Annotated in this window: 130 protein-coding genes, 2 tRNA genes and 2 pseudogenes (1 of these 134 running past the window's edge); 86 read left to right on the plus strand and 48 right to left on the minus strand. The window is 60.2% G+C overall.

The genetic code is table 11. The annotated features are described in order from the left end of the window. From V5F23_RS09290 to V5F23_RS09310, 5 genes are all read left to right on the plus strand, one after another. On the plus strand, positions 1 to 338 hold the 3' portion of the coding sequence (locus tag V5F23_RS09290) for an ABC transporter ATP-binding protein (protein WP_047737297.1). 331 nt of this gene lie to the left of the window's left edge; 338 of the gene's 669 nt are visible here — the last part of the coding sequence; its start codon lies off the left edge, out of view; it ends in the stop codon at positions 336 to 338. After that, positions 335 to 2809 (plus strand): FtsX-like permease family protein, encoded by a 2475-nt coding sequence (locus tag V5F23_RS09295; protein WP_338498135.1) that lies wholly within the window; start codon positions 335 to 337, stop codon positions 2807 to 2809. The genes V5F23_RS09290 and V5F23_RS09295 overlap by 4 nt, the downstream gene beginning before the upstream one ends. Next, a complete protein-coding gene (locus V5F23_RS09300; protein WP_338498138.1) occupies positions 2806 to 3879 on the plus strand; it encodes a lipocalin-like domain-containing protein in 1074 nt (357 codons plus the stop codon). Before V5F23_RS09295 ends, V5F23_RS09300 begins: the two co-directional genes overlap by 4 nt. Before the next feature lie 65 nt (positions 3880 to 3944). Continuing rightward, entirely contained in the window at positions 3945 to 4187 is a 243-nt protein-coding gene (locus V5F23_RS09305) for a hypothetical protein (RefSeq protein ID WP_042729737.1), read from the plus strand. A gap of 33 nt (positions 4188 to 4220) precedes the next feature. After that, positions 4221 to 4394 (plus strand): hypothetical protein, encoded by a 174-nt coding sequence (locus V5F23_RS09310; RefSeq protein ID WP_202595571.1) that lies wholly within the window; start codon positions 4221 to 4223, stop codon positions 4392 to 4394. 437 nt (positions 4395 to 4831) lie between these two features. Here the strand turns inward: V5F23_RS09310 and V5F23_RS09315 are convergent, their stop codons facing one another. From V5F23_RS09315 to V5F23_RS09330, 4 genes are all read right to left on the minus strand, one after another. Continuing rightward, positions 4832 to 5350: an Hcp family type VI secretion system effector gene (locus tag V5F23_RS09315; RefSeq protein ID WP_042729738.1), complete on the minus strand. Its 519-nt coding sequence runs from the start codon at positions 5348 to 5350 to the stop codon at positions 4832 to 4834. 209 nt (positions 5351 to 5559) lie between these two features. Continuing rightward, a complete protein-coding gene (locus V5F23_RS09320; RefSeq protein WP_042729739.1) occupies positions 5560 to 6936 on the minus strand; it encodes a VOC family protein in 1377 nt (458 codons plus the stop codon). Positions 6937 to 7066: 130 nt separating this feature from the next. Further along, positions 7067 to 7996, minus strand: coding sequence for an alpha/beta fold hydrolase (locus V5F23_RS09325; RefSeq protein ID WP_042729740.1), 930 nt, complete (start codon positions 7994 to 7996; stop codon positions 7067 to 7069). A 17-nt stretch (positions 7997 to 8013) separates the two neighbouring features. Next, entirely contained in the window at positions 8014 to 9465 is a 1452-nt protein-coding gene (locus tag V5F23_RS09330; RefSeq protein WP_338498144.1) for an NAD(P)/FAD-dependent oxidoreductase, read from the minus strand. Positions 9466 to 9649: 184 nt separating this feature from the next. On the opposite strand from V5F23_RS09330, the gene V5F23_RS09335 reads away from it, so the two are divergent. Beyond that, positions 9650 to 10888: a M20/M25/M40 family metallo-hydrolase gene (locus V5F23_RS09335; RefSeq protein WP_212803600.1), complete on the plus strand. Its 1239-nt coding sequence runs from the start codon at positions 9650 to 9652 to the stop codon at positions 10886 to 10888. 138 nt (positions 10889 to 11026) lie between these two features. On the opposite strand, the gene V5F23_RS09340 is transcribed toward V5F23_RS09335, so the two are convergent. Together V5F23_RS09340 and V5F23_RS09345 are read right to left on the minus strand one after the other, a co-directional pair. Beyond that, complete coding sequence (locus V5F23_RS09340) at positions 11027 to 11359, minus strand: DUF6124 family protein (protein WP_053150907.1); 333 nt, start codon at positions 11357 to 11359, stop codon at positions 11027 to 11029. A gap of 532 nt (positions 11360 to 11891) precedes the next feature. After that, the gene (locus V5F23_RS09345; RefSeq protein ID WP_338498149.1) at positions 11892 to 13226 is read right to left on the minus strand and encodes a phosphate ABC transporter substrate-binding/OmpA family protein; all 1335 of its coding nucleotides are present in this window, start codon (positions 13224 to 13226) and stop codon (positions 11892 to 11894) included. A gap of 414 nt (positions 13227 to 13640) precedes the next feature. Between V5F23_RS09345 and V5F23_RS09350 the strand changes: the two genes are divergently transcribed. Beyond that, the gene (locus V5F23_RS09350; RefSeq protein ID WP_212803602.1) at positions 13641 to 14558 is read left to right on the plus strand and encodes a transposase; all 918 of its coding nucleotides are present in this window, start codon (positions 13641 to 13643) and stop codon (positions 14556 to 14558) included. Positions 14559 to 14932: 374 nt separating this feature from the next. Here V5F23_RS09350 and xthA read toward each other — a convergent pair whose 3' ends face one another. Then, complete coding sequence (gene xthA, locus V5F23_RS09355) at positions 14933 to 15745, minus strand: exodeoxyribonuclease III (protein ID WP_338498152.1); 813 nt, start codon at positions 15743 to 15745, stop codon at positions 14933 to 14935. Between the two features lie 175 nt (positions 15746 to 15920). Between xthA and V5F23_RS09360 the strand changes: the two genes are divergently transcribed. The 7 genes from V5F23_RS09360 (at position 15921) to V5F23_RS09390 (ending at position 27171) form a co-directional block, all read left to right on the plus strand. After that, positions 15921 to 16571, plus strand: coding sequence for a GNAT family N-acetyltransferase (locus V5F23_RS09360; protein WP_042732807.1), 651 nt, complete (start codon positions 15921 to 15923; stop codon positions 16569 to 16571). A gap of 65 nt (positions 16572 to 16636) precedes the next feature. Beyond that, positions 16637 to 18364, plus strand: coding sequence for an autotransporter assembly complex family protein (locus tag V5F23_RS09365; protein ID WP_047737277.1), 1728 nt, complete (start codon positions 16637 to 16639; stop codon positions 18362 to 18364). Beyond that, on the plus strand, positions 18361 to 22047 hold the full coding sequence (locus tag V5F23_RS09370; RefSeq protein WP_042731777.1) for a translocation/assembly module TamB domain-containing protein: 3687 nt from the start codon (positions 18361 to 18363) through the stop codon (positions 22045 to 22047). The genes V5F23_RS09365 and V5F23_RS09370 overlap by 4 nt, the downstream gene beginning before the upstream one ends. A gap of 225 nt (positions 22048 to 22272) precedes the next feature. Then, positions 22273 to 22746 (plus strand): MarR family transcriptional regulator, encoded by a 474-nt coding sequence (locus tag V5F23_RS09375; RefSeq protein WP_042731776.1) that lies wholly within the window; start codon positions 22273 to 22275, stop codon positions 22744 to 22746. Next, complete coding sequence (locus tag V5F23_RS09380) at positions 22743 to 24209, plus strand: efflux transporter outer membrane subunit (RefSeq protein WP_042731775.1); 1467 nt, start codon at positions 22743 to 22745, stop codon at positions 24207 to 24209. Before V5F23_RS09375 ends, V5F23_RS09380 begins: the two co-directional genes overlap by 4 nt. A 15-nt stretch (positions 24210 to 24224) precedes the next feature. After that, a complete protein-coding gene (locus V5F23_RS09385) occupies positions 24225 to 25427 on the plus strand; it encodes an HlyD family efflux transporter periplasmic adaptor subunit (protein WP_042731774.1) in 1203 nt (400 codons plus the stop codon). Between the two features lie 214 nt (positions 25428 to 25641). Beyond that, positions 25642 to 27171: a DHA2 family efflux MFS transporter permease subunit gene (locus V5F23_RS09390; RefSeq protein ID WP_042731773.1), complete on the plus strand. Its 1530-nt coding sequence runs from the start codon at positions 25642 to 25644 to the stop codon at positions 27169 to 27171. A gap of 183 nt (positions 27172 to 27354) precedes the next feature. On the opposite strand, the gene lpxH is transcribed toward V5F23_RS09390, so the two are convergent. Both lpxH and V5F23_RS09400 read right to left on the minus strand, forming a co-directional pair. After that, positions 27355 to 28107, minus strand: a complete 753-nt coding sequence (lpxH, locus tag V5F23_RS09395) for a UDP-2,3-diacylglucosamine diphosphatase (RefSeq protein ID WP_123578673.1) — start codon at positions 28105 to 28107, stop codon at positions 27355 to 27357. After that, a complete protein-coding gene (locus V5F23_RS09400; RefSeq protein ID WP_042732373.1) occupies positions 28104 to 28607 on the minus strand; it encodes a peptidylprolyl isomerase in 504 nt (167 codons plus the stop codon). Before V5F23_RS09400 ends, lpxH begins: the two co-directional genes overlap by 4 nt. Positions 28608 to 28856: 249 nt before the next feature. Between V5F23_RS09400 and V5F23_RS09405 the strand changes: the two genes are divergently transcribed. The 3 genes from V5F23_RS09405 (at position 28857) to V5F23_RS09415 (ending at position 32616) form a co-directional block, all read left to right on the plus strand. Further along, positions 28857 to 30554 (plus strand): glutamine--tRNA ligase/YqeY domain fusion protein, encoded by a 1698-nt coding sequence (locus V5F23_RS09405; protein WP_042732374.1) that lies wholly within the window; start codon positions 28857 to 28859, stop codon positions 30552 to 30554. A gap of 21 nt (positions 30555 to 30575) precedes the next feature. Then, a complete protein-coding gene (cysS, locus tag V5F23_RS09410; RefSeq protein ID WP_042732375.1) occupies positions 30576 to 31958 on the plus strand; it encodes a cysteine--tRNA ligase in 1383 nt (460 codons plus the stop codon). A gap of 202 nt (positions 31959 to 32160) precedes the next feature. Continuing rightward, the gene (locus tag V5F23_RS09415; protein WP_042732376.1) at positions 32161 to 32616 is read left to right on the plus strand and encodes a DUF2214 family protein; all 456 of its coding nucleotides are present in this window, start codon (positions 32161 to 32163) and stop codon (positions 32614 to 32616) included. Positions 32617 to 32813: 197 nt separating this feature from the next. On the opposite strand, the gene csrA is transcribed toward V5F23_RS09415, so the two are convergent. Continuing rightward, positions 32814 to 33008, minus strand: coding sequence for a carbon storage regulator CsrA (gene csrA / locus V5F23_RS09420; protein ID WP_003179932.1), 195 nt, complete (start codon positions 33006 to 33008; stop codon positions 32814 to 32816). 260 nt (positions 33009 to 33268) lie between these two features. Between csrA and V5F23_RS09425 the strand changes: the two genes are divergently transcribed. Next, positions 33269 to 33634 (plus strand): hypothetical protein, encoded by a 366-nt coding sequence (locus V5F23_RS09425; RefSeq protein WP_047737264.1) that lies wholly within the window; start codon positions 33269 to 33271, stop codon positions 33632 to 33634. 136 nt (positions 33635 to 33770) lie between these two features. Here the strand turns inward: V5F23_RS09425 and V5F23_RS09430 are convergent, their stop codons facing one another. Then, complete coding sequence (locus tag V5F23_RS09430) at positions 33771 to 34460, minus strand: endonuclease I family protein (protein ID WP_042730059.1); 690 nt, start codon at positions 34458 to 34460, stop codon at positions 33771 to 33773. 5 nt (positions 34461 to 34465) lie between these two features. Then, positions 34466 to 34744, minus strand: a complete 279-nt coding sequence (locus V5F23_RS09435) for a DUF1654 domain-containing protein (RefSeq protein ID WP_042730074.1) — start codon at positions 34742 to 34744, stop codon at positions 34466 to 34468. A gap of 283 nt (positions 34745 to 35027) precedes the next feature. Here V5F23_RS09435 and V5F23_RS09440 point away from each other — a divergent pair, with 283 nt between their 5' ends. The 7 genes from V5F23_RS09440 to V5F23_RS09470 are packed head-to-tail and all read left to right on the plus strand — an operon-like array spanning position 35028 to position 42003. Then, positions 35028 to 35984 (plus strand): sugar ABC transporter substrate-binding protein, encoded by a 957-nt coding sequence (locus V5F23_RS09440; protein ID WP_042730060.1) that lies wholly within the window; start codon positions 35028 to 35030, stop codon positions 35982 to 35984. Positions 35985 to 36040: 56 nt separating this feature from the next. Further along, complete coding sequence (locus V5F23_RS09445) at positions 36041 to 37594, plus strand: sugar ABC transporter ATP-binding protein (protein WP_338498158.1); 1554 nt, start codon at positions 36041 to 36043, stop codon at positions 37592 to 37594. Then, positions 37591 to 38568 (plus strand): ABC transporter permease, encoded by a 978-nt coding sequence (locus V5F23_RS09450; protein ID WP_042730062.1) that lies wholly within the window; start codon positions 37591 to 37593, stop codon positions 38566 to 38568. The genes V5F23_RS09445 and V5F23_RS09450 overlap by 4 nt, the downstream gene beginning before the upstream one ends. Positions 38569 to 38571: 3 nt before the next feature. After that, positions 38572 to 39591: a LacI family DNA-binding transcriptional regulator gene (locus V5F23_RS09455; RefSeq protein WP_042730063.1), complete on the plus strand. Its 1020-nt coding sequence runs from the start codon at positions 38572 to 38574 to the stop codon at positions 39589 to 39591. A 23-nt stretch (positions 39592 to 39614) separates the two neighbouring features. Then, positions 39615 to 40529 carry a ribokinase gene (rbsK, locus tag V5F23_RS09460; RefSeq protein ID WP_338498161.1) on the plus strand — a complete coding sequence of 305 codons (915 nt, stop codon included), beginning with the start codon at positions 39615 to 39617 and terminating at the stop codon, positions 40527 to 40529. Further along, on the plus strand, positions 40526 to 40930 hold the full coding sequence (rbsD, locus tag V5F23_RS09465) for a D-ribose pyranase (RefSeq protein ID WP_042730065.1): 405 nt from the start codon (positions 40526 to 40528) through the stop codon (positions 40928 to 40930). The genes rbsK and rbsD overlap by 4 nt, the downstream gene beginning before the upstream one ends. Positions 40931 to 40974: 44 nt before the next feature. Then, entirely contained in the window at positions 40975 to 42003 is a 1029-nt protein-coding gene (locus V5F23_RS09470) for a nucleoside hydrolase (protein WP_047737254.1), read from the plus strand. A gap of 60 nt (positions 42004 to 42063) precedes the next feature. Here V5F23_RS09470 and V5F23_RS09475 read toward each other — a convergent pair whose 3' ends face one another. Next, a complete protein-coding gene (locus V5F23_RS09475; protein WP_042730067.1) occupies positions 42064 to 42261 on the minus strand; it encodes a hypothetical protein in 198 nt (65 codons plus the stop codon). Positions 42262 to 42390: 129 nt separating this feature from the next. Here V5F23_RS09475 and V5F23_RS09480 point away from each other — a divergent pair, with 129 nt between their 5' ends. Both V5F23_RS09480 and V5F23_RS09485 read left to right on the plus strand, forming a co-directional pair. Then, a complete protein-coding gene (locus V5F23_RS09480) occupies positions 42391 to 42696 on the plus strand; it encodes a hypothetical protein (protein ID WP_042730068.1) in 306 nt (101 codons plus the stop codon). Between the two features lie 161 nt (positions 42697 to 42857). Next, positions 42858 to 43172, plus strand: a complete 315-nt coding sequence (locus tag V5F23_RS09485) for an I78 family peptidase inhibitor (RefSeq protein ID WP_042730069.1) — start codon at positions 42858 to 42860, stop codon at positions 43170 to 43172. Positions 43173 to 43240: 68 nt separating this feature from the next. Here V5F23_RS09485 and V5F23_RS09490 read toward each other — a convergent pair whose 3' ends face one another. Continuing rightward, on the minus strand, positions 43241 to 43453 hold the full coding sequence (locus V5F23_RS09490) for a cold-shock protein (protein ID WP_003192493.1): 213 nt from the start codon (positions 43451 to 43453) through the stop codon (positions 43241 to 43243). Between the two features lie 289 nt (positions 43454 to 43742). After that, positions 43743 to 44045 (minus strand): hypothetical protein, encoded by a 303-nt coding sequence (locus V5F23_RS09495; protein WP_042730070.1) that lies wholly within the window; start codon positions 44043 to 44045, stop codon positions 43743 to 43745. A 375-nt stretch (positions 44046 to 44420) separates the two neighbouring features. On the opposite strand from V5F23_RS09495, the gene thrS reads away from it, so the two are divergent. From thrS to V5F23_RS09540, 9 genes are all read left to right on the plus strand, one after another. Further along, positions 44421 to 46343 carry a threonine--tRNA ligase gene (gene thrS, locus V5F23_RS09500; RefSeq protein ID WP_042730071.1) on the plus strand — a complete coding sequence of 641 codons (1923 nt, stop codon included), beginning with the start codon at positions 44421 to 44423 and terminating at the stop codon, positions 46341 to 46343. Next, the gene (gene infC / locus V5F23_RS09505; RefSeq protein ID WP_172679675.1) at positions 46343 to 46894 is read left to right on the plus strand and encodes a translation initiation factor IF-3; all 552 of its coding nucleotides are present in this window, start codon (positions 46343 to 46345) and stop codon (positions 46892 to 46894) included. The genes thrS and infC overlap by 1 nt, the downstream gene beginning before the upstream one ends. A 60-nt stretch (positions 46895 to 46954) precedes the next feature. Beyond that, complete coding sequence (gene rpmI / locus V5F23_RS09510) at positions 46955 to 47149, plus strand: 50S ribosomal protein L35 (RefSeq protein WP_002553160.1); 195 nt, start codon at positions 46955 to 46957, stop codon at positions 47147 to 47149. Positions 47150 to 47179: 30 nt separating this feature from the next. Further along, complete coding sequence (rplT, locus tag V5F23_RS09515; RefSeq protein WP_024779372.1) at positions 47180 to 47536, plus strand: 50S ribosomal protein L20; 357 nt, start codon at positions 47180 to 47182, stop codon at positions 47534 to 47536. A 109-nt stretch (positions 47537 to 47645) separates the two neighbouring features. Further along, positions 47646 to 48662: a phenylalanine--tRNA ligase subunit alpha gene (gene pheS / locus V5F23_RS09520; protein ID WP_042730072.1), complete on the plus strand. Its 1017-nt coding sequence runs from the start codon at positions 47646 to 47648 to the stop codon at positions 48660 to 48662. Positions 48663 to 48698: 36 nt separating this feature from the next. Then, entirely contained in the window at positions 48699 to 51077 is a 2379-nt protein-coding gene (pheT, locus tag V5F23_RS09525) for a phenylalanine--tRNA ligase subunit beta (protein WP_042730073.1), read from the plus strand. Positions 51078 to 51080: 3 nt separating this feature from the next. Continuing rightward, complete coding sequence (gene ihfA, locus V5F23_RS09530) at positions 51081 to 51383, plus strand: integration host factor subunit alpha (RefSeq protein ID WP_002553164.1); 303 nt, start codon at positions 51081 to 51083, stop codon at positions 51381 to 51383. Further along, entirely contained in the window at positions 51364 to 51720 is a 357-nt protein-coding gene (locus V5F23_RS09535; protein ID WP_003179985.1) for a MerR family transcriptional regulator, read from the plus strand. The genes ihfA and V5F23_RS09535 overlap by 20 nt, the downstream gene beginning before the upstream one ends. A 91-nt stretch (positions 51721 to 51811) precedes the next feature. Then, positions 51812 to 51888: transfer RNA gene (locus tag V5F23_RS09540), tRNA-Pro, on the plus strand. An 89-nt stretch (positions 51889 to 51977) separates the two neighbouring features. Here V5F23_RS09540 and V5F23_RS09545 read toward each other — a convergent pair. From V5F23_RS09545 to V5F23_RS09565, 5 genes are all read right to left on the minus strand, one after another. Next, positions 51978 to 53090 carry a phage integrase Arm DNA-binding domain-containing protein gene (locus tag V5F23_RS09545; protein ID WP_123578678.1) on the minus strand — a complete coding sequence of 371 codons (1113 nt, stop codon included), beginning with the start codon at positions 53088 to 53090 and terminating at the stop codon, positions 51978 to 51980. Beyond that, entirely contained in the window at positions 53090 to 53302 is a 213-nt protein-coding gene (locus V5F23_RS09550; protein WP_053151185.1) for a hypothetical protein, read from the minus strand. The genes V5F23_RS09545 and V5F23_RS09550 overlap by 1 nt, the downstream gene beginning before the upstream one ends. 45 nt (positions 53303 to 53347) lie before the next feature. Next, a complete protein-coding gene (locus V5F23_RS09555) occupies positions 53348 to 53551 on the minus strand; it encodes a hypothetical protein (RefSeq protein ID WP_338498165.1) in 204 nt (67 codons plus the stop codon). 68 nt (positions 53552 to 53619) lie between these two features. Further along, positions 53620 to 53955, minus strand: coding sequence for a hypothetical protein (locus V5F23_RS09560; RefSeq protein ID WP_338498168.1), 336 nt, complete (start codon positions 53953 to 53955; stop codon positions 53620 to 53622). Positions 53956 to 54454: 499 nt separating this feature from the next. After that, the gene (locus V5F23_RS09565) at positions 54455 to 54778 is read right to left on the minus strand and encodes a hypothetical protein (protein WP_338498171.1); all 324 of its coding nucleotides are present in this window, start codon (positions 54776 to 54778) and stop codon (positions 54455 to 54457) included. A 204-nt stretch (positions 54779 to 54982) separates the two neighbouring features. On the opposite strand from V5F23_RS09565, the gene V5F23_RS09570 reads away from it, so the two are divergent. Beyond that, positions 54983 to 55708 carry a hypothetical protein gene (locus V5F23_RS09570; RefSeq protein WP_338498173.1) on the plus strand — a complete coding sequence of 242 codons (726 nt, stop codon included), beginning with the start codon at positions 54983 to 54985 and terminating at the stop codon, positions 55706 to 55708. On the opposite strand, the gene V5F23_RS09575 is transcribed toward V5F23_RS09570, so the two are convergent. The 3 genes and pseudogenes from V5F23_RS09575 to V5F23_RS09585 form a co-directional block, all read right to left on the minus strand. Then, a complete protein-coding gene (locus V5F23_RS09575; protein WP_338498176.1) occupies positions 55700 to 56206 on the minus strand; it encodes a DUF4406 domain-containing protein in 507 nt (168 codons plus the stop codon). The genes V5F23_RS09570 and V5F23_RS09575 overlap by 9 nt on opposite strands. A 204-nt stretch (positions 56207 to 56410) precedes the next feature. Further along, positions 56411 to 57802, minus strand: a pseudogene (locus V5F23_RS09580) (DNA cytosine methyltransferase). Positions 57803 to 58193: 391 nt separating this feature from the next. Next, positions 58194 to 59519, minus strand: a complete 1326-nt coding sequence (locus V5F23_RS09585) for a DNA methyltransferase (RefSeq protein ID WP_338498178.1) — start codon at positions 59517 to 59519, stop codon at positions 58194 to 58196. Between the two features lie 92 nt (positions 59520 to 59611). Here V5F23_RS09585 and V5F23_RS09590 point away from each other — a divergent pair, with 92 nt between their 5' ends. Then, on the plus strand, positions 59612 to 60259 hold the full coding sequence (locus V5F23_RS09590) for a hypothetical protein (RefSeq protein ID WP_338498180.1): 648 nt from the start codon (positions 59612 to 59614) through the stop codon (positions 60257 to 60259). A 105-nt stretch (positions 60260 to 60364) separates the two neighbouring features. Continuing rightward, positions 60365 to 60634, plus strand: coding sequence for a hypothetical protein (locus V5F23_RS09595; protein WP_338498182.1), 270 nt, complete (start codon positions 60365 to 60367; stop codon positions 60632 to 60634). Positions 60635 to 60677: 43 nt separating this feature from the next. Here V5F23_RS09595 and V5F23_RS09600 read toward each other — a convergent pair whose 3' ends face one another. The 12 genes from V5F23_RS09600 to V5F23_RS09655 all read right to left on the minus strand — a co-directional run bounded on the left by V5F23_RS09600 (position 60678) and on the right by V5F23_RS09655 (position 66776). Further along, on the minus strand, positions 60678 to 60875 hold the full coding sequence (locus V5F23_RS09600) for a hypothetical protein (protein WP_338498183.1): 198 nt from the start codon (positions 60873 to 60875) through the stop codon (positions 60678 to 60680). Continuing rightward, positions 60872 to 61243 (minus strand): hypothetical protein, encoded by a 372-nt coding sequence (locus V5F23_RS09605; protein ID WP_338498185.1) that lies wholly within the window; start codon positions 61241 to 61243, stop codon positions 60872 to 60874. The genes V5F23_RS09600 and V5F23_RS09605 overlap by 4 nt, the downstream gene beginning before the upstream one ends. 75 nt (positions 61244 to 61318) lie before the next feature. Further along, entirely contained in the window at positions 61319 to 61732 is a 414-nt protein-coding gene (locus tag V5F23_RS09610) for a hypothetical protein (protein WP_338498186.1), read from the minus strand. 44 nt (positions 61733 to 61776) lie between these two features. After that, positions 61777 to 62019 carry a hypothetical protein gene (locus V5F23_RS09615; RefSeq protein WP_338498188.1) on the minus strand — a complete coding sequence of 81 codons (243 nt, stop codon included), beginning with the start codon at positions 62017 to 62019 and terminating at the stop codon, positions 61777 to 61779. Further along, positions 62016 to 62633: a lambda exonuclease family protein gene (locus tag V5F23_RS09620; RefSeq protein ID WP_338498189.1), complete on the minus strand. Its 618-nt coding sequence runs from the start codon at positions 62631 to 62633 to the stop codon at positions 62016 to 62018. Before V5F23_RS09620 ends, V5F23_RS09615 begins: the two co-directional genes overlap by 4 nt. Beyond that, complete coding sequence (locus V5F23_RS09625; protein ID WP_338498191.1) at positions 62617 to 63378, minus strand: ERF family protein; 762 nt, start codon at positions 63376 to 63378, stop codon at positions 62617 to 62619. The genes V5F23_RS09620 and V5F23_RS09625 overlap by 17 nt, the downstream gene beginning before the upstream one ends. A 10-nt stretch (positions 63379 to 63388) precedes the next feature. Beyond that, positions 63389 to 64489, minus strand: a complete 1101-nt coding sequence (locus V5F23_RS09630) for a hypothetical protein (protein ID WP_338498193.1) — start codon at positions 64487 to 64489, stop codon at positions 63389 to 63391. A 446-nt stretch (positions 64490 to 64935) separates the two neighbouring features. Then, positions 64936 to 65106 (minus strand): hypothetical protein, encoded by a 171-nt coding sequence (locus V5F23_RS09635; RefSeq protein WP_172679768.1) that lies wholly within the window; start codon positions 65104 to 65106, stop codon positions 64936 to 64938. Further along, on the minus strand, positions 65103 to 65294 hold the full coding sequence (locus tag V5F23_RS09640) for a hypothetical protein (protein ID WP_123578696.1): 192 nt from the start codon (positions 65292 to 65294) through the stop codon (positions 65103 to 65105). The genes V5F23_RS09635 and V5F23_RS09640 overlap by 4 nt, the downstream gene beginning before the upstream one ends. Continuing rightward, the gene (locus V5F23_RS09645) at positions 65291 to 65710 is read right to left on the minus strand and encodes a hypothetical protein (RefSeq protein WP_338498198.1); all 420 of its coding nucleotides are present in this window, start codon (positions 65708 to 65710) and stop codon (positions 65291 to 65293) included. The genes V5F23_RS09640 and V5F23_RS09645 overlap by 4 nt, the downstream gene beginning before the upstream one ends. A gap of 581 nt (positions 65711 to 66291) precedes the next feature. Beyond that, positions 66292 to 66489 (minus strand): hypothetical protein, encoded by a 198-nt coding sequence (locus V5F23_RS09650; RefSeq protein ID WP_338498200.1) that lies wholly within the window; start codon positions 66487 to 66489, stop codon positions 66292 to 66294. A 65-nt stretch (positions 66490 to 66554) separates the two neighbouring features. Continuing rightward, complete coding sequence (locus tag V5F23_RS09655; protein WP_338498202.1) at positions 66555 to 66776, minus strand: hypothetical protein; 222 nt, start codon at positions 66774 to 66776, stop codon at positions 66555 to 66557. 479 nt (positions 66777 to 67255) lie between these two features. Between V5F23_RS09655 and V5F23_RS09660 the strand changes: the two genes are divergently transcribed. Beyond that, complete coding sequence (locus V5F23_RS09660; protein WP_338498203.1) at positions 67256 to 67561, plus strand: DUF1654 domain-containing protein; 306 nt, start codon at positions 67256 to 67258, stop codon at positions 67559 to 67561. Between the two features lie 45 nt (positions 67562 to 67606). Here V5F23_RS09660 and V5F23_RS09665 read toward each other — a convergent pair whose 3' ends face one another. The 3 genes from V5F23_RS09665 to V5F23_RS09675 all read right to left on the minus strand — a co-directional run bounded on the left by V5F23_RS09665 (position 67607) and on the right by V5F23_RS09675 (position 69833). Continuing rightward, complete coding sequence (locus tag V5F23_RS09665) at positions 67607 to 68368, minus strand: DUF1828 domain-containing protein (RefSeq protein WP_338498205.1); 762 nt, start codon at positions 68366 to 68368, stop codon at positions 67607 to 67609. Further along, on the minus strand, positions 68365 to 68853 hold the full coding sequence (locus V5F23_RS09670) for a hypothetical protein (RefSeq protein ID WP_338498207.1): 489 nt from the start codon (positions 68851 to 68853) through the stop codon (positions 68365 to 68367). Before V5F23_RS09670 ends, V5F23_RS09665 begins: the two co-directional genes overlap by 4 nt. 116 nt (positions 68854 to 68969) lie before the next feature. Then, positions 68970 to 69833 (minus strand): LexA family transcriptional regulator, encoded by an 864-nt coding sequence (locus V5F23_RS09675; RefSeq protein WP_338498886.1) that lies wholly within the window; start codon positions 69831 to 69833, stop codon positions 68970 to 68972. 83 nt (positions 69834 to 69916) lie between these two features. Here V5F23_RS09675 and V5F23_RS09680 point away from each other — a divergent pair, with 83 nt between their 5' ends. From V5F23_RS09680 to V5F23_RS09740, 13 genes and pseudogenes are all read left to right on the plus strand, one after another. After that, a complete protein-coding gene (locus V5F23_RS09680; RefSeq protein WP_338498210.1) occupies positions 69917 to 70156 on the plus strand; it encodes a hypothetical protein in 240 nt (79 codons plus the stop codon). Positions 70157 to 70441: 285 nt separating this feature from the next. Continuing rightward, the gene (locus V5F23_RS09685) at positions 70442 to 70873 is read left to right on the plus strand and encodes a phage regulatory CII family protein (protein WP_123578705.1); all 432 of its coding nucleotides are present in this window, start codon (positions 70442 to 70444) and stop codon (positions 70871 to 70873) included. A 70-nt stretch (positions 70874 to 70943) separates the two neighbouring features. Continuing rightward, positions 70944 to 71795 carry a BRO family protein gene (locus V5F23_RS09690; RefSeq protein WP_338498213.1) on the plus strand — a complete coding sequence of 284 codons (852 nt, stop codon included), beginning with the start codon at positions 70944 to 70946 and terminating at the stop codon, positions 71793 to 71795. Position 71796: 1 nt separating this feature from the next. After that, positions 71797 to 72087: pseudogene (locus V5F23_RS09695) on the plus strand (phage replication protein); the annotation flags it as partial. A gap of 150 nt (positions 72088 to 72237) precedes the next feature. Then, positions 72238 to 72384 (plus strand): HNH endonuclease signature motif containing protein, encoded by a 147-nt coding sequence (locus V5F23_RS09700; protein ID WP_338498889.1) that lies wholly within the window; start codon positions 72238 to 72240, stop codon positions 72382 to 72384. Continuing rightward, positions 72381 to 73307, plus strand: a complete 927-nt coding sequence (locus tag V5F23_RS09705; protein ID WP_338498214.1) for a helix-turn-helix domain-containing protein — start codon at positions 72381 to 72383, stop codon at positions 73305 to 73307. The genes V5F23_RS09700 and V5F23_RS09705 overlap by 4 nt, the downstream gene beginning before the upstream one ends. Beyond that, the gene (locus tag V5F23_RS09710) at positions 73294 to 74091 is read left to right on the plus strand and encodes a hypothetical protein (protein WP_338498216.1); all 798 of its coding nucleotides are present in this window, start codon (positions 73294 to 73296) and stop codon (positions 74089 to 74091) included. Before V5F23_RS09705 ends, V5F23_RS09710 begins: the two co-directional genes overlap by 14 nt. Continuing rightward, positions 74088 to 74414 carry a hypothetical protein gene (locus tag V5F23_RS09715; RefSeq protein WP_338498219.1) on the plus strand — a complete coding sequence of 109 codons (327 nt, stop codon included), beginning with the start codon at positions 74088 to 74090 and terminating at the stop codon, positions 74412 to 74414. Before V5F23_RS09710 ends, V5F23_RS09715 begins: the two co-directional genes overlap by 4 nt. A 64-nt stretch (positions 74415 to 74478) precedes the next feature. Beyond that, the gene (locus V5F23_RS09720) at positions 74479 to 74949 is read left to right on the plus strand and encodes a hypothetical protein (protein ID WP_338498221.1); all 471 of its coding nucleotides are present in this window, start codon (positions 74479 to 74481) and stop codon (positions 74947 to 74949) included. Next, positions 74946 to 75545: a recombination protein NinG gene (locus tag V5F23_RS09725; protein WP_338498223.1), complete on the plus strand. Its 600-nt coding sequence runs from the start codon at positions 74946 to 74948 to the stop codon at positions 75543 to 75545. Before V5F23_RS09720 ends, V5F23_RS09725 begins: the two co-directional genes overlap by 4 nt. Next, positions 75542 to 76087, plus strand: a complete 546-nt coding sequence (locus V5F23_RS09730) for a hypothetical protein (protein ID WP_338498225.1) — start codon at positions 75542 to 75544, stop codon at positions 76085 to 76087. Before V5F23_RS09725 ends, V5F23_RS09730 begins: the two co-directional genes overlap by 4 nt. A gap of 98 nt (positions 76088 to 76185) precedes the next feature. Next, positions 76186 to 76608, plus strand: a complete 423-nt coding sequence (locus V5F23_RS09735; RefSeq protein WP_338498227.1) for a hypothetical protein — start codon at positions 76186 to 76188, stop codon at positions 76606 to 76608. A gap of 260 nt (positions 76609 to 76868) precedes the next feature. Further along, positions 76869 to 76994: transfer RNA gene (locus V5F23_RS09740), tRNA-Ser, on the plus strand. Between the two features lie 5 nt (positions 76995 to 76999). Here V5F23_RS09740 and V5F23_RS09745 read toward each other — a convergent pair. Together V5F23_RS09745 and V5F23_RS09750 are read right to left on the minus strand one after the other, a co-directional pair. Beyond that, positions 77000 to 77422, minus strand: coding sequence for a type II toxin-antitoxin system HicB family antitoxin (locus V5F23_RS09745; protein ID WP_338498229.1), 423 nt, complete (start codon positions 77420 to 77422; stop codon positions 77000 to 77002). A gap of 52 nt (positions 77423 to 77474) precedes the next feature. Then, positions 77475 to 77654: a type II toxin-antitoxin system HicA family toxin gene (locus V5F23_RS09750; protein WP_072458260.1), complete on the minus strand. Its 180-nt coding sequence runs from the start codon at positions 77652 to 77654 to the stop codon at positions 77475 to 77477. A gap of 200 nt (positions 77655 to 77854) precedes the next feature. Between V5F23_RS09750 and V5F23_RS09755 the strand changes: the two genes are divergently transcribed. Both V5F23_RS09755 and V5F23_RS09760 read left to right on the plus strand, forming a co-directional pair. After that, positions 77855 to 78193: a hypothetical protein gene (locus V5F23_RS09755; protein ID WP_053151073.1), complete on the plus strand. Its 339-nt coding sequence runs from the start codon at positions 77855 to 77857 to the stop codon at positions 78191 to 78193. Continuing rightward, positions 78190 to 78534, plus strand: a complete 345-nt coding sequence (locus V5F23_RS09760) for a hypothetical protein (RefSeq protein ID WP_338498235.1) — start codon at positions 78190 to 78192, stop codon at positions 78532 to 78534. The genes V5F23_RS09755 and V5F23_RS09760 overlap by 4 nt, the downstream gene beginning before the upstream one ends. A gap of 51 nt (positions 78535 to 78585) precedes the next feature. Here V5F23_RS09760 and V5F23_RS09765 read toward each other — a convergent pair whose 3' ends face one another. Together V5F23_RS09765 and V5F23_RS09770 are read right to left on the minus strand one after the other, a co-directional pair. Continuing rightward, complete coding sequence (locus tag V5F23_RS09765; protein WP_338498237.1) at positions 78586 to 79044, minus strand: hypothetical protein; 459 nt, start codon at positions 79042 to 79044, stop codon at positions 78586 to 78588. Positions 79045 to 79144: 100 nt separating this feature from the next. Next, positions 79145 to 79348, minus strand: a complete 204-nt coding sequence (locus V5F23_RS09770; RefSeq protein WP_338498239.1) for a hypothetical protein — start codon at positions 79346 to 79348, stop codon at positions 79145 to 79147. A 71-nt stretch (positions 79349 to 79419) separates the two neighbouring features. Between V5F23_RS09770 and V5F23_RS09775 the strand changes: the two genes are divergently transcribed. The 21 genes from V5F23_RS09775 (at position 79420) to V5F23_RS09875 (ending at position 96013) form a co-directional block, all read left to right on the plus strand. Further along, entirely contained in the window at positions 79420 to 80034 is a 615-nt protein-coding gene (locus V5F23_RS09775) for a putative metallopeptidase (protein WP_338498241.1), read from the plus strand. 31 nt (positions 80035 to 80065) lie between these two features. Further along, a complete protein-coding gene (locus V5F23_RS09780; protein WP_338498243.1) occupies positions 80066 to 80542 on the plus strand; it encodes a DUF2280 domain-containing protein in 477 nt (158 codons plus the stop codon). Beyond that, entirely contained in the window at positions 80517 to 81842 is a 1326-nt protein-coding gene (locus tag V5F23_RS09785) for a terminase family protein (protein WP_338498244.1), read from the plus strand. Before V5F23_RS09780 ends, V5F23_RS09785 begins: the two co-directional genes overlap by 26 nt. Continuing rightward, positions 81842 to 83293: a DUF4055 domain-containing protein gene (locus V5F23_RS09790; RefSeq protein ID WP_338498247.1), complete on the plus strand. Its 1452-nt coding sequence runs from the start codon at positions 81842 to 81844 to the stop codon at positions 83291 to 83293. The genes V5F23_RS09785 and V5F23_RS09790 overlap by 1 nt, the downstream gene beginning before the upstream one ends. Next, the gene (locus V5F23_RS09795; protein ID WP_338498250.1) at positions 83220 to 84332 is read left to right on the plus strand and encodes a minor capsid protein; all 1113 of its coding nucleotides are present in this window, start codon (positions 83220 to 83222) and stop codon (positions 84330 to 84332) included. The genes V5F23_RS09790 and V5F23_RS09795 overlap by 74 nt, the downstream gene beginning before the upstream one ends. A 7-nt stretch (positions 84333 to 84339) precedes the next feature. After that, positions 84340 to 84825 (plus strand): DnaT-like ssDNA-binding protein, encoded by a 486-nt coding sequence (locus V5F23_RS09800; protein ID WP_338498253.1) that lies wholly within the window; start codon positions 84340 to 84342, stop codon positions 84823 to 84825. Between the two features lie 84 nt (positions 84826 to 84909). Next, a complete protein-coding gene (locus V5F23_RS09805; protein ID WP_338498255.1) occupies positions 84910 to 85647 on the plus strand; it encodes a hypothetical protein in 738 nt (245 codons plus the stop codon). Positions 85648 to 85650: 3 nt separating this feature from the next. Beyond that, on the plus strand, positions 85651 to 86628 hold the full coding sequence (locus V5F23_RS09810) for a major capsid protein (RefSeq protein ID WP_053151051.1): 978 nt from the start codon (positions 85651 to 85653) through the stop codon (positions 86626 to 86628). A gap of 55 nt (positions 86629 to 86683) precedes the next feature. Further along, a complete protein-coding gene (locus tag V5F23_RS09815; RefSeq protein ID WP_053151048.1) occupies positions 86684 to 86989 on the plus strand; it encodes a HeH/LEM domain-containing protein in 306 nt (101 codons plus the stop codon). Positions 86990 to 86999: 10 nt separating this feature from the next. After that, positions 87000 to 87377, plus strand: coding sequence for a hypothetical protein (locus V5F23_RS09820; RefSeq protein ID WP_123578723.1), 378 nt, complete (start codon positions 87000 to 87002; stop codon positions 87375 to 87377). Positions 87378 to 87379: 2 nt separating this feature from the next. Then, positions 87380 to 87772: a hypothetical protein gene (locus tag V5F23_RS09825; RefSeq protein WP_123578724.1), complete on the plus strand. Its 393-nt coding sequence runs from the start codon at positions 87380 to 87382 to the stop codon at positions 87770 to 87772. A 1-nt stretch (position 87773) separates the two neighbouring features. Next, a complete protein-coding gene (locus V5F23_RS09830; RefSeq protein WP_338498260.1) occupies positions 87774 to 88430 on the plus strand; it encodes a hypothetical protein in 657 nt (218 codons plus the stop codon). Further along, the gene (locus tag V5F23_RS09835; protein WP_123578726.1) at positions 88427 to 88843 is read left to right on the plus strand and encodes a phage tail terminator-like protein; all 417 of its coding nucleotides are present in this window, start codon (positions 88427 to 88429) and stop codon (positions 88841 to 88843) included. Before V5F23_RS09830 ends, V5F23_RS09835 begins: the two co-directional genes overlap by 4 nt. 396 nt (positions 88844 to 89239) lie before the next feature. Further along, complete coding sequence (locus V5F23_RS09840) at positions 89240 to 89887, plus strand: phage tail protein (RefSeq protein WP_123578728.1); 648 nt, start codon at positions 89240 to 89242, stop codon at positions 89885 to 89887. Between the two features lie 10 nt (positions 89888 to 89897). Continuing rightward, positions 89898 to 90275 carry a phage tail assembly chaperone gene (locus V5F23_RS09845; RefSeq protein ID WP_123578729.1) on the plus strand — a complete coding sequence of 126 codons (378 nt, stop codon included), beginning with the start codon at positions 89898 to 89900 and terminating at the stop codon, positions 90273 to 90275. A 29-nt stretch (positions 90276 to 90304) separates the two neighbouring features. Then, positions 90305 to 90586, plus strand: a complete 282-nt coding sequence (locus V5F23_RS09850; protein WP_123578730.1) for a DUF1799 domain-containing protein — start codon at positions 90305 to 90307, stop codon at positions 90584 to 90586. Continuing rightward, a complete protein-coding gene (locus V5F23_RS09855; RefSeq protein ID WP_338498265.1) occupies positions 90583 to 93894 on the plus strand; it encodes a phage tail tape measure protein in 3312 nt (1103 codons plus the stop codon). The genes V5F23_RS09850 and V5F23_RS09855 overlap by 4 nt, the downstream gene beginning before the upstream one ends. Continuing rightward, complete coding sequence (locus tag V5F23_RS09860; RefSeq protein ID WP_123578870.1) at positions 93894 to 94232, plus strand: phage tail protein; 339 nt, start codon at positions 93894 to 93896, stop codon at positions 94230 to 94232. Before V5F23_RS09855 ends, V5F23_RS09860 begins: the two co-directional genes overlap by 1 nt. An 11-nt stretch (positions 94233 to 94243) precedes the next feature. Beyond that, the gene (locus tag V5F23_RS09865) at positions 94244 to 94996 is read left to right on the plus strand and encodes a phage minor tail protein L (protein ID WP_123578732.1); all 753 of its coding nucleotides are present in this window, start codon (positions 94244 to 94246) and stop codon (positions 94994 to 94996) included. Between the two features lie 2 nt (positions 94997 to 94998). Then, positions 94999 to 95763, plus strand: a complete 765-nt coding sequence (locus V5F23_RS09870; RefSeq protein ID WP_123578733.1) for a C40 family peptidase — start codon at positions 94999 to 95001, stop codon at positions 95761 to 95763. Between the two features lie 25 nt (positions 95764 to 95788). Continuing rightward, positions 95789 to 96013 (plus strand): hypothetical protein, encoded by a 225-nt coding sequence (locus tag V5F23_RS09875; protein ID WP_123578734.1) that lies wholly within the window; start codon positions 95789 to 95791, stop codon positions 96011 to 96013. On the opposite strand, the gene V5F23_RS09880 is transcribed toward V5F23_RS09875, so the two are convergent. Then, positions 96004 to 96279 (minus strand): hypothetical protein, encoded by a 276-nt coding sequence (locus V5F23_RS09880; protein WP_123578735.1) that lies wholly within the window; start codon positions 96277 to 96279, stop codon positions 96004 to 96006. The genes V5F23_RS09875 and V5F23_RS09880 overlap by 10 nt on opposite strands. 84 nt (positions 96280 to 96363) lie before the next feature. Beyond that, positions 96364 to 96621 (minus strand): hypothetical protein, encoded by a 258-nt coding sequence (locus V5F23_RS09885; protein WP_123578736.1) that lies wholly within the window; start codon positions 96619 to 96621, stop codon positions 96364 to 96366. A gap of 199 nt (positions 96622 to 96820) precedes the next feature. On the opposite strand from V5F23_RS09885, the gene bamE reads away from it, so the two are divergent. The 10 genes from bamE (at position 96821) to V5F23_RS09935 (ending at position 106485) form a co-directional block, all read left to right on the plus strand. Continuing rightward, complete coding sequence (gene bamE / locus V5F23_RS09890) at positions 96821 to 97093, plus strand: outer membrane protein assembly factor BamE (RefSeq protein ID WP_259697631.1); 273 nt, start codon at positions 96821 to 96823, stop codon at positions 97091 to 97093. A 560-nt stretch (positions 97094 to 97653) separates the two neighbouring features. Further along, a complete protein-coding gene (locus V5F23_RS09895) occupies positions 97654 to 98082 on the plus strand; it encodes a hypothetical protein (protein WP_123578739.1) in 429 nt (142 codons plus the stop codon). Positions 98083 to 98136: 54 nt separating this feature from the next. Then, positions 98137 to 98748 (plus strand): tail assembly protein, encoded by a 612-nt coding sequence (locus tag V5F23_RS09900; protein ID WP_123578740.1) that lies wholly within the window; start codon positions 98137 to 98139, stop codon positions 98746 to 98748. Positions 98749 to 98806: 58 nt separating this feature from the next. Next, positions 98807 to 102364: a phage tail protein gene (locus V5F23_RS09905; RefSeq protein ID WP_338498271.1), complete on the plus strand. Its 3558-nt coding sequence runs from the start codon at positions 98807 to 98809 to the stop codon at positions 102362 to 102364. Positions 102365 to 102746: 382 nt separating this feature from the next. Next, on the plus strand, positions 102747 to 103472 hold the full coding sequence (locus V5F23_RS09910) for a hypothetical protein (RefSeq protein WP_338498274.1): 726 nt from the start codon (positions 102747 to 102749) through the stop codon (positions 103470 to 103472). Positions 103473 to 103489: 17 nt separating this feature from the next. Beyond that, a complete protein-coding gene (locus tag V5F23_RS09915; protein ID WP_338498277.1) occupies positions 103490 to 104677 on the plus strand; it encodes a hypothetical protein in 1188 nt (395 codons plus the stop codon). 2 nt (positions 104678 to 104679) lie between these two features. Next, complete coding sequence (locus V5F23_RS09920; protein WP_338498280.1) at positions 104680 to 105057, plus strand: phage tail protein; 378 nt, start codon at positions 104680 to 104682, stop codon at positions 105055 to 105057. A gap of 57 nt (positions 105058 to 105114) precedes the next feature. Then, entirely contained in the window at positions 105115 to 105540 is a 426-nt protein-coding gene (locus V5F23_RS09925) for a structural protein (protein ID WP_338498282.1), read from the plus strand. Continuing rightward, positions 105537 to 106061 (plus strand): lysis system i-spanin subunit Rz, encoded by a 525-nt coding sequence (locus tag V5F23_RS09930; RefSeq protein ID WP_338498285.1) that lies wholly within the window; start codon positions 105537 to 105539, stop codon positions 106059 to 106061. Before V5F23_RS09925 ends, V5F23_RS09930 begins: the two co-directional genes overlap by 4 nt. A 118-nt stretch (positions 106062 to 106179) precedes the next feature. Continuing rightward, entirely contained in the window at positions 106180 to 106485 is a 306-nt protein-coding gene (locus V5F23_RS09935; protein WP_148049549.1) for a hypothetical protein, read from the plus strand. Positions 106486 to 106500: 15 nt separating this feature from the next. Here the strand turns inward: V5F23_RS09935 and V5F23_RS09940 are convergent, their stop codons facing one another. The 4 genes from V5F23_RS09940 to V5F23_RS09955 all read right to left on the minus strand — a co-directional run bounded on the left by V5F23_RS09940 (position 106501) and on the right by V5F23_RS09955 (position 108703). Further along, positions 106501 to 106722, minus strand: coding sequence for a hypothetical protein (locus tag V5F23_RS09940; protein WP_123578871.1), 222 nt, complete (start codon positions 106720 to 106722; stop codon positions 106501 to 106503). A 261-nt stretch (positions 106723 to 106983) separates the two neighbouring features. Then, positions 106984 to 107751 (minus strand): hypothetical protein, encoded by a 768-nt coding sequence (locus V5F23_RS09945; RefSeq protein WP_338498287.1) that lies wholly within the window; start codon positions 107749 to 107751, stop codon positions 106984 to 106986. A gap of 407 nt (positions 107752 to 108158) precedes the next feature. Further along, positions 108159 to 108368 carry a hypothetical protein gene (locus tag V5F23_RS09950; protein ID WP_338498289.1) on the minus strand — a complete coding sequence of 70 codons (210 nt, stop codon included), beginning with the start codon at positions 108366 to 108368 and terminating at the stop codon, positions 108159 to 108161. Between the two features lie 158 nt (positions 108369 to 108526). Next, positions 108527 to 108703 (minus strand): DUF3606 domain-containing protein, encoded by a 177-nt coding sequence (locus V5F23_RS09955; RefSeq protein WP_338498290.1) that lies wholly within the window; start codon positions 108701 to 108703, stop codon positions 108527 to 108529. Positions 108704 to 108976: the final 273 nt, after the last annotated feature.

Here is a 108976-nt window from a genome sequence, read left to right on the forward strand (position 1 = left end):
GTGGTCGGCACGACCCGGCCTGGCAGGCGCACCTGGTGCGGCGGCTTGGCCTCGCAGATCTGCTGCGGCGTTATCCCGAGCAGTTGTCCGGCGGCCAGCAGCAACGGGTGGCGCTGGGTCGGGCGCTGGCATCGCGCCCGCCACTGTTGTTGGCCGATGAACCTACCGGCAGTCTTGACGAGGCCACCAGTGACGAAGTGCTGCAATTGTTGTTGGAATTGCTGGCCGACAGTCCCACCAGCCTGCTGATGGTGACCCACAGCCCTCGGGTGGCCGCCCGCCTGGCGCAGCGTGTGGTGTTGCAGGGGGGGCGGCTCGCGCAGGTGGCCCAGGGGTGATGATTTTTCTTCAGACCCTCAAGGCGCTGCTCAGCCATTGGCGCCGGCATCCGGTGCAATTTTTCAGCGTGCTCACCGGGCTGTGGCTCGCCACCAGCCTGTTGACCGGCGTGCTGGCACTCAACAGTCAGGCCCGGGACAGTTACGCCCAGGCCAGCCAGCTCATCGGCGGCGAGCCGCAGGCCAGCCTCAGCGCTCCCGGCGGCGGGCCGTTTCCCCAGCAGTGGTTTGTCGATCTGCGCCGCCAGGGCTGGCCGGTGTCGCCGGTGGTGCAGGCCCGGGTGAACCTTGAAGGGCACGATGACCTGCGCCTGCAACTGATGGGCATCGACCCGGTGTCGCTGCCGCCCGGTGCGGCACTGGCAGGGCAGGCGCGGGACATGAGCGAGGTGGTGGCGTTTTTCAGCGATCCGGGGCGCACCTGGATCGCCCCGCAGACCCTGCAAGCGCTGGGGATGGGCGAGGGCGATCGGCCTCGGACCGTCGATGGACGATCCTTGCCACCCTTGCACGTCCAGCCGGACATGGCCCCAGGCATGCTGTTGATGGACATCGGCTTTGCCCAGCAAGCCCTCGGGCTGCCGGACCAGGTGTCGCGCTTGCTGCTGCCCGCCACCTTCAACGCAGCCTTGCCGGAGGCGTTCAATGGCCGGTTGCAGTTCAAGCGCGCCGATGAAGAAAACAACCTGTCGCGCCTGACCGAAAGCTTCCACCTGAACCTCGATGCCCTGGGGTTTCTGTCGTTCGTGGTGGGGCTGTTCATTGCTCACGCGGCGATCGGCCTGGCGCTGGAGCAACGCCGCAGCCTGCTGCGAACCTTGCGGGCCTGCGGGGTCAGTGCGCGGCGACTGGTCACCAGCCTGGCCCTTGAACTGGGAGTGCTGGCGTTGCTCGGCGGCGTGGCCGGGGTGCTCAGCGGGTACTGGCTGGCGAGCCTGTTATTGCCGGATGTCGCTGCGAGTTTGCGCGGGTTGTACGGCGCCGAAGTGGCCGGGCACTTGAACCTCAGCCCGTGGTGGTGGCTCAGCGGAATCGGCCTGAGCCTGCTGGGTGCGCTGCTGGCCGGGGCCGACAGCCTGCTGCGGGCGGCGCGCCTGCCCTTGCTGGCGTTGGCCAACCCCCAGGCCTGGCACCAGGCCCATGCACGCCGGTTGCGCCGCCAGGGTTGGATAGCGGCGTTGGCCGCATCGATCGGCGCGTCGGCGTTGATCTGGGGCGACAGTCTGGCCAGCGGTTTTGTCTTGATGACGGCGCTGTTGCTGGGCGCCGCCCTGGCCTTGCCCGTGCTGCTCAACGGCGTCTTGGATGGGTTGTTGCGTCGTAGCCGCTCGGTGCTGGGGCAGTGGTTTCTCGCCGATTGTCGCCAGCAACTGCCGACGCTGAGCCTGGCGCTGATGGCCTTGTTGCTGGCGTTGGCGGCGAACATTGGCGCCGGCAGCATGACCTCGGGTTTCCGCCAGACCTTCAACCATTGGCTTGAACAACGGCTGACCTCGGAGTTGTATGTCAGCCCGCAAACCCCGCTCCAGGCCGCAGCGCTGCACGCCTGGCTCAAGCAGCAACCGGCCGTCACCGCGGTGCTGCCCAACTGGCAAGTCTCGGTGCCCCTGCGCGGGTGGCCGACAGACCTCTTCGGCATCATCGATCACCCTGCGTATCGCCAGCACTGGCCACTGCTGGAGGCGTCCGACGGCGACCCGTGGGCGCAACTGGCCGATGCCGACACGCTGATGCTCAGTGAGCAACTGGCGCGGCGTCTCAAGGTGACGATCGGTGAGCGCTTGACCCTGCCGACCCCGCAGGGGCCATGGACGCCACGGATCGTCGGGATCTACGCCGACTACGGCAACCCCAAGGGCCACGTGCTGATCAACGCCGACCACCTGCTGGCGCACTGGCCGCACTTGACGCCGTATCGCTTCAATCTGCGGATCGAGCCGTCCGCGATCCCGGCGTTGGTGAACGCGTTGCAAAGTCGCTTCCACCTGGATGACAGCCGTATCGTCGATCAGGCCCGGCTCAAAGGCTGGTCGACCCAGGTGTTCGAGCGCACCTTTGCCGCCACCGCCGCCCTCAACAGCCTGACCCTGGCGGTCGCCGGCGTCGCGTTGTTCATCAGCCTGCTGACCCAGAGCCAGAGTCGTCTCGGCCAGTTGGCTCCGTTGTGGGCATTGGGGGTGACCCGCCGCCAGTTGATGCTGCTCAACCTCGGCCAGACCTGGCTGCTGGCGTTGCTGACCCTGGTGCTCGCTTTGCCGCTGGGCATCGCCCTGGCCTGGTGCCTGGACACGGTGATCAACGTGCAAGCCTTTGGTTGGAGGCTGCCGTTGCAGGTCTTCCCATTGCAACTGGCCCATTTGCTGGCCCTGGCGATGTTCGCCACGCTGCTGGCATCGGCCTGGCCGCTGTACGCGTTGTACCGTACGCAACCTGCGGATTTGCTCAGGCATTCTTCCGAGGAGGGCCCATGAAGCTCAGCGTTGGCCTGATGCTGCTGGCGTCGTTGCTCGGCGGCTGCGACAACCCGCCGGCGCCGGAGAAGGGCTTTGCCGGCCTCGGCGACCAGGCCGTCGCCTTCACCCCGGTGGTGTCGGGGCGCACGTTCAGTTTCCCGGCCGATCATGGCGCCCACGAAGGCTTTCGTATCGAGTGGTGGTACGTCACCGCCAATCTCAAGGACGCTCAGGGCCGTGACTTCGGCGTGCAGTGGACCCTGTTTCGCAGCGCCTTGGACGCCGCGCCCCAGGCCGACGGCTGGCGCAACCAGACGATCTGGCTCGGTCACGCGGCGGTCACGTCCGCCACCGTGCACCATGCCGCCGAGCGTTATGCCCGTGGTGGCGTAGGGCAGGCCGGGGTGCAGGCGGTGCCTTTCAATGCCTGGATCGATGACTGGCAGTTCGGCACCCAGGCGTCGAGTGCCGATCCGTTGGCGGATATGCAGTTGAAGGCCCACGACTCGCGGTTCAGCTACGCACTGCGGCTTACTTCGACCCGACCGTTGGTGCTGCAAGGGGACAACGGTTTCAGCCAGAAGTCCGAGCAGGGCCAGGCTTCGTATTACTACAGCCAGCCTTTTTTCCAGGCCAGCGGCCAGTTGGAAATCGACGGCCAGCGCTACACGGTCAGTGGCCCGGCCTGGCTGGATCGGGAGTGGAGCAGCCAACCGCTGACGGCCAACCAGACTGGCTGGGACTGGTTCTCCTTGCACCTGGACAGCGGCGAACACCTGATGCTCTACCGCATGCGCCACAAGGACGGCGCGCCCTACCTCACCGGCACCTGGATCGATGCCCAGGGCCATTCGCAAGCGTTGCAGGCCGGTGACATCGAGCTGGCGCCGCTGGGCACGGCCAAGGTCGCCGGCCGTGCAATGCCGGTGCGCTGGTCGATCAAGGTGCCCGGCAAGCATCTGGACGTGACCACCGAAGCCTTGAACCCTGCCGCCTGGATGGACCTGCGCATTCCCTATTGGGAAGGGCCGGTGCGGCTGGAGGGCAGCCACGGCGGCAACGGCTATCTGGAAATGACCGGCTATTGATAATCGCCGGAACTCCCCGCGAACCTCGGCCCTCATAGCTTATGAACGTCTCGCAGGAGCCCGCTATGAGCGATGACCTCACACCTGGGTCGCTGGCCGATTGGCAGCGGCTGTTCGATGACCAGACCTATTGGCAGCAATCGCCCGATGCTCATTTCACCGCGCTGATGCAGGTGGCCAACGACCTGTTCGGCCAGGGTGCCATCGATCTGGAGCAGTGGCAGGCGTTGAAGGCCAAGGCCGAGCAACTGCACCAACGCTCCCCGCAGGCCAACGTCGCGCAAGAAGTCGACGACCCCGATGCCTGATTGCACGCTTGAAAAAGACTCAAGGAGTCCGCCATGAAACACCGCACCGAATCCACCCAGCGCAACCCTGACGAACCGGCGATGCCCGGTGAGGTGGAGCGCGACAACGACGCGCTGCGCCCTAATGATCCTGCCAAGCGCAAGCATGAGGGCGGCGATGAACAGGCGGGGGATACCGACGCGCAGAAAACTGCACGGCGTGGTTGATGCGTTGTATGCCCGTTCACTCGGTTGCGGGGCGCTTAAGTGCTCGGCGTTGCCGATTTTAGAAGAGACGGGTCAATGGCTGTTTAACTTACCGAGTCCCGTTGCAGGACTCGGCATGAAGTTTTTTTGTACTGCTTGATTGTTTTTGTAGACGTGTCTGTATAAGTGTTACCGACACGGTGGTTGCACTCGGCACTGTAATAAAACCCTGAGTTTTAAACAGTGCGCCATACATAAACAATTATTTAAACGTGGTCGGCGGACATACTCTGCAGCTTCCACTATGATTGTGTCCGTTCGCCCAGTGTCAGGCTCTTTACCAGTGCATGGAATGCCGAGGCCATTGCACTGGGCGAACACCCTTGGCGTTAATGTTCTCCTCTTCCCGTGCACACCGCCAAACCAGCCCGGCGGGTGCATCGAGCATCTGGCTGGACCTAGCCTGCGGCAGGTGCGCGCCAGTCATCGCTGCCCATCGTGCCGCATACCTCGTGGTTCCAGGTGATCTTGCGATACGAGAAATGCACGTCTTCCAGATGGGTGAAGTGCGCGTTCGCCGGATCCTGGCAGTTGAACATGTAGTCTTTGATCTCGACGATGACCGCGTCAAGCATCGTGGTGGTGAAGTAGTGTTCCTGGGTGCCCTCAGCCGAAGTCCGCATCCACTGGATCTCGACTTTTTCCAAGGTTTCACCACTTGTGAGCGCTTGCTGTAGCAGAGGCGTGGCCTTGTCGAACACTTTTGTGATGATCAGAGGATGATGCACGCGCTGGCTGGTCGTTTGACCGGATTGGGAGTCTCGCGGGCGGGTAATGTGGTGTTGGAAACCTTGCACCATGATCTGGTCTTCACGACCCTCCTGGTAGATGTTGCCAACCGATTCGGCCGAAAAGGCACCGGCTGTGATCAGGCCTTGCTTACGACCTTTGATAACCATGTACGCGGGGGTAGCCAATGGATGCTCTCCTTCCTGGATAGCCTGGGACGGAAGTCGTGCCAGGGGACCCGACGGTTATCAAGAGCTATGCCATTTCTTAAAAGATCATATAAATCAATCTATTGAGTGAGTTGTCTGCCTATGGCTATCGCATCTGGGCAGGAAAAGCGCCTCAAGGCTTGCGCGGATCAACGCAGTTTCCTGCCGACGTACCCTACAGTCCGTTCCTACACGCCCAGCGCGGCCATGCATTCATCGATCGAGCGCTGCTGCGTCTGCGCATACAGCCCCAGTTCATCAATGGTCGAGCGTCCCAGGGCTTCTTCAAAGGCCTGGCGGTTGGATTGCCCGGCGTAGTGGCTCTGGGCGGCGTCGCCAAGGTTCGACTGGAAGATGCCAGCGGCACTGACGGGCAGGAAGTCTTCGTACACGAGGGGTTCGGCGCGCAGGTAGCGCAGTTCCAACAAGCGTTCCAGAGGGGCCTGCGGTTCGAGGGTGCCCTTGGCGGCGAGGCCTTCTGGCGTCACGAAATAGCGGAAGTAGGCCAGTGCCTGGTGACGCAGCGCTTCGTGGTCGTCCGGGAAGGCCGCGAAGTGCTCGCTCATCAATGCGTCGTAGCGTAGAGCATTGGCCTCGTTGGGGAACTCGCCCAGCGCATCGCGGGCCGCGTTCAGCAGTTGGTCGTAGAGTGCTCGGCCCTTGGGCGTGAGGGCGGCGCCGCGTTGTTCGATTTCGCCGAAACGGGCGCTGTGACTGCCCTGGCCGTCGGGCTGATCGGTGAAAGCGACGGGTTCATCGAGGGCCTTGAAGCTGGTCTGGCGCAGCAGGATAGGGCATTGGCGACGGGGCGGGCCTTCGATCACCGCCTTGGGCGTGATGCCCTGCACGGGCATCTGGGCCTGGACGATGTCGATGTCCAGGGTCCGCGGCGTCAGGTGGTTGATGTGCGGGCCCTTGAAGGCCACCACGTCGGCGATCAGCCGATGTTGCGCGCTCAGTTGTCGGTATTGGTCCGCCGTGACAGTGGCGCTGTGGTGCCAACGGAAGGTTTCCAGGGCCTGGCGGACAAAGTCGTCCGCCTGGGGCTCGGTCAGGCCTCCCTCACGTTCGGCGAGGGCAATGAGTTCCAGCGCGCCAGGGGTGAAGATCTGCCGCCTGGCCAGCACGGATTCGGCAAACGCTCGCAGTTCGGTGTTCTCGATCAACTCCAGGCGCAGCAGGGAGGTAAACACCCGGAACGGGCTGACTTGCAACGCGCTTTCATGCACGGCGCGGAACGCGGTGGAATGCACCGGCACCCCGGCCGGCGTGAGGTCGTAGTAGCCCACCGGCTGCATGCCCATGACCGCGAACAGTCGCCCCAGGGTGTTGAGCTCTGCCGCGGTGCCGACGCGTATCGCACCGTGGCGTTCCAGGTCCAGGCGTTGCAGTTCGCCGGTGCTGCGCAGGTGCGCGGCCAGCGACGGGTCTTCGGCCAGCACCTGGGCGTTGGTGTGCTCCACCAGCTTCATCAACGCGCCATACAACGGCACCTCGTCGCGGTACATGTCGGACATCGCTCGGGAGAAGCGTTGACGGATCAGGTCGGGGCTGACGAAGCTCATGGTGGGCGTTCCTGGCTATGGCTATCGGGAGGAAGAAGTTGCACGAAAGATCGCAGCCTTCGCCGGTGCCGACAAACGAAGAATCTTCAGGACTTCATTCTGCCAGGGACTGACCCGTGCCAGGGGGCGGCTACTGCCCCAGACCCTTGAGAAACTCCCGGTACAACGCCGCGGTTTTCCTTGGTTTCTCGACCATGGGCATGTGGCCGACCCCGTCCCAGATTTCCACCCGCAGGTCCGCGATACCCTTGCTCCACACCGGCACGCTGCTGACGTCGATCAGCCGGTCCTTGCGGCCCCAGAGCAACAGCGACGGCGCGCGGATCTGGGACAGGCGCGGTTCCATCGGCGGGCTGGCGCGAAAGTCGACGAAGATCTCCGCCAGTTCATCCCGGCGCTGCTCGTAGCGTTGCGCCAATGCCGCCAGCACCACGCTCGGCACCCAGGGCGGAGAGGCCATGGTCATGGCGTAGAACGGCGCGAACTCATCCCGCGAGTGCACAAGGAACGGGTTATGCCCGGCGGCCAGGTGACGCTCCATGTCGCTCGGCTCGGGCGCGGTGACGCCGGCGGGGTCGATCAGCGCCAGGGTCGATACGCGCTCTGGATAGGTGGCCGCCAGCCATGCCGCGAGGTAGCCGCCCATGGAGTTGCCGATCACATGGACCTTGTCCAGCCCGCAGGCGTCGAGCAACTCGATGGCGCGCCGGGCCTGGGTCGGGATGTCGTAACCGCCGCCGGCCTTGAAGCCGGTTTCGCCATGGCCGGCCAGGTCGGGAACCACCACCCGGTAGTCACCGACAAAGTGCCGTGCAAAGCGTAGCCAGAGGTTTTTGTCGGCGCTGTAGCCGTGCAGCATCAGGATGCTGCCGGACGCTTCATAGGGTCCGCCCTGCCAGGTCGATACGGTCATCTCGCTGATCGGCACGGTGATCTTGTGCAACCGGTAAAGTCGCGCCTCCAGGGCCATGCTCAGGTCATACAACACATGGCCGATGCCCGGATACGTCAACCAGCTCCAGGCGATAAACACGGCAAGAACTGCGCACAACACCAGCATGTCACGCCCTCCATGGGTTACGACAGGATGTGATCCGCCGGCTTCAGCCGGCGGGTCAGCCAGTAATAAGTGAAGCTGAAACCTGGGAACATCGCGATCACATGGCCGCTTTTGCTTTGATACCAGCTGTGACAGCCGCCGGATTTCCAGACGGTGCGCTGCATTTCCCGGTGGATCATGTCCGTGTAGCGTCGTTCCGCCGCCGGCTGCACTTCGATGCAGCGCAGGTTTTGCCGCTTCACCGTGCGGATGCAGTCGAGGATGTAGTTCATCTGCGCTTCGATGATGAACAGCGCCGAGGTGTGCCCAATGCCGGTGTTGGGCCCGGTAACGATGAACAGGTTGGGAAAGCCCGGCAGGCTGGTGCCCAGGTACGCTCGTGGATATGGGTCCCAGACTGCGCGCAGCTCGGTGGCGTGCTTGCCGGTCACCGGGTAGGAAATCACCCCGTCGGTGGCGTCATAGCCGGTGGACCAGACGATCAGGTCCAAGGCGATGTGCCGGCCGTCGCGGGTGATGATGCCGGTTTCGTCGAGGGCGGCGATGCCTTGTTCCTGCCCGTGCACGCTGACGTTGGGCCGGCACAGCGCCGGGTACAGCGTGCTGGAGAGGATGACGCGCTTGCAGCCGATCAGGTAGTCCGGGGTCAAGCGCTTGCGCAACTGCGGGTCGGGCACTTGGCGTTTCAGCAGTTTCAATGCCTTGCGCTGGACCATGCGCACCGCCGGCCGCGAATACTTGAAGGCAATCACGCGGGTCTCGAATTGCCAGTAGATCGACCAGCGCAACAGCGTGCGCACCGGGGCCAGGCCCAGCAGCCAGCGCTCCAGGCGGTTGAACGTGTGATCGGGACGTGGCAGCACCCAGTGCGGCGTGCGCTGGAACACGTGCAGGTGCTCGACCTGGGGGGCGATGGCCGGAATCACCTGGGCGGCGCTGGCACCGCTGCCGACAATGGCCACGCGTTTGTGGCGATAGTCGTAGGCAGGGTCCCACTGGTTGGTATGAAAGGCCTGGCCCTTGAAGCGCTCCCGACCGTCGAACGCCGGGATCACCGGCTGGCTGAGGGGCCCGGTGGCATTGATCAGGAACTGTGCGCGATAGACCTGGTGGTTGGTCTGGACCACCCACTGCCGGGCACTGTCGTCCCATTCCACACGCTCTACGTTCGTCCCCAGCCGCACTTTGTCCCGCAGCTTGAAACGCGCGATCACGGTTTGGGTGTAGTGGTGCAATTCATCCTGCCCGGCGAACATCTGGCGCCAGTCGTAGGCGGCGAACGACAGGGAATACAGGGGAGAGGGAACGTCCACCGCCGCGCCAGGGTAAGTGTTCTGGCACCAGGTGCCGCCGAAAAAGTCCCGACGCTCGAGCATCAGGAAATCCTCGAACCCTGCTTTGAGCAGATTGACCGCCGCACACTGGCCTCCAAACCCGCTGCCGATGATCAACACCTGGTAACTGCCCATGGGCCTCCTTCCTCGGGATGTGCCGGACCCCCTTGTCATGTATAGCCAAAATTCACGGCGAGCCAAGCCTTTTGATGAGGCAAGCCTCGGCAAATGTCCCAATCAGCCCTCTGCGGTCTAGAGCCCTGGTCCAGAGTCGGGTAGGGTGCCTGTGCACTCTTTCGCAACGAACAAGGATGAAATCATGACGATGACCGCTCTTCGCACCCGCCTGGCCGTCAGCCTCGGTCTGAGCCTGGCCCTCGGCGCGCTCTCGCCCGTTGCCTTCGCGCAGCCCCAGCAGCAGGTCCTGGCCCACGCCGAACAGTACAAGGGCGAGGCCCTGAAACTGCTGGAACGACTGGTCAACATCGACTCCGGTTCCGGGTATGTGCCGGGCCTGACCCAGGTTGGCGACATCACCATCGAAGAATTGAAAAAGTTGGGCGCCACCATCGAGAAAGTGCCGAACTCGGACGGCACCCAGCACATCCTTGCGACCCTCAAGGGCAGCGGCAAGGCGAAGATTCTGCTGATGGCCCACATGGACACCGTGTTCAAGGAGGGCTCTGCCGCCGAGCGTCCGTTCCATATCAAGGATGGGCGGGCCTACGGGCCGGGGGTGATGGATGACAAGGGCGGCATCGTCGCTGGGGTCTACGCCTTGAAGATCCTCAAGGATCTGGATTTCAAGGACTACGCACAGATCACCTTCCTGCTCGATGCCAGCGAAGAAACCGGCTCGGACGCCGCCACCGACCTGATCAAAAGAACCGCCAAGGCCCATGACGTGACCCTCAACCTCGAGCCGGGCCGCCCGGCGGATGGCCTGGTGGTGTGGCGCAAGGGCAGTGCCACGGCGTTGCTGGAGGTCAAGGGCAAGGCGTCCCACGCCGGTGTTGCGCCGGAGCTGGGGCGCAATGCGGCGATGGAAGCGGCGCACCAGATCCTGCAACTGGGCAAGCTGGGCGATGCCGAAAAGAAAACCACCATCAACTTCACGGTGATCCAGGCCGGTGACCGCACCAATGTGATTCCCGACAAGGCCAGCGCCAAGGCCGACGTGCGCGCGGCGGTGCCGGAAGAGTTCGACCGCCTCGAAAAAGACCTGGCCCGGGTGTCACAAGACAAGTTGATCGCCGACACCGAGGTCACCACCAGCCTCAAGCGCGGCCTGCCACCGATGCCACAGACGGCGGAATCGGATCGCCTGATGGCGATGGCCCAAGGCATCTATGGCGAACTGGGCCGCAAACTCACCGAAGAAGGCAGCGGCGGCGCGGCGGATGCCAGCCTCTCCGCCGGCGTCGGCACGCCGACGCTGGACGGCTTTGGCATCGTCGGCGGCAACATCCATACCCCCGAGGAATACGCCGAGGTGGAGAGCGTGGTGCCGCGGGTTTACCTGTTGTCGCGGATGATCATGGAGTTGGCGAAGCGATAGTTACTCCCAATAGTGTGATCGACTCAAACCCTGTGGGAGTGGGCTTGCTCGCGAAGGCGGTGTGTCAGTTGATGAAGGGTACCTGACACTCCGCTTTCGCGAGCAAGCCCGCTCCCACAAGGGTTATGTGTTGGTTGACTAACGCGGGTCGACGTTATCCAGCGCCCGGTTTGCCAACAGGCTGCCGAGCTCGATCAACTGCTGGATGCCCAGCGCCACATGCCGCCTGGAGCCGTCCAGTTCAAACGCCAGGTCGCTGACCATCGCATTGGCCGACGCCAGGGTTTCGCTGAGGTTGGCAAGCAGGCATTCGGTGTCGATGCCGTTGACGACGGTGAAAAGTTGGCCTGGATCGCAGGTGGGTTCTGTGGGCTTGGGCTTGAGGTAGAAGTCGAGGGCGCGGTCGGCGGCTTTGTCGAAGGCGCTTGAGTCCGGATCGGTTTCCGGTGGGTTGGGGGTGACTTTGAACATGGATGAAACTCCTTGGTTATGGAGCCACAACCTATTGCTACCAAACATTAGGTGGCGGCTATACGCAGGTTGGTAGACCGGGTACCAAGGAAACCCCAGCGCGCCACAAGGGCGCCCTGCGCACAGCTGCCATAACAAATCTGCTGACACGATCGTCAGCAGAATGTAGTTGCCGAAGCTGTGAACCTTAGTTTTCCCCGGGCTACCAAACCCGATCACTGATTTGTCAGCGACCGGGAAACGATAAAACCCAGCCCCAAGGTGCACAAGCCGGCGGATTCTGGCGTAGTTGTAGGCAATGGCGCAAGGTAAGGGCGCCTGTGCCTACACCGAAACGAACGGAGTAAACACGCGTTTCCTGTGGCGAGGGGATTTATCCCCGTTCGGCTGCGAAGCAGTCGTAAAACCGGCTGACACGGTTCCTCTGTCACACCGCAGCGTCTGGCTTTGGGGCTGCTTCGCAGCCCAGCGGGGATAAATCCCCTCGCCACAGGGACACAGGGACATAGGGACATAGGGAGCTGCCAAGGTCTCAATAAACCCACACCTCCACCCGCCGATTGCGGATCCGGCCTTCATCCTCGCTGTTGGCCGCCACCGGCATCAGCGCGCCGAAGCCACGTACCTCGCGCAGTGTCACGCCGTTCTTGACCAGTTCGCGGCGCACGGCCATGGCCCGCAGTTTGGACAACAGGTCGGCGCGTGCCGGGTCGTCCTTGGCGTCGCCGAAACCCACCAGCGTCACGCGTCGATCGAGCTTGCCGTGCTGCTTTATGTAGTCGAGCACTCGTCCCAGGTCCTGGTGGGCCTTGTTGTCGAGGCTGGCGCTGCCTTCTTCGAAGCGGAAGTTCACGGACAGGCGTTGTGCATGGCGACTCAGGGCCTGGTAACCCTCGGGCATCAGCGCGTTTGGCGTCACCGACATGGCCCGTACGGTCTGGGCGATGAAGCCGTTGGCCGCGACGATGGCCTGGCCCTTGTCGCTCTGGGTGAAGTCGACCAATGCCTGGGCCCAGGGGTTCTGGTCCCACGGCGGCAGGTAGAAGAACAGCCGGCGGGACAGCGGGTAGTCCTCGGTGGCGATCAGGGTGTTCAGCGGCAACATGGGTTGGGAATCGCCGTCGACGATCGCCAGTGCCTTGGCTTGGCGTACGTAGGGCAAACCGATGAAACCGATGCCTTGCGGGTCCTGGCTGACGGCGTCCGACAACTGTTCGCTGGATTCGAAGCGTCGCGCTGTAGGATCCAGCCGCTTACCTTGTCGGCTGAGCACCAGTTCCTTGAAGGTGTCGTAGGTGCCCGATTGTTCATCCCGGGCGTACAGGTGGATCGGCCCGCCCACGCTGCCCACCGCTTCCCAGGTTTTTGCCTCGTCACTGAAGATCTTCGCCAGTTGCACGGTATCGAGCTGACGCAGTGGGTTCTGGGGATGAAGGATGATCGCCAGGCCGTCGATGGCAATGACCTGCTCGGCGGCAGGACTTTTCAGATCGCCGAGGGCGGACAATTCCTTCAGCTCGCTGTCCTTGATCGGCCGGGATGCGGCCGCCAGGTCGGTGCTGGCCTGCTTGAGGGCGGCGAAACCGGTGCTGGAGCCGTGGGCAGCGATGTCGACTTCGACCCGACGACCATCGCGGGTCTGGCCGACGATGCGCTGTTCGTTATCCCGGCCGGTGATTTCGGCACTGACCTTGAGCAGGCCCTGATCTTCCATCAAGCCCTTGACCAACGCCGGCCCCAGCGCCGCGCCGATGGTGTTGGAGCCCTGGATGCGCAGTGCCGGTCCACGCTCAGGCACCGGCAAGCTGCCGGCCCATGTCGCGAGCGGCAACCAGAGCCCCATCAACACACCCAACCACAGCCGCATGCCGGCACCTTCAGAACCTGAGGAAGTGCCGGAAGATTAAGTCAGTCAGGTGACTGAAAGATGACAGCAAGGCGACCGTTCCATCTGTGGCGATCACAGACCCAAGGCAAACCCAAAAAAACTGTGGGAGCGGGCTTGCCCGCGAAAGCGGCCTTGCAGCCAACCTCGCCATCGACTGACCCACCGCCTTCGCGGGCAAGCCCGCTTGTGTCTGAGTAAGGGAATAAACTCTGGGGTGAGAGGGGTAGATGGCAAGCTGTGAGTCCGCGGTGCTTGAAGCACGAGTGGGAGCAAAGCTGCCATCTACCTTTCTACTCTGGCCCATAAGCCCGAACAGTTGGACGAGCGGCACTCGAATCACAAGCGTGGGCAAAGCCAGAGCACTCTCATTTCTGAGTGTAAGAGGGTTTTGCCATGATTTCCTGGGTCGGTATCGATATATCCAAATCAAATCTCGTCGTTTGGGTTCGACCACAGAACCAAGGCTACGAGGTCCCCAATACGCCTGAGGGTTTTGCACAACTGGTCGAACAGCTAAGCCCGTACACGATTGGCCGGGTGTTACTGGAAGCCACGGGCGGCTATGAACGAAAGGTTATGGCAGCACTGCAGGAGGCAGGTTTCAATGTGCTCAGGATCAACCCTCGTCGGGCTAGAGCCTTCGCCGTAGCAATGGGCAAGAATGCCAAGACCGACCCCATCGATGCGGCTGTTCTTGCCGATTTTGCCGAAGCTCTGCATGCGTCTCACGAAAAGCCCATTTCACCTGAGCGTGAAGCACTGCGGGAGCTGATTCAGCTGCGCGAACACTTCGTCCAACAACGAGATGACAACAAGCGCCGGCTACAGCAGGCTCAGCTTCCGGCGGTTATCGAGGTGATCAAAGATCATATTCGCTACCTGCAAATCCAAATCAAGCAGTTTGGCAAAGCCATTAATCAAAGCATGCGTAAGCTGGATGCGGAGAAAGCCGACCGACTCACATCAGTTAAAGGGATCGGCACTGTGGCGACTGCTAGTTTGTTGGTTTACCTGCCTGAGCTCGGTGAGCTTGATCGCAGAGAGATCGCGTCCCTGGCGGGAATCGCCCCCTACAACGACGACAGTGGCAATCACAGCGGCAAACGTCAGATTTACGGAGGAAGAGCGCGGGTCAGACGTGCGCTTTATATGTCGTGCTGGGTTGTCATCCGCTATCACGCCGACTTCAAGGCCCGGTACGAAGCACTTCGAGGGCGAGGCAAGAGCGCGAAAGTCGCGCTCATCGCCTGCATGCGAATATTGCTAATCAGACTGAATGTCATGCTTCGAGACGGCACTGAATGGCGGTGACGGGTGGCAGAGGTAAGACAGTTGCTCCCACAATGGGTTCTGTGGCGACCACAGACCCAGAGCAAACCCAAAAAAACTGTGGGAGCGGGCTTGCCCGCGAAAGCGGCCTTACAGCCAACCTCGCCATCGACTGACCCGGCGCCTTCGCGGGCAAGCCCGCTCCCACAATGGGTTCTGTGGCGATCACAGACTCAAGGCAAACCCAAAAAACCTGTGGGAGCGGGCTTGCCCGCGAAGACGGCGTTACAGCCAACCTCGCCATCGACTGACCCGGCGCCTTTGCGGGCAAGCCCGCTCCCACAATGGGTTCTGTGGCGATCACAGGCTCAAGGCAAACCCCAACCCCTGTGGTGGCCCGGTACCTGTGGTTGCGGTCAGCTCAGTTGCAGCCAGATCGGTGCATGGTCCGACGGCTTTTCCATGCCCCGCAGTTCATAGTCGACGCCGGCATCCTTGACCCGGTGCAGCAGGCCATGGGAGGTGAGGATCAGGTCAATGCGCAGGCCGCGCTTGGGTTCGTCTTCGAAGCCGCGGCTGCGGTAGTCGAACCAGCTGAAACGGTCGCAGACGTCCGGGTTCAGGTGGCGGAAGCTGTCCACCAGGCCCCAGTTCTTCAAGCGGGCCATCCACTCGCGTTCCTCCGGCAGGAAGCTGCATTTACCGGTTTTCAGCCAGCGCTTCATATTGTCCGGGCCGATACCGATGTCGCAGTCTTCCGGGGAGATGTTCACGTCGCCCATCACCACCACCGGCTGATCGTTGCTGAAGCGGCTTTCCAGCAATTGCTGCAAGTCGTTGTAGAACCGCTCCTTGGCGGGGAATTTGGTCGGGTGGTCGCGGCTTTCACCTTGTGGGAAATAGCCGTTCATGATCGTCACCGGCACACCGTTGGCATCGGCGAAGGTGCCCCAGATGAAACGCCGCTGGGCGTCTTCGTCGTCGCTTTCGAAACCCTTGTGCAGGCTCAGTGGCGGCTGGCGGGAGAGCAGGGCGACGCCGTAGTGGCCCTTTTGCCCGTGGTAGTGCACGTGGTAACCCAGGGCCTGGATCTCGGCCAGCGGGAACTGCTCGTCGTGGACCTTGGTTTCCTGCAGTCCGATCACGTCCGGCTGGTGCTTGTCGATCAGCGCCGCCAGCTGATGAGGACGGGCGCGCAGCCCGTTGATGTTGAAGGAGACGATCTTCATGGTCGGCAGTCCTGGCAAAACTGCGATGCTAGCTGACATGTCGGAAGGGGGCCAGCGTGGCAGTAGGACAAATGCGCTGCTAATGTCCTTTGCTTGTAGGAACGATCACAGCCCTGCCGGGTTCGTAGTCAATAAGAGCAGGGCCTCACCGAGCCCGCCCAGGAGATCCGCCACCATGCCTGAAACCGCCACCGCCCTCGCCGACATCCATATGCTCGACAGCGGTTATTCCCGCGAAGCCCGTTCGTTGCTGTACCAGGCCTATCGCCATGAGCCGACCTTCAGCTTCCTGTTCGAATCCGAGCGTCCCGGCTACGAGCAGCGAGTGCGGGCCACGGTGCGGGAGTTGGTGAAGCAGCATTTTCTCCAGGACCTGCCGGCCATCGGCCTGCTGGTCAATGACCGGCTTATCGGCATCGCCTTGATCGCCCCGCCACAGCGGCGCCTGGGCATCACCGAAAGCTGGGCGTGGCGGTTGCGCATGGTGTTGAGCACGGGGTTTCGCTGCACCCGGCGCTACCTGGAGTACCACGCGGCGGTCACGGCCTGCCTGCCGTCGGATGCGGTTCATGTGTTGCCGTTGCTGGGCATTCACCCACAGTTCCAAGGCCAGCATTATGGCGAGCAATTACTCACGGCCGTGCACAACTGGTGCGCGGTGGATGAGCATTCCCAAGGCGTTGTGCTGGACACCGGCAACCCCCGTTACCTGGATTTTTATAAGCGCCAAGGCTACGAGGAAATCGGCGAGATTGCCGTAGGACCGATCCGCGAACACGTGTTTTTCCACGCCAATCCGCAGGTCCTGCACAGCGCAACGGCCTGATCGGACGAACTTTTAGGACGAGTCTGGCTCTATCAGGCTCCCAAGCCCGTGATAGCATCCGCGCCATGAATGTTTCAGGAAGAATGACCAGCGGCGTGCTCATGCTGTCCCTCAGCTGCGCGGCGCTGGCGAACAGTGAACTGGAGGTACGGGTCAAGCCGGCCAACGACGCACTCAAGGCCAACGTAGAAGGTTACATCGGTGGGGTGGGCGATCGCGACGAAGAGGCGCTGTTGCGCTTCAGCCGCGGCGCCGAGGAGCAGGCCCGCAAGGCTGCCCAGGCGCTGGGCTACTACCAGCCGCAGATCGACAGCGAGGTCAAGGGCGGCAAGGACCCGCGCCTGGTCCTGAGCATTGACCCTGGCGAACCGGTGCATCTGCGCAACGTGACCCTGCGCGTCGAGGGCCCGGCGGCGTCCCTCAAGGCGTTTCGCCTGCCGGACGATCCCGGCCTCAAGCCCGGTGCGGTGCTCAACCACGGTCGTTACGAAGACGCCAAGCGACTGATCCAGAACCAGGCCTCGCGCTACGGTTTTTTCAGTGGGCGATTCACTCGCCAGCAATTGTCCGTGGACCCCCAGGCCGGTATCGCCGACATCGAATTGATCTACGACAGCGGCCCGCGTTACGCCCTGGGCCCGGTGAATTTCGAGGGCGATACGCCGTTCGACGAAGACCTGCTGCGGCGCATGGTGCCGTTCAAGGCGGGCACCCCCTACGACTCCGAACTCATTGCCGAGCTCAACCAGGCCTTGCAGTCGAGCGGCTACTTCGAAGGCGTGCGGGTCGACGCGGCACCGACCGCGGCCACCGATAACGTGATCCCGGTGGCGGTCAAGCTCGACACCCGCAAGCCCCGTACCATGGGCTTGGGCCTGGGGTTTTCCACCGACGTCGGCCCGCGGGCCAAGGCCAACTGGACGCGCCACTGGGTCAATCCCCAGGGCCACAGTTATGGCTGGGAGGCCGAAGTCTCGGCGCCCCGACAGAACGTCGGCCTGTGGTACGACGTGCCGCTGGACCCACCGCTGACCGACAAGCTGCGCTACGCCGGCGGCTACCAGTACGAAGAGTTGGCCGGCACCGACACCCTCAGCAAGCTGCTGACCGTCGGCCCGGAATGGCACAGCAAGTTGCCCAGCGGCTGGCAACGGGTGGTATCGCTCAAATGGCAGCGCGAGGAATACCGCCTCGGCGACGATTCGGGCTTGAGCACGTTGCTGATGCCGGGCGTCAGCTATTCCTACCTGCGCAGCGACAACCGCATCGACCCGCACAACGGCTACCGCTTGCAGTTCGACACCAAGGTCGCCAAGGAAGGGCTGGGTTCGGACAACAACCTCGTCTACGGCACCGCCATGGTCAAGGGCCTGACCACCGTGTTCGACAAGCACCGCCTGCTGGCCCGCGCCCAGGTCGGGGGCAGCGCCACCAATGGCTACAAATCCATCCCGCCGTCCCTGCGCTTTTTTGCCGGCGGCGACCAGAGCGTGCGTGGCTACGACTACCAGAGCCTGTCACCGGAGAACGCCGAGGGTGATCGCATCGGCGGCCGCTACATGGTGGCCGGCAGTCTCGAATACCAGTATTCGGTCGCAGAGAAATGGCGGGTGGCGACCTTCGTCGACCAGGGCAATTCGTTCAACAATCTTGAATTGCCAAGCCTCAAGACCGGCGTGGGTATCGGTGTGCGCTGGGTGTCGCCGGTGGGCCCGATCCGCCTCGATCTGGCCCATGCGCTGGACGATGAGGGTGGCATTCGTTTGCACTTTTCCATGGGGCCCGAATTGTGAGTCGTGGTTTGAAGGTAACGCTGCTGGCGTTGGGTACGCTGCTGGCCGTGGTGGTATTGGCGCTGGGCCTTATCCTGGGCAGCGCATTCGGCAGCCGCTGGGCCCTTGGCCTGGTGCCCGGGCTGAGCGTGGACAATTTCCAGGGGCGCCTTGGCGGGCAATGGAGCGCCGATCATCTGCTGTGGCAACAGGACAGCAGTCGGGTAGAAATCGATGGGCTGATCTTCGCCTGGTCGCCGCTGTGCCTGACCCGTCTGACCTTGTGCATCGAACGGCTCAAGGCCGATCAGATCAGCCTGCAATTTCCGCCTTCCGCCGATGAGCCGAGCAGCGGTCCGATCAGCTTGCCCGACCTGGACTTGCCGGTGGCCATCGAACTGGGAGAGGTGCAGGTCGCTCGCCTGCTGTTCAATGGCAGCGAGCAACTCAAGGGCTTGCAATTGGCGGCCCATTGGACGGCCGAGGGCTTGCGGATCGACTCGCTGCAACTGCAACGCGACGCACTGAGCCTACAGCTTTCCGGTCTGCTGAAGCCCGGCGCGGACTGGCCGCTGAAGGCCGCCGGCCAGTTGACTCTGCCCGCACCGACAGGCGTGCCCTGGACCCTGGACTTGAACGTCGATGGCGACCTGCTCAAGACGCTCAACCTCAGCGCTGACAGCCGCGGTTACCTGCAAGGCCGTCTGGTGGGCGAGCTGCAACCCTTGGCCGACCACCTGCCGGCCAAGGTGCGCATCACCGCCGACGGCTTCAAGGCCAGCGCCGACCTGCCGGACACCCTGGTGCTCAATCAGCTCGAGTTGACCGGCGAGGGCGACCTGGACACCGGTTACCAACTGCTCGGCAAGGCGACCCTGCCGGCCGAGAAAGGCCCCGTGGCGTTGCTGCTGCAAGGCAAGGTGGACGCCAAAGGCGCGCAGATCGCCGCCTTGGACCTGGACGCTGGCGAGCAGCAGAGCCTCAAGCTCAGCGGCCAGGTGGACTGGCGCGAGGGCCTGAGCGCCGACGCCAAGATCGCCTGGCTGGATTTCCCCTGGCATCGGCTTTACCCGCTGATCGATGAGCCACAAGTGAGCGTGCGCCGCTTCGACGGCGAAGTCTCGTACACCGATGGCAACTACCTCGGCCATTTCCAGGCCGCATTGGATGGGCCCGCCGGCGTCTTCAGCCTGGGCAGCCCGTTCAGCGGCGACCTGACCCAGATCCATTTGCCGCAACTTGAGCTCACCGCCGGCCAAGGCAAGGCCGAAGGGCACCTGGACCTGCAATTTGCCGAGGGTATTGCCTGGGACACGGCCCTGGCATTGTCGGCCATCAACCCGGCGTACTGGCTCGGCGAATTGCCCGGCACCCTGGCGGGGCCGTTGCGCAGCAAGGGGTCGATCAACAACGGCACCCTCAACCTCGACGCGGACCTGGACCTCAAGGGCAAGCTGCGCGGTCAACCGGCGCTGTTCCAGGCCCGGGCCAGCGGCGCCGGCGAACAATGGAACCTCAGCGCGCTGGACATCCGCCTGGGGGACAACCGCATCAACGGCAGCGCCAGCCTGCAACAGACGCTCACCGGCCAGGTCGACATCAAGCTCGCGCGTCTGGCCCAGCTCTGGCCGCAATTGCGCGGCCAGGTCATGGGGCGCGTCGAGGTCGCGGGGACACTCAAGGCCCCTCAGGGCAAGCTCGGCCTGCAAGGCACCCAACTGGCGTTTCAGGACAACCATCTTCAACGTCTGAACCTGGACGCAACCCTGGACAAAGCGCAGCGAGGCAAGGTCGACCTCAAGGCCAGTGGCATTCGCGCCGGCGACACGGCGCTGGGTGTGCTGACCGTCAGCGGGCAGGGTGATATCAAGCAACAGACACTCACCCTGGACTTGCAGGGGCCGCAACTCGACACGACATTGGCGCTGGATGGCCGGCTCGACCAGGGCAACTGGCGCGGACGCCTGGCCAGCGGTGACGTCCAGGCCGGCGGCCAGGCCTGGCGCCTGCAAGCCCCGGCGAAACTGGAGCGCCTGGCCAACGGCACGCTCAACGTGGGCGCCCATTGCTGGCGTTCCGGCCAGGCCAGCCTGTGTGGTGAAGACCAGCGGCTGATGCCGGAGCCGAAGCTGCGCTATCACCTCAAGCAGTTCCCCATCGAAAGCCTGGCCCAGTGGATGCCCAAGGATTTCGCCTGGAAGGGCCAGCTCAATGCCGACCTGCAACTGGACTTGCCGGCCAGCGGCCCGAACGGGCGGATCCTGGTGGACGCCAGTGGCGGCACGTTGCGCATCCGCGACAAGGAACACGAGCAGGCGCCGTGGCTGGACTTCCCCTACCAGACCCTGACCCTGGACAGCCGCCTGACCCCCAAGCGCATCGACACCCAACTGAATTTCGTCGGCGCCCGGCTCGGTGAGCTGATGCTCCAGGCGCAAATCAACCCGCTGCCGGCCAGCAAACCCCTCAGCGGTTCGTTCCGCCTGACCGGCCTGGACCTGTCCGTGGCCCGGCCATTCGTGCCGATGGTGCAAACCCTCACCGGCCACCTGAACGGCAGCGGGACCTTGTCCGGGGGCTTGCTGGCGCCCCAGGTCAACGGCAACCTGGTGCTCAGCGACGGCGAAGTGTCCGGGCCTCAACTGCCGGTCAGCCTCGAAGCCCTGCAGGTGCGCGCGATGATCGCCGGCGACACAATGCGGCTCAACGGTGACTGGAAAAGCGGCAAGGACGGGCAGGGCAGCCTGACCGGGGACATCGGCTGGGGCGAGGCCTTGAGCATGAACCTGGCGCTCAAGGGCTCGCATTTGCCGGTCACGGTCGAGCCGTACGCGGTGCTGGATGTGGCGCCGGACCTCGACATCACCCTGCAAGGCGAACGGCTGGCCATTGCCGGCAAGGTCCTGGTGCCCAAGGGTGAGATCACCATTCGCGAACTGCCACCTTCCACCGTCAAGGTCTCGGACGACACGGTGATCGTTGGGCACCAGACCGAGGAGGGCAAGCCGCCGATGGCCATGGCGATGGACATCGACGTGATTGTCGGCCAGGACAAACTCGCGTTTGCAGGCTTCGGCCTGACCGCCAACGTCCAGGGCCAGGTGCACATCGGCGACAACATGGACACCCGCGGCGAACTCTGGCTCAACGACGGTCGCTACCGGGCCTATGGGCAACGGCTGACGGTCCGTCGCGCGCGCCTGCTGTTCGCTGGGCCTATCGACCAGCCTTACCTGGACATCGAGGCAATCCGCCAGACCGACGATGTGATTGCCGGCATCCGCTTGAGCGGCAGCGCCGAGCAGCCGACCACGCAGATCTTCTCGGAACCGGCCATGAGCCAGGAACAGGCGCTGTCCTATCTGGTGCTGGGTCGGCCGCTGAGCACCACGGGCGAGGACAACAACATGCTCGCCCAAGCGGCGCTGGGTCTGGGCCTGATGGGCAGTGCCGGGGTGACCACCAGCCTGGCCAACAACCTGGGCATCAGTGATTTCCAACTCGACACCCAGGGCAGCGGCGATACCACCAGTGTGGTCGCCAGCGGCAACCTGTCGGAAAAACTCAGCCTGCGCTACGGCGTCGGCGTGTTCGAACCGGCCAACACCATCGCCTTGCGTTACAAGCTCAGCAAAAAGGTCTACCTCGAAGCCGCCAGTGGGGTCGCCAGCTCCCTGGACATCTTCTACAAGCGCGATTTCTAACCGTTCCCCAAAACCTCAATGTGGGAGCGGGCTTGCTCGCGAAGAGGGTGAATCAGCTGATGAAGATGTTGGCTGACCCACCGCATTCGCGAGCAAGCCCGCTCCCACATTTTGTTTCTGTGCCTGCCCTCATGAATAGCAAGCTAACTATTTTATTTGACATTTGCTGCCTAAGCAGTAATATCTCGACATACATTCACTGCCTAGGCAGCAAACGGTGCTCAGATGAAGCATTTCACCCCAGACGAATTCCACAAGTGCCATCTCGGCATGCTGCTCGGACGCGCCGCGCTGCTCAAGGATCGGATCATCGATACCCACATGGAACCCGTCGGCATCACGGCCGCGCAGTTCAAGGTGTTGATCATCATGGCCCAGCACGGCATCGACACACCCGCCGAGCTGTGTCGCTACCTGTCCCTGGACAGCGGTTCGATGACCCGCATGCTCGATCGCTTGCAACAGAAAGGTTTCCTCGCTCGTCAACGTTCGGTGGATGACCGGCGGCAAGTGCTGCTGGTGCTGACCGACGCCGGCCAGGCCCTGGCGGATCGGCTGCCGGTGATCGGTGCCGACGCCATGAACCAGTTGGCCAGCGCCATCAGCCGCGAGGAGCTGCAAACCCTCGAACAGATTCTCAAGAAAATTCTGCTTGCCGCCGGTGATCCCATCACCGTGCTGCGGTTGGGGGACAAATGAAGCGTAAGACCTTGCGTACTCGCCTGAGCCTGGTATTGCTCGCCATGAGCCTGGCCGGTTGCGCCAGCTATAGCGGCCTGAAGACCGAAGGCGTCAGCCTTGAGGCCCAGAGCCTCAAGGCCGGGCAATCGCTGAACGGTGTCAAGTTGTCGCCGGCCGCATGGCCGAAAAACGACTGGTGGAAAAGCCTGGGCGACCCGCAGCTCGACGGCCTGATCCGTGAAGCCTTGCGCGACAGCCCGGACATGCAGATCGCCAGCGCCCGGGTGCATCAGGCCAGTGCCGCCGCCTATGCCGCCAATGCGGCGCGCCTGCCCACCCTGGATGCCAGCGGCGGTGTCAGCCGTTCGCGCCTGTCCCGCGACGAGGACCCGGCGGGCGAGGGCGGTGCCTACAGCACCTTGCGCACGCTGGGGGTTAACTTCAATTACACCTTCGACCTCTGGGGGGGTCAGCGGGCCGCCTGGGAAGCCGCGCTGGGCCAGGCCCGTGCCGCCGAGATCGACCGCCAGGCAGCGCAACTGACCCTGGCCGCCGATGTGGCCCGGGCCTACAGCGACCTGGGCCAAGCCCACATCATTCGTGACCTGGCGGCCGAAGACCTCAAGCGCACCCGGCAGATGCTCGACCTGAGCAAGCGCCGTCTCAACGCCGGGATCGACAGCGAGTACCAGTTCCAGCAGACCGAAAGCCTGGAGGCCAGCGCCGATGCGACCTTGATCGACGCTGAGAAACGCCTGCAAAGCGCCAAGATCGCCTTGGCGGTGCTGTTGGGCAAAGGCCCGGACCGGGGCAGCGAAATCGCCCGGCCCAACGTGCTGCAGTCGAGCGCGGTCGCCTTGCCGTCAAACCTGCCGGCCGAGTTGCTGGGCCGTCGCCCCGACCTGGTGGCCGCCCGTTGGCGGGTCGAAGCGGCGAGCAAGGACATCGAGGCCGGCAAGACCAACTTCTACCCCAACCTCAACCTGAGCGCGGCGGCGGGGGTGCGGTCACTGTTGGGCGATGCGATGTTCGGCTCGCCCAGCCGTTTCTTCAACGTGGCGCCGACGGTCTCGCTGCCGATCTTCGATGGCGGACGCCTGCGGGCTGACCTGGATGCCCGGGACGCCGACTACGACCTGGCGGTGGCGCAGTACAACAAAAGCCTGGTCCAGGCCCTGGGGGATGTCAGCGACACCATCAACCAGCTGCGTGACATCGCCCGCCAGATTGGCGCCCAGCAACATGCCACTGATATCGCCCAAAGCTCATACGACACCGTGGTCCAGCGCTACGGCTCGGGCATCGGCAATTACCTGGACGTGCTGAGCATCGAGCAGCAATTGCTCCAGGCCCAACGTCAATTGGCGAACCTGAATGCCGAGCAGATCGACCTGTCGATCCAGCTGATGCAGGCCCTGGGCGGTGGTTTCGAACCCCAGGCCCTGGCCGCGGCCACACCGGCCTCTGCGCCGAATAACTGATTCGAGGGACTTGTCATGGCCACTGCCGACACTACGCAACCTACCCAAAACCCGCAGGACAGCGGCAACCCGCGCAAGCGCAAGGTCATGCTGCTGGCCCTCGCGGTCATCGTCATCCTCTGCGGCCTGGGCGTCTGGGCCTGGCACGAGCTGTACGGGCGCTGGAACGAAAGCACCGACGATGCCTATGTGAACGGCAACGTGGTGGAAATCACGCCGCAGGTCACCGGCACCGTGGTGAGCATCGGTGCCGACGACGGTGACCTGGTGCGCGAAGGCCAGATTCTGGTGCAATTCGACCCGAACGATGCCGAAGTCGGGCTGCAGAGTGCCCAGGCCAACCTGGCCCGCACCGTGCGCCAGGTGCGTGGCTTGTACAGCAACGTCGACGGCATGCGCGCACAGGTCAATGCCCAGGAAGCCGAGGTGCAGAAAGCCCAGGAGAACTACAACCGGCGCCGCAACCTGGCGGCCGGCGGGGCGATCTCCCAGGAAGAACTCTCCCACGCTCGGGACGACCTGACCTCGGCGCAAAATGCCCTGGCCAATGCCCGGCAGCAACTCAAGACCACCAGCGCCCTGGTGGATGACACCGTGGTGTCGTCCCATCCCGACGTGCAGTCTGCCGCCGCGCAACTGCGCCAGGCCTTCCTCGCCAACGCCCGCAGCACCTTGATCGCACCGGTCACCGGCTACGTCGCCAAGCGTACCGTGCAGTTGGGGCAGCGGGTGCAGCCGGGGACGGCGTTGATGGCGGTGATCCCGCTGGACCAGTTGTGGATCGATGCGAACTTCAAGGAAACCCAACTGCGTGACATGCGCATTGGCCAACCCGTGGAGATCGAAACCGACCTTTACGGCAGCGACGTGAAATACAGCGGCACGATCGACAGCCTCGGTGCCGGCACCGGCAGTGCGTTTGCCCTGTTGCCGGCGCAGAACGCCACGGGTAACTGGATCAAGATCGTCCAGCGGGTGCCGGTGCGCATTCATGTCAATGCCCAGGAACTGAGCGAGCATCCCTTGCGGATCGGTTTGTCGACCCTGGTCAACGTCAACCTGCACGACCAGAGCGGCCCGGTCCTGGCTCAACAGCCTCCGCAGAAGGCCACCTTCAGCACCCAGGTCTACGACCGCCAACTGGCCGATGCCGACGCGATGATTGCCCGACTGATCCACGAGAACAGCGCCGCGGCAAGCAAGACGGTACAGCGTTAGCCCTTGATGGCGCGCTCCCACGGGCAATTGCAGTGAACACCGATCCTGCGAGCGCCCGGGCCCGATGTGGGAGTGGGCTCGTTCGCGAATGCGCAGTTTCAGGCAGCAATTATTGAATGTGGAATCGCCTTCGCGGGCAAGCCCGCTCCCACAGGTTCTGTATCTGTGTCTTGAGTTGGACGATTCCGCCACCTTCGCTTCATAGGGTTTCGTAATGAGCAATAACGCGTCCTTCACACCGCCCAGCCTGTTGCTCAGTACCATCGGGCTGTCGCTGGCGACGTTCATGCAAGTGCTCGACACCACCATCGCCAACGTGGCCTTGCCGACCATTTCCGGCAACCTGGGCGTCAGCTCGGAGCAGGGCACGTGGGTGATCACCTCGTTCGCGGTGAGCAACGCCATCGCGCTGCCGTTGACCGGTTGGTTGAGCCGCCGGTTTGGCGAGGTGAAGCTGTTCCTGTGGGCGACGATGCTGTTCGTGCTCGCTTCCTTTCTATGCGGTATCTCCACCTCGATGCCCGAGCTGATCGGCTTCCGCGTGCTCCAGGGGCTGGTGGCCGGGCCGCTGTACCCGATGACCCAGACCTTGCTGATTGCCGTGTACCCGCCGGCCAGGCGGGGCATGGCCCTGGCGTTGCTGGCGATGGTCACGGTGGTGGCGCCCATCGCCGGTCCGATCCTGGGCGGCTGGATCACCGACAGCTACAGTTGGCCGTGGATTTTCTTCATCAACGTCCCCATCGGTGTTTTCGCGGCGATGGTGGTGCAGCAGCAGCTCAAGGCGCGTCCGGTGGTCACCAGTCGCCAGCCGATGGACTACGTCGGGTTGATCACGCTGATCATCGGCGTCGGTGCGCTCCAGGTGATCCTCGACAAGGGCAACGACCTGGACTGGTTCGAGTCGAACTTCATCATCATTGGCGCGTTGATTTCGGTGATCGCCCTGGCGGTGTTCGTGATCTGGGAAATGACCGACCGCCATCCGGTGGTCAACCTGCGGCTGTTCGCCTATCGCAACTTCCGTATCGGCACCATCGTGCTGGTGGGTGGCTACGCCGGTTTCTTCGGCATCAACCTGATCCTGCCGCAGTGGCTGCAGACCCAGATGGGCTACACCGCCACCTGGGCCGGGCTGGCGGTGGCGCCCATCGGTATCCTGCCGGTGCTGATGTCGCCCTTCGTCGGCAAGTACGCCCACAAGTTCGACCTGCGCCTGTTGGCCGGGCTGGCGTTCCTGGCCATCGGCCTGAGCTGCTTCATGAGGGCAGGCTTCAACAACGAAGTGGACTTCCAGCACATCGCCCTGGTGCAGTTGTTCATGGGCATCGGCGTGGCGTTGTTCTTCATGCCGACGCTGAGCATCCTGATGTCGGACCTGCCGCCGCACCAGATTGCCGATGGCGCCGGGTTGGCGACGTTCCTGCGGACCCTGGGCGGCAGCTTTGCGGCGTCGCTCACCACCTGGATCTGGATCCGTCGGGCCGACATGCATCATGCCTACCTGAGCGAGAACATCAGCACGTTCGAACCCAGTACCCGCGAGGCCCTCAACCAGCTCGGCGGCGCGAGCGCGCCGGCGTATGCCCAGCTCGATCAGATTCTTACCAGTCAGGCGTACATGCTCTCCACCGTGGATTACTTCACGTTGTTGGGGTGGGCGTTCATGGGGTTGATTGTGTTGGTGTGGTTGGCGAAGCCGCCGTTTGCGGCGAAGGCGGGGCCGGCTTCGGCGGGACATTGATTCTTCAGTGGGGGCGATCTTCTGGTGGGAGCGGGCTTGCCCGCGAAGGCGGTGGGTCAGCCAACATCTTCATCAACTGATCCACCCTCTTCGCGGGCAAGCCCGCTCCCACAAGGGGATCTGTGGTGAACACACAGAATGCTTCGCAAGCAGCTTCCACTCTCACGGTAGAGAAAGGACGGCTCAGTGAGTGGGGCCTGCCAGTTGGGGCGCAGGGGTGAAGGGGAAGGGGGCGAGGGTGTAGCCCTGTTCATCCACCTGCAGTGCCCAGCCTTGCTTGTCCCAATCCCCCAGCACGATGCGTCTCGCTGCATGTTCGCCGAGTTGCAGCTTGTGGATGGCGGGGCGGTGGGTGTGGCCGTGGATCAGGGTCTGTACGCCGTACTGCTGCATGATCCGCGGGATTTCTTCAGGCGTGACGTCGACGATGTCATTGGCCTTCATCCGCGTCTGTGCCCGGCTTTCGCTGCGCAGTTTACGCGCCAGTTTCTGCCGGCTGCCCAAGGGCAGGTGGCGCAGGATGAACAGCGTGACCGGGTTGCGCAGCCAGCGCCGCAGCTTCATGTAGCCTTCGTCGCGGGTGCACAGGCTGTCGCCATGCATCAGCAGCACCGGCTCGCCGTTGAACTGCACGACACTCGGGTCCTTGACCAGGGTGCAACCAGCGGCCTTGCAGAAGGCCTGCCCCAGCATGAAATCGCGATTGCCGTGCATCAGGAAGATGGCCGTGCCGCTGTCGCTCAATGCGCGCAGGGCCTGGCAGATGGAGCGCTGGAACGGGGTCATGGCATCGTCGCCGATCCAGGCTTCGAAAAAATCGCCCAGGATGTACAACGCTTGCGCCGAGCGGGCGCGGGTGGCGAGTAAATCCAGAAACGCCCGGGTGATGTCCGGGCGCTCCTCTTCCAGATGCAAATCTGAAATCAGTAGTATCACTCAATGATCTCGGCTTTCTCGATGATCACGTCTTCTGCCGGGACGTCCTGGTGGCCAGCTTTGGACGTGGTGGAAACGCCCTTGATGCTGTCGACCACGTCGGTGCCTTCGATCACTTCACCGAACACGGCATAGCCCCAGCCCTGTACGGTCTTGGCGCTGTGGTTGAGGAAGCTGTTGTCAGCCACGTTGATGAAGAACTGCGCGGAGGCCGAATGCGGCTCCATGGTGCGGGCCATGGCAATGCTGTACTTCTTGTTCGGCAGGCCGTTGTCGGCTTCGTTCTGGATGCTTGGGCGCTTGTCTTTCTTTTCCTTCATGCCCGGCTCGAAACCGCCGCCCTGGATCATGAAGTTGCCGATGACGCGGTGGAAGACGGTGTTGGTGTAGTGACCGGCCTGGACATACTCGATGAAGTTGGCGACGGTCAGCGGCGCCTTTTCTTTGTTCAGTTGCAGAACGATGTCACCGTGGTTGGTGGTCAGTTTGACTTTGCTCATGATCGCTACTCTTTCTAGGAATTCTTGGGTTTTGGGGCTGTGAGGCCCGCAACCGGTCTGGCTATGATCGGCCAGGCTGGGCAGTTTAGCCTGCCAGGCACGAATTTCGAGGCTGTTTTTCATCGGGTCGTCGATTAAATTCAATCGTTTGCCGGCCTGGCCTGTCAGGTGCTTGACAGCATCGGCTATGATACGGGCTTTGATTTATCAGGCCGCACCCGGCCGCGCACTTGTCTGTTCAAGGATCCTATGAGCAAGCCCACTGTCGACCCTACCTCGAATTCCAAGACCGGCCCGGCCGTGCCGGTCAATTTCCTGCGCCCGATCATCCAGGCGGACCTGGATTCGGGTAAGCACACACAGATCGTCACCCGTTTCCCGCCGGAACCCAACGGCTACCTGCACATCGGCCATGCCAAGTCGATCTGCGTGAACTTTGGCCTGGCCGAGGAGTTCGGTGGCGTCACGCACCTGCGTTTCGACGACACCAACCCGGCCAAGGAAGACCAGGAATACATCGACGCGATCGAAAGCGACGTCAAGTGGCTGGGCTTCCAATGGTCCGGTGAAGTGCGCTATGCCTCGCAGTATTTCGACCAACTGCACGACTGGGCGGTGGAGCTGATCAAGGCCGGCAACGCCTATGTCTGCGACCTGACCCCCGAGCAGGCCAAGGAATACCGTGGCAGCCTGACCGAGCCGGGCAAGAACAGTCCGTTCCGTGACCGCAGCGTGGAAGAGAACCTCGACCTGTTCGCCCGCATGCGCGCCGGTGAGTTCCCGGACGGTGCGCGGGTGTTGCGCGCCAAGATCGACATGGCCTCGCCGAACATGAACCTGCGCGACCCGATCATGTATCGCATCCGCCACGCCCATCACCACCAGACCGGTGACAAGTGGTGCATCTACCCCAACTATGACTTCACCCACGGCCAGTCGGACGCCATCGAAGGCATTACCCATTCGATCTGCACCCTGGAATTCGAAAGCCATCGTCCGCTGTACGAGTGGTTCCTCGAGCACCTGCCCGTGCCAGCCAACCCGCGCCAGTACGAATTCAGCCGCCTGAACCTGAACTACACCATCACCAGCAAGCGCAAGCTCAAGCAACTGGTGGACGAGAAGCACGTCAACGGCTGGGACGACCCGCGCATGTCGACGCTGTCGGGCTTCCGGCGTCGTGGCTACACGCCGAAATCGATCCGCAATTTCTGCGAGATGGTCGGCACCAACCGTTCCGACGGCGTGGTGGACTTCGGCATGCTGGAGTTCAGCATCCGTGACGACCTCGACCACAGCGCCCCGCGCGCCATGTGCGTGCTGCGCCCGCTGAAGGTGGTGATCACCAATTACCCGGAAGGCCAGGTCGAGAACCTCGAGCTGCCGTGCCATCCGAAAGAGGACATGGGCGTGCGCGTCCTGCCGTTCGCCCGGGAGATCTACATCGACCGCGACGACTTCATGGAAGAGCCGCCAAAGGGCTACAAGCGCCTGGAACCAGCCGGTGAAGTGCGCCTGCGCGGCAGCTACGTGATCCGCGCCGACGAAGCCATCAAGGATGCCGATGGCAACATCGTCGAGCTGCGCTGCTCCTATGACCCGGACACCCTGGGCAAGAACCCGGAAGGGCGCAAGGTCAAGGGCGTGATCCACTGGGTGCCGGCTGCCGCCAGCGTCGAGTGCGAAGTGCGCCTGTACGATCGCCTGTTCCGTTCACCGAACCCGGAGAAGGCCGAAGACAGCGCCAGCTTCCTGGACAACATCAACCCTGACTCCCTGCAAGTACTCACCGGTTGTCGTGCCGAGCCATCGCTGGGCAACGCACAGCCGGAAGACCGTTTCCAGTTCGAGCGCGAAGGTTACTTCTGCGCGGATATCAAGGACTCAAAACCCGGTCGTCCGGTCTTCAACCGTACCGTGACCTTGCGTGATTCCTGGGGTCAGTGATCAAGTCTTAAGGGAAACCCTGTGCTAACGATCTACAACACGCTCACCAAGAGCAAAGAAGTCTTCAAGCCGCTGGATGGCAACAAGGTGCGCATGTACGTCTGCGGGATGACCGTGTACGACTACTGCCACCTTGGGCATGGCCGCAGCATGGTCGCCTTCGACCTGGTAACCCGCTGGCTGCGCTACAGCGGTTATGACCTGACCTATGTGCGCAACATCACCGACATCGAAGACAAGATCATCAATCGGGCCCGCGAGAACGGCGAGCCCTACGATGCGTTGACCGCCCGCATGATCGAGGCCATGCACGAGGACGAGGCGCGCCTCAATATTCTCAAGCCGGACCTGGAGCCTCGTGCCACGGATCACATTCCCGGCATGCTGGCGATGATCCAGACCCTGATCGACAAGGGCTATGCCTACGCAGCGGGCAATGGCGACGTGTATTACCGCGTTGCCAAGTTCATGGGCTACGGCAAGTTGTCGCGCAAGAAAATCGAAGACCTGCGCATCGGCGCACGCATCGAGGTCGGCGAGTCGAAAGAAGACCCGCTGGATTTCGTGCTGTGGAAAGCCGCCAAGCCGGGTGAGCCGAGCTGGGAATCGCCGTGGGGCGCCGGGCGTCCGGGCTGGCACATCGAGTGCTCGGTGATGTCCACCTGCTGCCTGGGCGAGACCTTCGATATCCATGGCGGCGGCAGCGACCTGGAGTTCCCGCACCACGAGAACGAGATCGCCCAGAGCGAAGCGGCTTCCGGCAAGACCTACGCCAACGCGTGGATGCATTGCGGCATGATCCGGATCAACGGCGAGAAGATGTCCAAGTCCTTGAACAACTTCTTCACCATCCGCGACGTGCTCGACAAGTACCACCCCGAGGTCGTGCGTTACCTGCTGGTGTCCAGTCACTACCGCAGCGCCATCAACTATTCGGAAGACAACCTCAAGGACGCCAAGGGCGCCCTGGAGCGTTTCTACCATGCGTTGAAAGGCCTGCCGAGCGTGCCTGCCGCCGGTGGCGAAGCCTACGTGGCGCGGTTTACCGAAGTGATGAACGACGACTTCGGCACGCCGGAAGCCTGCGCGGTGCTGTTTGAAATGGTGCGTGAGATCAACCGCCTGCGCGAGAGTGATCTCAATGCGGCGGCGGGCCTGGCGGCACGCCTGAAGGAACTGGCCAATGTGCTGGGGGTGTTGCAGCTCGAGGCGGATGACTTCCTCCAGGCCGGTGCCGAAGGCCGCGTGGACGCCGCCGAGGTCGAGGCATTGATCCAGGCGCGCCTGACCGCGCGGGCCAACAAGGACTGGGCCGAATCCGACCGTATCCGCGATCAGCTCACCGCCATGGGCGTGGTGCTGGAAGACGGGAAGGGCGGCACGACCTGGCGTCTGGCCGACTAGAATCTTTTAGCGTTCGCAATACCCCTGTGGGAGCGGGCTTGCTCGCGAATGCGCTGTATCAGTGAGTGATTTGTTGACTGATACGCCGCATTCGCGAGCAAGCCCGCTCCCACAGTTTTTTTGCATGCCAACCCTGGCAATCATTGTTTTATGAGCTAGTACTGTCAGGTCGACCCGACGTTCACTGACAGGCGCCTCTCTCATGTTGGCTCATTGGTCTCTCGCGGCAATTCATCTCCTGGCCTTCGCCCTTGGCTTCTGGGCGGTGCTGACGCGCGGCACGGCACTGCGGCGCGTGGCGGATGGCGCGGACGCGGTTCGCAACGTGCTGGTGGCGGATAACGTGTGGGGCGTGTCGGCGCTGGTGCTGTTGGTGACCGGGGGGATGCGGGCGTTCGCGGGGTTCGAAAAAGGCTCGGACTACTACCTGCATCAACCGCTGTTTCACCTGAAGATGACGCTGTTGCTGCTGATCCTGTTGCTGGAAATCGCGCCAATGATCGCCCTGGTCAAATGGCGCATAGCCTTGGGCAAGGGCATGGCTGTCGATCCGTCACGGGCTGGCCGGTTTGCCCGGGTCAGCCACATCGAAGCCTTGCTGCTGGTCTTGATGGTGGTGGCGGCCACCGGCATGGCGCGGGGTGTGAGCCTGGGCTGAGCTGCCACGCGCGCCTGCTTCACCGCCATTAAAACGAAACGTCTGACAGCCAGGCTACGAGCCATGCCATTAGTATCGGTTCACGGGCTGGACGACAATCAAGAGGCGGGGTGGATCGGGGTAAGGCTCGATCGGCCGGAATCTTTAGCCAGCCATTGCGGCGATGCAAACGGGCTGGCTACGGACTGCTGCAAGGCTCAGGGCGTTTGCGGCTTGTCGGGGGCGGTGAGGCCTGCCTGAATACGTTGGTAGATCTCTTCGCGGTGTACCGCGACGTTTTTCGGGGCGTTGATGCCGATCCGGACTTGTTGGCCGCTAACGCCCAGAATGGTGATCGTGATGTCGTCACCAATGTTTATGCTTTCACCGACTTTGCGGGTGAGTATCAGCATGGTGTTCTCCTTGATTGCTTTATAGGGCACCTGATTCAGACAGTGCAGATGTCGGTACTGCTTATAGATTAGTGCTAAGTGTCACAACGTGGGTGCCTCTTTCTGACGTGCAGACGCAGCATTAATTCCCAGAGTGAATTCCCAGGGTGCGACTATACAGAGACGTCGGGCAGGATTCTCGTGTTTTGAGCGTCGTTCGCGGGGTTCTTGCTGGATGTGAGTGTTAAAATCCGTGCCTCATGTCTTCCAGGGGAAACGTTGTGCGCAAATTGGCTTGGGTTATCGCGGTATTGATGCTGGCTGGGTGTGGTGAAGGGCGTGACGCCGAGGCACCGAAGCCCAAACCCGCCGCGACCTCCGCGCCGGCTGCCGCTGCCGCGCCGCAATGGGCGGTCGAGGTTCGAGGCGAGACCCCGCAAGCGATCAGCGACCTGACCGGGTGGCTCATCGAGCACAGCTTCATGTCGACCGTGGTGCGGGAAAATGGCAAGGAGCGAGTGCTGGTCGGCCCATTCAACTCCAAGGCCGACGCTGAAGCAGGTCAGGAGAAAATCACCGCTGCCCTGGTCCGGGCGAAAAAGCGCAACATCGAGACCCTGGTGGTGGATTACCCGACGGCCCAATAATCGGGCAGCACCCCATCAACGGTGGGCGCGAGCTTGCTCGCGAAAGCGTCGGATCAGTCAGCATTGATGTTGGCTGATATACCGCCATCGCGAGAAAGCTCGCTCCCACAGCCGATTGTGTTTTCACTCGGGTGAGTCAGCCGCAGGCCTTGAGGTCCACCGGCCCGACGAACTCGTTACCGTGCCCCATGACGCACGCCACACTCTGGTTGCGTTGGCGTTCCCAGCTTTCGACCGGGTAGGTCTTGTCCCAGGCTTCGTACAGGCGTCTGTCCTGTTTCGACAAGCGCAGGCCGTACTGCTTGCTCATGTAGAAGTAGGTGCGGGCGATCATGCCGCGAATGGACGGGCGGGGCATGACCTTCTTGGCCTTGAAATCCACCTGGGTCAGGCACGAACCGTATTGGCCCTTCTGCACCGGCAGCCAGCCGAAGCTGAAATTGTTCCGGTCGCCATTCACTTCGCCAATGCTCGGCACCAGGTTATGCAGGTCGGCCTCGGCCCGTTGATAGACCGGGTCGTAGCGGGTGCATTGTTTGCGGCCGCCTTCCTGCCAGCATTGGCGCTGATGGCCGATCTGCCACGCCGGAACAATGTGCTCCCACTCGATGCGCGCGGCGCGGCTGGCATTCTTGCGCGGCACGTAGCCGCAAGCCGCCAGGTTCACGCGATTGCCGGTATACTTGCAGCCGCAGTAGAACTCGGTGGATTGCGGCGCGTAGAGTTTCCAGGCGATTTTCTTGGCTTCGTTGAAGGTGCGCGGCGCAGCGGCCTGTGCCCCCATCGCGGCGAAAGCCAGCAATAAAGCAAAACAGCGAACACTCATCACGCTCAATCTTCCTTCGGCACAACCCAGAAAACCTGCACACCGCCATCGTCGCGATAGGCGAGGGTCACGTTGTCGTTCTCGTCGATTTCTTCCAGCAGGCGTTCCCACTCATCCACCGGCTCATCGGGAAGACGGAAGATCAGGGCGGCCTTGGCTTTTTGAGCGGTGGGACCGTTGATGATTTTCGAGACGCGAAGGGCGAGTCGTGCGTAGGCGTCTAAAGGGGAAGTTGCAGCGGAGGGCGGGGCCACAGGATTATCCTTATTAAGCTGTACGTGCATACAGTATTTAACCGTAGGCATTTACGCAACTACTTAAAATTCAAGAAAATCGTCTGACAGCGCTTTTGGCGTTTTGATGTAGGAGGAGAATTTTTATTTGCAGACGCGACAGATAAAGCCGACCGCTGTACCTTCAACCGATGGCCTCGGCCGGGCACTCGATCGCGCCTATCGCGACGTTGACAAATCAGCAAACCCTTACCATAGTTCACTTCACGCAAACGTTTGCGCGGCGTTCCGTGCAATGATTTGCCCACAATAATCATAAGATCGGAGTGAACCCATGAAGTTGCCATTCGCTGGACGTCTCCTCGCTGTCGCCATGCTCGCGGCCGCATCCGCTGCGCTGCCTCTCTCCTCGGCATTTGCCCAGACCGCTGAAAAACCCAAGGTCGCTTTGGTCATGAAATCCCTGGCCAACGAGTTCTTCCTCACCATGGAAGACGGCGCCAAGGCCTATCAGAAGGAACACTCCGCCGATTTCGAGTTGATCTCCAACGGGATCAAGGATGAAACCGACACAGCCAACCAGATCCGTATCGTCGAGCAGATGATCGTGTCCAAGGTCGATGCACTGGTCATCGCACCCGCCGATTCCAAGGCGATGGTGCCGGTGATCAAGAAAGCCGTCGACGCCGGTATCACGGTTATCAACATCGATAACCAACTCGATCCCGCCGTGGTCAAGAGCAAGAACATCAATGTGCCGTTCGTAGGCCCGGACAACCGCAAGGGCGCCCGCCTGGTCGGTGAATACCTGGCCAAGCAGCTCAAGGCCGGTGACGAAGTCGGCATCATCGAAGGTGTTTCCACCACCACCAACGCCCAGGCGCGCACCGCAGGCTTCAAGGACGCGATGGAAGCGGCGCAGATCAAGGTCGTGTCCCTGCAATCGGGCGACTGGGAAATCAACAAGGGCAACCAGGTGGCCGCCTCGATGCTCAGCGAATACCCGGACATCAAGGCGCTGCTGGCCGGCAACGATAGCATGGCGGTCGGCGCCGTCTCGGCCGTGCGCGCGGCGGGCAAGGCGGGCAAGGTCCAAGTGGTCGGCTACGACAACATCAATGCCATCAAGCCGATGCTTAAGGACGGTCGCGTCCTGGCCACGGCCGACCAGTTCGCTGCCAAGCAGGCGGTGTTCGGCATCGAGACGGCCCTGAAGATGCTCAAGGGCGAGAAAGTCGACAGCGGTGCCAACGGCGTGATCGAAACGCCGGTCGAGCTGGTTACGAAGTAATCATCCTGGCGATGTAGCGGTGCTCGCCCATCCGGGCGAGCGCATGGAGAGTCTTTATGTCCGTTTTTGACCCGAACGCTGTCCTGTCTGTCAGCGGCATCGGTAAAACCTATGCCCAGCCAGTACTGACCGGCATCGACCTGACGTTGATGCGCGGGGAAGTGTTGGCGCTGACCGGTGAAAATGGCGCCGGCAAAAGCACCTTGTCCAAGATCATCGGCGGGCTGGTGACGCCGACGACCGGGCAGATGCAATTTCTGGGGCAGGACTATCGTCCCGGCAGCCGTACCCAGGCGGAAGAGTTGGGCGTACGCATGGTGATGCAGGAGCTCAACCTGCTGCCGACCCTTTCCGTGGCGGAGAACCTGTTTCTCGACAATTTGCCCAGTTGCGGTGGCTGGATCAGCCGCAAGCAATTGCGCAAGGCAGCCATCGAGGCCATGGCCCAAGTGGGTCTCGACGCGATCGATCCGGACACGCCGGTGGGTGAGTTGGGCATCGGCCACCAGCAGATGGTCGAGATCGCCCGCAACCTGATCGGCGATTGCCGTGTGCTGATTCTCGACGAGCCGACCGCCATGCTGACGGCGCGGGAAGTCGAGATGCTGTTCGAACAGATCACCCGCCTGCAGGCTCGGGGCGTGTCGATCATCTACATTTCCCATCGCCTCGAAGAACTGGCACGGGTGGCCCAGCGCATCGCGGTGTTGCGTGACGGCAACCTGGTCTGCGTCGAGCCGATGGCCAACTACAACAGTGAGCAACTGGTGACCCTGATGGTCGGCCGGGAGCTGGGCGAGCATATCGACCTGGGCCCCCGCCAGATCGGTGCGCCGGCACTGACGGTCAAGGGCCTGACCCGTTCCGACAAAGTCCGCGATGTGTCCTTCGAAGTGCGCAGCGGCGAGATCTTCGGCATCTCCGGCCTGATCGGGGCCGGGCGTACCGAGCTGTTGCGGTTGATCTTCGGTGCCGATATCGCCGACAGCGGCAGCGTGGCGCTGGGTTCGCCAGCCAAGGCGGTGAGCATTCGCTCCCCGGCCGATGCGGTGGCCCACGGTATCGCGCTGATCACCGAAGACCGCAAGGGCGAAGGCCTGCTGCTGACTCAATCCATCGCCGCCAACATCGCGCTGGGCAACATGCCGGAGATTTCCAGTGCCGGCGTCGTCAATGGCGATGCAGAGCTGGGCCTTGCGCGGCGGCAGATCGATGCCATGCGCATCCGCAGTTCCAGCCCTACGCAATTGGTGTCCGAGCTGTCGGGCGGCAATCAACAGAAGGTGGTGATCGGCCGCTGGCTCGAACGCGACTGTTCGGTGCTGCTGTTCGACGAGCCAACCCGTGGCATCGACGTCGGCGCCAAGTTCGACATTTATGCGTTGCTCGGTGAACTGACTCGCCAGGGCAAGGCGCTGGTCGTGGTGTCCAGTGACCTGCGCGAGCTGATGCTGATCTGCGACCGGATCGGCGTGCTCTCCGCCGGGCGCCTGATCGACACCTTCGAGCGCGACAGCTGGACCCAGGATGACTTGCTGGCGGCCGCGTTCGCCGGCTACCAGAAACGTGATGCGTTGCTCAACGAGGCAGCGCCTAGGGAACTCTCATGAAAACCGTATCCGCCGTCGGTAAATCGAGTGGCAACTTCTATGGCCTGGGCACTTACCTGGGCCTGGCCGGCGCGTTGCTGGCGATGGTCGCGCTGTTCTCGACCCTGAGCAGCCATTTCCTGTCGTACGACACCTTCAGTACCCTGGCCAACCAGATTCCCGACCTCATGGTGCTGGCGGTCGGCATGACGTTCATTTTGATCATCGGCGGCATCGACCTGTCGGTGGGGTCGGTGCTGGCGCTGGCGGCCTCGACCGTCAGCGTGGCCGTCCTCGGCTGGGGCTGGAGCGTCTGGCCGTCGGCCTTGCTCGGCATGGCCGTGGCGGCGCTGGCGGGCACGGTCACCGGCTCGATTACCGTGGCATGGCGGATCCCGTCGTTCATCGTCTCCCTCGGCGTGCTGGAAATGGCCCGGGGCCTGGCGTACCAGATGACCGGCTCGCGAACCGCCTACATCGGCGATTCCTTCGCCTGGCTGTCCAACCCGATTGCCTTCGGCATTTCCCCTTCCTTCATCATCGCCTTGCTGGTGATCTTCATTGCCCAGGCCGTGTTGACCCGCACGGTGTTCGGTCGCTACCTGATCGGCATCGGCACCAACGAAGAGGCCGTGCGCCTGGCGGGCATCAATCCAAAGCCCTACAAGATCCTGGTGTTCAGCCTCATGGGCCTGCTTGCGGGTGTTGCGGCGCTGTTCCAGATTTCGCGCCTGGAAGCCGCAGACCCGAACGCCGGTTCCGGGCTCGAATTGCAGGTGATCGCGGCGGTGGTGATCGGCGGCACCAGTCTGATGGGCGGGCGTGGCTCGGTCATCAGCACCTTCTTCGGCGTGCTGATCATCTCGGTGCTCGCGGCAGGCCTGGCGCAGATCGGCGCCACCGAGCCGACCAAGCGCATCATCACCGGTGCGGTGATCGTGGTGGCGGTCGTGCTCGATACCTACCGCAGCCATCGCGCCAGTCGGCGAGGCTGAACCATGGCAACGATCAAGGATGTGGCGGCGCTCGCGGGGATCTCCTACACGACCGTGTCCCACGTGGTGAACAAGACGCGGCCGGTCAGTGAGGAGGTGCGGCGCAAGGTCGAGGCGGCCATCGAGCGCCTGGACTATGTGCCCAGCGCGGTGGCCCGTTCGCTCAAGGCCAAGACCACCGCGACCATCGGCCTGCTGGTGCCCAATAGCCTCAACCCTTACTTCGCCGAACTGGCCCGGGGCATCGAGGACTACTGTGAGCGCAACGGTTACTGCGTGATCCTGTGCAACTCCGACGACAACCCGGACAAGCAGCGCAGTTACCTGCGGGTGTTGTTGGAAAAACGCATTGACGGCCTGATCGTCGCCTCGGCCGGCGGCGATGTTGGCCTGGTCGAAGGCTTGACCGGGGTGCGCACACCCATGGTGATCGTCGACCGTGGGCTCGACGGCATCGACGCCGACCTGGTGCGCATCGATCATGAGTTCGGCGCGTACCTGGCGACCCGCCACCTGCTGGAGCTGGGCCATCGGGACATCGCCTTCATCGGCGGGCCGGCCGACACCAGTGTGGCGCAGATGCGCCTGGCGGGTTACTGCCGGGCGCTGGAAGAGGCGGGGATCGAACGGCCGGTCGAACACATGCTTGAAAGCGATTTCACCAGCACCGGTGGCTACCGTGCCGCCGCCGAACTGCTTGACCGGCAGCCGCCCAGCGCGATCTTCGCGGCCAACGACATGATCGGCATCGGCGTGCTGCGCGCCGCCGCTGAGCGCAACGTGCGCGTGCCCAGCGAATTGTCGGTGATCGGTTTCGATGACATCCAGATGAGCCGCTACGTCTACCCGGCGTTGACCACGGTCGGGCAGTCGATCCTGCAACTGGGCGAAATGGCCGCCGAGGTGCTGCTGCGCCGCATCGCGACGCCGGGCCTCGCCACTGACCAGCGGATCGTGACGCCCAGCATTGTCTTGCGAGAGTCGACTGCGCCGCTGTCCGGCACATTCGCCCAATACCGCTGAACCGAATTGATGAGTACTGATGTATGCCAGCAAAAGTAGTGGTAATAGGCAGCCTGAACATGGACCTGGTCACCCGGGCACCGCGCCTGCCCCGTGGCGGTGAAACGCTGATCGGCCAGTCGTTCTCCACCATCCCCGGCGGCAAGGGCGCCAACCAAGCGGTGGCGGCCGCGCGCCTGGGCGCGCAGGTGGCCATGGTCGGGTGCGTGGGCAGCGATGCCTACGGCCAGCAATTGCGTGGAGCACTGCTGGACGAGGGGATCGATTGCCAGGCGGTCGGTGTCGTGGAAGGCTCCAGTGGCGTGGCCCTGATCGTGGTCGATGACAACAGCCAGAATGCGATCGTGATCGTGGCCGGTGCCAACGGTGCGCTGACTCCCGCCGTGCTGGACAGCGTCGATGAGGTGCTGCAAGGCGCCGATGTGATCATCTGCCAGCTCGAAGTGCCGGACGCCACCGTGGGGCACGCCCTCAAGCGTGGCCGCGAACTGGGCAAAATCGTCATTCTCAACCCGGCACCGGCGTCCCATGCGTTGCCGGCGCACTGGTACGGCTACGTTGATTACCTCATCCCCAATGAAAGCGAAGCCGCGGTCCTCAGCGGGTTGGCGGTGGACTCCCTGGACACCGCCGAAGCCGCCGCGACGCAGTTGATGAGTGCGGGCGCCGGCAAGGTGATCGTGACCCTGGGGGGCCAGGGCCTGATGTTCGCCAACGGCAGCAGCTTCGAGCATTTCCCGGCGCCGCGGGTCAAGGCAGTGGACACCACGGCGGCAGGCGATACCTTTGTCGGTGGTTTCGCCGCCGCCCTGGCGAGCGGCAAAAGCGAGGTCGAGGCGATTCGTTTCGGCCAGGTTGCCGCCGCGCTGTCGGTCACCCGCGCGGGCGCGCAGCCCTCTATCCCCACCTTGCAGGAAGTACAGGCGTTCAAGGCATGAAAAAGACTCCGTTGTTGAATGTGGCACTGTCGCGACTGATCGCTTCGCTGGGTCATGGCGACAAAGTGGTGATCGGCGATGCCGGCCTGCCGGTGCCGCCAGGCGTCGAGTTGATCGACCTGGCGTTGACCCATGGCATTCCTGATTTTGTCAGCACCCTGAAAGTGGTGCTCAGTGAGATGCAGGTGGAAAGCCATGTCCTGGCCGAAGAAATCCTCGAGAAGCAACCCGCGGCCCTGACGACACTGGATGCCCTGCAGGCCGAGGGTGCGCTGGGCACGCGGACGATGGTCAGCCACGAGCAGTTCAAGATTCTTAGCCGACAGGCTCGGGCGATCATTCGCACAGGAGAATGCTCTCCGTACTGCAACATCGTGCTGATCGCCGGGGTCACGTTCTAACCCGTCGTTGTCGAGTTCTTTCAGCCTTGCACAAGGAGTGCGCCATGCACCGCTATGCTCAGAAAATGCATCACCTGTTCCGGAGCCTGCTGCTTTTGTCCCTGATCACCGCTACGAGCGCCCACGCGGCGGAAAAAATCGACTTGATCATCGACACCGATCCTGGCGCCGATGACGTGGTGGCGCTGTTGTTCGCCCTGGCTTCGCCGGAGGAACTGAACATCCGCGCCCTGACCACCGTCGCCGGCAATGTGCGCCTGGACAAGACCTCGCGCAACGCTCGCCTGGCGCGGGAATGGGCAGGGCGCGAAGAGGTGCCGGTCTATGCCGGGGCGCCGAAGCCGCTGATGCGTACGCCGATCTACGCCGAGAATATCCATGGCAAGGAAGGCCTGTCGGGCGTCACCGTGCACGAGCCGAAGAAAGGCCTGGCCAAGGGCAACGCCGTCAACTACTTGATCGACACCCTCAAGGCCGCCAAACCCCATAGCATCACCATTGCCATGCTCGGTCCGCAGACCAACCTAGCGTTGGCGCTGGTCCAGGAGCCCGACATTGTCCAGGGCATCAAGGAAGTGGTGATCATGGGCGGCGCGCACTTCAACGGCGGCAACATCACGCCGGTGGCTGAGTTCAACCTGTTCGCCGATCCCCAAGCGGCCGAAGTGGTGGCCAAGAGCGGGGTGAAACTGACGTACCTGCCGCTGGATGTGACCCACAAGATGCTCACCAGCGAAGCGCGCCTGAAGCAGATCGCGGCGGTCAACAACAATGCCAGCAAACTGGTCGGCGACATCCTCAACGAATACATCAAGGGCGACATGGAGCACTATGGCCTGACTGGTGGCCCTGTGCATGATGCGACGGTGATTGCCTACCTGCTCAAGCCACAACTGTTCACTGGTCGTTCGGTCAATGTCGTGGTCGACAGTCGCGAGGGCCCGACGTTCGGCCAGACCATCGTCGATTGGTACGATGGCCTGAAAGCGCCGAAGAACGCCTTCTGGGTCGAGAACGGTGATGCCCAGGGCTTCTTCGACTTACTGACCGAGCGCCTGGCGCGGCTCAAGTAAGCGGTCTCAAGCAACAGACCTGTGGGGCCCGTTCGGCTCCCACGGGTTGTTCATGTCGCCTCAATCCACCGCATCGATCAGGCTCGGATAGCGCTCGAATGCCTGCTGGATAAAGCCGCGGGCGACTTCCGTTCCCAACTCCTTCACCAACAGTTCTATGCCGATGATCGCCAGCTCTTCCGGGCTGCTCGGGCTATAGGAACTGTGGCCCTCCGACCATTTGGCCTTGATGGTGGCTTCGATGCTGAGGGTGCTCATGGTGATGCTCGCGCGTTGGAGGGCTGTGGGCTGAGTTAAACATTTTTGCCCGGGGTTTGGCACTGCGACTTAGGCATCAGGGGAGGGCTGTGCGACACTTGGCCTTTGATTCTTTCAGGGAGAGCTGCAGTGCAGATCGATTTGAACGCGCCAGGCGGCCTGACCTTGGAGGCGGTTCGCCAATTGCTTGCCTCAGCCAGCGATGATGAGCATACCCAGCTGCGTGTGACCCGGGAGGGCATCGCCTACCTGTCGTCGGGTGTGGTCGGTGGCACCGATATCGGTGGCTTGCTGTTCCGCCTCGAGACCTGGGCGAAAGGTTCCGGCTACGTGGGGTGGGTCGCCGCCAGCGATGAGGTCTGGGTGATGCAGATCTATAACGCGCTGAAAGACAACTGGCCGAATCCACCCTTCGATTACATCGACGTTTACTGAGCGGCGTTCATATTCAGTCACGATTGAGCGCTGAACGGGGCGTTGGCCTCAGGCAAACTGCCGGTTTTCGCAGGTGGCAGGCTGATAGGGCCGGTGTTGAAACCAAAGCGCCGTTTAGGCTGTCGCACGTTCTCTGTTTATTTATCAAGAAAGGAGGCTTCATGCCTTGGAAGCTTGCGTCATTGAGTACTGCGCTGGTCGTTGCGCTCTTGAGCGGTTGCAGCAGCACATCCGAGTCGACCCCCGATCCAGTGGCCACCGAAGCCGGTAACGGCCGCTGCGACGCCAAGGGCGCTGAATTCGCCATTGGCAAGCAGGCCTCGCCGCAATTGCTGGAGCAGGCCCGTACGCGCGCCGGGGCGCAGAACGCTCGCATCCTCAAGCCCAATGACATGGTGACGCTCGAGTACCGTTCCGATCGGCTGAACCTCACGACCGATGCCAAGCTGGTGGTCAATCGAGTCAACTGCGGCTAAGCGTAAGGTTTACCGCCGCCCATAAAAAACCCCGTCACATGGACGGGGTTTTTTAGCGCGCCGAGAAATTACTCTCCGCGAACCTGTGCAGCTTGCATACCCTTTTGGCCTTTCTCAGCCACGAAGGAAACGGTTTGGCCTTCTTTCAGGCTCTTGAAACCGTCGCTTTCGATAGCTTTGAAGTGTACGAACAGGTCGTCACCGCCACCTGTAGGAGTGATGAAGCCGAAGCCTTTTTCATCGTTGAACCATTTAACGGTGCCGGTTTGGCGATTAGACATGGTGTATCTCCAAGAAACATATATTTTCAGTGTACTGTGCTGCTCAGGCCAACTGGGCACACCTGGGTATCATAGTCGAAATGTTCGATTTGGGAGCCCCCCGCAGGCGCTGTTTGCCAATCAGTCGTGTTTTCTTTACCGTCTGAACACGCTGGAAGCCCCGGTTTTAAAGGCTGTCAGCGGAAAGTAAAGGCGATAAAAAAAGCTGTAAAACCTGCGTTAATCGTCGGAAAAAAGGCTGATTCGGCAGGTTTTATCGATTCAGGGTCACCTCAAAAGCCTGCCTGGCTCACTTTTTCGCCGGAGCCTGGGCCTTGCATTTGGCGATTTCACCGAGGGCTTTGCGTTGCAGGGCCTCGGGTGCCTTGTTGTCCATCAGGGCCTGGATATCGGCGGCCGGGTAGGACTTGATCGCATCGGCGCCGCACGCACAATGGGATTTGGCCGCCGCTTCTCCGATCTGTGGTGTAGCCGCTTGGGTGCACTGGGCCATGTATTTGTCGCGCTCGCCCTTGGGCCAGTCGGCATGGGCGGACAGCGGAAGCAGCAGGACAAGGGGGGCGACGGCTGCGAGCAAGGTATTCAGACGCATGCGAAGATGCTCCTTTTGGGTCAATGTCTTGTTATCTGAGGCGTTGGGCTCGTTTCAGTTCAGCACTGTGGCATAAAAACCGTGGATTTACGCTGGCGGCGATTCGAGCGCGGCGATGACCGTTCATCTGTGCTAGCATGCCGGGCTCGGGTATTTTCAAGGCCCCGGATGACCACGGGTCCCGGTGGCGGCAAATGTTCGATTTAACCCTGATTTGAATCCCAGTCACTCTGGTTCGGTTTCCACGGTTGGCCGCAAGGCTCCTGCCGCTGTAAGGCAGGCGTTCGTCATTGAATGGCCTGGACTGGATCTTGTACTGGCTCATCCCAACCCACGTGACCTTTGGTAGGGGTCACCACTAGGAGAGGAGGCGCCATGCCAACTATTACTCTTCCCGACGGCAGTCAACGTTCATTCGACCACCCGGTTTCCGTAGCCGAGGTCGCCGCATCCATCGGTGCGGGCCTGGCCAAGGCCACACTGGCCGGCAAGGTCAACGGCAAGCTGGTCGACGCCAGTGACGTCATCGACAGCGACGCTACGCTGCAAATCATCACGCCCAAGGATGAAGAGGGGCTGGAGATCATTCGCCACTCTTGCGCGCACCTGGTCGGTCATGCGGTCAAGCAGCTGTACCCGAGCGCGAAGATGGTCATCGGGCCGGTCATCGACGAAGGCTTCTATTACGACATCGCCTTCGAGCGTCCCTTCACGCCGGAAGACATGGCCGCCATCGAACAGCGCATGCAGCAGCTGATCGAGAAAGATTACGACGTCATCAAGAAGGTCACGCCGCGCGCCGAAGTCATCGAAGTGTTCAAGGCCCGTGGCGAGGACTATAAGCTGCGTCTGGTGGAAGACATGCCGGACGAGCAGGCCATGGGCCTGTACTACCACGAAGAATACGTCGACATGTGCCGTGGCCCGCACGTGCCCAATACCCGCTTCCTGAAATCCTTCAAGCTGACCAAGCTGTCCGGCGCCTACTGGCGTGGCGATGCCAAGAACGAGCAATTGCAGCGCGTCTATGGCACGGCCTGGGCCGACAAGAAGCAACTGGCAGCCTACATCCAGCGCATCGAGGAAGCCGAGAAACGCGACCACCGCAAGATCGGCAAGCGCCTGGGCCTGTTTCACACCCAGGAAGAGTCGCCGGGCATGGTGTTCTGGCACCCGAACGGCTGGACCCTGTACCAGGTGCTCGAACAGTACATGCGCCAGGTCCAGCGTGAAAACGGCTACCTGGAGATCAAGACGCCGCAAGTGGTGGACCGCAGCCTGTGGGAAAAATCCGGGCACTGGGCCAACTACGCCGACAACATGTTCACCACCCAGTCGGAAAACCGCGACTACGCGATCAAGCCGATGAACTGCCCTTGCCACGTGCAGGTGTTCAACCAGGGGCTCAAAAGCTACCGCGAGCTGCCGATGCGCCTGGCCGAGTTCGGTGCCTGCCACCGCAACGAGCCATCGGGTGCCTTGCACGGCATCATGCGCGTGCGCGCCTTCACCCAGGACGACGCGCACATCTTCTGCACCGAAGAGCAGATGCAGGCCGAATCCGCCGCGTTCATCAAGCTGACGATGGACGTCTACCGTGACTTCGGCTTCACCGAAGTCGAGATGAAGCTGTCCACTCGTCCGGAAAAACGCGTCGGCTCCGACGAATTGTGGGATCGCGCCGAGGCGGCACTGGCCGCAGCCCTCGACAGCGCGGGCCTTGCGTACGAGCTTCAGCCGGGCGAGGGGGCCTTCTACGGTCCGAAGATCGAATTCTCGCTGAAAGATTGCCTCGGTCGCGTGTGGCAATGTGGTACCTTGCAGCTCGATTTCAACCTGCCGATCCGTCTGGGCGCCGAATACGTGTCCGAAGACAACAGTCGCAAGCACCCGGTCATGCTTCACCGCGCGATCCTCGGTTCCTTCGAGCGTTTCGTCGGGATTCTGATCGAGCACTACGAGGGCGCGTTCCCAGCGTGGCTGGCGCCGACCCAGGCAGTGATCATGAATATCACTGATAAACAGGCAGATTTTGCCGCCGAGGTCGAAAAAACTCTCAACCAAAGCGGATTTCGTGCCAAGTCTGACTTGAGAAATGAAAAGATCGGCTTTAAAATCCGCGAGCATACTTTGCTCAAGGTTCCCTTTCTCTTGGTTATCGGAGATCGGGAGGTCGAGATGCAGACTGTCGCTGTGCGTACTCGTGAAGGTGCTGACCTGGGCTCGATGCCCGTCGCCCAATTCGCCGAGTTTCTCGCGCAAGCGGTTTCCCGGCGTGGTCGCCCAGATTCGGAGTAATTATTATTAAGCGTGATATGAGACAAGATAAACGAGCTGCACCGAAAGCCCCGATCAACGAGAATATCTCGGCACGCGAGGTTCGGTTAATTGGCGCTGACGGCGAGCAGATTGGCATCGTCTCGATTGATGAAGCGCTTCGAATTGCTGAAGAAGCCAAGCTTGATCTGGTAGAAATTTCCGCAGACGCAGTCCCACCGGTATGTCGGGTGATGGACTACGGCAAGTCGATCTTCGAGAAGAAGAAGCAGATTGCCGCGGCGAAGAAGAACCAGAAGCAGATTCAGGTAAAAGAAATCAAGTTTCGTCCAGGGACGGAGGAAGGGGATTACCAGGTAAAACTGCGCAACCTGGTACGTTTCCTGAGTGACGGGGACAGGGCCAAGGTATCCTTGCGATTCCGCGGCCGTGAGATGGCCCACCAGGAGCTGGGGATGGAACTCCTCAAGCGGGTTGAACAAGACCTGCTCGAGTACGGTTCGGTCGAACAGCATCCTAAGATGGAAGGACGCCAGCTGATCATGGTCATCGCCCCGAAAAAGAAGAAGTAATCACCAGGGCACGGCAGGCCTTGCGATTATGTTTATCAACTGAATGCGGAGTATCCGAACATGCCAAAGATGAAAACCAAGAGTGGTGCTGCTAAGCGGTTTCTGAAAACTGCTAACGGTATCAAGCACAAGCACGCTTTCAAGAGCCACATCCTGACCAAAATGTCGACCAAGCGTAAGCGTCAACTGCGCGGTAGCAGCTTGCTGCATCCGTCTGACGTGGCAAAAGTCGAGCGCATGCTGCGCCTTCGTTAATTTTTGGATCAAGAATAGAGGAAGTAACTCATGGCTCGTGTAAAGCGTGGCGTCATTGCCCGTAAGCGTCACAAGAAAATTATGAAACTTGCTAAAGGCTACTACGGTGCGCGTTCCCGCGTATTCCGTGTTGCCAAGCAAGCCGTAATCAAGGCAGGCCAATACGCCTACCGTGACCGTCGTCAGAAAAAACGTCAGTTCCGCGCTCTGTGGATTGCTCGTATCAATGCTGGTGCTCGTACCAACGGTCTGTCCTACAGCCGTTTGATCGCTGGCCTGAAAAAGGCGTCCATCGAGATCGACCGTAAGGTTCTGGCTGATCTGGCAGTGAACGAAAAAGCGGCGTTTGCTGCGATTGTCGAGAAAGCTAAAGCCACCTTGGCTTAAGTACCCCCGGCAGTCACCGGGGTCCACCTCTGTGGGCCTGGGTGTTAAACGTCATAAATAGGGGAAGAGCCTTAAAGCTCTTCCCCTATTTTGTATCTGGAGTCTGTACATGGAAAACCTGGATGCGCTGGTCTCTCAAGCACTAGAGGCTGTGCAAAGCGCTGAAGATATCAATGCCCTGGAGCAAATCCGGGTTCACTACCTTGGTAAGAAGGGCGAGTTGACTCAGGTGATGAAGACCCTGGGGAACCTGCCGGCCGAAGAGCGTCCGCAAGTCGGTGCGCTGATCAACGTCGCCAAGGAACGTGTCACAGAAGTCCTCAATGCGCGCAAGGCGTTGTTCGAGGAGGCCGACCTGGCTGCCAAGCTCGCCGCCGAGTCCATCGACGTGACCCTGCCTGGCCGTGGCCAGACCTCCGGCGGCCTGCATCCGGTAACCCGGACCCTGGAACGCATCGAGCAGTTCTTCACCCATATCGGCTACGGCATTGCCGAAGGCCCCGAGGTCGAAGACGACTACCACAACTTCGAAGCGCTCAACATCCCAGGCCACCACCCGGCCCGGTCGATGCATGACACCTTCTATTTCAATGCGAACATGCTGTTGCGCACCCATACCTCGCCGGTACAGGTCCGCACCATGGAGTCGCAACGTCCGCCAATCCGCATCGTCTGCCCGGGCCGTGTGTATCGCAGCGACTCCGATATCACCCACTCGCCGATGTTCCACCAGGTCGAAGGCCTGCTGGTAGATCGCGACATCAATTTCGCCGACCTCAAAGGCACCATCGAAGAGTTCCTGCGGGTGTTCTTCGAAAAAGAGCTGGCGGTACGTTTCCGCCCTTCGTACTTCCCGTTCACCGAGCCATCCGCCGAAGTCGATATGGAATGCGTGATGTGCAGTGGCAAAGGCTGCCGTGTCTGCAAGCAGACGGGCTGGCTGGAAGTCATGGGCTGCGGCATGGTTCATCCGAACGTGCTGCGCATGTCCGGGATCGATCCGGAAGAATTCTCGGGTTTTGCTTTCGGCATGGGCGTCGAACGTCTGGCCATGCTGCGTTACGGTGTGAATGACTTGCGCCTGTTCTTCGACAACGACTTGCGGTTCCTTGCGCAATTTCGCTAGGTCGCGGGCCCGTAACGAATCTATTAGGAGAGCAGGATGAAATTCAGTGAACAATGGCTGCGCGGCTGGGTAAGCCCGCAGGTTAGCCGGGACGAGCTGGTTGCTCGCCTGTCGATGGCCGGCCTTGAGGTCGATAGCGTAGCGCCGGTTGCCGGCGCGTTCAGCGGTGTGGTGGTGGGCGAGGTGCTGAGCACCGAGCAGCATCCGGACGCTGACAAGCTGCGGGTCTGCCAGGTCAGCAATGGCGCGGAGACCTTCCAGGTCGTCTGCGGCGCGCCAAACGTGCGCCCGGGCCTGAAGATCCCGTTCGCCATGATCGGTGCCGAGCTGCCGGGCGACTTCAAGATCAAGAAAGCCAAGCTGCGCGGCGTCGAGTCCAACGGTATGTTGTGCTCCCAGGCCGAGCTGCAGATCGGCGAAGGCAACGATGGCCTGATGGAGCTGGCAGTCGATGCGCCGGTCGGCCAGGACATCCGTGAATACCTGAGCCTGGACGATGCGAGCATCGAGGTCGACCTGACGCCGAACCGTGGGGACTGCCTGTCCCTGGCCGGCCTGGCCCGTGAAGTCGGCGCGCTGTACGCCACGGCGGTGACACGTCCGGTGGTCGCGCCCGTGCCGGGTGTGCACGATGAAGTGCGTTCGGTCGAAGTGCTGGCTCCCTCGGCATGCCCGCGTTACCTGGGTCGTGTGATCCGTAACGTCGATCTGTCCAAGCCGACGCCGCTGTGGATGGTCGAGCGCCTGCGCCGCGCCGACGTGCGCAGCATCGACGCCGCCGTCGACATCACCAACTACGTGATGCTGGAGCTGGGTCAACCGCTGCATGCGTTCGATCTCGCCGAAATCAATGGCGGCATCCGTGTCCGCATGGCTGAAGAGGGCGAGAAACTGGTATTGCTGGATGGCCAGGAAGTGTCCCTGCGCAGCGATACCCTGGTGATTGCCGACCATTCCCGCGCCCTGGCGATTGCCGGCGTGATGGGTGGCGAGCACAGCGGTGTCTCCACGACGACCCGTGATGTGTTCCTTGAGAGTGCGTTCTTCGACCAGATTGCGGTCGCTGGCAAGGCGCGTTCCTACGGCCTGCACACCGATGCCTCGCACCGTTACGAGCGTGGCGTGGACTGGCAACTGGCCCGTGAAGCCATGGAGCGCGCCACTGGCCTGCTGCTGGAGATCACAGGCGGCGAAGCCGGCCCGATCATTGAAACCGTCAGCGAACAGCACCTGCCCAAGATCGCTCCGGTCACCCTGCGTGCCCAGCGCATTTCCCAGATGCTGGGCATGGACATGGACGCCAGCGAAGTCGAGCGTCTGCTCAGTGGCCTCGGCCTGGGCATCAGCGCCGACGGAGCAGGGCAGTGGCGTGTGGAGGTGCCCAGCCACCGCTTCGATATCAGCCTGGAAGTCGACCTGATCGAAGAGCTGGCCCGCCTGTACGGCTACAACCGTCTGCCGGTCCGCTACCCGCAAGCCCGCCTGGCCCCGCAGGCCAAGGCTGAAGCCCGTAGCGGCCTGCCGGAACTGCGGCGCCTGCTGGTGGCCCGTGGGTACCAGGAAGCGATCACCTACAGCTTCATCGATCCGCGCCAATTCGAGCTGTTCAGTCCCGGCGTCGAGCCGCTGTTGCTGGCCAATCCGATCTCCAACGACATGGCGGCCATGCGCTCGTCATTGTGGCCGGGTCTGGTCAAGTCGCTGCAGCACAACCTGAACCGCCAACAGGATCGCGTGCGCCTGTTCGAAAGCGGCCTGCGCTTTGTCGGTCAGTTGGACGGCTTGAAGCAGGAGCCGATGCTGGCCGGTGTCGTCTGCGGCAGCCGCCTGCCGGAAGGTTGGGCGCAAGGTCGCGACGGCGTCGACTTCTTCGACGTCAAGGCTGACGTGGAAGCGGTCCTCGGTTTCGCCGGTGCGCTCGACGCGTTCACTTTCGTGCCGGGCAAGCATCCGGCCCTGCACCCGGGGCAGACTGCGCGCATCGAGCGGGATGGGCGTGAAGTCGGTTATGTCGGCGCCATTCACCCTGAACTGTCGAAAACCCTGGGCCTCGATCGGCCGGTGTTCGTCTTCGAGCTGATCCTGGCCGAAGTCGCACTGGGGAAAATGCCGAAATTCCAGGAGTTATCGCGCTTTCCTGAAGTACGTCGTGACCTGGCCTTGCTGGCTGATCGCGAAGTGGCGGCCAGTGCTGTATTGGACGTAATTCGTGAAAATGCAGGCGAGTGGCTGACGGACCTCAGGCTATTTGACGTGTATCAGGGTAAAGGCATTGATCCGCATAGAAAAAGCCTTGCAGTCGGCTTGACCTGGCAGCATCCATCGCGCACTCTTAACGACGATGAGGTGAATACCGCAACGCAAAACATCCTCACCTCGCTCGAAACCAGGTTGAACGCCACGTTAAGGAAGTGACGTATGGGGGCTCTGACGAAAGCTGAGATGGCGGAACGTCTGTATGAGGAGCTGGGCCTGAATAAACGGGAAGCCAAAGAACTGGTTGAACTGTTTTTCGAAGAAATCAGGCACGCTCTGGAAGACAACGAACAGGTCAAGTTGTCCGGTTTCGGCAATTTTGACCTGCGGGACAAACGCCAGCGGCCTGGCCGCAATCCAAAAACGGGAGAAGAAATCCCGATCACGGCTCGCCGTGTGGTCACCTTTCGTCCAGGGCAGAAGTTGAAGGCCCGAGTTGAGGCTTATGCTGGAACCAAGTCATAACGACGAGCTACCCGTCATCCCAGGCAAACGCTACTTCACCATCGGTGAAGTCAGCGAGCTGTGTGCGGTAAAACCGCACGTGCTGCGCTATTGGGAGCAGGAGTTTCCTCAGCTCAACCCGGTCAAGCGCCGCGGAAACCGCCGGTACTATCAGCGACAGGACGTGCTGATGATCCGGCAGATCCGCGCGCTGCTCTATGACCAGGGCTTCACCATCGGCGGCGCACGCCTGCGCTTGTCGGGTGACGAGGCCAAAGACGACACCACCCAGTACAAACAAATGATCCGCCAGATGATCGCCGAGCTTGAAGATGTGCTGGTGGTGCTCAAGAAATAAAATTTCTGCTTTTAAATACTTCCAGTTTTCAAAAGCTTGCGATATATTCCTGAGCGTTCCGCTGAGAAGCGAAACAAGATTCACGCCTAGTCGGGGCGTAGCGCAGTCCGGTAGCGCACTAGCATGGGGTGCTAGGGGTCGAGTGTTCGAATCACTCCGTCCCGACCATATTTCCTGAGTAAAATCAGACACTTAAGCCGATCAGATGGATCGGCTTTTTTGTGCCTGCGCAAAACCCGCGCAAAACTTGCGCAAAACTACCCGGTGATTTCGCTGATATTCAGGTCAGGGATTGCCTCTGACCAGACGATTTCTGCGTGGTCTTTCTGGTAGTTCTTCGTCATGGTCTCGCTGGCGTGGCCGGCGATCTTCTGACCGTCTTTTCCGGCTTTCTGATACAGGTGCAGCGACAATGCTCGCACTTCGTGGAAGCCCGGCATTTCCTCTTCCTTCCATCCCGCGTAGCAGTTCGCCGCCTCCCTGGCTTCCTTGAATGCACGCGTCAAATATCGCTCCTCGACCTGGGTCCAGTGATCCTTCGTCTGCGCCTGCTTCTGTTTCTTGCGATCAGGCCGTCGGTGAACCAGGTAAGGGGAAACGATGTCATCCCGGCATCGGCTGATTACGGCCTGGAGCTCATCGGTTACCTTGAACCGGATCCAGGCCGCGTCGCTGGCCTTGGCCGTTTTCTGCTGCACCACATACAGAAAGCCCTCCCGAACCCCATCGAATCGCATGTTAAGGATGTCTGTGCGGCGCTGCGCCGTGATCAGGGCCAGGTCAATTGCGTTCTGCAGCCAGGCCGGCGACTTCTCACGGATGGCTTTCAGCCCCTCTACGGTGTGCCGTCTACGCTGCTTCTTCTCGATCCGGTTGATGGTGCTGGCCGCTGGGTTGTCCGGGCACAGGCCTTTGGCTGCCGCATGGTTGAAGATGTCGATCAGCAGGGCCCTGCACTGGTTGGCCGTGCGCGGGGTGAGAGCGTCCAACATTTCCGCAATCATGCGAATCGTAATCTGGTCGACGGCTTTGCCTTCAAAGTGTTTCCGAAACCGCCGGAAGTGGACGGCGTACAGGCCAAGGGTGCCTTTTGCCAGCTCGCGAGGCGGCAGGACGTCGCGCTCGTAGATGTCGAGGAAGGCCGCGAAAGTCTCTGAAGACTTGCCCAGGACGGCGCCGACCAGATCCGCCCCGCGCATGAATTCCAAGTTCAGCTGCTTCGCTGCATCTATCGCCTTGATGCGATCGGTACCAAACTGGAACCACTTACCGTCGGTGGGCCGCCGGTAGCGGTAGCTGGAACGCCGCGAGTCGAAGTACAGGTTCTGCGGAAGATTCTTGTTCGCCTTGTTGCGCGGCCGTGGGACCATCATGCAGCTCCTTTCAACACCATTGCCACCAGGTCATTGCCTTCCGCACGGCTGTATGCCGTCCAATCAACGTACCAGAGTTTGCCGATCTGCTCGCCGGGTACTTGACCGTTGCGGATGTAGTTGCGGATCGCCTGGGGGCACGGTGGGGTGCCGTTCTCGCCCCAGCGCCGGCGCTGGAACTCACTGATCTTGATCAGCTCTTTTTTCATTGGGATGCTCCATGCCGCGCGTAGCGGCGAAGTTGTGACGGGCTGCTACGGTCGCGCTTTCTGAATGATGTAGATGACGATGCAGCCGCTGGCGGCGAGCCAGACCATTGACCCGAAGCCGGCAGTGATCAGGGCTCCGTCCGTGCCGAGGCCGAGCATTTCAGGCACCGTGTAGGCGAACCAGAGCAAGGTGACTAGCAAGTAGGCCAGCAGGCCCATCAGGATCTCGAACAGCTTTCTTGCGGGCATACGATTACCTCGCCCGCCGTTACCGGCAGGCATGTAGGGGGAGTGGGGGATGGGTTACCGCTAGCTGGTCACGGTTTCCAACGTCTGCCGACGCGAAAAACCATCATCATGTTGTGATGCAGAGGCACCTTGAGTACGTGGTCGAAAAACTCGCCTTTTCCAGAAATGAAACCGGTGGGCACCTTGCTTCCAGCGGTCCCGAATTCTCGCCAGCATTCTTCGCCGCCGTTCTTTTCCCAGTAGGCACGTTCGCGCTTTGGGATCTCGTCGTAGGTTTTATAAAACACGGAGTGATCTGGGATATCACAGATCCGGCGCCATGCGGGGTTGCGCTTGCACCAGTCGGCGGCGTGCTGAGAAGCCTGTTCGACTGAGTAAAATTCCTTGGTGCTTAGTTCGCTCATGGCCTGGGCCCTCGATAAACCAGCCAGGCCATGTAGAGCAGAGGGAGGATCATGGCTGCTTATCCTTTTTCACGTGACAAGGGTCTTTGGGAGTGAGGCAATAGATTCCGGCCTCGCGGCAGCGCTTGCATGGGGCAAAAATTTCTTTCGTGTATTCCTGGGTTCTTGAGTGTTTGGGTGTTTGGCTCATGACATCACTAATGCAGCAGAGAGGATGAGAAGGCCCCACAGGATTGCGCTGAGGGCCAGGGCTTTGGGGATCATGGGGTCACCTTCGATTCGCGAAGTTTCTGTAGCCTGAAATCCTCTGACGACCGAGAGCAGCCGCCCGTGCAGCCGTATTCATGGCAGCCCGTCGAGTTGCACACTGCGCGATATCCGGTGCCACCGCAGGAGCTGCACCCATTGCCGGCATGCACCGGACAACGATAAATCTCGCCTTCAACGCCGTATTTCTGTTGCCTCAGCGGCAGCATGCCAGTCCCTGCATCAAGGACCTTCATGGTGTCACCTTGTGTCGAACCCACACGCAGATCGGGCCATCGTCGGCGTCATGGATCGAGAAGATGAACCACCCTTCACCGGCGGGAGGCGTCGGCTGCCAGGCCGAGCAGTCAGGTATGCCATTCGCGAACCAGGATTCTTGCAGTTCTTCCGGTGCGTCGTTTTCGAAGTCGCGTTCGCGCACCTCAAGCCCCCGATCGGTGAACCATGTATATGGAATCAATTCATCATCAGTGGACGGCCACTCTGGGTGAGTCCAGAACCCCAGCTCATCGCGCTCGACCGGTAACGGCTGGATCAAAACAGTTTCTTCAGGCATGACTCTCTCCATCCCGCCACATGGTCAGGCTTGATAGGGGAAGGGGTTATAGAATGGGTGGAGTACAGGTTTACTCCACCCAAGGTTCGCTGGCTCCTTCTATGCTAGGCGGGATAAATGCATATTGAATTAGCACTTTCCGGGCTATTGGCCCTATACTCTATTGCATATTTCTGAAGAATATTTTAGTGAGCGGAACTCCCCATGAAGCCTAAAAATAATAAAGATATTTATTATATCTTGGTGATTTTTGCGATCGTGATGCTGCCATTGGGACTGTATTTTTTTAAGTTTCATGGACCATTATCCAATGAGCGAAAAGATTGGATTGATTTCGCTACTTACATCGGTGGTGTTTTAGGACCAGCTCTCGCAATGCTTTCCGTATTGGGCATTCTTATAACTTTGAGAACACAAAGCGAGAATCATTCGGAGCAGCAATTTTACTCGAGCCTTTTTCAGTTGCTTTCCATGCAAAGGCAGCTTTTTGCAGGATACAAGCGGAATGATCCCGCTCTTGGCAATGTAGAGGGTTTTGAAGCTTTCGCAGTTTTGGTACGTGAGATGAAAACAAAGCTGAGCGATATTTCCCAGAATTCATCCTCTAGCTACATCACGCAAGCTTACAGCTCATTGAGCTTGTATCCAGATGTACGGCTCAGGACTTATATAACTGCGACGACTAATCTTCTTGGTTTTATCTGTTTTTCGTCGCAGTCGAAGCAGCTGAAAATAAATGCATTCCAAATCGTCATCGGCAATATGAGTAAAGATGAATTAACCATTCTGCTATTTGAGGTGACACTTAATAAAGATCATGGTTGGATTAGGGGGCAATTGGAAAGCCAGAGATTTTTTTCCTGGGGTAGTACTGATATTTTAAATTCGGACAAACTCTGGGAAATAATTCCTCCAAATCAATTAACTTGACTGACTGTCACCCTGTAATTGATCTAACAGATCATGGGCATTCACAACCGGCATGCCGAGCTCGCGGGCAATGTGTACTTCGAGCCGGGCGCCTTTCGAGTTCTCCCAGCCGGGCAGCACCGCGACCTGACCGCACAGGCCGAGGCGGGTCAGGTCGTAGGCCATGTAGTCGGCCCACTCCGCACCGTCGACGACGCCGTGCTCTGCAGGGTTCTCCACGACGTATCCCCGGGCGCGCAAATCGGCGGCCATCTTGTTGAAGGCGGGGAAGTTGAAGTCTTCGAAGCCAGTCATCGGACCGGCCAGGTAAAGCCGCTTGGCGCGGGTAGCGGCCAGAGTTACACCGCCTTTGGCCAGCAGCGCACCGCGATTCATACCCATGGCGTATGCCTGGTCCTGGAACGCCATGAGCTGATCTGAAAAGCGTTCGGCGTGTGACTGGTGCAAGTTTTCGATGGCGTGGCGATCGTCTGGGTGGTTGCGGTTTTCTGTGATCATGGGGAGTCCTTGCCGGGCCAGGCCCGGGCGGTGGAGGGTGGGTGAATTTTCCACAAGAGGAATGCAGCAAAGCGGGCATAGACAATCGAGCACTACCGTCAGCGCATCGTTTATTTGCTGACTAAATGCCGAGGCGTCGCCGTATGAAAAAACTGCCTGACTTGATAAACCTGACCGCTGCTGTGATTCGATTGATCGACGTGATCATCCGTACGGGTTGGGTGTGATCTGCTTGAGGATGCGCTGGCCGATCCAGCGCACAACGGGCACAGCCTTGCTGTTGCCGATTGCCTTGTAGCGTGGCCCGTCCGGGCAATCTTTGGCGGGCTTGCCGCGCCAGGGGATCAGCGTGTAGTCGTCGGGAAAGCCCTGGAGGCGCTCGCACTCGCGCGGAGTCAGTCGGCGAACTGCACTGACTTCTGATACAACGTTGGGGCCCAGAGAGGAGTTCGTGTTGTCGATCTGCTTTCCATAGTTGCTGGTCAGGGTCTGAGCGACCTCACGGCAAGCAACGATCGGCTGGCCACGGCCCGTTCCATCCTCGCTTGCATCAAACCCTTCAGCTTTCAGTGTGTGGGTGATATCGCCGGTCACACATACTGCGTTTTCCTGGCCGTTGTTTCGGCCTAGGGCGAAGGCGAGCTTGTCGCTGACACACGGATCTTGCGTACCGTGGACCACCAGGAGACTCTCCCGGCTCTCATGGTCGCCGTACTGGTTTGTTGTGAGCGGCGCAGTTACGACAAACGTTTCGGTTTCCGCATCCATGCGTGTGCCGCCTGGGTGTGCGCTGAGAGCTGTTGCAACCTCGGTCTGTTCACAGTTGGCGCCGCCGCCGAAAGCTAATGACTGAAGATGACCTGCTATTGCGTTATCGGCATCGCTGCCGCCATCAGTGCTTCGCAGAGTGCCGGCGGGAGAGTCCTGCCCCTGGCCTCGGCGCGGCGCAGTATCCCGGCGCACGCCTTCTCGCTCAAAAAGTACCTCTGTGGGATCGAACCCTGCTCGAGCACTTGCGACAACGAACACACGACGGCGTCGTTGGGCCAGGCCGAAATATTGGGCGTCCAGGATCCGCCATGCGATTGTTCTTTTGGGTCCATACACACAACCAGCGTCCGCCCACCTTTTCCCTGGAGGGAACAGCTCGCTGTCTTCCCCAGCAAGCGCGCCAAGAAAGCATCCGAAGGCGTTGCCTTTGTCGGAGAGGACACCAGGGACATTTTCCCAGACGGTGACGGCGGGGGGCTTTCGATCGATGGCGCGAACATGGTCAATTGCATCTGCGAGCTCCACGTATTTGATGGTGAGGGCGCCACGGGGGTCGGCAAGGCCTTCGCGCATGCCGGCCACGCTGAACGCCTGGCAGGGTGTGCCGCCGACCAGGATGTCCGGCGCCGGGATCTTGCGGGCCAGTACCAGGGCGGCCAGCTAGGTCATGTCGCCGTGGTTCGGCACGTCGGGGTAGTGATAGGCCAGGACCGCCGAAGGGAAGGGCTCAATCTCGGCGAGCCAGGCGGCTTTCATGCCCAGCGGATGCCAGGCCACGGTCGCAGCTTCGATGCCGCTGCACACGCTTCCGTAGGTAATGTTCATGGCTTCGCCTCGCCAGGGTGGCGTGAAGTGGGTTTGTGGGCTATTGGTTGATGGCCCGGCATGGGGCCGGATCAGGGAGACAGCAATGCCGTCACACCAGGAAATACAAAGTCTTTTTGTGAGTCGCGGCTCAGGCCATTTGATCTACAGGAAAAGCGAAAGGGTCCCGCCGCTGTATCTAGTTAGATCGAGTGATGGTGTTTTTACCGTTAGCCTGAAGTCGGGACAATATGGATTCGGGTCGAACGAAACCGGGCCTGGGGAAGCAACAATCGATCTTGTTGGCGGGGGGATCCATGATGCTAGGGTTGTCTCAACGATTCCGGAGAGTCTCCCTGAAGGATCGACCGACGCAATCGATATCGTGTTGGTTCTCGAGGGCTAGCAGTATTTACCGGGCGGTACCAAACAAGTCGAGCTGATCGGATTCGGCCCGCTGCGCTTGCTGGCGGGTGATTTCGTGTTCAATGCGTGCCCGGGCGATTGCGACGTACTGTTCGTCGATCTCGCAGCCGATGAACTGGAAGCCCTCGCGCATCGCTGCCTTGCCGGTGCTGCCGCTGCCCATGAACGGATCCAGGGCCACGCCACCGGCCGGGGTCACCAGGCGCAGCAGGTAGGCCATCAGGTCGGTCGGCTTGACCGTGGGGTGGTGGTTGCCGTTGCGGGCAGACCAGTCGGCGTCCTCGACCTGGCGCATGGTGGCTTTGGTGCTGACGGCCTTCTGGTCGCCAGTGGGTAGGCCATCGTTGCGGTCCTTGCGGCTCGCCTTGGCCGCGTAGAAGAACCGCGAGGCATTGCCGGTGGTGCTTCCGTAGGCGTGCGATTCGGACACGGTCGGATCGCCGTAGGTGTTCGCCTTTGTGCGCGGCGTCCCAGGCTTTGGTCCGCCACCGCTGGTGGTGACAGGGAACAACGCCACAACCTCGGCGCTGCCGTCGTGGATCAGGTTGGCGGGCCAGCGGCCATCATCATGACCGCCGCCAACCGGGCCTTGAGCGGTTCCGCCGGCGCCGTAGTTCCCACCACGGATTGCGCCGTTTGTGACACGAGCAGTGTCATCCTCAGTTGCTACACGGCACGCGTCGATGTTCAGCGCGCCAGTGCCGTGGGCGAGCACATTGGCTGCGACCGTGCCGATCAGCGGCTTACGGGCAACGGTGATGGGTTCCAGCGCTGGCTTGAGGGCAGTACCCCAGCCATCCCACTGCCTGGCAGCGTCGGTCGCAGCGGCCGTGACAGGAGCTGACCAGCGATCGCTGTAGCCGTGTCCGCCCTGCTGCTCGTGCGGCTCGACGTGTGATCCATCGGTCTTTCGCTTCGCCCCGTCTCGAGCGAAGTCGGCCGCAACGCCAATCACCTCGCGCTCAGCCCCGGCCGCCTTGTCGATCGCCTTGCTCACATCCATCGACTTCGGAAAACCAGACCCGTAGACCCAAGCGATCATGTCGCGGATCTCGAAGCCGGCGTCCTCGATGCGGACCGCCATGCGGTGCTGGGTACGGGTACCGGCGAACGCCAGCAGGTGCCCGCCAGGCTTGAGAACGCGTAGGCATTCGACCCAAACCTCAACCGCTGGCACGTCGTAATCCCATTTTTTGCCCATAAAGGACAGGCCGTAGGGTGGGTCTGTCACGATGCTGTCGACGCTGTTGTCCGGCATCTTCCGGAGCAGATCCAGGCAGTCGCCAACCAGTATCTGGTGCTGCTGGGACATGGTTTTCTCCAGTGCAGGCGCCGCCCTCCGTGACCGGTGGTGGCAATTTGGGTTGGTATGAGAGAGCATCACTGTTTCAAGGGAGGCTCTATATGGATCTGTGCTTGACGTTGACGGAAGTTCAATGGGGGCTAACCAAGGATGTCGCTGCAGTTGTAGGCTCAATAGCCAGCCTCGTCGCTGTCGCAGCAGCAATTATTTTTGGGTGGCTTGGACTTAAAACGTGGAAGCGACAGTTGCAAGGCACCACGAACCACGAGCTGTCTCGAAAGTTGCTGGTTGCAATTTATACGTATGAAACGACACTGAACGCCGCCAGAGACATCGGGTTAAGTTCGGATGAGCTAAGCGAAGATGATGCTTTTGAAGTATCTAGCCTAGCGGAAGAATCCAACCGTTTTGCTTTCACCTATGCCGTCTACCGAACCAGGCTGAAATCCATTGAAGCCTCTCTAGTGCCAGTTCGCGCCTATCTTTTGGAGGCGCGTGCGCTTTGGGGAGCAGAGCTTGAAGACCTTGTGAATGAGCTGGTAAAGATGAAGGATGAGTGGTGGAACGTTGCTAGGCGGTATACATCGGCAATGAACCCTGCGGAGGACTCCGAAACAAGAGAGCGCTATGCTATTGCCTGGACACAGCACAGGGGCGTGCTATACGAAAGCGACCAAAACAACGAGTTCTGGGATCGGTTCCAGCAACGTTTATCCGGGGTGGAAGCCTATCTCCGTACGAAGCTCTAGTCATAAGCTATGACGTGTTGCGGTACTGGCCCGAAGCGGCTTGGTGTTCCGTTTGCATCACTTATTTTGTATTGCCGGCGCTGCGCCGGTGTATTAGGAGCATGTATGTCCATCGAGCCAACCTTGCGCACGAACTACGAGGATTACCTCGACCACGAAATCAGAACCGAAGTGTTCGGGCCGGTTAAAACGAATCGGCTTGATCCGGAATGCCAACTCCATCACTACGTCGCAAAATTGGCGATTTTCGAGTCGGGCTCAGAGGTAAAGGGCACCCGTGAATCGCTCCAAGGGCAGTATTCTGATGCTGACACAGCGGAAAATTCCGCTTTTGCCAGGGGGCGTGAGGTAGTTGATCGGATGATAGCCCTGTAGAGATTCGCACTCGATCCACCTGATGAGCAACAGGCGCTTTGAGCTATAGGAGTCGACTCTGCTTGCGGGCCAGTTCAAGGCAAGCAGCCTCGATTTCTCCGGTATGGCGCCCGCGCTCGATATCGATCTCGACCACCGAACCGTCAGGCCGGCGAATGGTGCGCACGCCTCGGTGTCCTCGCTCCACGGTATAGCCTAGGCGCAGCCATAGTCCGTTTGGGCTTTCGAATTGTGGTGTCATGTCGCTGCTCCTGGCTCGACAATCTCATCTTCAGGTTCGCCCTGGGCATCGTACAAAATTCTAAGGCTTTCGTTGCGAAACTCCTGTGACACCTTTTCATCGATTACAAAAGGTGTCGTGACACAGCGCAACATCTGCGCCGCCGTTTCGAAGTCGGCGGCGATCACATTACGCAGAAGGTTCTGATACACCTCCTGCTGGGTGTTGAAGCCGTGCTCTTTCATCAAGCGCTTGAGGTCGGCCATGAATACGCCGGCGACCTCAACTGTGAACCGGCCGATTCCCCGCTTGGCGTCCTCCGCAGCTTTTTTCTCTCGTTTCTTGCGCTGCTTGATAGCTTCCGCCGTCGGCTGCTGTTCCTCGTCCATGGCCTACCTCTTCAATTCCGCTGGCTGGGAGTGCCAGCCAGGTCTGTCGTTTGCGTTGTTGGGTGCGGAAACGCCTCACGCTGCTACCTTCACCTGGTTCCATGCGCCGACCGAGGCCAGCAGAGATGACAATCGCGCCTCGGGTACCGGCGTATCGCCGGGCACCGCCAGCCAGCCCATGCCGATCCGGTGGTTCGGGTTACAGTCGGCCTTCACCTCTTCGTAGAAATGCTCAACGACATCCGAGAGCCTTTCCGCCATGTGCACGCCGTCCGGCCTGATGTCGATTGACTTGATGTACTGGGCGCCGTCTTGGCGGACGCAAATGCCTGCGATGTAGATTGTCCAGCGGTGAGCGACATCACAGAGCGCGTCAGCCACTGGCTTTGAAAGGACCTGCTTGCCGTTCTTCCAGTTGATCATCACCTGCAAGCCGCTGGGGTCGATATTGATCACTGCGGCGTGGTTGGTGTTGACCAGGGCGCGCATGCTGCGCTCGATTTGTGCTCGCCGATTGCACGGCTTTCGCTTGCTCATAGCGCCTCCGCCATTTTGCGCAGCGCCCGGCGTTCAGTCAGGGTCAGCTTTCGGGGTTTGCGCTTGAGGACCGTTTCAGGGTCTATCCGGGTTGAGCGGGCCGGCGGGATTGGATTGCTCGGTGGGCTTCGCAATTCATCGATTCGCCCGCCTGCCTCCAGGAACTGGGCGATCTGGTCGGAAAGGGCGTCTGACTGTGGTCGATTATGCTCGACCAGGCTGAGGTGGTTGCTGATCATGCTGCTATCCCCAATACCTTGTTCATGCGCTCGTCGAGGATTTCGTAAAAGGTTTTCACCCGCTCGGCGAGTTTGCGAATCATCACTTCGTCCCGAAAGGCGCGCTTGATGAACAGAGGCATGCCAGGCCAGTAGCAGACGAAGTCGATCCACTCGCGCTCTGAAACCCAGAGGCCGCCTTGGCACTGCGCTACGTGTTCCTTTGGAACCTCGCCGGAGAGGATGACCTCCACCTGGAACTTCGGTAGCTTTGTTTTGATTTCGCAGAGGCCGTCAGTCCCGATCAACGAGTCAGGCGAGTAGCCAATTCCGTGATTGAGGATGATGCCAACCTGATGCGTGGTCACGTCCGCCTGTGCCCGGTACAGGCCGCGGGCAGTGCCTTCGTACTCATGACCGCGCTCTGTGTGGCGATTGCCCTGGAAGGGGTCAGCGGCTTCGCCGGTGATGCGTTCGCCGATCAGGGTGTTCATGTAGGTGAACGCTCCAGCGCCGAACCCGGCTTCGCCTTTGCCGTTGACCAGCAGGCAATCCAGCTCCGAGCAGGTAACGATGCCCAGGCGCAGATCTAGCCATTCCTGAGTGCCTTGCTCGACATCACTGATTATTTGCATTCTCTGCCTCCGCTTTTGCTGCCGACTTGGTGAGCTGCCCCAACACCCTATCGAACTCGCCCTTGCTTACGCCTGACGTGGTGCCATGTAGGTTGGCGAACGCCTCTTTCGCCTTGTCACTGCATTTGTCCAGCAGCGCTTGGAGCTGGCGGGCTTGCACCGGTGTCACCGTGACGCTTGGAACGGCGGCATGGCCGTCGTCGTCTTCGCCGCGAGTGGTGATGTTCAACAGAGCCGACATGACGTAGCGCTTGCCATAGCTGGTGGACGAGCCGACAGCCTGGACCGCGTTCTTGCTGCCGCTGGTGTCGAGCGGGAGCAACATAGTCGTGCTTTCTCGATGCCCTGCGCGGTGCATCAGGATTCCGGTGACGCTCAAGCCTGCTGGCACGTTCTCAACCTTGAAGGTAATGGCGAATCCGTGGGCCTGCATGATCGGCTTGATGACGTCGTTGATGTCTTCGAACGTGGCGTAATCGCTGCGCTTCTGACCGTTAACGACGATGGCGCCGCGCTCGGCGATGCTTGGGATGTCGCTTTGCATGGCAGCCATAGCGGCGTTGAACTCCGCTTCGGCGTCCCGGGCCTGCATCCGCTCATGCATGACCAGCAGCCGTTCCATCTTCTCGATGTCGCAGTTTGGGTCGGCGGCGGCCCGGCTGATAACAGCCAGTATGCTGCTGTCCGACTTGATCGGCGCCACGGCTTGGCGGCGTTGTTCCGGCAGAATGATTTCCTGTGCCATGGTGGGCTCCTCAGTACTGAATGGAAATGGCTGGGATCTTGCGCTGGGCGATCAGAGTGATCGCCTGCTTCGCGCATTCCTCGGTCATGCCGCCGGCGATGAAGGCTTCCAGCGCGGCGCGGTTGATCTTGGCTTTGTGCGCCTTGTCAGCCTCGCGCAGCCGCTCCTGGCGCAGGATTTCGTCAGCTGCAGCTCTCTGGCGGGCAATCTCATCAAGGCGTGCTTTTTCAACGGCCTGCTTCTGATCTTCGATTGCTTGCAGTCGGTCGCGCTCGGCCCTCTGGTCCGCCTCGATCTTCTCCCGCTTGGCCTGCTCGGCGTTGCGCTCGGCTTCGGCGGCGGCCAGCTTCAGGTCGTTTTCACGCTTTTCCGCCGCTGCTTTTTCATCACGGGCTTGCTGTTCTTCTGCTTCGCGCTCCCGCATGGCTTTCTCTTCGGCTTCGCGTGTGGCGCGCTCGGCGGCTTCCCTGGCGATGCGGTCCTCGCGCTCTTTCTTCTCACGCGCTTCATCTTCGGCGCGGCGCCGAGCCAGTTCGGCCTGGTCCGCTTCGAAGGCCTCACGCTTGGCGAGCCCGACGCGCAGCATACCCAGGACCTTGTCCTTCACCCGGGCGGCTTCGGCCTCGAATTCCTCCCAATGGGCGCCAATCTCAACGGCTTCAGCTTCAGCAATGCGCTGCTTGATCTGCTCCGACGTCAACTCCGCGAGCATGTCGTCACGATTCTTCAGCCAGTCGATGCCGTCGTTGTGCTTGTCGACCCTGGCGTCTTCGGCTGCCTGCCACTCGTTCAGCGGCCGGCGAACCTCTTCCTGCCAGGCTTCCAGGGTGTCCCGCACGCGCTTGCGCTCGGCGTCGATTTTCTTCGGCACCTCTTTCAGCTCGGCGACGAGCTTTTTGCCGACGTCGTCCAGGGCAGTCTTGGACCTGGCAACCTTGTAGGCCATCGATGCGATGGCATCGCGGCCCTTGCGGGTGGTGATGTCAGGTGTGAAGCCGTCGATCTCGGTGCGGATCTGCTGAAGCCATGGCTCCAGACCGGTCGGCGCGCTGTAGACGGCCAGGGCGGTTTCTGCTGGCGGCACTACGGCCAGTTCGGTATTTGCGGACACGAGCGAATCCTTGCCGCGACGTGCGCAGCGCTTGGAGGTGTGAGTTAGGAGGTGATGCGATCGGCGTAGGCGCTTGCGAGCATCCAGGCCGTGCAGAGAAGAAGGACGATTGCTGATCCGCGCCAGGTGTAGGGCCTGCGCAGGCGTTGGATTTTGGTCATGATGACGGCTCCAGGCTGAGCAACCTTTCTCCCAGCGTTATGCGGGCGGCGACTTTGTCCCGGTCAACGCCTGTGATGCTTGCGATCCCGCCGAGGCTGAGCCCTTGACGCCGAAGCCTTGCGCAGCGCTTGGCGAGTGCCTGCTGGCGCTTCTTGGCACCTTCGCCGCTCATCGCAGCACCTGTGAGAGCTGAGGCACCTGACAAGCAACATGGCGATCCCTGACCACTGTGTAGGCCAGCATGGTCATGAGGAGGCCGGCGGTGAGGATCCATGTGAGGGCTTTCATGGCCGAGCCCTCACTTCAACCCGGCCAGCTTTGATAGCTGCTACCAGCTTCGGCGGCAGTGCTGCCACAGGAAGTTCGCGCGGCAAGCCAGCACCGAGGATGGTCAGGCTCCGCTCGATCTCGGCGATCTGCTCATCGATCAGCGACTTATGGATTGGCGTGGTCATGACAACTCCTTGCGCTGCCGACTGATCTTCAGCAGGCGGGCGCTGTAGTGTTTGAATTCTTCAGGGGTGATGTCGCCAGCGGTGAAGTGGCGGATGATCAGCCCTTCAGCCAGCGAGTCGTCCAAGTCCTTGGCACTTGTGTGCTCAAGGGTTTCCAGGGCCTGGTCGATGTCGATGTGAGCGCTCACAGCTCGTTGTCCTCTGCCTGGGCGATCATGGCGTCATTGACCAGGGGGCGGAGTAGGCCCTCTGCAATCTCGCCAAGCGTGCCCAATGGGTGATCACTGCGGCCGAGCAGTTCGGCCATGGCGTTCTTGTCCGGCCGGCCCGATGAGAGCAGCAGCCATCCCAGGGCAGGGGTTTGAACCTTGCAGTCCGCCAGCCGGCCGTTCACGTGCTCATCCACGGCCAGGGCCAGGTCGGCCACGGTCACGCCTTGAGGCTGGCGCATCCGACGCTGGAACTTCACATCCATGCCCCGGAGCAGGTCCTCGACCGCGTTGCACAGCCACTCAGCCCGCGCGACCTCTTCCCGCGTCTCGCTCACCGGAGGAGGCAGCTTCGCGTCGTGAACGGCCTGACAGATATTCAGTGCTGCGTGCATGGTCGCCTCCAGGCGGACGGAGTGTTGATCCAACAGAACTCGAATGCACTCATCCGCTCCGCTGGTTGCCGTTGGGCGCAGAGGGGAGTGCATTCGGGTGGTGTCGGATAGTGCAGAAGGGGAAAACGGTGTGGCGGGGGGAAGAGGGGCCGGCGGCGGGGGCTTAGTCCAAGCCGCCGGCAAAGAGCGGTGTCACTCTACGATGCAGATCCAGCGGTGATTGTGCCGGTACGGCGCGCGAGTGAAATGAACATCTGAAACCAGATTCATCCCTCGCTCTTGGAGCGCTTCGGTCAGTTGTACGAGTGTCTCTGCTTGGATAGTCATTGCTGTCACCTCGTCAGATTTACTACGTTCATAATTCTTGACCGGAAGGGCAGGTCGCTAATTCATTTTTTCTACAACCGTGATTTGAAGCTGCATTGGAATGTCGGTCCTGACCAAGATGCCTAACTACGTCCGCCCATTCGCATACAAACAGTTGGCTTGGATCAGCTTTTTTCATGGGGCGCCGACATTCCGATGTAGCCTCTTTCGAGGTGATCGGGCAGTTAACGACAGGCTGCCGTGGCGCTGGTTGTTCAGACTGCGCGCTCCAGCTCGCAGCATTGCTCGTAATACGCCACTGCGATCGGCATGTGGTGGCTATCCAGCGGCCACTTGTTGACTTTGCAGCCTTGGCCGGCAGGGCAGTGGAAGACGAATAGTTCGCCCGCATCCTTGTCCATCTGCATGCTCACCTGCGCACCGCTTGTGAAGTCGTCTTCGATGATGATCATCTCGTCTTGCTCCGGTTGTTTTCCCAATGCCCACCGCTCTGGATGGGCATCAGTGAAAAGGTCCGTCATGCGGCGTGAGCCAGTTCCGCTTGGGCCAGCAGCTCAGTTACAGCCTCGGCCGGGGTGCAGTCGTCGGCGTAGAGGTCGTGCAGGTCGCTTTCTTCCTGCGAGCCCAGGGCGACTTGGTGGCCGAGCAGTTGGGATGCCTGGTCGATCCAGCGGTAATAGGTGCGCTCTTCAGCGTCGGTGCGGCATTCATCAGCCGCCATGGTTGCCATGTTGAACATCGTGTTGCCCTCCGGTTGTCATCCCAAAGCCCGCTCAGTGAACGGGCTTCAGTGATGCTTTCCAGTCGGGGCCCGCTACTGGCGTCGGCCTCCGGCTTGAATCAAATTTCGCGTCTCACCGTTGGCGCCGGCTCCCCGGTCACCCCAGCTGAACTATCCGTCGTGCTTAAAGATCTTGGTTCCAGTCGGTCCCGCTTTCCGGGGCTGGGAGATCACTTCGCTGATCCCGTGCTATCTGGCGGCTTCACCAGTCGTGTGGCGGGTCTGTTGAGGCCCTGGCGAGGCGTAGTGGCGTCTCGATGGATTAAATATGAACCATCAGTTCACATTAGGTCAAGTACCAAAAGTACATATTTTTAAGAAAAGTACAGAAGTAGCCGGAAAGGCACTCTGCTTGGTTCACCCATTTACCAGGGGGGACACCTTCGCTATAGTTTCGTTTACTGGATGGATATACAGCATTTGGGGAGCTGCGAAGTATGGATGAGAACAAGCTTGAAGGAGCGGCAGGGCAGGGGATGAGCGGAATGGAGAAGCTTGGCCTGCGGGTGTCATCAATGATCAACCACCCGGTTGCGCAGATTCAGCGGTGGGTGACGATCCACCGTCTGGATACGGATGGGGAGCGGGAATGGAAGGAGGTGATAGGCCTGCTGTCCGAAACCGACGGTATCGACATGGCGTATAACGAGGATGGTTCGGTGACGCTGAGGTGGGAGGCGTGTGCCGAGGAGGATCGGCCGGTTGAGGTTATAGAAAGGGTAGAGGAGGTGGCGCCGTTCTGACAGCCACAAAAAAGCCCGCCGAGGCGGGCTTCATCATCACCTACGTTAATGCATGGTGGCGCTGTAATGCTGCTGAAAGTCGCTGAACAGGATCGTAGATGCCAGTCCGCCGAGGACTGATATCTCGTCCTCTGCCTTTTTCTTCTTCCCGCCCCTGTCGTCAACAATGAAAAGAACCTCGGCAGGATCGTCCACCTTGCTGATCAGCACGGCTTTTCTGAGTCGTGCGTTTACCGACTGAGGAAGGGGAGCTACGGCATCTATGTACGTGTTACCCCACAGAAAATCGAACGACATCTCGACCTTTCCGACGCGAAGAGCTGCGTTTCTGACAATCTTGCGATCGGGATCTTTCGTCCGAAGGAGCATTTCAATTTCGTCAGTCAACGAAAAGTCACTGTCGCCCTCAGCGGATCTCTCTTCTTCCCAAGCCGCAATCGAGGCCATTAAACGAATGATCTTCCCGCCCCACTGATCCATTTCTGCAAGAGGGAAGGTAGCCTCGAATGCACCAGAATCGGTGAGCTGAAATCCGAACTTCAAGCCTAAATTGTCCAGGCCTTTCCAATTTCGTTTGTCAGATAAGGCGTAGCCGATAGACCTCAGCGCAAAAAGTGTGATGCCGTCGTCTGTGAACTCAATCAGCTCACCTCGCTTGATCAGGTAGAAATCCAAAGGCTTCCCGCCGGGCAGCGTGATAGGGGTGCTGATGTATGTGGCAGGTCCACTGCCAGCATTGATAGTCTGACAGTGCCAACCAGCTCGAGCGAAAAAATCGCCGCATTCGAGTGTGCACATGGTCTTCATCCAAAGAGATCGTTGACAAACGGAGAGGACATCACCCCTCGGCCATTGTGAATTCTAGCGTGGCGCACGAAGCGTTCAACCCAACGCTGCTCGGTGGCACTTGAAATCAGCGCTCGAACCTTCTTCGTAGTTTCCGCAAGCCTATAGTCGCCCAGGTGGACATGAGACCCAAAAAGTAAGGTTCCGTCATTGAATCTATGCGACCTGACGTGGTTTGGCCACACTTCGAGCATGAATACTCGGCGCTTCTCTTTCCCTTCTTTGTACATCAAGGCGTACGTGACCCTGTCGCCCATTCGGCCAGTCTGGTACTCGCCCTTGAAATAGAGATGGGGGATCGTTACTCGGCGGTCGTCAAGCAACAGGCTGGTGGCTTCAAGCCACCCACTATGGGAAGGTTTCTCAGACCATTCCATGTCTTCGGCAAGGTACTTGATCTGCTTGCACCACTGCCGGCAGTCGTCGATCCATGTTTCCTTTCTCATTTGCAATCCTGCAGATCAAGTAAATGCTTACCCTCGAGGGGAAGGGTGAGCCTCTCAGCCACCATCTCCCCAGCTATTTCCTACCAGCCCGCAATCACGCCGCTGCGGGGGCTTGGCTAGACCAGATGCGCATTCCACACCAGCAGCACCCGCGCCTGGATGTAGGTATCCTCGGCACGAATCGTTCGTGCAGGGTGGAGAGCGTTATCAGAGATCATGCTGAGCTGGTCATCTCCCAACCACTGGAGCCGCTTGATATACAGGTGCCCCTCCCAGGAGAACATGTAGATCCCGTCCCCGACAAACTCGCGGATGCTGATATCGACCAGCAGCGGGTCGCGGTGCTTGATCGTCGGCGCCATTGACTGACCCCAGCCCGTGACGATCTTCAGGTGGAAGTGTTCTTTGAACTCAACGCCCATTTCGCGTAGGTGCTGCGGGCTGACGCGCACGTCCTGGAGCATTTCCGGATAATCGTGAGGGATCTGGCCGCCGCCCATTGCGGCACGCACGTCGTAGTGGGCAATCCATACTTCGTCGCCGACGGCGCCAGGTCGGTAGTAATCGATCTCAAGGGCGCCGCCATCATCCGCCTCGGCAACAGCCTGAAGGCGCCTGCGCGCATCATCCGAAAGCCCTTTCCCTTGTGTAGCGAGCATGTTGCGAACGATATCTGCGGCAGTGAGATCCGTGGATTCTGTTTCGACAGGATCACCGCTCGGCGCTTTCGGCATGAGCGGATCGTCCCCCGCGCCATGCTGCAACCACTCAATCTTCACGCCAAGGGCGCCCGCGATGGCGCTCATTTTGGCCGGCCCTGGCAGTGACTCACCATTAAGCCATTTGCTTGCGGCTTTGGGTGTCACTTTCGCAATTTCAGCCAGGCGCGCACCAGCACCCCACTGATCTATGCCGTGGGCGGTAAGGGCCTTCTTCAGGCGAGCAACGAAAGCGCCGCGAATTTCTTCTATATGAACCATCGGTTCAGCATCGCACGGCCTTGCATGTACTTTCAGTTCCGACATAATATGTACTGCAAGTTCATATTTCGCTTGGAGGCCACATGAGCCCGCTTAAGAAATCGATTGATGACGCCGGCGGCGTTCCGGTGGTCGCCCTAGCGTGCGGGAAGTCTCCGCGTGCCATTTACAAGTGGCTGACTGCCGACTGCCTGCCGCGTACCGAATACACCGGGGAGACACGTTACGCAGAAAGAATCTCTGCGTTGGCAGCGGCCAATGGCAAGCCGTTCGACGCTTCCTGGCTGCTGCTGGAAGCGAAGCCAAACAAGACTGCCGCCTAACCACGCTTAGAGCTGAGCGAGATCTTCGCCCGCTCGAAGCCCCGGAGGGCGTCCCGGCTCAACTGGTCACGTAACAAATCGGCCTTGGATTCAAACGCAGGCCAAGCCTGAGCTGAGAGGACAAGGGCAGGGTGGATGCCAGGGCAGCCACGAAGCAACAAAGGACGGTTATCTCGCCTTGCAGTTCGGAATAGTCGGTCACGGGTTCGCCCCTGATCAGTTGATGAACAAATGATCGCGGAAGTAGTGGCTCGGTGCCACGCGAGAAGAAGAGAGGTTTTCGCAATGGAAGAATTTGAACGGACCCTGCATCGCGAAGTAAAGGCGGGCGGCGGTACCGCGCTGGCGAAGCGCATGGGCGTTAACGAAACCCGGCTGCTTGATTGCGCGAATCCGAATCGTGAGGCGCACCGTATGAACCTGGAGATGTTCGGGCAGGTTCTCACTCACCTCTCCGAAGAAGGACGTCTCGCCGTTCTTGGCTCGCTGGCTAACGAATTCGAGTGCGACGTGATTCGGCGTAAGCGCCCAGAGCCAAAGCCGCTCATGGCTGCTCTGTGCCACTTGACTGCTGAGTGCGGCGACGTGGGTCGGCTGATCTTCGATGCCACGGCAGACAACCACATCAGCCAACACGAAAAAGCCCAGGGCGACAAAGCCATCCAGGAAGCGATCGATGCACTGCACGTGTTGCGTGAGTCGCTGAAGGCGGCCTGAACTTCAGGCACAAAAAAGCCGGGGCGCAATCCCGGCTTTTTCAACAGCAAAACAACTTGTGGAGCAAATCATGCACCAACCCAACCAAACGATCAATACCCCGGCCAATGTCGCGACACGTTTTGCCGGTTCTGGAAACGTGTCGCGCAGTTCCTCTGTGATTCCGTTCGACTTCGACGGCGCCGCGATCCGCGTCATCACCGACAAGCTCGGTGATCCATGGTTTATCGCCCGTGACGTCGCCGACGCCCTCGGCTACTCCAAGCCAGAGAACGCTGTAGCCCGTCATTGTAAAGCTGCGACCACTACCCCGAAACAGGGTGGTGGTTTCATGACCATAATCCCGGAGCGCGACCTTTACCGCCTAGTGATGAAATCCAAGCTGCCTGCCGCGGAAAGGTTCGAGGATTGGGTAGTGGGCCAGGTCCTGCCGGCCATTCGAAAAACCGGCACGTTCTCCACCCAGGGCCCGAACAATTCCAAGATCGTCGGAGAGCTCGCCATCCTTGAATGCTTCGACCGCCTGCTGAAGCCGGCGCCGTCTAGCAAGATGATGATGCTAGCCCAGATCGCCACCAACAACGGCCTCGACGCGAAATTCCTCCCGGGCTATGCCGTGGACACCGCTCCAGATGCCACCGGCGGCTCCTCGATGCCCACCAAGTCGGCCACGGCTTTGCTGAAGGATAACGGCATCCGTTGCTCACCGGCTGCCTTCAACCATGCCCTGGAGGCCCACGGCTTGCTCAAGTCCCTCCAGCGCAAGAACTCCAAGGGCGAAATGGTTCCGTTCTGGTCCGTGACTGAAAAGGGCCTCCAGTACGGCAAGAACCTCACCAGCCCTCAATGCCCTCGCGAGACGCAGCCTCATTGGTATGTGGATCGCTTCCTTGAACTGGCCAAATTGGTCGGGAAGGCCTGACATGCAATACACCGTCACGATCAATCAGGTGAAGGCACTGGAGTGGGGGCTGAATTCACAGCAGGCCCTGCTGTTCGCCTTCGTCTACGGCTGCCCGAGCTGGACCAAGCCAATCAAAACCGATGACGGGATCTTCTTCGCGTTGAGCAAGGCCAAGATTATTGAGGAGCTGCCGCTGCTCACTGACAAGCCAGACACCGCTTACCGCATGCTGAAGGCCCTGGAAGAGGGCGGTTTGATTGAGCTTCGCTCTGAAGCATTCCGGCTCACCAAAAAAGGCTGCGAGTGGAACCCGTACCGTATGGGCCGCGTCACCGCTCACCAGCCGCCAGTCCTCCCACCTCGACGGAAGACGAAAAAGAAGCCCATCCCGTCTGGTCTGCGTGCACAAGTATTCGCTCGCGATGGTCACGCCTGCCTGCGCTGCGGCTGTTCGGTACTGATGCGCCTGAGGGCTGATCATGTGATTCCTGAAAGCCAGGGCGGAGAAGCCTCTTTGGGCAACCTTCAAACACTTTGCATGTCCTGCAATAGCTGGAAAGGCGTGCAGACGATTGATTTTCGCGCCTTCGCTGGAGGTGCAGCATGAGCATGGGTCTTATGGTCGCCGCGATGAAAATTCGCGTCGGCAATCCGTTGCGCAAGCTGGTGCTGATCAAGCTGGCAGACAACGCCAGCGACATGGGCGAATGCTGGCCTTCCTATCAGCACATCGCCGACCAGTGCGAGATTAGCAAGCGTTCCGTCATGAACCACATCACTGCTCTGGAGCAGGCCGGCCTGCTGCGCAAAGAAATCCGCAAGGGCGGCCCCAAGGGTAACTCCTCCAACGTTTACTTCCTGACACTGGATGGTGGTGCACCTCCTGCACCAGGGGTAGCGCAGAAGATTCACCAGGGTAGTGCAGCAGGTTCACCCCCTAGTGAATCTCCTGCACCAGGGGGTAGTGCAGCAGTTGCACCCAGAACCAGTCACTCTTCTGAATCAGTCAATGAACCGGTCATTGAACCAGTGGCAACCCCGGCTCACGCCGAGGCCGAACCGGCTCAATCTCGCAACCTGGTGCTGGTGGTTGATCGCATCGAGGCGCCCCGGGTTGAGATCCCTGCCGACATGCCCGGCCCCAAGGACCAGAACTGCAAAACCTTCAAGGTCTGGGCGAACTACGCCATGGCCTACCGCAAGCGCTACAGCACCTGGCCGGTATGGAACGCCAAGGTCGGCGGACAACTCGGGCAACTGGTCGACCGCCTCGGCGCCGAAGTCGCCCATCACGTCGCTGCCCACTTCCTGAAGACCAGCGATGCCGCTGTGCTGCGCAAGTGCCACAGCCTCAACGAATTGCTGGCCAACGCCGAGAGCTACCACACCCAGTGGGTGACCGGGCAGCGCGTCAACGGCACTATCGCCCGCCAGATGGAGCGCACCGAGGCGAACGTCTCCGCCGCCGAGCAGGCTGCGCAAATGGTCTTGGCCAAGCGCCAAGCAGGGGAGCGCAATGAATACCTTTGAAATGAACGATCAGCAGGTCGCTGGCCTGGCGGCTGCCATCTGCGCGACTGCCGAAGCCATGGGCCAGGAAATGAATCCGGGCACCGCTGCGATGATGGCTGAGGACCTTTGCGTTTACCCGGTGCCTGTCGTCAAGGCCGCTTTGAAGGCCTGTCGCTTCGAGGTGAGGGGCAAACTGTCCATGGCCGACATTCTCCAGCGCGTCCAATCGTCCGACGGCCGTCCTGGCAAGGACGAGGCTTGGGCCATCGCCATGACCACGAACGACGAGTTCGAAACCGTGGTGTTGACCGATGAGATCCAGCTGGCCCTGGCCGCGGCCAAGCCAGTACTCGATGCCGGCGACAAGATCGGCGCCCGCATGGCGTTCATCAGCGCCTACGAGCGGTTCGTGGGCCAGGCGCGGGAAGACGCCAAGCTAGTCAACTGGCACGTTTCCGTGGGCTTCGACGCCAACCGGCGCATCCAGGCCGTCACCAAGGCTATGGAGCTGAAGCGAATTCCCAGCGAGCACGCGCAGAAATACCTGGCTGACCTGAGCGTGACCCCGGTCACGGATGACGGCCGTGCCATCGCTGGGCTGCTGACGGGCACGGTCACGCGACCGGCACCGGCCATGCGCCAGAAGCTGGAGCTCGTCAAAAACTCGATGCTGGAAATGCGCCAGGCCAGCGCTGAAAAGAAAACAGAAATGCGGATTGAGGCGGCCAACGAACTGGCTGATCGCCGGGCTCTGCTGATCAAGCAGGCCCAGGAACTGGAAGAGAAGAGGGCGGAGCAATGAGCATCGATAAACAAAAACTCCAAGCCCTGCTGTGGGCCGAGGTAGCCGCCTGGAGCGCATCGTCGCCTGACTGGCTGAGCAACTCTGAAGCGCTGGAAGTGTTCCTGGGCAAGCAGACGCTCGAGGAGGTGGCGCTGGAGCTGTTGGCGGAGAATGAGGTGCTGCGCAAGGATGCCGAGCGGTATCAGTGGCTACGCGAGGAAACCTCCGCAGGCCCAAATATTCAGGTCAGCGAATGGGTAGGGCCTCATGAGTACCCTCTCAATGGGGTTGGGCTGGACTCTGCTATCGACGCAGCCCTGGGCAAGGCGGTGCAGTCATGAGCGATGTATTCGGGATCGCATTCATTGTTCTCTGCCTTTTGCTCATACTTCAAGGAGGGCAGCCATGACCGACAAGATCAGCGTCAACTGCCAAGCCAAGCTCTCCGAGGCCATAACCAAGCTCAGCTCCATGTACCGGGACAAGAAGTTCGTGGTCGTATCGCTGCGCCCAGGCAAGGACCGCACGCTCGACCAGAATGCCCTGTGGTTCGCAATGTACAAGCGGATTTCGGAAATGACCCAGATCGGCGACCCCGCCGATGCCCGGCGGTACTGCAAACTTCACATCGGCGTGCAGATCCTGCTCAACGAGGATTCCGGCTTCCAGGCGGCCTGGTACCAGGTGATGCGCCACCTGCCGTACGAGACAAAGCTGGCGATGATGGGCGAGTGCAAGCTCTTCGGCCCGGACGGGTTCCCTGTGACCAGCCTGTTCAATCGCGCTCAGGGGATCCAGTACACGGACCGCATCGTTGCCTACTTCACCGGCCAGGGTGTGGTGTTCTCCGACCTGTTGAGCGAGGTGGCCGCATGAGCCGAACAGCCAACAGCCTCACGGCCAAGCAGCCCCGCCCAAAGAAATGCGCAGTGCAGACCTGCAGGGCCTCATTCGTCCCTCGGGCCAGCTTCCAGACATGGTGCTCACCGGACTGCGGTGTCGTCATTGCCCGGGCCAAGCAGGAGAACAAGCGAAAGGCGCTGGCCCAGGTTGAGCGTCGGGAGATCAAGGTCCGCAAGGAGAAGCTGAAGAGCAGGGCGCAGCACCTGCGCGAGACCCAGGTCGCGTTCAACACCTGGGTCCGCCTGCGTGATGCCGGCCTGCCATGTGTGAGCTGTGGCCGGTACCACAACGGACAGTGGCACGCCGGGCACTACAGGACTGTTGGCGGGAACCCGGAGCTTCGCTTCGAACCGCTCAACGTCTGGCGCCAGTGTGCCCCGTGCAACAACCATCAGTCCGGCAACATCGTGAATTACCGCATCGAGCTGGTGAAGCGGATCGGCGCCGAAAAGGTTGAATGGCTCGAAGGGCCTCATGAGCCCCAGCGCTACACCATCGAAGAGTTGAAGGCCATCAAGGCCGAGTACAGAGCAAAGGCCAGAGAGCTGAAGAGGGGAGATGCGGCATGACATATCAGAACGTTGTATCAGCAGTAGTCCGGGCCCTGGCCGCGGAAACTATCAATTCCGCCGGTGGCTGCGACTTCGAGCCAAAGGTCCAATGCGCCAAGCAGAAGGGGGAGATCGTTGGGAAGGAAGCGGCGTTCCTCCAGGACTGCTGGGTGTTCGGCCGGCTGCACAAGACGTTGACCCCGGCCCACTGGCGGGCGCTGGTTGCGAAGTTCTCGACACACACCGAGCGTAAGCATGCAGCAATCGCCGAGCTCACCAAGGTCATGCGATCCCCGGCGCCCGAGCGGTTCCTTCACTGCGCGGTCGTCACTTGGGCATTGCCTAAGCTGGCCGGCATGGATGGGAAGCGGTCGACAAATGTCCTGCCGGCCGGCTGGTATGAGATGGATAACTGGTCTAACGAACCGCACCCGATCAAGACTCAGGAGCGGTGGAGGAGGGATATCCGCAAGGCGCTGGAGCGAGAAGTGGATGAGGCATTGATGTCCGCTCAAGCCTTGTTGGACGCAGAGGGACTTATCGGTTCACAAGCCGCTTGACGGCAAGTGAGCCAATGAGCCATTATTCACCCATCCTGTCATTCCTGCGTGTGTAGGATTAATAAGAAAAGCCCGGCCAATTCGCCGGGTTTTTTTGTTTGTGGCGCATTGCTATTACATGGCGTGTCAATTTATTGTTTTGTTTTAATATTCAATTTATTGACGAGGATTCGATGTTTTCAGAATTTACAGATGGCCTTACTTTGCTTTGGCAGACTGTTTGTACTGGGTTTGGGGCTGCTCTTCTTGTTGGCGGGATGCTCTCAGCAAAAAGGCATTTCCACCTCGATGGCAACTGGCCGTATTGGGTTGCTGGTGGCTTCGCACTGTTCCTGTTGATCGTGCCAAACGGATGGCGCGTGATTTTCGGATCAGATCCACGAGACTTTGCAATGCTTGTGGAGGCGCGCCAAATGATTCCTGCTGCGGCGTTGTTTAAAGCAGATTTTTGGGGGGTTCTGATCGGCTCAATCGTCGGCTTTGTTGGCTCGCGATTTGTGCCTGAGCGTTGGCACTGGTGAGACAGCTTTAGTCGTTGGGCCCCGTCACCGAGCGGGGCTTTTTCATGCCTAGACTTTGCCAGTGTCCAGGACAGCCTTCGAGGCGGCCTGGACGCGGTATAGCCGGAAGTCACGCGTCACGAAAGAACACCGGCAGCCCGCGCACTCTGTTCCCACCTGGCTTCCAGAGTGGCGCGAGACTTGAACGGCGAGATCGATGCATTGGGGCGTCGGCGCCGTGATAGCCTTTGGCGGACGGAGGGGAAAGACCCTCACATTACGCGGATGGTGACTGAGTGGGCAAAGGTTGAATTGCCGGGTAATGCCGGCTCCTTGGCTAGTTGCTTGAGGTGGTCGCCATGGACCAACACCAAGGGCGCCACAGGTTCGAACCCTGTCCATCCGCACCTATTCAGGCTGCTTCGACGGTAAGCGTTACGCGCTTTCCAAGAGCGGCCAGGGCCTTCTCGATTGCTTCCATCTTGGAAGTGTGCAGGAAGTCCACCAGGCGATCGCCCTGGGTCTGGGCAACGCCCAGCAGGCGGCATAGGTCAGCCTTGCGCATATCTCGCGCCATCATTTCGTTCCACAGCGCGATCTTCGCCACTGTCACCGCTGGCAAGTGAACGGCGTGCTCGCCCTCCTGGGGAGCGGATGCCGACGGAATCACCCGGCGCTGATCGACGTACAGCGACAGAGTCGTATCGATAGCATCCATCGCCTCGCTGATCGCGTGCTCGACGTCATCGCCAAAGCTGTTCAGCTCTGGCAGGTCCCGGCAGAAGACGGCCACACCGGTGGCATCCTGTTCGAATCGAATTGCAAAGTCGTACATGGGTCACTCCTCGGAGATGATCGTTCAGCTTGCAGAATGGCGAAGGGGGCCCTTAGAGCCCCAGTTGTTTAATGATCGCCTTGCGGGTCGGTTCCGGCATTTCCTTGGATCCGTGGTCCGCGAAGGTTGTCTTGTTGCCGTTTGGGGCGGTGACTTTGAAGTGGCTTCCTTTGCCTGCTTCGAAGGTCACCCCTTGGGCCTTCAACCATCGTCTGAACTCGCTGAACTTCATCACCTCGCCTCGTTGTTTGGATGAGTTCAGCATACAACAAATTTGTGGTAATACAACGGTTTTGTTGTATTTGGTTGGTACCTATTCAGGGCCTCGACATTGATCGGGGTCTTTTCGTATTCGGCTCCCCACACCCCTTGCCCCAAGCTGGGAGTGCAGCGGATGCCGACCTATTCAGTCATGCCCACGGAGTCGAGCGCATGGAGTATCTACAGCGCCTGCTCGACAAGATCGACAGGTTCGAATTGGTGATTGCGGGCCTCATTGGTGCCGTGGTCGCGAGCTGGTGGCACAAGGACGACTTGTCCGACTGGCGAGCCTGGATGGTGTTCCTGATCACTGGGGTTGCCTGCTCGCTGTACCTGACGAGCATGGTCAGCACCTACTTGAACGTCACCGAGCCAAAGATTGTTGCCGGTATCGGCTTTCTGCTGGGCACCTTCGGCGGTTCTCTTCTGGCTGCCATCAACCGGGCAATCAAAGCCGCTGATCTCTGGGCGCTTATCCGCCAGCGGTTCGGGGGAGGCAATCCACCATGAATCTTGAACTGATCAACTCCATCGCCTGCGGCTTGATTGCCTTGTGGGCGTTCTGGTGCATGGTGAGTGGGAAGGTGAGGGACGGCATCCTCGGGAAGCTGATCTTCGCGACCATCGCCATCAGTGCCTACGTTGTTGCCACTGGGCAGAACAGTTTCCTGTTCGGCCCGACCGTGGCTGGGCTGACGCTGCACATCGCTCTGGCTCTGGCCGGCATCCGCCACTTGTTCATGGTCACCTACTGGCAACGGGTCAAGGCCTGGATCTGCCGACACCTGAACTGTGAGCACTGCATGGGCTGCGACAAGGCGCCGGGTGGCGTCGAGCGACGGAAATCGTAAGTCGCGACACGTTTCGCGAATCAGCAAATTGTGTCGCGATGTTCGGAAAAGCTAGCGCCGGGCCGCGAAACAACTTTGTAACGACTGCTGATGCTGCTTTATCAAGTTGTTGATTTCTGCACGCCTTACTTCTGGCATATGGCTGTTGTCAGCCCAGCTTAGGTTGCTTTCTAAGCCGTCTATCTCACTCCTTATTGCTTCGCACTGGTCATTCTGCATAGCGGTCAGCTTTGCCTGGGTCGAGGATAGTATTGCGTCTCTCTGTGCCACTGCTTCCCTCCATTTCTCAAGCAAGGCGCTAAGCTCATTGTTCTGCTTCTGCAGTTCCTGATTTCGAACCGTCTGGTTTTCTAATGCGTTCTTCTGCTGCCCAAAATTCATACCACCCACCACTAGGGTGGTGCCGACACCTACCATAAACGTTCCAAATGCTATCGCGGTTGTTAACCATGGTGTGCCTGAGCTGACTGTTGCTGGCACCGGTGCTGTTGAGTTTGCAGTGTTGGTCAAGTTAGCCATCCTTAACTGGGTAGGTCCTGCTATCGAGCACTTGCAGTGTGCTTGTTCTGTATCGCGCGGGTGTACTGCAGGTGAGTGCGGTACACATCAATCACTTCGTTTTTAGCGCTGCTTGAATCTTGTCTGCATAGTCCGACAAGTTATGCATCTCGTCCCTTAGATTGACTCCTTCTGCGCTGGCAGCTCTGGCAGCGATAAGGTCGATAGCTGCGGCGACCGCGAAAGCGCGATGGTCCTGTGCGTCTGTTTTTCTTTCGGCTGCTTTGAGGGCCAAAAATCCAGGGGTATCTGCCATGGTTTGCTCCGGTGGGTTTGGATCCATACCAATACCGGCAATCCGCCAGTATTTCAAGCTCGAGGTAATCCGTGGACAGGCCTTACCCTCCATCGTCACTGGTCGAGCTATCCGACTTCGGTATTCGCCTGACCCCCGCACCTGAAGTATGGGAATGGCTCCAAGCCGAGATCCTTGCCGACACCGGCAGCATCCACAACGAGGACCACGCTCACCTGATCGACGCCGACGTGCGGGTCATGTGGGCATCGTCAGCATTCGAAAAGCAGGGCCGTACGGTACTGGGCCAGGCCGAACAGGTAGCGTTTCGCGCCGGCGGCTGGCAGAAAGCCCGGATGGAGCAACAGATGCGTGACTGGTTCGGCGACGTGCCGGCCTACATCATCACACTGGCTGCTGACTACTGCGCACAATGCAGCGATACCGACTTCTGCGCGCTGGTTGAGCATGAGCTATACCACATCGCCCAGGCGAAGGATCAGTACGGCGCGCCCAAGTTTACCCAGGACGGATTACCCAAGCTTGAGATGCGCGGACACGACGTTGAAGAGTTCGTTGGTGTGGTGCGTCGCTACGGTGCGGGCCCTGACGTTCAAGCGTTGGTGGATGCTGCAAACAGTCCTGCTGAGGTGGGGAAATTGAACATTGCGAGGGCCTGCGGAACCTGTCTGCTCAAGTCGGCCTGATGTGAGACAGGCATGAGACGGAATCCAATCTATGGCAGCCCTGAAAAACGATGTGAAAGCCTTCATCGTTCAGGCTTTGGCGTGTTTCGACACCCCCAGCCAGGTCTCACAAGCGGTGAAGCAGGAATTCGACCTCGACGTCACGCGTCAGCAGGTAGAACAGCACGACCCAACCAAGCGTGCCGGGGTGAACCTGGCGGCCAAGTGGCAGACGCTATTCCACGACACCCGGAAACGTTTCCGCGAGGAGACGGCAGAGATCCCGATCGCCAACCGAGCGTATCGACTTCGCACATTGGGGCGCATGGCCGAGAAGGCCGAGAACATGAAGAACATGGCGCTGACCGCCCAGTTGTTGGAGCAGGCAGCCAAGGAAGTCGGCGACGTCTACGTGAATCGCCGCCTCGAACCTGAAAAACCTCTGGGCTCCCAAGCGGACCAGCAGCACGCGGTTGCTGAGTACACCCTGGAGCCTGATGAGAATGTCCCCGCTACCCCGTACCTATGACCCACCGGTAAAGCTGACGCCGAAGCAGGCGAACATTTATTGCTGGGGCTTCCAGCCTGAAGCACGCTTCCGTGATGCGGTTTGCGGCCGGCGATTTGGCAAGACCTTCCTAGGCAAGGCTGAGATGCGCCGCGCTGCCCGGCTGGCTGCCGAGTGGGGTGTGAGCGTAGAGGATGAGATCTGGTACGGCGCGCCGACGTTCAAGCAGGCCAAGCGCGTGTTTTGGCGGCGCCTTAAGCAGGCCATCCCAGAAGCATGGCGAGCGCACCGCCCGAACGAGACGGAATGCTCGATCACGCTCAAGTCCGGCCACGTCATGCGCGTGGTAGGGCTGGACAACTACGACAACTTGCGGGGTTCTGGTCTGTTCTTCGTTCTGGTAGACGAATGGGCGGACTGTCCGTGGGAGGCCTGGGAGGAAGTCCTGCGGCCGATGCTCTCTACCTGCCAGTACACGATTCCGGGTATCGGGATGCGGAAGGGCGGGCATGCGCTACGTATCGGCACCCCGAAAGGCTTCAACCACTGTTACGACACATATCAGGACGGTAGGCCAGGCCATGAGCCTGATCACAAGAGCTGGCTCTACACCTCGCTCGACGGCGGCAACGTTCCCGCCGATGAATTAGAGGCGGCCCGTCGCAAGATGGACCCGCGGACGTTCAGGCAAGAGTACGAGGCCAGTTTCGAGAACTATGCAGGCGTCGTCTACTACACCTTCAACCGAGACGAGTGCCGTACCACTGAGCGCATCAGGCCCGGCGAGGCACTGCACATAGGCATGGACTTCAACGTCATGAAGATGAGCGCCGTGGTCTATGCGGTGCGCGACGACCTACCGATGGCGCTGGATGAGTTCCACGCCGTGCGAGACACGCCAGAGATGATCGAGAAGATCAAGGCGCGCTTCCCCGGCCATACCGTCGCGATTTACCCGGATGCCAGTGGCCAAAACACCAGCAGCAAGAACGCAAGTGAATCGGACCTGTCGCTGCTCAAGAAGGCGGGTTTCACGGTGGTGGTCGACTCGATGAACCCCAGCGTAAAAGACCGCGTGAACGCTCTCAACGCCATTCTGCTGAACAGCTACGGCGAGCGCCGCCTGAAGGTCAATATCGACCAGTGCCCACAGCTCACGCTCTGCCTGGAGCGCCAGACCTACACGGACAAGGGCGAGCCTGACAAGGACCCGAAAAAGGGCCACGACCACATGAACGACGCTGCTGGCTACTTCATTGCCAAGCGCTACCCGATCAAGTCTCAAACTGCCGGCGCGCGCCGTATTGGAGGATTGGCCTGATGCCAGTGCAATCGACAAACCCAGACTACGACGCGCACATCGCCGAGTGGGAAATGATGGACGACGCGCTCGAAGGCGAGTGTGCCGTGAAGCGCAAGGAGCGCAATCTGCCCAAGCCAAGCGGCATGGTGGAGGCTGAAAAGCTCGACGGGGCGGGTAACAAGTACCTGTACCAGAACTACACCGACCGCGCTCAGTACGAGCACTGGGTGCGCGACTCGCTGCGTTCGATGATGGGTCTGGTCTCCCGGCTGATACCTGAAATCGAACTGCCCGGCGGCCTAAAAGGGCTGGAGGACAATGCCACGGCGGACGGCTTCGGGCTCAAGCAGCTGTTTTTCCGGATGGTGCGCCAGGCTATCTCGCACGGCCGGGTACCGCTTGTGGTGAACGTCGATGATAGCGGCGAGCCGTACTTCTCGACCTATGCCACGCGCAACGCCATCAACTGGGACACTGCTGACCAAGGCGGCCGGCAGGACCTGGTCCTCTCGGTGTTCCGCGAATTCCGCAAAAAGGGTGGTGATCGCTACAGCCATGATTGCGATACGGTATTCCGCGAGTTCTTCATGGAGAACGGCACCTGCCGCACCGCCGTTCGAAACGAAGGCGGTGCGCTGGTAGAGGACGAAAAGCCCCTGGGGACCACGGGCACCGACAACCGGCTGATCAAAGGCCTTGGGTACCTGCCGGTGATCTACTGCGGATCCACGGACAACTCGCCGGAAGTCGACGAGGTGCCGCTGCTGACCATGGCGCGGGCCGCGCTGAAGTCCTACCAGCTCAGTGCCGATTACTTCACCGCTCTCCATCAAACCAGTCACCCGCAACCGTGGGTTTCTGGACTGGATGAATCGGTGGAGTTGAGCGTGACCGGGCCGTCGGCCGCCTGGGATCTCGGGCCGACCGGGCAGTGTGGCTATCTGGAGTTCCAGGGCGCCGGGATTGAAGCCGTGCGCAAAGCCATGGACGACCAGAAGAACGCCGCGCTTGAAGCCGGCGCCAAGGTCATGGACGTGAGCGGCACGGAGTCGGGTGAGGCGCGCAAGACGCGCCAGAACGATCAGCACGCGACTTTGCACAGCATTGTCGTCACGGTTGCCGAGGCGCTGGAGCAGGGACTTCGATACGCCGCCGAGTGGAAAGGATACGACCCCAAGCAAGTCAAGTTCACGGTTAACCCTGAGTTCGTAACGCCAGTGGTTGACGCCCAGGTCCTTGCCGAACTGCTCAAGGGCGTAATGGCTGGCACGCTCAGCGCCGACACCTACTGGCAGTACCTGACAACCGGCAAGTTGCCGGAACGCCCCTATGACGAAGAGGCCGAGTTGATCAGCGATGAGCGCGAGTCGGCCGGCATCAACTTGGACAAAGAAGATGTCGACGGCAAACCTGGAACAGGCGGACAGCCAACTGCTGGAGCAGACGACCCGTCACTCGGTGATGATTGAGCGGCTTAAGGCTGGCGAGGTCAGGAAATTCGAGAAGTACCTGCGCCAGATTGACAAGTTGGTGCGGGACCAGTTGACCCGCAAAGAGCTGACCACCTACAGCCGAGACCGGCTTGAGCAGTTCCTGGCCCGGGTGGACGGCAAGCTGCTGGAGATCTACAAGGCCTATGGCGACCTGGTGCAAGCTGACCTGGTGGACATCGCCCTGTATGAGTCGGCCTTCGAGGCAAACAGCCTGAGCAATGCGCTCTCCATTGACGCGGTGGTGCCGAGCAACACGGTGATTCGCGCTGCGGTGTTCTCGTACCCGCTGCAGGTGAAGGGTATCGACGGCGGTAAGCTGCTGAAGAGCTTCGTCAGCGGCTGGACGCGCACGGAGACGATGCGTGTCACCAGCGCCATCCGGCTTGGCTTCGGCCAGGGCCAGACGAACGCTCAAATCATCCAGGCGATTCGCGGCACGGCGACGCAGAACTTCACGGACGGCATCCTGGCAGTGAGCAATCGCAACGCGGCCTCTGTAGTGCAGACAGCAATCCAGCATGTGGCCACGACGGCACGGATGGAAACGCTGAAAGCCAATAGCGACGTGGTGCTGGGCTACCGCTGGGTATCGACGCTGGACCGCAAGACTTCGCAGCAGTGCAAGGGCCTCGACGGGATGCGTTTCGACCTGGGCAAAGGTCCGCTGCCGCCGGCGCACATCAACTGCAGGTCAACCACGGTGCCAACCACCAGGCTTTCGGAGATGTTCGCCAAGGACGCCACGCGCGCCTCAGTGGGTGATAACGGCGGGGCCCAAGTAGACGCCAGCCTGAATTATTACGAATGGTTGGCAACCCAGCCAGCGGGCTTTCAGGATCATGCATTGGGTCCGGTTAGAGGGAGGCTCTTTCGCAATGGCGGTCTGACGCCGGAGAAGTTTGCCAAGCTGCAGCTCGATAAGTCGTTCAAGCCGCTGACACTGGCCCAACTCAAAGAGCTGGAGCCTGACATGTTCATCCGTGCAGGCGTTACACTCGGCGCTCAACCAGGCTGAGCACCTTATGCTAATCATTGTCGAGGATGGAACAGGAAGGCCAGGCGCCAATAGCTTCGTGCCCTTGGAAAAGCTGGTCTTTTACCGCGATTATTATGGCTTTCCGCTTCCTGCTGGCGAAAACGAGCAGAAGGCGTTGCTATTGCGGGCTGCCGCCGATATGAACGCCATGGAATGGAAGGGCGTCAAGACACGGGAGTCGCAGCCGATGGCTTGGCCCAGGCGTCAGTGCAGGGTTGGACTGGAAATCCTGTCTGAAACATTTGTCCCGTTTGAAATTGAGTGGGGTCAATTGAGGCTTGCAGTAGAACTGTACGCAGCAGACAACGGTTTCGGCATTCCCGAGCCCGCATTCGGCACCGAGAAAGACGGAGAGCGCGTGACATTGCTGCGCGGCAATCCCGGCGCCATGCTTCGACCTCCGCCGTATGCGCCGAGCAGGGCGCAGTTTGCTGATTACCTGGTGATGCGCGGCCTTTCGATAGTCCCATAAAACACAGAATTCACACCAAACCGCCCAATGGGCGGTTTTTTTATGCCTGCAAAGCGGGCCGACCAAACCCAAGGGGTGCACCAAGTGGCAGACGAAAACCAGATTGATCTTGAAGACCCGGCGGTCAAATCCGCGATCGCCGAAGCGGTGGAAGCGGCCACTCTGGGCCTGAAGAACAAAAACACCGAGCTGCTTGGCTCGCTCAAAACGACCAAAACTGAGCTGGAAGGCTTCAAAACCCAGTTCGAAGGGCTGGACATCAATGCGGTGAAGGCCCTGCTCACCAAGGTGGGCCAGGACGAGGAGACCCGTCTGCTGGCGGAAGGCAAGCTCGACGAGGTCATCACCCGCCGTACCGAGCGCCTGCGCACCGACTACGACACCAAGATGGCCGCCGAGAAGGCCCGTGCCGACAAGGCTGAGCAGTTCGCAGCCAAGTACAGCGACAAGGTGCTGGCCGATTCGATCCGCGCTGCCGCCATCAAGGCCGGCGCGCTCCCTGAGGCTGCGGAGGACATCATCCTGCGCGCCCGGGGCACTTTCAAGCTCAGCGAAGACGGCGAGGCGATTGCCACCGACCGTGATGGCGAGGTCATCTACGGCAAGGACGGCAAGACGCCTCTGTCCCCGCTCGAATGGGCGGAATCGCTGCGTGAAACGGCAACACATCTCTGGCCAAGGGCTCAGGGTGCCGGGCAGACCGGCGACAACGGTGGCAAGGCCACGAGGAAGTGGGGCGAGTACACGGAAACCGAGCGCGCTGCGATCGCCCGTGACAACCCCGATCTGTTTAAGAAAATCCAGGCCACCAAAGGAACCTAATTCATGGCAACTACCCAACTGACCGACATCTTTGTCGGTGACTACTATGCCTCGCTGGAGCCGGTAAACAGCCCGGAAAAAACCGCTGTTTACGAGTCGGGCATCGTGACTCGCTCGCCTGTGCTGGATGCAATCGCCTCCGGCAGCCAGGGCACCGCCGAAATCAGCTACTGGCAGGATCTCAACGCTGATGAAGCGCCGAACATCAGCAACGATGACCCGAATGACCAAGGCGAAGTCGGTAAAGTCACCCAGGACAGCATGCGTGCCCGTGTCCTGTACCTCAACAAAGGTTACGGAGTGGCTGACCTGACCGCTGAACTGGCGAACAGCGAGCCTCAGCAGCAGATCCGCAACCGCTTCGGCACCTACTGGACCCGCCAGTGGCAGCGTTACACCCTGGGTGCGGCTCGCGGCATCATCGCCTCGAACATCGCGAACAACGGCGGCGACATGGTCATCGACGCGGGCGCGACCATCAGCGCGAATGCGTTTCAGGATGCCGCGTTCACCGCCGGCGATGCCGCTGACCAGTTCGGCGCGATCGGCGTGCACTCGGTGGTGATGAACCAGATGGTCAAGCAGGACCTCATCGAGTACCTGCGTGACTCCGACGGCAAGATCATCCTGGCCACCTACCTCGGCAAGCCGGTGTTCATGGACGACGCCCTGGTGTACGGCGCAGGCAAGTACCTGTCCGTGTTCTTCGGCCAAGGCGCTTTCGGCTACGGCGAGGGCACGCCGAAGGTGCCGGTAGAACTGGAGCGTAAGCCTGGTGGCGGTAACGGCGGTGGCGCCGAAGTGCTGTGGGAGCGGAAGACCTACATCCTCCAGCCCGCCGGCTTCAGCTGGAAGGGCTCCGAGGCTCAGAACCTCAGCCCGACCGCGACCCAGTACGCCGCTGCTGCCAACTGGCAGCGGGTGTTCAGCCGCAAGCAGGTTCCGTTCGCCGCTGTGATCAGCGGTACCACCACGCCGTAACTCGGCCCACACAGCCTGGCGCCCTTATGGCGCCGGGATGCTTTTGAGGTGACTCATGAAAGTGATCTACACGGACAAGCCGGGCAAAGAGCGCGGCGTGTGCTACCGCCTGCTGAGCGAGTTTTTCGGCGTCATTGGCTCCGCCACTGAGGTGGTCGTCGATGGTGATGCACCGGATATCTTCGATGCCTACCAAGCAGCCGGCATCAAGGTTTCCGATGGCAAGGAGCAGGAAACCCCGGAGACCGACCCTCTGAAAATGAAGGTCCCGGAGCTGAAAGAGTGGCTGACCGGCAAGGGCATCGCCTTCGACGCGACCGCCAAGAAAGAAGACCTGCAGGCCCTGGTGCCAGCGGAATAAGGACAAGCAAATGACCGACTTCATCACTGTTGCCGATGTTGACGCCTCGCTGGGTCCTGGCTGGGCCGGCACCGGTGATCCGGTCCTTGCTGTGACCATGGCCAATGCCTGGCTCACAGCCAAGATTAAGCGGGCTGTTCCCGATCCGGTCCCGGCCGAGATCAAAACAGCCGGCGCCCAGGTTGCCAAAGAGGCAGCAGCGGGCAAGCTGTACACGGCCACGCAGAAGGAAGTGCAGAGCAAGACGGTTTCGGCGCAGTCCGGCACCTCTGTGAGCAAGACCTACGTGGCCGGCTCTACTGATCAGTCGGCGGGTGTGAACTTCGCCTTGGCGCTGCTGGAGCCTTGGATCAAGCGTTCCGGCGTGATGATGCTGAAAAGGATCTGATCATGGGTATGCGCGAAGAGATTCAGGCTGAAATGGCTGAGGCGTTCGATGATCCCGACGGCCTGGCTGACGCGGTCCAGCCGGTGGCGGGCGTGCGCATGGTTCCCGGTGAGTATGACCCCGACTTGGGCGGCGAGACGCCGGAGACCACCGTCATGTATATGGGGCGAGGTGTCTTGGGTAGCTACTTGTCCAAGGAAATCGACGGATCACTGATCCTAACCACCGACAAGAAGCTACTGGTGCTGCAAAACGAGCTGTTCGTGTCCGAGTCCGGCATGCCGACTGCTGTACCGGCCTCTCCAGCCGTAGGCGATATCATCAATGGTCTGCGGGTGATCAATGTGTCCGTCGACTCGGCTGATGCGACATGGACTGCTCAGTTGAGGAAGTGACATGGCGAGCAAATACGCGAGCATGAACGGCAGCTTTGCCGAGAACATCCGCGACTTCGCCGAGCGCGCCCAAGCCGGTATCGATGCAACTATTCGCGAAATCGTGATCGAGATCGGTAGCAGCGTTATTCGCATGTCCCCAGTGGGAAATCCCGAAATTTGGGCTGCCAACGTTGCACACCGCCAGGCGAACACCCAGGCGGCGGATGACTACGACTTCAAGGTTGCTGTGCGGAACACGATCATCAACCTCAATGAGTCGAACTTCACCAAGGCAGGCAAGCTGAGGCGCGGCGTGAAGTACGCCAAGCCCCTGACAAAAACCGAGCGCGACCAGAACTTCAACGTGAACGGACTGGTCGCTGGCAAGGGCTACGTCGGCGGCCGGTTTCGCGGGAACTGGCAGTTCTCTATTGGTGCGCCGGCGGAAGGCACGCTTGATCAGGTGGACCCGGCCGGCGGCGTGACGCTGGCAAAGCTGAGGCTGCAGGTGGAGTCGCTCACTGCTGGGCAAACAGCCTATATCGTGAACAACCTGCCGTACGCGGTGCCGCTCGAATATGGACACTCGACCCAGGCCCCTGGCGGGATGGTTCGAATCACGCTCGCACGCTTCCAGCAGATCGTCGACGAAGCCATCAGGAACAACCAGGTATGAGTCACGCTATCATCGCCTCTATCTACGAGGCCAAGCTGATCGCTTGGAACGCTGCCCGGTCGGCGCAACTGAAGATCGTATTCGAGAACACGGCCTACACGCCGGCGGCAGGCGAAACCTACCTGCGAGCCTTCACGCTCGCCGGTGATACCGCGAGTGACACTCTCGGCGGGGACCACCGGCTGTTTACTGGGGTGTTCCAAGTCAGTATCACGGCGCCGGCGAACACCGGGAAGACCAAGACCAACCCCCTTGTGGCTGAGCTGACAGCGCTGTTTCCGCTGTTCGAGCGAAACACGAAGAGCGCGCTGACGGTGGTGACGATGACCCCGGTAGATCAGGGCCCAGGTATCTCCGACGACACAACCTACACAGTTCCGGTTTCGTTCGCGTACCGCGCTGACACGAACTAAAGGTCGCTGCGCTAGAATTGCGTCATGTGAATTAGCGATCGGATCTATTCAATGGATGACGCAACAAAGGCGCGCCTACAGTGGTTGGACGAGTCAGCCAGCATTCACGGTTGGAACAATCGAGAGGAAGTCAGCGCGAGCGAGCGGTGCATCTGCAGTGCCTGCGGCCAATGGTCAGAGCCCGCTCAAATCACGAAGTGGTACAACGAAAAGCACGCCTGTTGCCCTCATTGTGGGCTGACCGGCGTTGTTGTTGGTTCCAAGTCGGGGCTGCCGCTCGAGGAATACGAGAACTGTAGAATTCCCGAGTAGCACAACGCCAACAAATTCGCCCATTGGGCAACCCACAACCCGCCACTGAGCGGGTTTTGTCATTTCTGAAAAGAGGAAACACCAATGGCCGTTTTTCTACCCAATGGCTCGACTGCCGCTATCGCTGCCTCGTACGACGCGCCGATCATCTTTACCGCGATCACCAACGCATCCGAAGCCGTTGTGTCGTCTGCCGGCCACGACCTCGAGGTCGGCGACTATGTGGAAGTCACTTCCGGCTGGGCTCGATTGAACAATCGCATTGCTCGGGTCAAGACCGTTACCACCGATTCGTTCGTGCTGGAGTCGGTCAACACGCTCAACGTTGCACGCTTTATCCCTAGCGCAGGCGGCGGCTCGGTTCGCAAGATCTTGACCTGGGTGCCAATCAGCCAGGTTACCGAGTCGAACAAGTCCGGCGGCGAGCAACAGAACGTCACGTACTCGTTCCTCGAAGAAGACGATGAACACCAGATCCCGACCTCCAAGTCTGCGCTGTCGTTCACGCTGACCATGGCCGATGACCCGGCGCTGCCGCACAACGACGTGCTGCTGGAAGCCGATGACGACAAGAAGCCCCGCGCGGTGCGTATCAACCTCGCCTCGGGCGGTGTCATCACCTACAACGCGTTCGTCTCGTTCGATAACGTGCCCTCGCTGACCAAGAACAACATCATGGCGGTGACGGCCGTGTTCGCCGTGGTCGCTAAATTCATCCGCTACGCCGCGTAAGGGGGGCTTCATGGCTAAGTTCAAACTGATCCACAACCCCACCTTCAAAGCTGATGTGATGCTTCCTACGGTTGGTGGCGAGCCCGTGAAGGTGGGTTTCGAGTTCAAGTATCGCGACCGCGCCGAACTGGCGACCCTTTATGCCGGCTGGGGTGAGCGGCACAAGGCCTTGGGGGAAAAATCCGATGAGGTGGGGCTGGAGAAATTCACCGCCATGCTGATTGATCTTCAGGTCGAGCAGCTCAAGGCCATCGTTGTGGGATGGGATATCGGCGAAGACTTCACGGACGAGAACCTCCGCATCCTGGTCGGGTCCATCAGTGCCACGCCGAGCGCGGTCCTGGCGGCCTACTCTGAGGCATTCAGCAAGGCCCGCCTGGGAAACTGATCAGCGTCGCACGCGCCCTCTACCAGCCGATCGTCCAAGGTCAGGATGCCTTCGGGTTTTCGGCTGAAGACTACGGTGATGAAGTTGACGTCTGGCCTAGCACCTGGCCCGCATTCCAGGTGTTCGAGGCCATGGGTACTCAGTGGCGTACTGGCGCGTGCGGCGCTACCGGACTCGACTACACGTCAATTCGCCATGTCGCCGGCTTCCTCGAGCTATCCCGGTCGGAGGTCGCCCACATCTTTCCAGATATCCGAGTTATGGAAGCCGAAGCCCTGCGGGTGATGGCGGAACAGAGGGACAGTAAATGAGCACCACCTTCGCGTCCCTCGGAATTGAGGTGAATTCCTCGTCGGCGTCCAAAGCTGCCGATGATCTCGACAAGCTGGTCGATTCGGCAGTCGATGCCGAGAAAGCGATTGATGACCTCGGAAAGTCTGGTGAAGGGCTGGCTAACACTGGCAAGAAGATCAGCCAAGCCGAGAATGAGGCCGCTCAGGGAATCGACAAAGCCACGGGCGCCAAAGTGCGCCAGGTCGATGCCAGCCGCAAGGCGGGTGCCAGCGCTACCAGTGAAATCGCGATCATCAGCCAGCTCGACAAGGCGATGTCCGGCAGCATCGGCAGCATGGAGCAACTGATCCAGGCCGAAGGACTGCTGGAGCGCGCTCGCAAGGGTGGTCTGGTCACGATCGAACAGCAGGAGGAGTATCAGAACCGCCTCGGCAAGTCCTACGAAAAGATCGAAAAAGCCGAGGCCAAGGAAGCTGCGCAGAAACAGCGTTTGATCGATGCGGAAAACCGCCAGATCGAAGCTTTGAAGCGTACGGTCAACGGTATCGATCCGGTAACTGCAAAACTGGCAAAGCTGGAGGCGCAGGAGAAAGCGCTCAACGATTTGCGCAAAACCGGTCAAATCGACGCAACCCGTTACGGCGAGGCGCTGGCGAAGATCGGCAAAGACCGTGATGGACTCACAGCGACAGAAACTGCATTCGACAAGCTGAAGCTCGGCACCCGCCAGGCTCAGGAAAACGTGATGCAGCTGACCAATGCCCTGCAGTCTGGGGATTGGGGTAGTGGTGCACGAGCTGTCGCTCAGTTGGGCGCTGGAGCGGGCGCATCCGCCAAGAGTTTGGCCGCCGCACTGCTCCCGGCGGGCTTGTTGGCTGGTGTCCTTGGTACGCTGGGATATGCCTACTTCGACGCACAGAAGCAGGCCCGCGAGTTCAATATCGCCATCAATGGCGGATCGAACGATGCCGGGCAGAGCATCGCCAGCCTCAAGGGGATGGCTGAAACCGCCGGCGCGATCACTGAGAACTTTGCAGGCGCTCGCGAGGCGGTGATTGCATTAGCTTCTGGTGCCGCTACCAGCGGCGCCCAAATGCAGAACCTGGCTCAGGCCGCCGCAGCAATAGGTGAAGTGACAGGGAAGGGCGCTGGGGACATCGCCAAGTCGCTCGCGAACGCCGGAGACACCGCCACAGAAGCTGCGGAGAAGATCAGCAACCAGTACGGGCTGCTCACGTACGAGCAGTACCAGACCATCAAGGCGATTGATGATCAGGGCGACCATCAGCGAGCGCTAGACACCCTCAGTGAAAGTCTCAATCAATCGGCTCAGGAACGCCTGAAGAACTACCGCGGATCGCTATCCGATATCGAACGCGATTGGGACCGGGTGAAGGTGGCGATCAGGGGCGCTTATGCTGAGGTCCGATCAGAGATATTCCCTGATCTGGCGAAGCAGATAGAGATCACCCAGCGCGTGCTAGATACTCGGAAGGGGGGCGGCGTTGCTGGTGCGGTATCGAACGGTCTCAGTTGGCTGAACTCTTCGTTGGGCCTTGGCGACGGTGAAAACGACGACTCGACACCAGCGCTGGAGGCCAAGCTTGCAGACCTGAAGGCTCGTTTGTCGGCAAGCGAAAACAACGCTGCCGCCACTGGCGAAGCGACTCGGGCGAACAAGGAATTGATCGCTGTCCAGAAGGAACTGGACAAGCAGATGGACAACCTGAACCCGCTCGCAAAGCGTCAGGAGGCGTACAAGAAGCTCGACGATCAGTTCACCAAGCTCTATCAGAACGCTGAAAAGACCAGCCAGAAGTCGCCACTGCTTGATGGCGTGAATTTCGATGGAAAGAAATTCTCTGGTGGGGCCTACGACAAGCTGCGCAAGGCGATTGACGACCAGAACAAGGATGCCAAAGAAGGTGCTGCAAGCGTTGATCTATCCGGTTTCAATGACTCCAAAAACGCGCTCAATACCGTGCTCGCCGAGTACAAAAATGCTCAAAAGGAATTGGAGGCTTCGCAGAAGGCTGGGCTGATCTCGCAGGCAGATTATCTGCAAGCGCGTGAAGCCATGATCGGCAATGAGCGCGACGAGGTCACGGCTGCGTACGAAGCTGAGATCGCTGCGTTGGAAGCGGCGAAGGGCAAGGCAGGCACGTCAGCGGCACAGCGTATCCAGCTTGATCAGAAAATCGCCGACGCCCGGGCCGCCATGGTCAAGGTTCAGCAGGACGCCGACACCGAACTGAGCGTGCTGGCGAAGAGCGAAGAAGGCCGACTGAAGAAGCAGATCGAGGCCGTCAATACCTATACCACCGCATTGCAGCAGCAAGTCCAAACTCTGCGCGAGCAGGGTCAGCGGGCAGCGGTAGGCATTGGCCTGGGAGATCGTCAGCGCGATCTGATGAATCAACAGAACGGCATCGATGACCGCTTCAATCAGCAAAAGCTTGATCTGGCGAACCAGTACGGCGATGGCTCGCGCGGCATGAGTCTGGACGAGTACACGCAGAAGCTGGCGGCACTGAAGGCAACTCAGCAGGATCTTCATGACACGGTTCAGGCCAACTACGACGGTATGACAGCAGCCCAGGGTGACTGGAGTGCCGGAGCATCGTCGGCATGGCAGAACTACCTCGATTCTGCACGGGACGTAGCAGGGCAGACCAAGGGCCTGTTCACCAACGCCTTCAGCTCAATGGAAGACTCTGTCGCCAACTTCGCGATAACTGGAAAGGGGAAGTTCTCTGATTTCACCAAGTCGATCCTGGCGGACATGGCGCGCATCGCAGCTCGTCAGGCGAGTTCAGCACTGCTGGGCAGTTTGGTTGGGGCTGCGACCAGCTACTTCACCGGTAGCGGGAGCGGCAACGGGCTGGCTTCTGGGTCTGCCGGTGCAACCTCGTCAAACCTGGGAGCGTCCCAAGCCGGGTACACGAACGTCGACTTCTCCGGGTACAGGGCGGCCGGCGGGCTTGTTGCCCCGAACTCTCTCTACGAAGTCAACGAACTGGGGCCGGAACTCTACAACGAGGGCGGCCGGTCATTTCTGATGACCGGTGCCAACGGCGGCAGTGTCACGCCGCTGACGACCGGCGGCGGTCCAGCAGTTTCCGCAATGTCCGGGGCTGGAGCATCGCAGATCAACGTATACGTCACCGTCGACAGCGATGGATCGGCCACCTCAACGAGCGATGCGCCAGGTTACGACCTATTCGGCAAGGAGCTGGCGGCTTTCGTGGAGCAGAAGTACCAGGAGCTGCGTACCAGAGATATGCGCCAAGGCGGCGTTATTAACAACGCAATCAAGGGGCGATGATGGCAATCGAACGATTCACGTGGGCGATTGATAAAGGCGCGGAGGGCGATATTGCCCAGCGCGTTCGCTCCGAGCAGTTCGGCGATGGGTATGAGCAGTCGGTTGAGGATGGCCTTAACAACCGGTCGCAATCTTGGCCGGTGACCTTTACTGGGCTGAAGCCGCGCATCAAGGAAATCATGGACTTCATCGACCGACACAAAGGGGCGAAGGGCTTCCTCTGGGAGCCGCCTTTGGGCGAACTTGGCCTCTACAAGTGCAAAGGCTATAAGCCTGTGCACCGCGGGGGCCAGGTCTATGCCATCACCGCCACTTTCCAGCAAACCTTTCACCCCTGAGATAACTATCCATGGCAATGATCGCGGACATTCAGAAGCTGGAGCCCGGCGGCGAGATTCGCCTGTTCGAAATTGACGGGACCGAGTACGGCGCTGACTATCTGCGCTTCCACGGCCACGCCATCCCGCACACACCAGAGGAGTTGCTGCTGTATGAGCACTCAGAAGATGAGCTGCCAGCGAAGTCGATCTGGTGGCAGGGAGAAGAATACGCGGCCTGGCCGGTGCAGATTGAGGGAATATCCTCGAGTAGCGACGGCACCGCTTCCCGGCCAACTTTCGCTGCGGGCAACGTCAATGGGCGGGTAACCGCGTTGTGCCTTGCCTTTGACGACATGCTGAAGTTCAAGTTGACGGTCCGCGAAACCTTGGTCCAGTACCTGGATGCGGAAAACTTCCCAAACGGCAACCCAACTGCGGACCCTACCCAGGAAGCGCTCGAAATTTGGTACATCGACCAGAAGACCAGCGAGGACGGCGAGGCGGTGATCTGGGAGCTGTCTTCTCCGGGAGAGATCGACAATCACGGGCTGCCTGGGCGGCAGATGACGACATTCTGCCACTGGGCTATGACGGGCGGGTACAGGGGGCCCGATTGTAACTACATCGGTGCGGCCATGTTCGACGACGAGGACAACCCCACTGACGACCCGGCACTGGACCAGTGCAAGGGCTGTCTCTCGTCCTGCAAATTGCGCTTCGGCGAGAATAATGAACTGTCCTTCGGCGGATTCCCTGCCGTTTCCCTGATCGCTCGGAGCTGACCATGCGCAAACACAACCTGAGCGCGATCCAGGCGCACGCAGCGGCCGAGTACCCCAAGGAATGCTGCGGGCTTCTGCTGGCTGTGGGGCGAAAGCAGCAGTACTTCCCATGCACGAACACCGCGACCGAGCCGAACGAGGAGTTTCGCATCGATCCGGAGGAGTACGCCGCGGCAGAGGACATCGGTGAGGTGATCGGCATTGTTCACTCCCACCCGGACGCCACCAGTCGGCCGTCACCCCGGGACTTGGCCATGTGCGAAGCAACCGAGCTGCCCTGGCACATCCTGAGCTGGCCGGAGGGCGACCTTCGGACGGTGGTGCCCACCGGCGAGACGCCATTACTCAAGCGTCCGTTCGTCCACGGCGCCTGGGACTGCTGGCAGGTCTGCGCGGATTGGTACAAACGCGAGTGGGGGCTGGAGTTCGAGGCCTTCAAGCGCGCCGACGGCTGGTGGGAGAGCAAGGACCACACCAGCCTGTACGAGGCAAATTACGAGGCCGCTGGCTTCTATCGGGTCGATCAGCCGCAGCGCGGCGACATGGTCGTGATGGAAGTAGGGCGGACGGCTCACCCGAACCACGCCGGGATATTCCTCGGCACGGATCCGGTGCTGCCTGGCGAGGAGGCCGAGACGTTCGGCCCTGGCCCTTTCCTGTTGCACCACTTGTACGGACGACCGAGCGAGATCATCGTGTTCGGCGGCCCGTGGCTGGATCGAACCCGCCTGATTCTCAGGCACAAATATGCACAGCCAACCACATGATGCGGCCAGGCCGCTGGAGAGATTTATGAATCAACCATGGGTACTTAATGATGATGGAAGCGTGTCGATCCTCAATAGCCAGATGATCGCTTCCGGCATGGGTATATCCCTACCTGATGACTGGTCGTCAAAACAGCAAGAAAAAGCCGACCTGTTGGAGCGTCGGCTTCGCCGTATTGAGCTTGCTCTCGGGATTGACGCCACGCCTGAAAGCACGGCCGCACTGGAAGCGGCCCTAAGTCAGCTTTGACTGCCTGGCTTTATGAGCGCCCTGGTTTCCGCTGCGGTCTTTAACGCTTGGTGTATCGGGGCCTCGAAATTTTTCCTAACATCTGGTTCGGCATTCTTAAAAATCTCAGTTTCTAGCGCTGCCTTCAGGGCGCGCTCAACCACTTCGCTATCCTTGCCAGCGAGTTGTTGTACTGCCTTGGTCAGCGCAAGCGTGACAGCAAGAGTTCCTAGGCCGATTGGTGAATTAAGCCCTTCGAGAGGATCGAGCATTCCGTCTTTTGACATATTGACCTCCAGGTCATAAGCGCGCCGAAATTGGCGCAATCCCAGTCCTTGGGTTTGCAAGCGAAGGACTGGGGGCACCATCAGTTAGATGATGTTTTCCTCCTCAGGCTCACAGGCAGCATCGATATATTCTTGAAGCTGCCTCGCAAAATCGGGATTTGCGGGATGATTTTTGATATCAAGCGTGAAGGTACCTTTCTTTTTTGTAGACGTATGGATGTCTACGAAGACGCCGCCGACGATGTACTGAGTACCGTACTGTAGAGGCTTATCACCTTCATATTTTTTATCAGTTCTGATGAAGTTCAAAACTCCAAATAGATATTTGCTGTCGATACGCATTGCTTTTTTCCTTAGCATAAGTTCGACCACGTCACTACTTATGGCGTGGAGGCATTACGCTACTATCTCTGGATCCAATTTATCCACTGGGCATTCGTCCATGCTGGATGTCCAGACAGATGATAGGGCGACGTGGGCAAAAACCGGTGCTATCGTCAGTATTTTCTGACTTGGGGGACCGGGTATGCGGACTACGGCTTTGGCATTTCTGCTGGCGGCGCTGGTCGCGCTATCGGGCTGCGCCGGAACAGATTTTTCCTATGATGAGGCGCGCAAGGTTCAGGTGGGCATGACCGAGGACCAAGTCGTCCAGATCATGGGACCGCCTTACTCCGTTGTTTCGCGTGCTGACGGCCAGATGTGGGTGTGGAGTCATGCGAACGGTATGACTGGGGCCAGCCGGGTGATCTCCTTCAGAATGAAGGACGGGAAAGTGGTTGAGGTCCCGCCAATACCTGCCAGCTTCAAGTAAATGCACCCAGTCCAGCCATCCGCTGGGCTTTTTCATTTCTGATATCTTGTGGCCATCTTCCACAGGAGTGACCCAATGAGATTTTTTGTAGGCGCGGTGGCTGTTGCGTTGGTGGCGGGGTGTGCTACCTATACCGCGTCACCAAAGGTCACATCTCCAGTACCCAGTGATCGACTATTGAGCTTTCAAGTGGGGCATGTTGATTCTGCAATAATGATAGTCACGCGGGATGATGGTTATATGGCCGGAGGCGGCTGCTACACCGCGGTACTTATCGATGGAGTTCTCGCAGGTCGCCTCGGTACCGGGGAGAGAGCGTCTTTCTTCCTGTCTCCTGGACGCCACGTCTACGGTATTTCGGGTGATCCCCTGGGCAGAGGGTTGTGTGCATTGCAGATTGGTCAACCGCAGAAGGAGTCCTCCAGCGATTTCAAGGCGGGCGAGACTCAAAGGTATCGGATATCCGGGAGCAGCTCAGAAAGCTGGCTGGATATCCGGCCGACAACTATGTGACGCTGATCTGTACTTGCTGAAGATCGGGTTTTCATTGAGGGAGCGACATGCGGATTTTGATAGCAGCTATAGCTGTTGCTTTGCTGGCGGGGTGTTCAACGTCGGCAGTTTCTCCGAGCGAGGCGAAGCCTGTTCCAAAGGATCGACTCTTATCCTTTACCGTGCAGCCGAAAGAGCCATACGGCACGGTCGTCGTCACCCGGGACACTGGTTTCATGGGTGGCGGCTGTTTCGTTGCCGTCCATGTCGATGGGAAGCTGGCCGCAAGAATTGATACCGGTGAAGTAGCGCGGTTTTATCTTCCTGTCGGCGATCACTTGGTCGGAATGGGAATAGACAAGCAGGGTGGCGGTATGTGCAGCTGGACAGACATGCTCAAGGAACAGTCGGCCATCCTGAAGGAAGGTCAGGTGAAGCGCTTCCGAATCGGTGGAGACTCACAGACCGGACTGGACATCAGGCCCAGCTCACTTTGATTTGCGCATTACTACGACCGCCTTCGGGCGGTTTTTTGTTTTCTGGAGATAACGATGGCGGCGATTGCGATTGAATACCAGCCTATGACCACGATTTTGCTGTACGGCAAGCTACGCCAGTTCGGCAGGTCCTTTAGGCTTGCGGTGCGAACGCCTGCGGAGGCGGTTAAGGCTTTGTGCGTGCAGATCCCGGGGTTTGAGAGGTTTATTTCGAACGCGAAATCCCGAGGGATGGAGTTTTCAGTCTTCCGCGGGAAAAAGAGTATTGGAGAGGGGGAGCTTGGTTACGGGGGACGGGGGGACATTCGTATCGCGCCGGTGATTGTTGGGAGCAAGCGTGGAGGCGTGATGCAGACGATCATTGGTGCGGTCCTGATCGTTGCAGGTGCTGCGATCAACTACTTCTCTGGTGGGTCACTTGCTTGGCTTGGTACTCCGATGATGCAGGTCGGCCTTGCCACAGCTATTGGCGGAGTCATTCAACTGCTCAGCCCCCAGGCCGGCGGCCTGAAGACCAGCGCGGCACCCGAGAACACCCCGGGCTACGCCTTCGGCAGCGCGAAGAACACCACCGCGTCTGGCAACCCTGCAGCGCTGTGCGCGGGCCGCCGGCGGTGGGGCGGAGCGGTCGCCAGCGCCGCGATCTACGCCGAAGACCAAATGTAACCGCTACCCATATCACCGCAGCCGCCCTCGGGCGGTTTTTTATTGTCTGGAGAAAAGCATGGGCGCAGCACTTAAGCACGACATCTACGGCGCAAAGGGCGGATCCGATAAACCTAAGACTCCAACCGAGGCGCCAGATAGCCTGCGCTCTGTCGCTATTGCCAAGATGCTCATTGCTGTCGGTGAAGGTGAGTTTGCAGGCACGCCGACCGCCAAGGACATATACCTCGACAACACTCCGCTGCAAGATCCTCAGGGGAACATGAACTTCCCGAACGTGAAGTGGGAGTGGCGCACCGGCTCGGTTGATCAGAGCTATATCCAGGGGATCCCGTCGGTCGAGAACGAGACCACGATCAGTACCGAGCTGCGCAGTGGTACGCCGTGGGTTCGGGCTATCAGCAACACCCAGCTATCGGCAGTTCGTGTGCGTTTCGCGTGGCCGGCGCTCCAGTCAGTGGACGCCAAAGGCAATATCAATGGGTATCGCATCGAGTACAAGGTTGAGCTAGCCACCGATGGCGGCGCCTACCAGCAGGTCTTGAGCGAGGCCGTGGATGGGAAAACCACCAGCATTTACGAGCGAACCCGCCGCATTGACTTGCCAAAGGCAACGTCCGGCTGGTTGATGCGCATCACCCGAATCACGCCCAACCAAAACAACAACAAAATTTCGGACACGATGCAGATCGCTGGCTTCACTGAGGTGATCGACGCGAAACTGCGCTACCCGAACACCGCACTCCTTTACATCGAGTTTTCGGCTGAGCAGTTCCGCAGCATCCCGGCGGTGACGATTGATTGCGATGGCCGCAAGTGGCAGGTACCGAGCAACTATGATCCGGTATCCCGCAGCTATAGCGGTATCTGGGACGGCACCTTCAAAGAGGCGTGGACCGATAACCCGGTCTGGCACACCTACGGTATCACGACCAACGATCGTTTCGGCCTGGGCCGTCGCATCAAGCCGTGGATGGTGGACAAGTGGGAGTTGTACCGCATCTCGCAGTACTGCGACCAGCTGGTTCCGGACGGTAAGGGCGGCCAGGAGCCGCGCTTCATCTGCAACCTAAACTTGCAGAGCAAAGCTGACGCTTGGTCCCTGCTGCGCGATATCTCGACGATCTACCGCGGCATGACCTACTGGGCCCAGGGCCAGGTCTTCACCTTAGCGGATATGCCGCGTGCGACCGACTTCGATTTTGCCTACACCCGGGCAAACGTCATTGACGGAAAGTTCACTTACTCCAGTGCGTCGGAGCGCACCCGGTACACCCGGGCGCTGATCAGTTACGACAATCCGCTGAACAACTACGACACCGACGTCACGGCGGTAACCGACCAGAAGCTCCAGCGACGCTATGGCGACAATCCGCTGGAGATCAGCGCCATTGGTTGCACCCGGGAGTCCGAGGCGCAGCGCCGGGGCAAGTGGGCGTTGCTCACCAACTCCAAGGACCGGGCCGTCACCTTCAAGGTCGGCCTCGACGGGCGTATTCCGCTTCCTGGCTACGTAATCCCGATAGCTGACGAGCTTCTGGCGGGCCGCGCAATCGGCGGGCGCATCTCGGTGGTGAACGGAAGAGTCATCACCCTGGACCGCGACACCCAGGCAAAGCCAGGTGACCGGTTGATCCTCAACCTGCCGGATGGCAAGTGCGAGGGGCGAACTGTGCATTTGGTCAGTGGCCGTCAGGTCACCGTGACAGCTGACTACTCTGTAGCGCCAGAACCTGAGCTTGTATGGGCGCTTGACGCTGACGACTTGGCAATTCCGCTGTACCGCGTGGTGAGTGTCGCCCGGCCAGAACCTGGCGTGTTCGAGATTTCTGCGGTTCAGTACGACCCAAGCAAATTTGCTCACATCGACACTGGCGCACGCCTGGAGGAGCGGCCGATCAGCGTCATCCCAATCACCGTCGTTCCGGCGCCGGCCAGCGTCACGCTGTCGGCGACTTCGGCCGTGTCGCAGGGCCTTGCCGTCGCTACCATGACCATTATCTGGCCCGCTGTATCCGGGGCCGTGGCCTATGACGTGGAATGGCGCAAGGACAGCGGGAACTGGATCAAGGTGCAGCGCACCGGCTTGACCAACGTCGATGTTGTCGGCATCTACGCCGGTGCATACATGGCCCGCGTGCGCGCCGTCAGCGCCTTCGACATCTCGTCGACCTGGCGCAACTCGGCCCTGACTGATCTCAAGGGCAAGGAAGGTCTGCCGCCGGCGGTGTCGTTCCTGACGGCAACGTCGCTGCTGTTCGGAATCGGTCTGAAGTGGGGTTTCCCGGCCGGCGCCGAGGACACCCAGCGGACGGAGATCTGGTACGGGCCCACGAACGTACTGGCGAACGCCACGAAACTGGCCGACCTGGCGTATCCCCAGAGCGACTACGCGCTGCAAAGCCTGTTGGCGGGCGCCACGTTCTTCTTCTGGGCGCGTTTGGTGGATCGCACCGGCAATATCGGGCCGTGGTACCCGGTTGGCAACGGTGTCATGGGGCAGGCCAGTTCCGAGGCGGGGCCAATCTTGGACCTGATCGCGGGGCAGATCGGCGAAACGGAGCTCGGCCAGGACATCGTCGACAAGATCAATCTGATTCCCGGCCTTCAGGATCAAATCGACGCGCTGGACGGTCTGTCGGCCTACAAGCCGGGTGAGGTGTACGCCAAGGACAAGATGGTGGTTCAGGACGGTCGGATCTTCCAGGCGAAGATTCAGGTGCCGGTCAACACGCCGCCGCCGAACGCGACCTATTGGATCGACGTGGGCCAGTCGGTGTCCACTGCCAATGGCTTGGCGCAGCAGGTGGCCACCAACACCGTCAACATCACCGAGCTTGAAGCGACGGCCTCTTCCTTCGAAGCGCTGCGCGCCTCTTGGCGCGACGACAACGGGGAGGGCGACCTAGCTGATGCGCTCAAGGGCTGGACAAGTACCGCGGCCATAGCGACTGAGGAGAAGGTCCGGGCTTCTGAAACTGAGGCCTCGGCCCGGCGGCTCGCCACGCTGGATGCACAGGTGGCAAGCAACGCAGCCAACGTCACCCAGCTTGAGCAGGTGGTGGTCACCAACCAGCAGGCGACGGCGCAGCAGTTGACCCAATTGAGCACCACGGTCGGTGACCAGCAAACCGCGATCCAGCAGAACACCTCGATCATCAACAACGTCAGCGGGAAGGTGGAAGCCAGCTGGTCAGTGAGCATGCAGTACAACTCCGGTACCGGGCAGTACATCACCGCCGGGGTTGCCCTGGGCATCGAGAACGGCCCGGCGGGGCTGCAGAGCCAGTTCCTGGTCAGTGCTGACCGGTTCGCCATCGTCAACACGATCGCCGGCGGCGCTGTCTCGGTGCCGTTCGCGGTCCAGGGCGGCCAGGTATTCATGAACTCGGCCTTCATCCAGGACGGCAGCATCACGATGCTGAAGATTGGCCAGTACCTGCAATCCGACAACTATATCGCCGGCGTGCAGGGCTGGCGCCTGGATAAAGCGGGGAATCTGGAGTTCAACGGGCCTGCCCCGGGTGGTGGACGTCTGTCCATGACGAATCGCGCGATCAAGGTCTACGACCAGAACGGTGTGAAGCGTGTCCAGTTGGGAGATTTATCGGCATGAGTTTCGGAATAAATGTCTGGAACGGGAGCGGGGCGCTCACACTGGATATGGGTGATTTCACATTGCAGAAGTTGGCTGTAATGGTTCTGCCTGCCAATCCTTCAGGTGGCATAGTGAGGCCCGCGCCGCGCAGCGACTACATATTGATGGATGTTGCTGGATATAACCCTTCCACGTGCTTCGTGACAATAACACCACGGTCCTATAGCACGGGTGCGACGTTTGGGCGATCCGTTATTCCAACCTACAGGGACTTGGGTGGAACTCAGATCGCCATCATTCCCTACGCGAATTACAGATTTCCAAATGGCTCAGGCGGGTGGATTGAGAGTTGGGTGGAAAGTACCGTAGAAAGTGTCATCGAGGTGGTGAGGGTTATTTAATGGCTGACTTTGGCTTGTCCGTATCAAACGATTATGGCTCGATCATAATCTCCAGTGATTACAAGGTCATGGTGTTTTCAGAAAGGGGGACTTTCAATATTACATCTAGGTACACGCATGCTGAAGGAAGTGGTTCTGTAACCTTCGCGAAGCCGATCACGACTCAGGAGCCGCCTCAGATTTTCGTGAGGGTGGTCTCTGGCGTGCACAACGACCTGGGTTTTTTTACGGTCATACTGGGGGCTCCCGGTAACTGGACCGGCTTTGTTGTGGTTTCTGCTGTGCGAGGGGATCCAAATTTGCAGAACTACACACTCGAATATGTTTCTTGTATGTATTCCAATCTGAGGAGTGTTTCGAATTACGGGCTGGAGCTTTTCGACTATCAAGGTAACGTGATTTATACGTCGAGCGATAATGTTGTGCGTTTCAGTAAATTTAGTAAGAGTTGGACGTATGTCCAAGGTAACATTGTGGATGTCTACGACAGCGGATTGACCATTGATGTGGATGATTTTGTCTCGATCTCTTCAATTGATCGGGGTGTTGGTTGGTTTACAGGTCATTCGCAATATGCGGGTCTTACACTGTTGGATAATGGTGTTAGGGTCCTGAAAATTCACAACCAAATCCGAGCGGGCGATTGGTATTATCAGGGTACTAATAATACCTGCCTCGCAATTCCTGTCTGCAAATTCCCTTCATCCAGATACTTCAACGCTTGAAGTAACGAGGAATATCTATGCCCTGGTATAAAACTGGGACGGTTGCCGTCACCCTGAATTCCAATGCGGTGACAGGCACTGGCACTTCATTCATCGCAAATTGCCGTGTCGGCGATGCATTCCGCGGGCCTGATGGCCGGTGGTATGAGGTGACCAATGCGCCGAGCGATACATCGCTCTCTATTGACCCGCCGTATCAGGGGGCGACAGCTTCCGGCGGCAGTTATGCGCTGGCGCCGATGCAGGGGTATGTGAAGGACTCGGCCGATGCCTTGCGCAGCCTGGTGAACACCTATGGCGCCAAGCTCGCGGCGCTGGGAACAACCGGCAACTACGATACCCTGCCTGTCTCCAAGGGCGGCACAGGCGGTACCGACCAAGCGACGGCACGCACCGGCCTGGGCCTTGGGTCTGCCGCGACGGCCTTGGTACAAACGAGCTCAACGGATATTACCGCCGGCCGGCTCCTGGCAGTGGGTGCATTTGGCTGGAACGGCGGGACCTGTATCGCCTTGCCGGTGACCGACGTCCGCACGATTACAACTCCTGGCGAATACGCCTTGGGCGCCGGCGGCACCAACCTGCCAAATAACTCCCAGGCCTGGTATCTGCGTGTGGTGCGGCATACAACGCTTGTTCTCCATGAGCTTAGGGGGATGACTGCGGTAAACGCTGGCCAGGTTTGGACGTGCGTCTACACCGGCTCAGCATGGGAGGCCTGGTCGCCACGGGCGCGCGGCGGCGCTAACTCGGACATCACCAGTCTCACCGGTCTGACCACGGCGCTCAGCGTGGCCCAGGGTGGGACGGGCGGCAACACCCAGGCGACCGCACGTGCCGGCCTTGGGCTTGGTTCCGCTGCCACGGCCAACGTCGGCACCGCCGCTGGTAACGTCATGGCGGTTGGCGCGGGCGGTTGGCTGGGGGCTTCAACCATCGACAACGGCAATGCGAACAACGCGAAGACCACTGGCCTCTACAGCTTGAGCAACGCGACCAACGCGCCCTACACCGCAGTGCAGCTGCTTTCATCCGATTGGGGCGGCGATGCGCGCTGGCAATCACAGCTCGCGCTCGGTATCTCGCAGAACAAAGCCTACTTCCGCTCGATCATGAAGGATCAATCCGCCGCTACCACGTGGGCGGAGATCTACCACACCGGCAACACCACCCGTGCCGCCGACGGCACCCTGAAGGCGATTTGAATATGGCCAGAGCAGCAATCAATGTGTTGGGCGCATCCGGCGCGACCTATGACTTCGTCACCCAGGGAGACACCGCGGTCACGTCCGAGCGAGTGTCTAAGGGCATTTACAAGATTTTCGGGTGCCTGGGCATGGTGCCGTTTCCGCCCGTTGACGATGGGTGGGGGTACACGGTCAACCAGGTGGACAGCCGGGCCGATATCGAAACCGATTTTGCCGACGGCGCACTCACGGTCACTGTCACGAAGGACGGCCAACCGTACGACCTCAAGCACATGATCACCCTGCACATCCTGGTGCCAGATCCTGTGCCCGTGGAGGTGCCTGATCAGTCGGCCGAGGTGCCCGTGGAGAGCGAAGAGACGCTCCCCGAGGCCTGAAGCAGTCGCCAAACGCCACCCGCCATTGAGCGGGTATTTTTTTGCCTGGAGCAAGCCATGCCTTCTACCGAAACCCGCGGGGTGCGCAACAACAACCCCGGCAACATCGATTACAACCCAGCCAACCAGTGGCAAGGGCAGCTCCCGCCCGATCCGGCGATCGAGAAGCGCTTTGCCCGGTTCGATACGCCGGAAAATGGTATCCGCGCCCTGGGCAAGCTGCTGCTGACGTATCAGCGCAAGCATGGGCTCAAGACGGTGAAGGCGATCATCAGCCGCTGGGCACCGTCGACGGAGAACGACACGGCTGCCTATGTGCGCTCGGTGGAGTCGAACACCGGTACCCGGCCCGGGGCCGAAGTGGACCTGAGCCAGCCAGCGGTGATGGCGGGTTTCGTCAAAGCGATCATCCATCACGAGAACGCAGGGTATGCCTACCCTGACGCGGTGCTGGCTGAGGGCGTGCGGCGGGCTCTCGCATGACGCCGGTGCAGAAGCTGGCCGGCCTAGTGGTGCTGGCCCTGGCGCTGATGCTCGGCGCCGCGGGCGTGACCTGGCAGGTGCAGGAATGGCGGATGGGCAAGAAGCTCGCCGAGCAGGCCGGCTTGCACCAAGCTGACTTGGCGAGCATCAGTAGCGCCGCCACGGCCCAGGCCCGTGCCGAGCAGGATAAGCGCCTGATCCTGGAGCAGCAGCTGTCAGCCAGTGAACAAACCCACTACAAGGAATTGAGCGATGCTGAAAAACAACAGGATCGCCTGCGCGATCGCCTTGCCACTTCTGATTTGCGGTTGTCAGTCCTTCTCGACACCACCGATCCAGCCAGTTGCAGCCCAGTGCCTGCCGCCGCCGGCACCGGCGGCGTGGTTCATGGAACCCGTCGAGCCCAACTTGACCCAGCGCATGCTCAACGAATTATCGCCATCACCGACGCCGGCGACCGGGGGCTGATCGCGCTGAAGGCGTGCCAGGCGTATGCAAAAGGAATATCTGGAGGAAGGTGAAAACAGTCCGGCTGCAGTTGGTGCGGCGAGTATTTGTCGTTTCCTTGCCACTACTACCTTTCCCTGAGCGGCTAGAATATTCTGACGTTGATATGGCCGGGGCAAAGGAATGGACAGGTTGACGAAAGACGAAATAGAGGGCGCCCTGCATGAATTGCTGCCTGGCTGTACCGTTGAGTGCACCTTCAGCCCAGACGGAACCACCTCTCTATTAATCGGAGGTGAAGATGGTGATAGCTTTGCGGTTGTCGGTTTAGTCAGAAGCCAATATCGAGGCGAAGCCGGTCTCAAAAGGCTGGCCCGTTATATCGCCGAAGACATCGGATTGGCGCGCCAGCGCTTAAGGACCCGGCGGGTCCAAAAGGTCTCTTCCGACGCTCCCCAAGTTAATGCGCCTGCTTTGTCGAATAAAACACGTCATTGAGGCCTGGAGACTCGGTTACTCGGGAAAATCCGGGTTCAGGACACGCTGATATCCAAGGTCAGGGGGAATGCGCCCGATCATCGGCCATCGGTCATGAATCCAAGCGTACTCTGGGGGCGGGGAGGTGGTAACAACGTACACGCGCTGTTCTTCGCCGTCGCCCAGCACCAGGCATTCCAGCCCGTAGCCTTCGTTCATGTCAAACCAGTGGGAAACCCGCTCTCCGTCCTTCTCCATGTATCTCTGCACCAGGCCTAGCCCCCGCCGTGGGTGATATTTCTCCCATCCCCCACGTTCTAACGTTTCAAGCTTTGCCCACCCCCCTGATGGACCGGTGCCTTCTTCTTCTCGGCGCCGGCCCCATCGCACCCATCCAAGATCTGTCCCGTCCGGAAGCAGCACGGGAAACGCTGCCCTTGGATTCGGGAAGTACACCTTGACCCGTTCGTACGCGCGGTTTTTGTCCGCTGCCTCAACTCCACCGCACATATCTCACCCTCATTTACACTGGTCCTGGACAGATGACACCGTTGCTCCTGTGGAAGTTTGCTCGGGAATTAGCGGTTTTTCGACGAAACCTTTGCCGGCGCAAGGCCCGCAGTCCTCGCGCTTGCCAAACCGGTCCAAGCAGGTTAGGCATTGGACGAATCTCGCCATTTCATAGAAAGGCCGGATCCTCAGTAGGATCTTCAAAAGCTTGTTTTCGGTGGCAACCTGGATAAGGTCGGTCATCCAACGATACACGTCCGGATCATCAATCTTGTCGTAGATGACTCCTTGGACCATTCCCTTCGTTTCGACCAGGTCAAACTGTCGACCATCCTTCAGCGTGAGAACCAAGCCTTCTACTGTTCCATGCAGATGGTGGTAGTCCTGGTTTAGCTCCAGGCCGTTCTCCGTGTGATAAATCTTGCCATCAAACCCCCGCATCTTTGAGGAGCTGTCTTCATCGAGCATCAATACAGAATGGAATAAGGTTCCAAACCTCGGTCCACCGCCACGGGGCATGACGTCATAGCCATACGAGGAGCGATAGACCACGGGGTTTGCATGCAGCTCTTCTATGGCGAGCCAGTACGCAGCGTTTGCCATTTCGTCCATGTCGAACTGCTCAAGCCTGTCGATCAGGTTTTCTTCTGCAAGCCTGGCGCTCATGTCATGAAGGATTGAGCGGTGCGCCTCCGGGTTCGCTCGGCGAAAATCTTGGTCATCGAGCGTATCTCGCCATTGCTTAATCCTTAGCGCCTTGGCCTGTTGGAAGTTCATGAAGAAATCACTTATACAGATACTGGTTATATGTACAGTAATCGAGTCAGGAGGATGCCGGCGAGAGGGAGCCGACGAGCTGTAGCGGAAAGAGGCGACGCTGGAGATATTTACAATTCTTGTACGTGTTTTTATATTTTGTACAGGTTTTGCGAAAAGGTAATGACGAAGTGACCCCGCTCGAAAAATTGGTTTCGTGGCATGAAAGCTGGTCCCTGATCAACCAGACCGTCAGATGTAAAGGCTGCGGTGTAGAGCAGGCAGAAGCCGACAGGGGGACTGCATTTGCCCATCGTCCGAACTGCAAAAATGCGAGATTCCACTCCCAGCCTTGGCACGCCTTGGATGAGGTGAGAGACGCATATTGGATTGCCCCGCCTGAATCTGCATCGACGACAGAATAGGGCTTATTCGGGGGTGCTTATCACGGCCAGTGCCGTTTTCACGAATTCATCGTTCCGTTCGAGAGTAGCCAACGCCCCACGGACGTTTTGATCGACGACGGCGGAGCCGTTCGCCGCGGCCCAGTTGGACAATTCCATAATCGCAGCCTCCAGAGCGAGCTGGTTTTCGGCAATTTTGTTGAGCAGTTGAGGGAGCAGATCGAGATTATGCATTTATGACTCCTACTTCGTAGAAATCAGCGTAGCAGGGGGAGTGGTGTTAGGTCGGCAGAACGCCGTAGGAGAGGGGGGCACTACCGTAGGAATATCCAACTCCTGACAGCTCTCGAAGTTGATAGAAGAGCCCCGCACCGAGCACGGGGCAGGGGAGGCTACTTGCCGAGTTTTTTGCGGACATCGACAACCATCGGCCCAGCGGCTTTGACAGCGGCCTTCAGTTCTTCCTCCGTCACACCGAACTCATTGCACCAGTACTTAACCTCCCAGGTTTCAGACGTATTCACGCGAGCCCGGTCTTGCGGTCCGCGATTGCTCAAATCGTCACCCATCACAATTCTCCTTTTGGCAGACCTGGGACAGTCCAGGCCATAGCAGCATAGACCAGCAAGTTAAGCTCGCCTTGACCCTTCTCGAATGCGCAAAACCTCCTCTGGAGGCCGCGTGTTTTCGTTTGCATAAGCACAAAAATCCTTTTTTTTTGCGCTGCCGTAAATATGAATAAAATCTTATAAAACAGTAGCTTAGGCTTCTACAGCTCCCAGCATGGGGTGCTAGGGGTCGAGTGTTCGAATCACTCCGTCCCGACCATATTTTCTGAGTAA

This window comes from Pseudomonas sp. WP18, assembly GCF_036689585.1.
In the GTDB taxonomy this organism is placed as follows: Bacteria; Pseudomonadota; Gammaproteobacteria; order Pseudomonadales; family Pseudomonadaceae; genus Aquipseudomonas; species Aquipseudomonas chlororaphis_E.

Coding starts and splice junctions, on each gene's coding strand:
- V5F23_RS09585 (WP_338498178.1), bottom strand. CDS start 59,519: ATGTCCCAGCAGCACCAGATACTGGTTGGCGACTGCCTGGATCTGCTC.
- V5F23_RS09880 (WP_123578735.1), bottom strand. CDS start 96,279: ATGTCAAAAGACGGAATGCTCGATCCTCTCGAAGGGCTTAATTCACCA.
- V5F23_RS09625 (WP_338498191.1), bottom strand. CDS start 63,378: ATGGCACAGGAAATCATTCTGCCGGAACAACGCCGCCAAGCCGTGGCG.
- V5F23_RS09885 (WP_123578736.1), bottom strand. CDS start 96,621: ATGCGTATCGACAGCAAATATCTATTTGGAGTTTTGAACTTCATCAGA.
- pheS (WP_042730072.1), top strand. CDS start 47,646: ATGGAAAACCTGGATGCGCTGGTCTCTCAAGCACTAGAGGCTGTGCAA.
- csrA (WP_003179932.1), bottom strand. CDS start 33,008: ATGCTGATACTCACCCGCAAAGTCGGTGAAAGCATAAACATTGGTGAC.
- V5F23_RS09700 (WP_338498889.1), top strand. CDS start 72,238: ATGCGCCTGAGGGCTGATCATGTGATTCCTGAAAGCCAGGGCGGAGAA.
- V5F23_RS09670 (WP_338498207.1), bottom strand. CDS start 68,853: ATGAGAAAGGAAACATGGATCGACGACTGCCGGCAGTGGTGCAAGCAG.
- V5F23_RS09365 (WP_047737277.1), top strand. CDS start 16,637: ATGAATGTTTCAGGAAGAATGACCAGCGGCGTGCTCATGCTGTCCCTC.
- V5F23_RS09345 (WP_338498149.1), bottom strand. CDS start 13,226: ATGCGGCTGTGGTTGGGTGTGTTGATGGGGCTCTGGTTGCCGCTCGCG.
- V5F23_RS09925 (WP_338498282.1), top strand. CDS start 105,115: ATGCCTTCTACCGAAACCCGCGGGGTGCGCAACAACAACCCCGGCAAC.
- V5F23_RS09900 (WP_123578740.1), top strand. CDS start 98,137: ATGGCGGCGATTGCGATTGAATACCAGCCTATGACCACGATTTTGCTG.
- V5F23_RS09820 (WP_123578723.1), top strand. CDS start 87,000: ATGACCGACTTCATCACTGTTGCCGATGTTGACGCCTCGCTGGGTCCT.
- V5F23_RS09655 (WP_338498202.1), bottom strand. CDS start 66,776: ATGTTCAACATGGCAACCATGGCGGCTGATGAATGCCGCACCGACGCT.
- thrS (WP_042730071.1), top strand. CDS start 44,421: ATGCCAACTATTACTCTTCCCGACGGCAGTCAACGTTCATTCGACCAC.
- V5F23_RS09795 (WP_338498250.1), top strand. CDS start 83,220: ATGTCGACGGCAAACCTGGAACAGGCGGACAGCCAACTGCTGGAGCAG.
- V5F23_RS09375 (WP_042731776.1), top strand. CDS start 22,273: ATGAAGCATTTCACCCCAGACGAATTCCACAAGTGCCATCTCGGCATG.
- V5F23_RS09610 (WP_338498186.1), bottom strand. CDS start 61,732: ATGCGCGCCCTGGTCAACACCAACCACGCCGCAGTGATCAATATCGAC.
- V5F23_RS09745 (WP_338498229.1), bottom strand. CDS start 77,422: ATGTACGACTTTGCAATTCGATTCGAACAGGATGCCACCGGTGTGGCC.
- V5F23_RS09325 (WP_042729740.1), bottom strand. CDS start 7,996: ATGCTGGTGTTGTGCGCAGTTCTTGCCGTGTTTATCGCCTGGAGCTGG.
- V5F23_RS09905 (WP_338498271.1), top strand. CDS start 98,807: ATGGGCGCAGCACTTAAGCACGACATCTACGGCGCAAAGGGCGGATCC.
- V5F23_RS09760 (WP_338498235.1), top strand. CDS start 78,190: ATGAATCTTGAACTGATCAACTCCATCGCCTGCGGCTTGATTGCCTTG.
- V5F23_RS09340 (WP_053150907.1), bottom strand. CDS start 11,359: ATGTTCAAAGTCACCCCCAACCCACCGGAAACCGATCCGGACTCAAGC.
- V5F23_RS09730 (WP_338498225.1), top strand. CDS start 75,542: ATGACATATCAGAACGTTGTATCAGCAGTAGTCCGGGCCCTGGCCGCG.
- V5F23_RS09790 (WP_338498247.1), top strand. CDS start 81,842: ATGCCAGTGCAATCGACAAACCCAGACTACGACGCGCACATCGCCGAG.
- V5F23_RS09470 (WP_047737254.1), top strand. CDS start 40,975: ATGCACCGCTATGCTCAGAAAATGCATCACCTGTTCCGGAGCCTGCTG.
- V5F23_RS09690 (WP_338498213.1), top strand. CDS start 70,944: ATGCACCAACCCAACCAAACGATCAATACCCCGGCCAATGTCGCGACA.
- pheT (WP_042730073.1), top strand. CDS start 48,699: ATGAAATTCAGTGAACAATGGCTGCGCGGCTGGGTAAGCCCGCAGGTT.
- V5F23_RS09910 (WP_338498274.1), top strand. CDS start 102,747: ATGGCTGACTTTGGCTTGTCCGTATCAAACGATTATGGCTCGATCATA.
- V5F23_RS09485 (WP_042730069.1), top strand. CDS start 42,858: ATGCCTTGGAAGCTTGCGTCATTGAGTACTGCGCTGGTCGTTGCGCTC.
- V5F23_RS09595 (WP_338498182.1), top strand. CDS start 60,365: ATGTCCATCGAGCCAACCTTGCGCACGAACTACGAGGATTACCTCGAC.
- V5F23_RS09870 (WP_123578733.1), top strand. CDS start 94,999: ATGCGCAAACACAACCTGAGCGCGATCCAGGCGCACGCAGCGGCCGAG.
- V5F23_RS09800 (WP_338498253.1), top strand. CDS start 84,340: ATGCTAATCATTGTCGAGGATGGAACAGGAAGGCCAGGCGCCAATAGC.
- V5F23_RS09720 (WP_338498221.1), top strand. CDS start 74,479: ATGACCGACAAGATCAGCGTCAACTGCCAAGCCAAGCTCTCCGAGGCC.
- V5F23_RS09940 (WP_123578871.1), bottom strand. CDS start 106,722: ATGGAGAAGGACGGAGAGCGGGTTTCCCACTGGTTTGACATGAACGAA.
- V5F23_RS09930 (WP_338498285.1), top strand. CDS start 105,537: ATGACGCCGGTGCAGAAGCTGGCCGGCCTAGTGGTGCTGGCCCTGGCG.
- V5F23_RS09915 (WP_338498277.1), top strand. CDS start 103,490: ATGCCCTGGTATAAAACTGGGACGGTTGCCGTCACCCTGAATTCCAAT.
- ihfA (WP_002553164.1), top strand. CDS start 51,081: ATGGGGGCTCTGACGAAAGCTGAGATGGCGGAACGTCTGTATGAGGAG.
- V5F23_RS09360 (WP_042732807.1), top strand. CDS start 15,921: ATGCCTGAAACCGCCACCGCCCTCGCCGACATCCATATGCTCGACAGC.
- V5F23_RS09650 (WP_338498200.1), bottom strand. CDS start 66,489: ATGATCATCATCGAAGACGACTTCACAAGCGGTGCGCAGGTGAGCATG.
- V5F23_RS09680 (WP_338498210.1), top strand. CDS start 69,917: ATGAGCCCGCTTAAGAAATCGATTGATGACGCCGGCGGCGTTCCGGTG.
- V5F23_RS09400 (WP_042732373.1), bottom strand. CDS start 28,607: ATGAGCAAAGTCAAACTGACCACCAACCACGGTGACATCGTTCTGCAA.
- V5F23_RS09405 (WP_042732374.1), top strand. CDS start 28,857: ATGAGCAAGCCCACTGTCGACCCTACCTCGAATTCCAAGACCGGCCCG.
- V5F23_RS09835 (WP_123578726.1), top strand. CDS start 88,427: ATGAGTCACGCTATCATCGCCTCTATCTACGAGGCCAAGCTGATCGCT.
- V5F23_RS09440 (WP_042730060.1), top strand. CDS start 35,028: ATGAAGTTGCCATTCGCTGGACGTCTCCTCGCTGTCGCCATGCTCGCG.
- V5F23_RS09310 (WP_202595571.1), top strand. CDS start 4,221: ATGAAACACCGCACCGAATCCACCCAGCGCAACCCTGACGAACCGGCG.
- V5F23_RS09855 (WP_338498265.1), top strand. CDS start 90,583: ATGAGCACCACCTTCGCGTCCCTCGGAATTGAGGTGAATTCCTCGTCG.
- V5F23_RS09785 (WP_338498244.1), top strand. CDS start 80,517: ATGTCCCCGCTACCCCGTACCTATGACCCACCGGTAAAGCTGACGCCG.
- rbsK (WP_338498161.1), top strand. CDS start 39,615: ATGCCAGCAAAAGTAGTGGTAATAGGCAGCCTGAACATGGACCTGGTC.
- V5F23_RS09945 (WP_338498287.1), bottom strand. CDS start 107,751: ATGAACTTCCAACAGGCCAAGGCGCTAAGGATTAAGCAATGGCGAGAT.
- xthA (WP_338498152.1), bottom strand. CDS start 15,745: ATGAAGATCGTCTCCTTCAACATCAACGGGCTGCGCGCCCGTCCTCAT.
- V5F23_RS09320 (WP_042729739.1), bottom strand. CDS start 6,936: ATGAGCTTCGTCAGCCCCGACCTGATCCGTCAACGCTTCTCCCGAGCG.
- V5F23_RS09645 (WP_338498198.1), bottom strand. CDS start 65,710: ATGCACGCAGCACTGAATATCTGTCAGGCCGTTCACGACGCGAAGCTG.
- V5F23_RS09575 (WP_338498176.1), bottom strand. CDS start 56,206: ATGATCACAGAAAACCGCAACCACCCAGACGATCGCCACGCCATCGAA.
- V5F23_RS09305 (WP_042729737.1), top strand. CDS start 3,945: ATGAGCGATGACCTCACACCTGGGTCGCTGGCCGATTGGCAGCGGCTG.
- V5F23_RS09380 (WP_042731775.1), top strand. CDS start 22,743: ATGAAGCGTAAGACCTTGCGTACTCGCCTGAGCCTGGTATTGCTCGCC.
- V5F23_RS09860 (WP_123578870.1), top strand. CDS start 93,894: ATGGCAATCGAACGATTCACGTGGGCGATTGATAAAGGCGCGGAGGGC.
- V5F23_RS09335 (WP_212803600.1), top strand. CDS start 9,650: ATGACGATGACCGCTCTTCGCACCCGCCTGGCCGTCAGCCTCGGTCTG.
- V5F23_RS09635 (WP_172679768.1), bottom strand. CDS start 65,106: ATGACCACGCCAATCCATAAGTCGCTGATCGATGAGCAGATCGCCGAG.
- V5F23_RS09685 (WP_123578705.1), top strand. CDS start 70,442: ATGGAAGAATTTGAACGGACCCTGCATCGCGAAGTAAAGGCGGGCGGC.
- V5F23_RS09665 (WP_338498205.1), bottom strand. CDS start 68,368: ATGAAGACCATGTGCACACTCGAATGCGGCGATTTTTTCGCTCGAGCT.
- V5F23_RS09330 (WP_338498144.1), bottom strand. CDS start 9,465: ATGGGCAGTTACCAGGTGTTGATCATCGGCAGCGGGTTTGGAGGCCAG.
- V5F23_RS09435 (WP_042730074.1), bottom strand. CDS start 34,744: ATGCACGTACAGCTTAATAAGGATAATCCTGTGGCCCCGCCCTCCGCT.
- V5F23_RS09385 (WP_042731774.1), top strand. CDS start 24,225: ATGGCCACTGCCGACACTACGCAACCTACCCAAAACCCGCAGGACAGC.
- V5F23_RS09495 (WP_042730070.1), bottom strand. CDS start 44,045: ATGCGTCTGAATACCTTGCTCGCAGCCGTCGCCCCCCTTGTCCTGCTG.
- V5F23_RS09715 (WP_338498219.1), top strand. CDS start 74,088: ATGAGCATCGATAAACAAAAACTCCAAGCCCTGCTGTGGGCCGAGGTA.
- V5F23_RS09445 (WP_338498158.1), top strand. CDS start 36,041: ATGTCCGTTTTTGACCCGAACGCTGTCCTGTCTGTCAGCGGCATCGGT.
- V5F23_RS09810 (WP_053151051.1), top strand. CDS start 85,651: ATGGCAACTACCCAACTGACCGACATCTTTGTCGGTGACTACTATGCC.
- V5F23_RS09390 (WP_042731773.1), top strand. CDS start 25,642: ATGAGCAATAACGCGTCCTTCACACCGCCCAGCCTGTTGCTCAGTACC.
- V5F23_RS09780 (WP_338498243.1), top strand. CDS start 80,066: ATGGCAGCCCTGAAAAACGATGTGAAAGCCTTCATCGTTCAGGCTTTG.
- V5F23_RS09455 (WP_042730063.1), top strand. CDS start 38,572: ATGGCAACGATCAAGGATGTGGCGGCGCTCGCGGGGATCTCCTACACG.
- V5F23_RS09450 (WP_042730062.1), top strand. CDS start 37,591: ATGAAAACCGTATCCGCCGTCGGTAAATCGAGTGGCAACTTCTATGGC.
- rpmI (WP_002553160.1), top strand. CDS start 46,955: ATGCCAAAGATGAAAACCAAGAGTGGTGCTGCTAAGCGGTTTCTGAAA.
- V5F23_RS09830 (WP_338498260.1), top strand. CDS start 87,774: ATGGCGAGCAAATACGCGAGCATGAACGGCAGCTTTGCCGAGAACATC.
- V5F23_RS09555 (WP_338498165.1), bottom strand. CDS start 53,551: ATGCCCGCAAGAAAGCTGTTCGAGATCCTGATGGGCCTGCTGGCCTAC.
- V5F23_RS09865 (WP_123578732.1), top strand. CDS start 94,244: ATGGCAATGATCGCGGACATTCAGAAGCTGGAGCCCGGCGGCGAGATT.
- V5F23_RS09660 (WP_338498203.1), top strand. CDS start 67,256: ATGGATGAGAACAAGCTTGAAGGAGCGGCAGGGCAGGGGATGAGCGGA.
- V5F23_RS09605 (WP_338498185.1), bottom strand. CDS start 61,243: ATGGACGAGGAACAGCAGCCGACGGCGGAAGCTATCAAGCAGCGCAAG.
- rbsD (WP_042730065.1), top strand. CDS start 40,526: ATGAAAAAGACTCCGTTGTTGAATGTGGCACTGTCGCGACTGATCGCT.
- V5F23_RS09815 (WP_053151048.1), top strand. CDS start 86,684: ATGAAAGTGATCTACACGGACAAGCCGGGCAAAGAGCGCGGCGTGTGC.
- V5F23_RS09875 (WP_123578734.1), top strand. CDS start 95,789: ATGAATCAACCATGGGTACTTAATGATGATGGAAGCGTGTCGATCCTC.
- V5F23_RS09415 (WP_042732376.1), top strand. CDS start 32,161: ATGTTGGCTCATTGGTCTCTCGCGGCAATTCATCTCCTGGCCTTCGCC.
- V5F23_RS09535 (WP_003179985.1), top strand. CDS start 51,364: ATGCTGGAACCAAGTCATAACGACGAGCTACCCGTCATCCCAGGCAAA.
- V5F23_RS09490 (WP_003192493.1), bottom strand. CDS start 43,453: ATGTCTAATCGCCAAACCGGCACCGTTAAATGGTTCAACGATGAAAAA.
- V5F23_RS09565 (WP_338498171.1), bottom strand. CDS start 54,778: ATGCCTGAAGAAACTGTTTTGATCCAGCCGTTACCGGTCGAGCGCGAT.
- V5F23_RS09825 (WP_123578724.1), top strand. CDS start 87,380: ATGGGTATGCGCGAAGAGATTCAGGCTGAAATGGCTGAGGCGTTCGAT.
- V5F23_RS09570 (WP_338498173.1), top strand. CDS start 54,983: ATGAAGCCTAAAAATAATAAAGATATTTATTATATCTTGGTGATTTTT.
- V5F23_RS09705 (WP_338498214.1), top strand. CDS start 72,381: ATGAGCATGGGTCTTATGGTCGCCGCGATGAAAATTCGCGTCGGCAAT.
- V5F23_RS09755 (WP_053151073.1), top strand. CDS start 77,855: ATGGAGTATCTACAGCGCCTGCTCGACAAGATCGACAGGTTCGAATTG.
- V5F23_RS09475 (WP_042730067.1), bottom strand. CDS start 42,261: ATGAGCACCCTCAGCATCGAAGCCACCATCAAGGCCAAATGGTCGGAG.
- V5F23_RS09300 (WP_338498138.1), top strand. CDS start 2,806: ATGAAGCTCAGCGTTGGCCTGATGCTGCTGGCGTCGTTGCTCGGCGGC.
- V5F23_RS09895 (WP_123578739.1), top strand. CDS start 97,654: ATGCGGATTTTGATAGCAGCTATAGCTGTTGCTTTGCTGGCGGGGTGT.
- V5F23_RS09920 (WP_338498280.1), top strand. CDS start 104,680: ATGGCCAGAGCAGCAATCAATGTGTTGGGCGCATCCGGCGCGACCTAT.
- V5F23_RS09590 (WP_338498180.1), top strand. CDS start 59,612: ATGGATCTGTGCTTGACGTTGACGGAAGTTCAATGGGGGCTAACCAAG.
- rplT (WP_024779372.1), top strand. CDS start 47,180: ATGGCTCGTGTAAAGCGTGGCGTCATTGCCCGTAAGCGTCACAAGAAA.
- V5F23_RS09955 (WP_338498290.1), bottom strand. CDS start 108,703: ATGGGTGACGATTTGAGCAATCGCGGACCGCAAGACCGGGCTCGCGTG.
- V5F23_RS09950 (WP_338498289.1), bottom strand. CDS start 108,368: ATGCATAATCTCGATCTGCTCCCTCAACTGCTCAACAAAATTGCCGAA.
- V5F23_RS09615 (WP_338498188.1), bottom strand. CDS start 62,019: ATGATCAGCAACCACCTCAGCCTGGTCGAGCATAATCGACCACAGTCA.
- V5F23_RS09350 (WP_212803602.1), top strand. CDS start 13,641: ATGATTTCCTGGGTCGGTATCGATATATCCAAATCAAATCTCGTCGTT.
- V5F23_RS09710 (WP_338498216.1), top strand. CDS start 73,294: ATGAATACCTTTGAAATGAACGATCAGCAGGTCGCTGGCCTGGCGGCT.
- V5F23_RS09560 (WP_338498168.1), bottom strand. CDS start 53,955: ATGAGCGAACTAAGCACCAAGGAATTTTACTCAGTCGAACAGGCTTCT.
- V5F23_RS09675 (WP_338498886.1), bottom strand. CDS start 69,833: ATGGTTCATATAGAAGAAATTCGCGGCGCTTTCGTTGCTCGCCTGAAG.
- V5F23_RS09545 (WP_123578678.1), bottom strand. CDS start 53,090: ATGGTCCCACGGCCGCGCAACAAGGCGAACAAGAATCTTCCGCAGAAC.
- V5F23_RS09845 (WP_123578729.1), top strand. CDS start 89,898: ATGGCTAAGTTCAAACTGATCCACAACCCCACCTTCAAAGCTGATGTG.
- V5F23_RS09725 (WP_338498223.1), top strand. CDS start 74,946: ATGAGCCGAACAGCCAACAGCCTCACGGCCAAGCAGCCCCGCCCAAAG.
- V5F23_RS09840 (WP_123578728.1), top strand. CDS start 89,240: ATGGCCGTTTTTCTACCCAATGGCTCGACTGCCGCTATCGCTGCCTCG.
- V5F23_RS09750 (WP_072458260.1), bottom strand. CDS start 77,654: ATGAAGTTCAGCGAGTTCAGACGATGGTTGAAGGCCCAAGGGGTGACC.
- V5F23_RS09600 (WP_338498183.1), bottom strand. CDS start 60,875: ATGACACCACAATTCGAAAGCCCAAACGGACTATGGCTGCGCCTAGGC.
- V5F23_RS09770 (WP_338498239.1), bottom strand. CDS start 79,348: ATGGCAGATACCCCTGGATTTTTGGCCCTCAAAGCAGCCGAAAGAAAA.
- V5F23_RS09620 (WP_338498189.1), bottom strand. CDS start 62,633: ATGCAAATAATCAGTGATGTCGAGCAAGGCACTCAGGAATGGCTAGAT.
- V5F23_RS09430 (WP_042730059.1), bottom strand. CDS start 34,460: ATGAGTGTTCGCTGTTTTGCTTTATTGCTGGCTTTCGCCGCGATGGGG.
- V5F23_RS09550 (WP_053151185.1), bottom strand. CDS start 53,302: ATGAAAAAAGAGCTGATCAAGATCAGTGAGTTCCAGCGCCGGCGCTGG.